Annotated in this window: 101 protein-coding genes (2 of these 101 running past the window's edge); 29 read left to right on the forward strand and 72 right to left on the reverse strand. The window is 41.9% G+C overall.

Annotation, left to right across the window (positions count from 1 at the left end; translation table 11 throughout):
- Together GZH31_RS11725 and GZH31_RS11730 are read right to left on the reverse strand one after the other, a co-directional pair.
- Positions 1-479, reverse strand: the 5' end (the start) of a protein-coding gene (locus tag GZH31_RS11725; RefSeq protein WP_180311026.1) for a DUF4785 domain-containing protein. It extends 607 nt beyond the left edge of the window; only the first 479 of its 1,086 coding nucleotides appear in the window; it begins with the start codon at positions 477-479; its stop codon lies beyond the left edge, outside the window.
- Between the two features lie 10 nt (positions 480-489).
- Positions 490-1,356 carry a hypothetical protein gene (locus GZH31_RS11730; protein ID WP_074989025.1) on the reverse strand — a complete coding sequence of 289 codons (867 nt, stop codon included), beginning with the start codon at positions 1,354-1,356 and terminating at the stop codon, positions 490-492.
- A gap of 305 nt (positions 1,357-1,661) precedes the next feature.
- Here GZH31_RS11730 and GZH31_RS11735 point away from each other — a divergent pair, with 305 nt between their 5' ends.
- Positions 1,662-2,351 (forward strand): alpha/beta fold hydrolase, encoded by a 690-nt coding sequence (locus GZH31_RS11735; RefSeq protein ID WP_036966687.1) that lies wholly within the window; start codon positions 1,662-1,664, stop codon positions 2,349-2,351.
- Between the two features lie 148 nt (positions 2,352-2,499).
- On the opposite strand, the gene GZH31_RS11740 is transcribed toward GZH31_RS11735, so the two are convergent.
- The 13 genes from GZH31_RS11740 to GZH31_RS11800 form a co-directional block, all read right to left on the reverse strand.
- Positions 2,500-4,089, reverse strand: coding sequence for a Na/Pi cotransporter family protein (locus GZH31_RS11740; RefSeq protein ID WP_036966685.1), 1,590 nt, complete (start codon positions 4,087-4,089; stop codon positions 2,500-2,502).
- Between the two features lie 425 nt (positions 4,090-4,514).
- Entirely contained in the window at positions 4,515-6,065 is a 1,551-nt protein-coding gene (locus tag GZH31_RS11745) for an alkaline phosphatase D family protein (RefSeq protein ID WP_065978634.1), read from the reverse strand.
- Positions 6,066-6,340: 275 nt separating this feature from the next.
- Positions 6,341-7,363, reverse strand: coding sequence for an ACR3 family arsenite efflux transporter (gene arsB / locus GZH31_RS11750; protein ID WP_118844520.1), 1,023 nt, complete (start codon positions 7,361-7,363; stop codon positions 6,341-6,343).
- A gap of 116 nt (positions 7,364-7,479) precedes the next feature.
- Positions 7,480-10,530: a DEAD/DEAH box helicase gene (locus tag GZH31_RS11755; RefSeq protein ID WP_180311027.1), complete on the reverse strand. Its 3,051-nt coding sequence runs from the start codon at positions 10,528-10,530 to the stop codon at positions 7,480-7,482.
- A gap of 171 nt (positions 10,531-10,701) precedes the next feature.
- Positions 10,702-12,528, reverse strand: a complete 1,827-nt coding sequence (locus GZH31_RS11760) for an AAA family ATPase (RefSeq protein WP_180311028.1) — start codon at positions 12,526-12,528, stop codon at positions 10,702-10,704.
- Entirely contained in the window at positions 12,525-12,980 is a 456-nt protein-coding gene (locus GZH31_RS11765; RefSeq protein ID WP_180311029.1) for an ABC-three component system middle component 2, read from the reverse strand. The genes GZH31_RS11760 and GZH31_RS11765 overlap by 4 nt, the downstream gene beginning before the upstream one ends.
- A complete protein-coding gene (locus GZH31_RS11770) occupies positions 12,968-14,041 on the reverse strand; it encodes an ABC-three component system protein (protein WP_180311030.1) in 1,074 nt (357 codons plus the stop codon). The genes GZH31_RS11765 and GZH31_RS11770 overlap by 13 nt, the downstream gene beginning before the upstream one ends.
- Positions 14,042-14,421: 380 nt before the next feature.
- A complete protein-coding gene (locus GZH31_RS11775; RefSeq protein ID WP_180311031.1) occupies positions 14,422-14,730 on the reverse strand; it encodes a hypothetical protein in 309 nt (102 codons plus the stop codon).
- A gap of 124 nt (positions 14,731-14,854) precedes the next feature.
- Positions 14,855-17,047 (reverse strand): hypothetical protein, encoded by a 2,193-nt coding sequence (locus tag GZH31_RS11780; protein ID WP_180311032.1) that lies wholly within the window; start codon positions 17,045-17,047, stop codon positions 14,855-14,857.
- Between the two features lie 510 nt (positions 17,048-17,557).
- The gene (gene gcvP, locus GZH31_RS11785; RefSeq protein WP_180311033.1) at positions 17,558-20,446 is read right to left on the reverse strand and encodes an aminomethyl-transferring glycine dehydrogenase; all 2,889 of its coding nucleotides are present in this window, start codon (positions 20,444-20,446) and stop codon (positions 17,558-17,560) included.
- Positions 20,447-20,645: 199 nt separating this feature from the next.
- Positions 20,646-21,035, reverse strand: a complete 390-nt coding sequence (gene gcvH, locus GZH31_RS11790) for a glycine cleavage system protein GcvH (RefSeq protein WP_036966655.1) — start codon at positions 21,033-21,035, stop codon at positions 20,646-20,648.
- A 53-nt stretch (positions 21,036-21,088) separates the two neighbouring features.
- Positions 21,089-22,171 carry a glycine cleavage system aminomethyltransferase GcvT gene (gcvT, locus tag GZH31_RS11795; protein WP_036966652.1) on the reverse strand — a complete coding sequence of 361 codons (1,083 nt, stop codon included), beginning with the start codon at positions 22,169-22,171 and terminating at the stop codon, positions 21,089-21,091.
- A 177-nt stretch (positions 22,172-22,348) separates the two neighbouring features.
- Positions 22,349-22,948, reverse strand: coding sequence for a hypothetical protein (locus GZH31_RS11800; RefSeq protein WP_036966649.1), 600 nt, complete (start codon positions 22,946-22,948; stop codon positions 22,349-22,351).
- Between the two features lie 124 nt (positions 22,949-23,072).
- On the opposite strand from GZH31_RS11800, the gene GZH31_RS11805 reads away from it, so the two are divergent.
- Entirely contained in the window at positions 23,073-23,918 is an 846-nt protein-coding gene (locus GZH31_RS11805) for a LysR family transcriptional regulator (RefSeq protein ID WP_065978637.1), read from the forward strand.
- 477 nt (positions 23,919-24,395) lie between these two features.
- Positions 24,396-26,546, forward strand: coding sequence for a TonB-dependent receptor domain-containing protein (locus GZH31_RS11810; protein WP_036966643.1), 2,151 nt, complete (start codon positions 24,396-24,398; stop codon positions 26,544-26,546).
- A gap of 137 nt (positions 26,547-26,683) precedes the next feature.
- On the opposite strand, the gene eno is transcribed toward GZH31_RS11810, so the two are convergent.
- The 5 genes from eno to rlmD all read right to left on the reverse strand — a co-directional run bounded on the left by eno (position 26,684) and on the right by rlmD (position 34,159).
- Positions 26,684-27,982, reverse strand: coding sequence for a phosphopyruvate hydratase (eno, locus tag GZH31_RS11815; protein ID WP_036966640.1), 1,299 nt, complete (start codon positions 27,980-27,982; stop codon positions 26,684-26,686).
- Positions 27,983-28,084: 102 nt separating this feature from the next.
- A complete protein-coding gene (locus GZH31_RS11820; RefSeq protein ID WP_036966637.1) occupies positions 28,085-29,719 on the reverse strand; it encodes a CTP synthase in 1,635 nt (544 codons plus the stop codon).
- Positions 29,720-29,865: 146 nt separating this feature from the next.
- On the reverse strand, positions 29,866-30,666 hold the full coding sequence (gene mazG / locus GZH31_RS11825) for a nucleoside triphosphate pyrophosphohydrolase (protein ID WP_036966634.1): 801 nt from the start codon (positions 30,664-30,666) through the stop codon (positions 29,866-29,868).
- Positions 30,666-32,825 (reverse strand): GTP diphosphokinase, encoded by a 2,160-nt coding sequence (gene relA, locus GZH31_RS11830; protein ID WP_036966631.1) that lies wholly within the window; start codon positions 32,823-32,825, stop codon positions 30,666-30,668. Before relA ends, mazG begins: the two co-directional genes overlap by 1 nt.
- Before the next feature lie 8 nt (positions 32,826-32,833).
- Entirely contained in the window at positions 32,834-34,159 is a 1,326-nt protein-coding gene (gene rlmD / locus GZH31_RS11835) for a 23S rRNA (uracil(1939)-C(5))-methyltransferase RlmD (protein WP_118844558.1), read from the reverse strand.
- A gap of 80 nt (positions 34,160-34,239) precedes the next feature.
- On the opposite strand from rlmD, the gene barA reads away from it, so the two are divergent.
- Genes barA through GZH31_RS11850 form a run of 3 tightly spaced genes read left to right on the forward strand, consistent with a single transcriptional unit; the run spans position 34,240 to position 37,860 of the window.
- Positions 34,240-37,008, forward strand: a complete 2,769-nt coding sequence (gene barA / locus GZH31_RS11840; RefSeq protein WP_036969088.1) for a two-component sensor histidine kinase BarA — start codon at positions 34,240-34,242, stop codon at positions 37,006-37,008.
- A 36-nt stretch (positions 37,009-37,044) separates the two neighbouring features.
- Positions 37,045-37,521 carry an energy transducer TonB gene (locus GZH31_RS11845; protein ID WP_075593794.1) on the forward strand — a complete coding sequence of 159 codons (477 nt, stop codon included), beginning with the start codon at positions 37,045-37,047 and terminating at the stop codon, positions 37,519-37,521.
- A 12-nt stretch (positions 37,522-37,533) separates the two neighbouring features.
- Positions 37,534-37,860, forward strand: a complete 327-nt coding sequence (locus GZH31_RS11850; RefSeq protein WP_074989036.1) for a hypothetical protein — start codon at positions 37,534-37,536, stop codon at positions 37,858-37,860.
- Between the two features lie 71 nt (positions 37,861-37,931).
- On the opposite strand, the gene pdxJ is transcribed toward GZH31_RS11850, so the two are convergent.
- The 10 genes from pdxJ to rpoE all read right to left on the reverse strand — a co-directional run bounded on the left by pdxJ (position 37,932) and on the right by rpoE (position 46,456).
- A complete protein-coding gene (gene pdxJ / locus GZH31_RS11855; RefSeq protein ID WP_036966619.1) occupies positions 37,932-38,663 on the reverse strand; it encodes a pyridoxine 5'-phosphate synthase in 732 nt (243 codons plus the stop codon).
- A gap of 43 nt (positions 38,664-38,706) precedes the next feature.
- The gene (gene recO, locus GZH31_RS11860) at positions 38,707-39,393 is read right to left on the reverse strand and encodes a DNA repair protein RecO (protein WP_036966616.1); all 687 of its coding nucleotides are present in this window, start codon (positions 39,391-39,393) and stop codon (positions 38,707-38,709) included.
- A gap of 17 nt (positions 39,394-39,410) precedes the next feature.
- On the reverse strand, positions 39,411-40,343 hold the full coding sequence (era, locus tag GZH31_RS11865; protein WP_036966614.1) for a GTPase Era: 933 nt from the start codon (positions 40,341-40,343) through the stop codon (positions 39,411-39,413).
- Positions 40,333-41,010: a ribonuclease III gene (gene rnc, locus GZH31_RS11870; protein ID WP_036966612.1), complete on the reverse strand. Its 678-nt coding sequence runs from the start codon at positions 41,008-41,010 to the stop codon at positions 40,333-40,335. Before rnc ends, era begins: the two co-directional genes overlap by 11 nt.
- Positions 41,011-41,012: 2 nt before the next feature.
- A complete protein-coding gene (gene lepB / locus GZH31_RS11875; protein WP_036966610.1) occupies positions 41,013-41,948 on the reverse strand; it encodes a signal peptidase I in 936 nt (311 codons plus the stop codon).
- A 26-nt stretch (positions 41,949-41,974) separates the two neighbouring features.
- Positions 41,975-43,762 carry a translation elongation factor 4 gene (gene lepA / locus GZH31_RS11880; protein WP_036966608.1) on the reverse strand — a complete coding sequence of 596 codons (1,788 nt, stop codon included), beginning with the start codon at positions 43,760-43,762 and terminating at the stop codon, positions 41,975-41,977.
- A 70-nt stretch (positions 43,763-43,832) separates the two neighbouring features.
- Positions 43,833-44,282 carry a SoxR reducing system RseC family protein gene (locus GZH31_RS11885; RefSeq protein WP_036966606.1) on the reverse strand — a complete coding sequence of 150 codons (450 nt, stop codon included), beginning with the start codon at positions 44,280-44,282 and terminating at the stop codon, positions 43,833-43,835.
- Positions 44,283-44,285: 3 nt separating this feature from the next.
- Complete coding sequence (locus GZH31_RS11890) at positions 44,286-45,242, reverse strand: MucB/RseB C-terminal domain-containing protein (RefSeq protein WP_036966604.1); 957 nt, start codon at positions 45,240-45,242, stop codon at positions 44,286-44,288.
- 4 nt (positions 45,243-45,246) lie between these two features.
- Positions 45,247-45,873: a sigma-E factor negative regulatory protein gene (locus GZH31_RS11895; RefSeq protein ID WP_036966603.1), complete on the reverse strand. Its 627-nt coding sequence runs from the start codon at positions 45,871-45,873 to the stop codon at positions 45,247-45,249.
- Between the two features lies 1 nt (position 45,874).
- Positions 45,875-46,456, reverse strand: coding sequence for an RNA polymerase sigma factor RpoE (gene rpoE / locus GZH31_RS11900; RefSeq protein ID WP_036969086.1), 582 nt, complete (start codon positions 46,454-46,456; stop codon positions 45,875-45,877).
- A gap of 404 nt (positions 46,457-46,860) precedes the next feature.
- On the opposite strand from rpoE, the gene nadB reads away from it, so the two are divergent.
- The gene (nadB, locus tag GZH31_RS11905; protein ID WP_036966601.1) at positions 46,861-48,483 is read left to right on the forward strand and encodes an L-aspartate oxidase; all 1,623 of its coding nucleotides are present in this window, start codon (positions 46,861-46,863) and stop codon (positions 48,481-48,483) included.
- Here nadB and GZH31_RS11910 read toward each other — a convergent pair.
- The gene (locus tag GZH31_RS11910; RefSeq protein WP_180311034.1) at positions 48,452-48,865 is read right to left on the reverse strand and encodes a hypothetical protein; all 414 of its coding nucleotides are present in this window, start codon (positions 48,863-48,865) and stop codon (positions 48,452-48,454) included. The two genes, nadB and GZH31_RS11910, sit on opposite strands and share 32 nt — an antisense overlap.
- A complete protein-coding gene (locus GZH31_RS11915; protein WP_036966599.1) occupies positions 48,858-49,109 on the reverse strand; it encodes a succinate dehydrogenase assembly factor 2 in 252 nt (83 codons plus the stop codon). Before GZH31_RS11915 ends, GZH31_RS11910 begins: the two co-directional genes overlap by 8 nt.
- Before the next feature lie 120 nt (positions 49,110-49,229).
- Between GZH31_RS11915 and ygfZ the strand changes: the two genes are divergently transcribed.
- Positions 49,230-50,141 carry a tRNA-modifying protein YgfZ gene (gene ygfZ / locus GZH31_RS11920; protein ID WP_065978643.1) on the forward strand — a complete coding sequence of 304 codons (912 nt, stop codon included), beginning with the start codon at positions 49,230-49,232 and terminating at the stop codon, positions 50,139-50,141.
- Between the two features lie 12 nt (positions 50,142-50,153).
- A complete protein-coding gene (locus tag GZH31_RS11925; protein ID WP_036966596.1) occupies positions 50,154-50,639 on the forward strand; it encodes a peptidylprolyl isomerase in 486 nt (161 codons plus the stop codon).
- A 55-nt stretch (positions 50,640-50,694) separates the two neighbouring features.
- Here GZH31_RS11925 and GZH31_RS11930 read toward each other — a convergent pair whose 3' ends face one another.
- The 5 genes from GZH31_RS11930 to GZH31_RS11950 form a co-directional block, all read right to left on the reverse strand.
- Positions 50,695-51,177 (reverse strand): hypothetical protein, encoded by a 483-nt coding sequence (locus tag GZH31_RS11930; RefSeq protein ID WP_074989039.1) that lies wholly within the window; start codon positions 51,175-51,177, stop codon positions 50,695-50,697.
- A 14-nt stretch (positions 51,178-51,191) separates the two neighbouring features.
- Entirely contained in the window at positions 51,192-52,034 is an 843-nt protein-coding gene (locus GZH31_RS11935; RefSeq protein WP_118844560.1) for a YdiY family protein, read from the reverse strand.
- A gap of 11 nt (positions 52,035-52,045) precedes the next feature.
- Positions 52,046-52,366: an HI1450 family dsDNA-mimic protein gene (locus GZH31_RS11940; protein ID WP_036966590.1), complete on the reverse strand. Its 321-nt coding sequence runs from the start codon at positions 52,364-52,366 to the stop codon at positions 52,046-52,048.
- 119 nt (positions 52,367-52,485) lie between these two features.
- Positions 52,486-55,599: an efflux RND transporter permease subunit gene (locus GZH31_RS11945; protein ID WP_180311035.1), complete on the reverse strand. Its 3,114-nt coding sequence runs from the start codon at positions 55,597-55,599 to the stop codon at positions 52,486-52,488.
- 9 nt (positions 55,600-55,608) lie between these two features.
- Positions 55,609-56,808, reverse strand: coding sequence for an efflux RND transporter periplasmic adaptor subunit (locus GZH31_RS11950; protein ID WP_230235559.1), 1,200 nt, complete (start codon positions 56,806-56,808; stop codon positions 55,609-55,611).
- 268 nt (positions 56,809-57,076) lie between these two features.
- Here GZH31_RS11950 and GZH31_RS11955 point away from each other — a divergent pair, with 268 nt between their 5' ends.
- From GZH31_RS11955 to GZH31_RS11985, 7 genes are all read left to right on the forward strand, one after another.
- Positions 57,077-57,868 (forward strand): crotonase/enoyl-CoA hydratase family protein, encoded by a 792-nt coding sequence (locus GZH31_RS11955; protein WP_036966584.1) that lies wholly within the window; start codon positions 57,077-57,079, stop codon positions 57,866-57,868.
- 71 nt (positions 57,869-57,939) lie between these two features.
- Positions 57,940-58,293 (forward strand): CidA/LrgA family protein, encoded by a 354-nt coding sequence (locus GZH31_RS11960; RefSeq protein WP_180311036.1) that lies wholly within the window; start codon positions 57,940-57,942, stop codon positions 58,291-58,293.
- A complete protein-coding gene (locus tag GZH31_RS11965) occupies positions 58,283-58,993 on the forward strand; it encodes an LrgB family protein (RefSeq protein WP_036966578.1) in 711 nt (236 codons plus the stop codon). The genes GZH31_RS11960 and GZH31_RS11965 overlap by 11 nt, the downstream gene beginning before the upstream one ends.
- A 33-nt stretch (positions 58,994-59,026) precedes the next feature.
- Complete coding sequence (locus GZH31_RS11970; protein WP_075593798.1) at positions 59,027-59,869, forward strand: mechanosensitive ion channel family protein; 843 nt, start codon at positions 59,027-59,029, stop codon at positions 59,867-59,869.
- Positions 59,870-59,975: 106 nt separating this feature from the next.
- Positions 59,976-61,118 carry a PepSY domain-containing protein gene (locus GZH31_RS11975; protein ID WP_036966573.1) on the forward strand — a complete coding sequence of 381 codons (1,143 nt, stop codon included), beginning with the start codon at positions 59,976-59,978 and terminating at the stop codon, positions 61,116-61,118.
- Complete coding sequence (locus GZH31_RS11980; protein WP_036966570.1) at positions 61,118-61,588, forward strand: hypothetical protein; 471 nt, start codon at positions 61,118-61,120, stop codon at positions 61,586-61,588. The genes GZH31_RS11975 and GZH31_RS11980 overlap by 1 nt, the downstream gene beginning before the upstream one ends.
- Before the next feature lie 202 nt (positions 61,589-61,790).
- The gene (locus GZH31_RS11985) at positions 61,791-63,203 is read left to right on the forward strand and encodes a family 43 glycosylhydrolase (RefSeq protein WP_118844563.1); all 1,413 of its coding nucleotides are present in this window, start codon (positions 61,791-61,793) and stop codon (positions 63,201-63,203) included.
- Between the two features lie 33 nt (positions 63,204-63,236).
- Here the strand turns inward: GZH31_RS11985 and GZH31_RS11990 are convergent, their stop codons facing one another.
- The gene (locus GZH31_RS11990) at positions 63,237-63,986 is read right to left on the reverse strand and encodes an RIO1 family regulatory kinase/ATPase (protein ID WP_036966563.1); all 750 of its coding nucleotides are present in this window, start codon (positions 63,984-63,986) and stop codon (positions 63,237-63,239) included.
- 86 nt (positions 63,987-64,072) lie between these two features.
- Positions 64,073-64,537 (reverse strand): MarR family winged helix-turn-helix transcriptional regulator, encoded by a 465-nt coding sequence (locus GZH31_RS11995; RefSeq protein ID WP_036966560.1) that lies wholly within the window; start codon positions 64,535-64,537, stop codon positions 64,073-64,075.
- Positions 64,538-64,750: 213 nt separating this feature from the next.
- On the opposite strand from GZH31_RS11995, the gene GZH31_RS12000 reads away from it, so the two are divergent.
- The 3 genes from GZH31_RS12000 to GZH31_RS12010 are packed head-to-tail and all read left to right on the forward strand — an operon-like array spanning position 64,751 to position 67,019.
- On the forward strand, positions 64,751-65,815 hold the full coding sequence (locus GZH31_RS12000) for a hypothetical protein (protein WP_230235567.1): 1,065 nt from the start codon (positions 64,751-64,753) through the stop codon (positions 65,813-65,815).
- A 48-nt stretch (positions 65,816-65,863) separates the two neighbouring features.
- Entirely contained in the window at positions 65,864-66,754 is an 891-nt protein-coding gene (locus tag GZH31_RS12005) for a dienelactone hydrolase family protein (RefSeq protein WP_118844565.1), read from the forward strand.
- A 49-nt stretch (positions 66,755-66,803) separates the two neighbouring features.
- Complete coding sequence (locus tag GZH31_RS12010; protein WP_036966555.1) at positions 66,804-67,019, forward strand: hypothetical protein; 216 nt, start codon at positions 66,804-66,806, stop codon at positions 67,017-67,019.
- Positions 67,020-67,080: 61 nt separating this feature from the next.
- On the opposite strand, the gene GZH31_RS12015 is transcribed toward GZH31_RS12010, so the two are convergent.
- The 8 genes from GZH31_RS12015 to hrpB all read right to left on the reverse strand — a co-directional run bounded on the left by GZH31_RS12015 (position 67,081) and on the right by hrpB (position 76,775).
- A complete protein-coding gene (locus tag GZH31_RS12015; RefSeq protein ID WP_036966552.1) occupies positions 67,081-67,788 on the reverse strand; it encodes a TorF family putative porin in 708 nt (235 codons plus the stop codon).
- 11 nt (positions 67,789-67,799) lie between these two features.
- Positions 67,800-69,017, reverse strand: coding sequence for a choline transporter (locus tag GZH31_RS12020; RefSeq protein WP_075594441.1), 1,218 nt, complete (start codon positions 69,015-69,017; stop codon positions 67,800-67,802).
- 130 nt (positions 69,018-69,147) lie between these two features.
- Positions 69,148-70,818 carry a choline dehydrogenase gene (betA, locus tag GZH31_RS12025; RefSeq protein WP_180311038.1) on the reverse strand — a complete coding sequence of 557 codons (1,671 nt, stop codon included), beginning with the start codon at positions 70,816-70,818 and terminating at the stop codon, positions 69,148-69,150.
- Positions 70,818-72,281: a betaine-aldehyde dehydrogenase gene (gene betB / locus GZH31_RS12030; protein ID WP_075594439.1), complete on the reverse strand. Its 1,464-nt coding sequence runs from the start codon at positions 72,279-72,281 to the stop codon at positions 70,818-70,820. The genes betA and betB overlap by 1 nt, the downstream gene beginning before the upstream one ends.
- Position 72,282: 1 nt before the next feature.
- Positions 72,283-72,873 (reverse strand): transcriptional regulator BetI, encoded by a 591-nt coding sequence (gene betI, locus GZH31_RS12035; RefSeq protein WP_036966541.1) that lies wholly within the window; start codon positions 72,871-72,873, stop codon positions 72,283-72,285.
- 292 nt (positions 72,874-73,165) lie between these two features.
- Positions 73,166-73,633, reverse strand: a complete 468-nt coding sequence (locus tag GZH31_RS12040; protein ID WP_075594438.1) for a nuclear transport factor 2 family protein — start codon at positions 73,631-73,633, stop codon at positions 73,166-73,168.
- 126 nt (positions 73,634-73,759) lie between these two features.
- Positions 73,760-74,203 (reverse strand): acyltransferase, encoded by a 444-nt coding sequence (locus tag GZH31_RS12045; RefSeq protein ID WP_371915647.1) that lies wholly within the window; start codon positions 74,201-74,203, stop codon positions 73,760-73,762.
- Between the two features lie 151 nt (positions 74,204-74,354).
- The gene (gene hrpB, locus GZH31_RS12050) at positions 74,355-76,775 is read right to left on the reverse strand and encodes an ATP-dependent helicase HrpB (RefSeq protein ID WP_180311648.1); all 2,421 of its coding nucleotides are present in this window, start codon (positions 76,773-76,775) and stop codon (positions 74,355-74,357) included.
- Between the two features lie 237 nt (positions 76,776-77,012).
- Here hrpB and GZH31_RS12055 point away from each other — a divergent pair, with 237 nt between their 5' ends.
- Positions 77,013-77,210, forward strand: coding sequence for a CsbD family protein (locus GZH31_RS12055; protein WP_036966535.1), 198 nt, complete (start codon positions 77,013-77,015; stop codon positions 77,208-77,210).
- 78 nt (positions 77,211-77,288) lie between these two features.
- Here GZH31_RS12055 and GZH31_RS12060 read toward each other — a convergent pair whose 3' ends face one another.
- From GZH31_RS12060 to metA, 4 genes are all read right to left on the reverse strand, one after another.
- The gene (locus tag GZH31_RS12060) at positions 77,289-78,329 is read right to left on the reverse strand and encodes a GGDEF domain-containing protein (protein ID WP_180311039.1); all 1,041 of its coding nucleotides are present in this window, start codon (positions 78,327-78,329) and stop codon (positions 77,289-77,291) included.
- A 225-nt stretch (positions 78,330-78,554) separates the two neighbouring features.
- A complete protein-coding gene (gene metH / locus GZH31_RS12065; protein ID WP_180311040.1) occupies positions 78,555-81,185 on the reverse strand; it encodes a methionine synthase in 2,631 nt (876 codons plus the stop codon).
- Positions 81,186-81,195: 10 nt separating this feature from the next.
- Complete coding sequence (locus GZH31_RS12070; protein ID WP_065978650.1) at positions 81,196-82,263, reverse strand: homocysteine S-methyltransferase family protein; 1,068 nt, start codon at positions 82,261-82,263, stop codon at positions 81,196-81,198.
- The gene (metA, locus tag GZH31_RS12075; RefSeq protein WP_036966526.1) at positions 82,253-83,200 is read right to left on the reverse strand and encodes a homoserine O-succinyltransferase; all 948 of its coding nucleotides are present in this window, start codon (positions 83,198-83,200) and stop codon (positions 82,253-82,255) included. The genes GZH31_RS12070 and metA overlap by 11 nt, the downstream gene beginning before the upstream one ends.
- Before the next feature lie 452 nt (positions 83,201-83,652).
- Here metA and ettA point away from each other — a divergent pair, with 452 nt between their 5' ends.
- The 3 genes from ettA (at position 83,653) to GZH31_RS12090 (ending at position 86,803) form a co-directional block, all read left to right on the forward strand.
- Positions 83,653-85,326 carry an energy-dependent translational throttle protein EttA gene (gene ettA / locus GZH31_RS12080; RefSeq protein WP_036966523.1) on the forward strand — a complete coding sequence of 558 codons (1,674 nt, stop codon included), beginning with the start codon at positions 83,653-83,655 and terminating at the stop codon, positions 85,324-85,326.
- A gap of 149 nt (positions 85,327-85,475) precedes the next feature.
- Positions 85,476-85,841, forward strand: a complete 366-nt coding sequence (locus GZH31_RS12085; protein WP_180311041.1) for a PilZ domain-containing protein — start codon at positions 85,476-85,478, stop codon at positions 85,839-85,841.
- Positions 85,842-85,894: 53 nt separating this feature from the next.
- The gene (locus GZH31_RS12090; protein ID WP_180311042.1) at positions 85,895-86,803 is read left to right on the forward strand and encodes a histone deacetylase; all 909 of its coding nucleotides are present in this window, start codon (positions 85,895-85,897) and stop codon (positions 86,801-86,803) included.
- Positions 86,804-86,955: 152 nt separating this feature from the next.
- Here GZH31_RS12090 and cyoE read toward each other — a convergent pair whose 3' ends face one another.
- From cyoE to GZH31_RS12120, 6 genes are all read right to left on the reverse strand, one after another.
- Positions 86,956-87,840, reverse strand: coding sequence for a heme o synthase (cyoE, locus tag GZH31_RS12095; protein ID WP_180311043.1), 885 nt, complete (start codon positions 87,838-87,840; stop codon positions 86,956-86,958).
- Positions 87,841-87,986: 146 nt separating this feature from the next.
- The gene (cyoD, locus tag GZH31_RS12100) at positions 87,987-88,346 is read right to left on the reverse strand and encodes a cytochrome o ubiquinol oxidase subunit IV (RefSeq protein ID WP_065978652.1); all 360 of its coding nucleotides are present in this window, start codon (positions 88,344-88,346) and stop codon (positions 87,987-87,989) included.
- Complete coding sequence (cyoC, locus tag GZH31_RS12105; protein WP_036966507.1) at positions 88,346-88,981, reverse strand: cytochrome o ubiquinol oxidase subunit III; 636 nt, start codon at positions 88,979-88,981, stop codon at positions 88,346-88,348. The genes cyoD and cyoC overlap by 1 nt, the downstream gene beginning before the upstream one ends.
- Positions 88,978-90,966: a cytochrome o ubiquinol oxidase subunit I gene (cyoB, locus tag GZH31_RS12110; protein ID WP_036966505.1), complete on the reverse strand. Its 1,989-nt coding sequence runs from the start codon at positions 90,964-90,966 to the stop codon at positions 88,978-88,980. Before cyoB ends, cyoC begins: the two co-directional genes overlap by 4 nt.
- Positions 90,967-90,968: 2 nt before the next feature.
- Positions 90,969-91,883 (reverse strand): ubiquinol oxidase subunit II, encoded by a 915-nt coding sequence (gene cyoA / locus GZH31_RS12115; RefSeq protein ID WP_065978653.1) that lies wholly within the window; start codon positions 91,881-91,883, stop codon positions 90,969-90,971.
- Between the two features lie 236 nt (positions 91,884-92,119).
- Complete coding sequence (locus GZH31_RS12120) at positions 92,120-92,539, reverse strand: hypothetical protein (protein ID WP_036966501.1); 420 nt, start codon at positions 92,537-92,539, stop codon at positions 92,120-92,122.
- A gap of 415 nt (positions 92,540-92,954) precedes the next feature.
- On the opposite strand from GZH31_RS12120, the gene GZH31_RS12125 reads away from it, so the two are divergent.
- Positions 92,955-94,310: a M14 family zinc carboxypeptidase gene (locus GZH31_RS12125; protein WP_075594434.1), complete on the forward strand. Its 1,356-nt coding sequence runs from the start codon at positions 92,955-92,957 to the stop codon at positions 94,308-94,310.
- Positions 94,311-94,376: 66 nt separating this feature from the next.
- Here the strand turns inward: GZH31_RS12125 and nqrM are convergent, their stop codons facing one another.
- The 11 genes from nqrM to GZH31_RS12180 all read right to left on the reverse strand — a co-directional run bounded on the left by nqrM (position 94,377) and on the right by GZH31_RS12180 (position 104,228).
- Positions 94,377-94,589 carry a (Na+)-NQR maturation NqrM gene (gene nqrM / locus GZH31_RS12130; RefSeq protein WP_036966498.1) on the reverse strand — a complete coding sequence of 71 codons (213 nt, stop codon included), beginning with the start codon at positions 94,587-94,589 and terminating at the stop codon, positions 94,377-94,379.
- Positions 94,590-94,667: 78 nt separating this feature from the next.
- Positions 94,668-95,699: an FAD:protein FMN transferase gene (locus GZH31_RS12135; RefSeq protein WP_075594433.1), complete on the reverse strand. Its 1,032-nt coding sequence runs from the start codon at positions 95,697-95,699 to the stop codon at positions 94,668-94,670.
- 115 nt (positions 95,700-95,814) lie between these two features.
- Positions 95,815-97,041, reverse strand: a complete 1,227-nt coding sequence (gene nqrF / locus GZH31_RS12140) for an NADH:ubiquinone reductase (Na(+)-transporting) subunit F (protein ID WP_036966491.1) — start codon at positions 97,039-97,041, stop codon at positions 95,815-95,817.
- Between the two features lie 17 nt (positions 97,042-97,058).
- Positions 97,059-97,667 carry an NADH:ubiquinone reductase (Na(+)-transporting) subunit E gene (gene nqrE, locus GZH31_RS12145; RefSeq protein WP_016708692.1) on the reverse strand — a complete coding sequence of 203 codons (609 nt, stop codon included), beginning with the start codon at positions 97,665-97,667 and terminating at the stop codon, positions 97,059-97,061.
- 10 nt (positions 97,668-97,677) lie between these two features.
- Entirely contained in the window at positions 97,678-98,310 is a 633-nt protein-coding gene (locus GZH31_RS12150; protein WP_036966488.1) for an NADH:ubiquinone reductase (Na(+)-transporting) subunit D, read from the reverse strand.
- Positions 98,310-99,062 carry a Na(+)-translocating NADH-quinone reductase subunit C gene (locus GZH31_RS12155; protein ID WP_036966485.1) on the reverse strand — a complete coding sequence of 251 codons (753 nt, stop codon included), beginning with the start codon at positions 99,060-99,062 and terminating at the stop codon, positions 98,310-98,312. The genes GZH31_RS12150 and GZH31_RS12155 overlap by 1 nt, the downstream gene beginning before the upstream one ends.
- Complete coding sequence (locus GZH31_RS12160) at positions 99,055-100,257, reverse strand: NADH:ubiquinone reductase (Na(+)-transporting) subunit B (protein WP_036966483.1); 1,203 nt, start codon at positions 100,255-100,257, stop codon at positions 99,055-99,057. The genes GZH31_RS12155 and GZH31_RS12160 overlap by 8 nt, the downstream gene beginning before the upstream one ends.
- A 4-nt stretch (positions 100,258-100,261) precedes the next feature.
- Positions 100,262-101,605, reverse strand: coding sequence for a Na(+)-translocating NADH-quinone reductase subunit A (locus tag GZH31_RS12165; RefSeq protein ID WP_036969071.1), 1,344 nt, complete (start codon positions 101,603-101,605; stop codon positions 100,262-100,264).
- 349 nt (positions 101,606-101,954) lie between these two features.
- On the reverse strand, positions 101,955-103,148 hold the full coding sequence (fabV, locus tag GZH31_RS12170) for an enoyl-ACP reductase FabV (RefSeq protein ID WP_118844574.1): 1,194 nt from the start codon (positions 103,146-103,148) through the stop codon (positions 101,955-101,957).
- Positions 103,149-103,257: 109 nt separating this feature from the next.
- Positions 103,258-103,569: a BolA family transcriptional regulator gene (locus tag GZH31_RS12175; RefSeq protein WP_074989043.1), complete on the reverse strand. Its 312-nt coding sequence runs from the start codon at positions 103,567-103,569 to the stop codon at positions 103,258-103,260.
- Between the two features lie 71 nt (positions 103,570-103,640).
- Positions 103,641-104,228 carry an alpha-ketoglutarate-dependent dioxygenase AlkB gene (locus tag GZH31_RS12180; RefSeq protein WP_180311044.1) on the reverse strand — a complete coding sequence of 196 codons (588 nt, stop codon included), beginning with the start codon at positions 104,226-104,228 and terminating at the stop codon, positions 103,641-103,643.
- A gap of 42 nt (positions 104,229-104,270) precedes the next feature.
- Between GZH31_RS12180 and GZH31_RS12185 the strand changes: the two genes are divergently transcribed.
- The 4 genes from GZH31_RS12185 to GZH31_RS12200 are packed head-to-tail and all read left to right on the forward strand — an operon-like array spanning position 104,271 to position 108,009.
- Positions 104,271-105,404 (forward strand): methyltransferase, encoded by a 1,134-nt coding sequence (locus GZH31_RS12185; protein ID WP_074989066.1) that lies wholly within the window; start codon positions 104,271-104,273, stop codon positions 105,402-105,404.
- 13 nt (positions 105,405-105,417) lie between these two features.
- Positions 105,418-105,969 (forward strand): YajG family lipoprotein, encoded by a 552-nt coding sequence (locus GZH31_RS12190; RefSeq protein ID WP_036966471.1) that lies wholly within the window; start codon positions 105,418-105,420, stop codon positions 105,967-105,969.
- Between the two features lie 2 nt (positions 105,970-105,971).
- The gene (locus GZH31_RS12195; protein ID WP_036966468.1) at positions 105,972-106,589 is read left to right on the forward strand and encodes a peptidylprolyl isomerase; all 618 of its coding nucleotides are present in this window, start codon (positions 105,972-105,974) and stop codon (positions 106,587-106,589) included.
- Positions 106,590-106,629: 40 nt separating this feature from the next.
- Entirely contained in the window at positions 106,630-108,009 is a 1,380-nt protein-coding gene (locus tag GZH31_RS12200; protein WP_036966464.1) for an MFS transporter, read from the forward strand.
- A 117-nt stretch (positions 108,010-108,126) separates the two neighbouring features.
- Here the strand turns inward: GZH31_RS12200 and GZH31_RS12205 are convergent, their stop codons facing one another.
- From GZH31_RS12205 to erpA, 4 genes are all read right to left on the reverse strand, one after another.
- Positions 108,127-108,366: a helix-turn-helix transcriptional regulator gene (locus tag GZH31_RS12205; RefSeq protein WP_036966461.1), complete on the reverse strand. Its 240-nt coding sequence runs from the start codon at positions 108,364-108,366 to the stop codon at positions 108,127-108,129.
- 503 nt (positions 108,367-108,869) lie between these two features.
- Entirely contained in the window at positions 108,870-111,944 is a 3,075-nt protein-coding gene (locus GZH31_RS12210; RefSeq protein WP_180311045.1) for an efflux RND transporter permease subunit, read from the reverse strand.
- 2 nt (positions 111,945-111,946) lie between these two features.
- The gene (locus tag GZH31_RS12215; protein ID WP_036966455.1) at positions 111,947-113,044 is read right to left on the reverse strand and encodes an efflux RND transporter periplasmic adaptor subunit; all 1,098 of its coding nucleotides are present in this window, start codon (positions 113,042-113,044) and stop codon (positions 111,947-111,949) included.
- A gap of 103 nt (positions 113,045-113,147) precedes the next feature.
- Complete coding sequence (erpA, locus tag GZH31_RS12220; protein WP_036966451.1) at positions 113,148-113,486, reverse strand: iron-sulfur cluster insertion protein ErpA; 339 nt, start codon at positions 113,484-113,486, stop codon at positions 113,148-113,150.
- 179 nt (positions 113,487-113,665) lie between these two features.
- Between erpA and GZH31_RS12225 the strand changes: the two genes are divergently transcribed.
- Positions 113,666-115,343, forward strand: the 5' portion of a protein-coding gene (locus GZH31_RS12225) for a diguanylate cyclase domain-containing protein (RefSeq protein WP_083633686.1). The gene runs 695 nt beyond the window's last position; the window shows 1,678 of its 2,373 coding nt (coding positions 1-1,678); it begins with the start codon at positions 113,666-113,668; the stop codon falls past the right edge of the window.

Here is a 115,343-nt window from a genome sequence, read left to right on the forward strand (position 1 = left end):
TCAATAACATGTACTAAGTAGGTGTCGTTGTCGTTAAGCGCTTGGCTTGTTTTTAACATTGCCTTAGCGTTAACTTGGCCAAGCTTAAGGCCAACACTGCCATCAGTAAAACCGGCATTTTGCATTTGCTCCCGCGCCGCAATAGCGTGCATTGGCAGCTGTTGCGCATTGGCATCACTCACTGAAAACTTATCGAGCTGCAAGTCGCGAGGTTTAAACACTTCACCGCTCTCAAAACGCGCTTTAGGGGCGATACGAATAAAATGTTCCGCTTGGTTCACAAACACCGGTACACCGCGCTTTAGCTCTTTGCCTGACACGCGTTGCCAATACTCTACGCTGTCTTTTTCAAGCATGTGTAACTGCGCTACAGACGCCGATTGAACCTCAGGAAATTGATAAACGGTTTGCTCATTTGCATTTGCCGCAGAGCTCACAAGCAGTATTGCAGCACATATTTTGCTTAAATTATTGATCATTGTCTGGCTCCTAAATTCGATTTTTAATCATGTCTGGCAAGCCAAAACAATTGCGACGACTTTGCTGGTGGCTTAAAGGCTCACTGCCTTTCGTGCGTGATTTATCTGTAAACCACACCGTCCCCGCTAGCGACTGAGAGCTACAATTTAAAAAGCCATCTGAACAGCTGTCTAACCAATTTTGTGTCACTTCAAGTGCCACTTGATTTTGGTATCCGCCGCAATAACTATCGCTATCCCACACAGCCGAATCAACATCACTGCCGACAACCGTTTCAAAACGAGATGGTAAACTTGGGCGGTTTGGTGTGCCGTACAACCACTGAGCGTTATACGATGCCATCCACGATACTTGTTGTTGTTTTACTGCATCGTTGCCATAGCCCAGTAACCACCCTAAGCTTTGCTCAAACGAGTTGCCCGCAACAACCGCATCAGCCAACGGCGTGCCACCACTTGATGGAGCCAGTGCAATGGTGCGCGTTACTTTATTAATAATATTTGGAAAACGGCTGTCCCATGTCGGGTTCGATAAAATCCAACGCACCACATTGCCACCGTTAGAATGAGTGATCAGTGTTAAGTCAGTAATATTTTTATTATTTATAAATGTGGTTAGCTGCCCAGCTAAACAGCCCGCGGCTCCATCGGCCCACATATACTGCTCAAAGTCACAATTGATCACCGTGTAGTTACTGGTGTTTGGTAAACCTTGGCGTACCGTATTAACAAAACTGCCTGTCCAATAGTCGTTATATGCATCTGTTTGCTGGCCTGTGCCGTGAACAAATGCAACCCCTTGCGCCGCAAACGCGCTGTGGCTCATACCCGCGGCCAGTACTAATGCCGGCACTAGTGAGAGTGTTTTTATTTTCATGTGTGTTCCTGTTGATTGTAATTATATCTATCAGGTTGGAGGAGTGACCTCCGATCAGAAAATAGACTAAACAGGTACGATCGCAAGAAAATATTTACAATTATTTAACTTTAGTGTTGTTTTTAAGTACAAATTATTAGGTTTTGGGAGGGAGGTTAGCGGTTAGCGGTTAGCGGTTAGCGGTTAGCAAAATAAAAAATCATGCATTGCATATTATGAAATAGTGCTGCTGCACGAAAGTACTATATCCAGCCCTGTTTAAATTTCATACGTTGTAAAATAATTGTTAAACAGGAGAACACTCAATGAAACGCCTACTCACTTTATTTACCCTCTGCTTGGGTATGTGTACAACTGCTTTTGCAGCATGTCGAGATAATGTGGTACTGGTGCATGGCAACACTGCATCCCCCTCTAGCTGGAACAACACCATCAATGAATTAAAACGAAAAGGGTATGCTAGTAGTGAAATTTTCACCCCAGATTGGGGCTCAAAATCTTGCGCTAGTTGCAATGATCACAATGGCAGTGAAGAAACACCAGTACGCAACGCCATTCTTACGGCTATTAACCAATCATGCACAGGTCAAATTGATATTATTGGTCATTCAATGGGGGTCACACTGGCCGCACAACAAATTTATAAATTAGGCATGGCAGCATACGTTGATACCTTCGTTGGTGTAGCCGGTGCAGCTCGCGGCTTATTAAGCTGCGGCGTTTACCCGTACAACGTGTGGAATAGTACATGTGGTTACTATGGTTTGTCGGTGGGTAGCCCCTTACTCAACAGTATTTATGGCGAGGCATTGGGCGACAAAGTGTATTCTATAAAGAGTTACTCTGATCAAATCGTATGCTCAACGGGCACATGTTATGTGTACGGTATACACAGCAGCCGTTTATGGAATGAAAACGCCACTTACACTTATGTTTTAGGGCATTTTGGTTTGCAAACCGACACCTATGTAAAACAAGTAAGCTTAATTCAATAAAGCCAGATTCAAGCGTACAGAATATGCGCTCCGTACGCTTGAATACCCGCACTGTCAGCTTACTGATCAAAACACCTAAAGCAATTAATACATACCCAAACATATGTCATTTATCAATTCACTCAACACAGCTTGAGTCATGTTTACACTATAATTCGGCATTTTTATGTGAATACATTTTATGTAAGTTCAATAGTTTATCTTTAAGTCGTTGCGAGTAAGTCACAAAATTTGTCAGCGCGCCAGCGTCTTTTCTATTGGTATCGGCAAGCAGCATTAACAACTTTCGCTGCGCTTGATTAAGGTGCAATTGCAGTGACTTCGCTGCTTTTTCTATTTCATCATTTTTAGGTTGTTCAAGGTGCTCACTCGTATGGGTAAACAGGGTAAGCGTATCGCTCGAAAGTTCGCGGATCAAAATCAATATATCGCTTTTTAGCTCAATAAATTGCTCATTCATAATGCGTTTGCTTTCAAACAGATCGATGATGGAGTCGTGAATTTGAAACAAATAATCAAAGCGATTAATTTGCAGCATTAATTCTCGTGACTGCTCTTCATCATTGATTTTACTAACAATAGTCGTGAAATAAGTAATGTATTCCTTTTCAACAAAACTGGCATATTCCAAGCGCTTTTGCGCGGTGTCTTGAATACCCTTAAAGTTTGTTTCTAGGCTAAGCGTGACTTGGTTGTAATTCTCTTTCAAAAAGTTAAGCAGTTGTTGGTTCCCCGACTCCAGTTTATCAACAACGTGCTGAAACTCTTCATCTTCTTGGTAGGTAGGTAACTCAAGACGTTCAAAATCCATTTTGCCTTCGCCAAGCAGAAAATCCACAAATCGCGTAAAAGGATTAAGAAAAAGAATAAAAACCAAGCTGGCAACCACATTAAAAATAAAATGAATATTCGCCAACGCAATTGCTGGCTCCATCTTGATTTCACTTAACTTATTACCAAACAGTAAAATGAAAGGCAGAAACAACAGCACCCCACCCACATTAAACAAAAAGTGACTAAGCGCGGCTTTTTTCGCGGCGATATCCATGCCAAACACCGCAATCATGGCTGTAGCCGTGGTGCCAATGTTCGCGCCCATAATAAGTGGCACAGCATTCTCAAGCCCCAAAATACCTTGTTGTGTAAATACGATTGCCAACCCCGTTGTTACCGAGCTCGACTGCACCATAGCAGTAAATACACAGCCCACTAAAATCGCGATAAGCGGATTTTGCGGCTGCGTTAAAATTTCAATTAATGCGGGGTTATTTTGCAGCGGCGCAAGTGACGAAGAAATCAGATTAAGGCTAAAAAACACAAAGCCGAAATAGAAAATAGCCTTTCCAAATATTGAAAAACGGTTACGAGTCAGCGACAGAAAAAAGCCAATAATAATGATCACAGGGGCAAACACAGTTAGCTTAAAAGCCACCAGCTGAGCCGTGATGGTGGTGCCCACGTTCGAACCGAAGATAATACCAACACTGTTTTTAAACGTTAACACCCCGGCATTTACCAGGCTAATAGTGATCACCGAGGTTGCAGAGCTCGATTGAATAAAAGCCGTCACCACCGCACCAATTAACACCCCTAAAATGGGAATATTCGTTGCGCGACTTAACGACTTACGAAAGTGCTCGCCAGATATATTCTCGATCTCCCGAGAAAAGTTCTCGAGACCAAAAATAAAAAGAATAATGGCGGTAAGCCCAGCCATGGCTATAGTAAGATTTTCCATTCGCTTATAAAGTACTGATATTATTAATCAACATCGATACAAAAAAGTATAGATTTTAGTACCTTATAGCGCAATGATCGAAAACAAACTAACTGGTTTTAGGGGCGAGTTACGAGGAACGAGATTCGAGGCGTAGGAGGCGTTTTAACGCCGAACAAAAAAGGAGATATTAGATATCAGTCGTTAGAAGTCAGATGAAAAACACAAGTTAGCGAGTTGCATGTAGACATCGCGCGAAATAAATTTCACGCCTACGGTGCTAGGTGCTAGGTGCTAGGTGCTAGGTGCTAGGTGCTAGGTGCTAGGTGCTAGGTGCTAGGTGCTAGGTGCTAGGTGCTAGGTGCTAGGTGCTAACAGCATAGTGTTGGTTTAGGATTGGTAAAGGAGTTAGAGAAAAAGAAAGGCCTGACCCCTTGGTTTTTGTGTTACCTAAAGTCCAATATGATATTTTTAAGTACTTTGCTATAGTCCTTTCCCCTTCGAAACTCAATCGAAACTTGATTTTTGCCATCTACCTTCTCAACACTTACTATCGCAAAGTTATTACGTTTAAATATTTTGGGCTTACCAAAGGCCGTTTTAATCACACTTTCTGAATGATATTTGGAAAACGTGGCATTACCATCTTCAACATGGTCTGCCCTCGCTTTCTTTGCTAATAATTTGCCCCAGTCAAAATGATCTTCTTGCAAGCCCAAAACAAACCAATGAAAGGCAGAAGATATGACATTAAATACTTTAAAATCTGGATCATCTTCATGAGTCAATTGAGCAGCGGCTGAAATATGCACGTCACCTGATAAAAACACTACTTGAGGGCGTTCATCAAGTGTTCGAATATAATCGAGTAACTCTACACGCTGCTTTGCGGCTAAGAACCATTTATCTTCAGGAGTGCCTAGTTTACCTCTGGTATCAGGAAATACGGGAATAGAACTAGCAATAAATTTAACGTTACCACTGCCATCACTTAGCCATGAACACAACTCAGTATATTGAGCATCACTCAAGATTTTCGGTTCAGTGGTGTGTTCAGCTTCATATTTTTTAGATCTTACTTCACTATCACCGCGCACATCTAGAAAGAAAAAGTCACTGTTGCTATGAGTAAACTTGTACCAATACTTTTTGCGGTTTTCGGTTGGATGGAAGGGGAAATTTTGTTGGATAAACTGTTCAGGGTCTTCAATTAGGTTAGAGAAGGCAGCTTGGTGTGCCTCATATGCCCTAAGGCCATATTTAAGAGTATTTTTATTGAACTGCTGATTAACTTTATTTTCGTCTTCTTTGAATTTACCTAATGACCAATCATTTTGTATTTCATGGTCGTCCATCATCATATAGCAAGGTAGTTGCCGAGTGACTTTGTTAAACATGTATAAACCAAACGCTTCGCTATATTCTTTGAAATAGTCTTCAATTTTAGGTCTAAATTGATACTTATCTAAAATATGCGCATGGTCGATGTATATTTGATCACCTAACATAAACAACATGGTTGGTCTTAGTTCTTCGTCAATTTCATCAAGGTAAGCATATATATTGTCGAATGTCTCCTCGCCTTTATTGCCGAGGTTGTCACGGCATGACCCCATAATAAATCGAGTAGTAGCATTATTTTCGTCTGGAAAAGTCGTTATTTGTCCATTTAAATCTGGAGTCTTTTCAGCTCCCCAAACCAGCTTATCTTCTTCAATTGCTTGATTTAGTTCAGCCAACGTATCGCAGATTACATAGCCGACTTCGTAAATGTAGGTCGTATTAGCTTCTAGCGACAAAATATCAACAATGCCCATATCATTGTAATAGGCACTGAAATGAAAAGTCTGAATGGGGAAAAACTGAGGTGATTCCGATTCTCTAACTCGAATAACACCAATACAACTATCAGCATTTAAACAACTACCACCAACACGAAAACTTGACGATGTAGTGTGCCCAACAATTGGACCAATCAATAAAGGTTTAACGAGCATCGCATATCCTTGCTTATATTTCTTATGTTCAAATAATAGGCAAGGTTATATTATTTCTCCAGACATTAATTCTCAATAATTCCGTTAAATAGAGAAAATTCATACTCTGCCCTAGTAAACTAACTACAAAAACAAACCTTTTAACGCATTGTAAATTAACATGATTATCAAGAATTTCACGGTTAATACGGAGGTCTTTCTTTTTGACTTTACTCTAACTCCTCCGCGCAAAATAAATTTCACGTTTACAGTCTAGTTTAGGCGCTAAATCTCTATTATTCGGTAAACCAATGTTTAGTTTTATTCACAATAGCTACAAGAGAAAGCATAACGGGTACTTCAACAAGCACGCCAACCACCGTTGCTAATGCCGCACCAGAATGTAAGCCAAAAAGAGAAATTGCTACTGCTACCGCCAACTCAAAGAAATTTGAAGTGCCAATTAAACAAGCAGGCGCTGCAATATTGTGTTTAAGCTTAAGTTTTACCGCAATAAAGTAAGCAATAATGAAAATGCCGTAGGTTTGAAGAATTAATGGAATAGCAATTAATACAATATTTAAAGGTTGCTCAATAATTGTATTCGCCTGAAAACCAAATAAAAGTACCACGGTTGCCAACAAGCCAATTACAGAAAACGGCTTTAACTTATCCAACAAGCCAGCAATAGACGCTTCGTCTCGCCCTGAACGATTAATACTTTTTCGTGTAAGTACACCCGCGATTAAAGGCAATAACACGTACAACACGACAGATATAAACAAGGTGCCACACGGTACATGAATATCTGTCACACCGAGTAATAAACCAGCAATAGGAGCAAAAGCAAAAATCATGATGATATCGTTTACCGACACTTGCACTAAGGTGTAATTAGCATCGCCCTTTGTTAATTGCGACCACACAAACACCATCGCCGTACAAGGGGCTACTCCCAGTAAAATCATACCCGCAATATATTCTTGAGCCGTTTCTGGTGAAACAAAGTCGGCAAACAATCCTTCGAAAAATAGCCACCCTAATGCAGCCATAGAGAACGGCTTAATAAGCCAATTAATCACCAAGGTTAATACCAGACCTTGCGGGTTTTTACCGACCTCTTTAATGGTTGAAAAGTCGACCTGCACCATCATTGGGTAAATCATCACCCAAATAAAAACAGCAACAACCACGTTGACATGTGCAACTTCGAGCTTTGCAATCGCTTCAAACAAAGGCGGATAAACAATGCCTAACGCAACCCCTGCGGCAATAGATATCGCGACCCATACAGATAAATAGCGCTCAAAGATTCCCATACTTACACTCCCTAGTTACAGTAGCTCGCCATTCGAGTTATGGCGTTTTACCCAGCATATTTTATAAAGCTAACTCATGTTCATTGAAGGTCATACTCCTTAAATCTTACTTATAGCTATGGTGAAACAAACACTTTCAACTCAACATCATTATTGTGAGCTGTTGCTAACCAACTGTTTAATAATTGAAAAGCTTGTAAGGTTTCGCCATTGGCCTCTGAGCCTAACTTTAATTGCTGCTCAAAATGTTCGGCAGAAAAACCATTAGCAACAACAACCCAAATCTCTTTTTTTACTGCTGTTGAGCGCCTTCTTGCGGCAACTGTACTCCACAGCTCATCTAATTTTTCTAACCTTTCCTGCTCATTTTGAGCAGTAAACCTAGCACCTTGGAAAATTCTAATTCTCTCAGGAATGTTTGGGTTATCATTCGGTCTAGGCCATGCCGTATACAAACTATTCCAGTTTGAAGGTTTTAAATTAACATCACTACTAATAAGCATTTCGATATTTTTTATGGCTTGAGACCCAACTTCAGCAAGAGCTCCTGCTGATGATCGGGGGGTTATTGCACTGCGACATTTAACATGAACGAATGCTAACTTGTTTTTTGACGATACAATAAAGTCAGCAGGTTCGGTTCCCATATCAGTGTTAATCAGCAAGTCTGCATCGGGTATGTAAGGAGCAAATGGACCTAGTTCGTTTTTTGTTGGGTTGGCTAAGCCATTAGCTTTCAATTGATCCACTAAATAGAAAATCGAATCACTGCTAAAGCCTCCATCAACAACCTGAAGAACACCATTTTGATACCCTTTCTCATCTAAATTTTCACCAGTAAGAGATTCAAGTCCAATAACAACATTGGCAAGGTTGGAATCAACTAATTCAAAACTCTCAGCAACAGGAAGCGTTAATTGATAGAACTTACCATTTGAAAAACTTACGCCATCAGCTAGAAGAGCTTTGTGTAGGTGCTTGTTAAGAAAGTCAGTTATCTCTTGGTATTCCTCACCTTCAAGTGAATATAGTATTTCCGCTTCTGACACAATTTCTAGATACGGTTCTTCTTGCTTAAAGTTTGCTAAAACTCTACTTTCTTCAATACCATCAATAAGCAAAGCGCCGTTGTCATAAATTAAATAGATAAAAGAGTTGTCAAGTAAATAGGATTCCCCGTCTATCAAAATACTTATTGGGGACACTAACCCTGTAAAAAAATCAAAAATTAAACTTTGAACCTCAAAACTTTTATTCACAGGTATTGGTTTTGCATATGAATGAACCAAAGCATTATTTATATCAATATTAGCAGATATAACGTTATCGATACCGATAAGCCAATCATTAAGGTCATCCAAAGTAAACGATGACTCTTTTTGATCTGAGATTCGTCCAGAATCAGCACCTACATAATAACTACCTTTCTTTTTATTGAATTGGTCATAGGTATCACAACGCATTGTGGCTAACCGATATGAAGCATTAGCTTGCATGTCAGCCATTTGCTCTAAGTTACGTCCTTTTACCGCGATGCTTTCAGGACGTTTTCTAGCAGAACTAATCGATTTACTACTCGCTTCTTTCGTTGAGGCTGATTCACCTAATGACATTACCTTAAGCAGTTTATCTAGAGATACCGCAGAGCCGAGTTTTAAATCTTTCTCACCATTAAACCTGCGGCCTCGGCTATCATAAATTGCAACAATATTGTTCGAGAGCTGTTTGCATAATGTTATTTCAAGTGAAGGCTCAAAGAAAAACTGATCTGTTAAAAACCGAGACTTATTGAACGCAATTGATATAACACCATGAATACCAGACTCTGTAGAAAATGTTCTCGCGAGTTCACCTGCATTATTACATCGCCAATATAGATGATCTGATAAAAGTTGAACGTTGAATCCCTGCGACTGATTCAAAAAACAAATTGATGCTGTTGGGATATTAAGAGAACTTTTCGGCTCGAAAGTATTAAGATCAAACTTACTTACAAATCGGTTTCCGTAATAACTCACATCAGGAAACGCCTCTAGGTAACGCTCAACCAACTTGTTGCTGTCTAATGATGCTATGAATTTTTTAACTGACTCGGTGGTATTAAGTGAACGGTCAAATCTTCGGTAGTTTTGCCACATTTGGCTATTTGCATCGTTTTCAATTTCCAAAATCTTAGGTTCAATATCACCATACAGACGAACTACTCTTCCGATGGTTTGAACTAGTTCGCGACCACTATTAACTGCATAGGCCAAAACCAATAACTTAGCTTCGGGAATATCGACCCCTTCATCCAGTTTTCGCTGGTGAATAATAACTTGATAATCAGAACCTTTAAGATTCGCTGGCACGGAAACTTTTACATTATCTCGTTCATCTTTAGTAAATTGTTCATGTATTGCTAACACCGAAAAGCCATCATTTAGCAAATCGTAGTAGCTTTTTATATCTTCGAACTTTTCACATTTGATAATGCACTTTGTTCCATCATTAGCCTTTAAGAATTCTGTGATTGTTCCGCTTAACTCAGATAAAGCAATTGACTCAAAAGTTGGTTCTTTTAAAACACCATCTGCAAGTGCTCTCTCAAAGGTATAAATATAACTAGCGTCTTCGGTAACATCGAATTGATACAAGTCATTCCTGTACGGAGTAGCAGTTATAACAACTTTATGAGCTTTAATACCACGTACCAAGGTGCTCCATACTGGAGAAGGTTCGGCGTGCCCTTCATCAATAATAATAAGATCAATATTTTGCTTTAGCAGCTCAAGCTGAGCATTATCGAAAGTTTGTAGTTTCTGGAAGGTTGATACATAAACGCCGTTTTTAGAGGTATCGTTCACATCACTATAAACTGTCTTTAGCTTGATGACCTCACCTTCAACACGATCCCTAAAGAACTTTCCATTTATTTCTTTAAAGAGTTGATCACACACAGCGCGTCGATGACATAATACCAACACTCGTTTTTGGGTTGCTTTGTGAGAGATAATACCTATTACACCTGACTTACCAGCACCTGTTGGCAAGCTAATAAGGCAAGAGTTCGCATTTTCATTTAACGGCTTTTTCAAGTAACTTAACGCCGTTTGAATACTTTCTTGCTGGCAGTATCTTAGACTTTGCCACAAATCTTCATTAACGATGAAACCACTAACATTCATTGAAACGTCCTTGTTGTTATTTTTAAATTCCAACTATTTAAACTCATAAAGTCAATAACCGTTCAAATTAATCAAGCTTTGCTCTAACTTCTTTCATATAAATAATAAATATTTATCTTCTTAAATAAAAATATCTGTAATGGATAAAAAAGAAGGTACCGACCTGTATTGTCATTGTGTAGAAAGAGGAAAAAATCCATACCGACCAATTTCTTTGTTCTTAGAGAAGTGGTAGTAAGTCATTTTTGGTTTCAAATCTTCATCTGGTTCTTGGTTCTCAAACACAATTATTTGCTTATCTTTAAACGAATCACAAAGATCAATGTAGAAAGCAAAAATCATATCTTTTTGTAGTTGAACCTCATCATCATTCTCATCATTGTCACCCGCTCGATAAGTGGTCAAAGGAGAATCCAGAATTACAAAATTTGGATGGCGTTCATACTTAGACAAGTATTCCATTAAGCCTAGTGAAAAAGCTGCATACGAAATTGCTCGGTATCCTTTACCAAAATGGGATCTTGGCTTGCCACTAATTACCAAATCCCTAGCTTTCATATCAAAAGTAACGTCTTCATATCCGGGAAATGACCAACGCTGTAAAATTGCACTAATGTTCTTACACAAAGCTGTTAACTCGGCACTAAAATCAGGAAATACGTATTTTTCAGTTCTGTCTTCAAGCTGGACACGCAGTTCACCTATCTCTTTTAATAAGCTTTCACGAGAATCCACTATGGCTCTTTGTTTCAAAAATTCAATCTTTTTACTATTTAATAGCCGAATAGCTACGTTATAGTCCTTAAACTTTGAAGATATATTCCCTTCTATTATTTCTGATAGCTCTTTAACTACTGCTTCTTTTTGAACTATCTCTTTTGCAAGCATTTGATACTCTTGCTTTAGGTCCTCAATTGAATCAGTTAACCCATTAACTTGAAATTTATTTTTATTAATTTCCGCCTCAGTGCTTTGCACTAATTGCTTTAGCTCTTTTGCATCTTTTTCTTGTTCAAACTCTTGTCCGCAAGTAGGGCAATTCGACATCTCGTATAGCTCAACAAAAGAAGCGGCTTCAGCTCCTGCCTCTAACCTTTCCAAATCTGAGTTATATTTATCAACTAAAAGGCTAAATCTCCCCTGTAAAAGAAGGTTTTCTTTTTCTGATTCACGTAATTTACTTAGATCCCCCCTGAGTTTATTTCTTTCAGAATCAAGTTCACTATTGGCTTCAACCAGTGCGGTTAGTTCGTATTGAGCCTTAGATAACGATTCCTCTAACTCATTCAGTTCTGAGTCTAACTTTTCTGTTGAGGACTTTACTTCTTCATGGTTAGAAAATTTCTTGGCAACATATTCCTCCAGAGCTTTGACACGCGATTCCACAGCTCCTTCAGTATCTTGTTGTTGTTTCAACTCTTTAACTACTGAATCATCTGCACCAGTGAGTAAAGTTTTAAGTAGTGATGTTTCTTGAGTATAGTCTCGCTGGCCTTCACCCAGAGGTGAAGATTCGGTAATTATTCTGCCTTCATCGACCAAAAATAATTTACTAAGTACGCGCAATGTCAAAGAAGAGGTTTTTAAACTCTGTACACCGTTTACTAATACTTTGTCGTTTAAGCCCAATTTTTCGAGTATATGTGCTGATAGATTATTTTTTCCTTTGTGGCTTGGATTTAAAACAATTGTTTCTGACTCTGTGCCATCTGGCTCAAGTTCAATTAGAGTAACTTTGGGTTTGGCAGCCGATATCTCCCTTCGAAGAATAAAGCTTTCATTTTCGTCAACTTGAATTTCTGCTTCAATGGTATTGTAACCTTTAGCTTCGTCAATATCTTTAGGAGGCTCTTCACCACCAAAAATATACTGAAAACACTTGATGACATATGACTTACCAGTATCAGATGCACCAGCAACAACATTTAGTCCTTTATCAAAGCAAAGTTCAGCCTTCGGTTTGCCTTTTCCTATTACGGATATTCTTTTAATAATCATGCCGAACTCGATACTCCTTTTCTTAACTCCATTATTGGTATCTGGATAATCCGATTGTAATGCTCAGACAACCAACTTAATCGTTCCCAAATTTTGATGAAATAACTTGAATTTAAGCAGCTAACAAAGCTATTTGTATTTTCATTCGCACAAAAAGATTTTCCATTTTCATCATAGTGAACATCAATTAGCCCTTTTTTAATAAAAAACAAAAGCGACTTAGGTAACAGCTCTCTCCGTTGTGCAATTTCTGCCAAATGATTTGGGACAGCAGGATGAAGGTTTGATGGCCCATTAAATTCGCTTGAATATAACAGCGCGTAATCTAATAAGACCAATTCATCTATGTCGAATTTCTCACCTTCCATACTCGACAGTATCAGTGCGGCTCTAGTTGCCAATTCAACATCACTATTAAATATCTGAGGGACTTTAAGTTTTACTTGTTCCATTTAAAAGATCCTTTATTCACCAATTGGTGGCAAGCGCCTTTCTTGTCACGAACACTCATGTATAGATTTAATGGATGCGATGAAAATGAAACTTGTGTTACGTGGTTCGAGATAGCCAAATATTTATCCCAGCCATTGTTGTGAACCATCAGAACGAGGCTAGAAATTGCTTCATAACAATCTTCAAGCAAATTTTCGTATGTATTAGGAGGCATTGAGTCTCTGGAAAATTTTTCTAAGCTTTCCGCTGAATAGAAGTTTTTACGCGCACTTTTTAGTTCCGTTAAAAACTCAGGAAAGGCTTCTAAATCATCAATAGAACTCACCTGAGATTCTATAGATTCTATTGCCTTTAGTAACTCTGCAATATATTTCAATTCATTGCTTTGAATATCATTTGGAGGTGTTGAAGGGGCTGGACGATCAAACTCTAATGCTCCAAATCTTCTTATGTAATAAGGAGTATGATTTTTATGTAATTCGATAAGCTTCAACTGTGGGATTTGATCAAATATTGTAAAATCAACATCATGCTCAACAAACTTAAGAAAATCGCCTTCGAGGCTTACACTCTTTTTCTTGGTGATTTTGTCTTTGCACTTTTTATCCCAACCAGAAATGAGTTCTGCTTTCAGCTTACTTGAATCTTTAAGGGCATTAAGACTAATGCCATTTAAGCCACTCTTAGCAACAAAGTAATATTTTGCAGGCATAGAAAAATGCCCTTGATGTGAGTGGTAGCAAAGCTTACCAATTTCTAAAAGAACATCTGTCAAATTCAATGATGAGCTGTAATATTTACACTGAAAATTTTCCCAACTTCCATCTGGAGTGTAAGCAATAACATCACGCCCCATATCACCAGCCCCCCCAACCCGATTGACTCGCAAGTACTGTGTTTTCCAATAAGTTGCTAGCTCGCAGGTAAATTCTTCCCAATCCTCTTCGTCCATATGCTGTAATCGCTTTAATGGCGATATGACTTCACCAGCTAAAGCGGATACTGCCGACAAGGGAGCATTCGCACTTTTTGGGGAGGGGATCTCCGATTCTAGTTCCATCTAAATAAATCTTCCAAACGTAATATTATTGTTTTTGTTGAGAGAGTATCGTATCAAGGAAAAGATTCAACTCTAAACATTTTCTCACTGGCTCTAAACCTAAATATAGCACTAATATACTAGTCGCCAACATACTAACAAAACTAAACACTCATAATATTGAATAATTGAGAAAAACCTTAAGGTGGATATTCACAAACAAAAAAGATGAGCTAATTTTCTCATCTTTTCAAGAGTTATAGTTTGGGAAAATGCAGCCTCAAAATGCTCATTTTCCTTTATCCAATTTTAATTTATAGATTGGGAATCTATTTATTAAAAATGAGTTCTCTATTATTAGCCATAATTAAAGTTTGGGAATCATAAACAAGTGAAATTCTCTATCTATATCTAGGCTTTCTCAAATGCCAACCACTACCTACGGGACACCTATAAGCTTCGAGCTCTCGATTGGAGCGCTCATATAAATCATCAGCAGCTCTTTCTGCTTCAATAGAGATACCGTAAATTCGCTTTTTAATACCATCACCAGAGACACACTTTTTACATGTCGTAATACCTGACTGAGCTATTCGAGCTTGGTCATCATGAACACCTGACCCAAATTTCAACATTTGGTAGTCAGACTCAATATCAGCTTCTATTTGTCTAATGTGTTTTTTAAATAAATTTTCAGAAAAATTAGGCATACGTATACTCCTTGACTGGCCATATTGACCGTAAAGTTTTTACATGGCGGACGACTAGCGTCAAAGTAAGGGCATCAGGCTCTAGTACACCAAGTTTAGTTTTTAGATAAAAGGTAATTAATAGTTATGGGTTGCGCATTAGATTACGCCTAGTTCTTACGGCCTTTTCAGAGTCAGTTTCATAACCTAACTCAGTTCGCTGACACATAAGAAGCCACCATTCAGCAGCATTGATGCTTCTTTTTATATCTTGAATAGTGGGATCTTTCTTAGCATGTCTTCGAACTGCCTTATAACACTCGCTGGCAATAGCTCGCACATCCTCATTGGGATCTGATTTTTTAGTGAAGTTGACTGTTTTATGGACTTTTCCATTCAAGTCTAAACCTAATTCAGTAAGAGCTTTTAAGTAACCTTGCCTCCAAATTGATGATTGCTCTGTTACTTGGCTCGTTTCATATTTATCATCTTTAGCTTTTTCACCTCTACGAAGACGAAGGCGGCTTAGGAAAAATTCAGCTAATTGTTGGGAAAATTGTACATAAAAGTCTTCTTGAAATTGTTTATGCTTAGCTGTTGTAAGATTTCTATGCTCATTTATTTTTTTTGCACACTGATCTGCTGCTAGTTGTTTTAAAGAGTCGTACCATTTACTAAAACCTTTTTGCTCATACGAATAATCAAACTTTGAAAGAGCCTCATCAGAGAATGGTTCGGTCGAAGAGCGCATTAGAAAAAGGCGATGTCGTAAAGCTTTATCTGGTGCAGAACGATCTAAAAAACTAAGTAACCTATCAAGTTTTTGATGATATGCCTCAAAATTTTCTTCATTCTCCTCTTTTACGATTTCACCACGTATTATCCCAATGCTTTTGTCTATATAGGGAACCACCTCTTCTCGTTCTAGCCTTTCAATTCCGGCAAGAGCCCAATTAGGTATTAAAGCTTTAGGAAAATCTTTAGCGTCAATCAAGTCGGTAAAAAGTTCATTCCACCAAGCAGCGCATTCAGGATATAAATCCTCGGCTCGACTACTATCGAAAGGAATATGACAAGATAAAATTCGCAGTTTACTTTGATAGTCTAATTCTTCAAGAGCGACTAAAAATACATTTTTCCATAAGGTGAAATACTTACCATAGCCCCACAAATTAACGCTATCCTTAAATTCACCTCGAAGATTGCTAGGCTTTGATTCAAGCAACCTTCGAAAATCTTCTTTTACAGAAAACTCAATCCAAGCCGATATTTGTAGCGGTTTCAATTTTAAACAAAACTCATGATGAGCATTGTCTTTACACTTATAAAAATCATGAATATTTGAGCTGTTGTGGTTATAGTGCCTTTCGAACTTATGATACGTAAACGAGCTATAGTATGCATCTAGGTCTCTAGCCCACTGTTCATGCATTTCTGATGGAACAATATCTAAATCAGTATTTATAAATTGTAAATTTTGAAGCTCAAGCTTCGTGTTCTCAAGCCATTCATAATTTAAAGCTTGAGTTTCATCACTATCTATAAGCTCAAGAGATATTGAATCACCAAGATTAGAGAAGGACTTATTGTAACAGTATAAAAAGTCAGACCAATTATGATTAAACCTACCAGCTTGAGAGTCGTACGTAATCCATGCCCTTAGAAAATCTAAACCACGGATTATATTAGTTGAAGTGCTAGTTACCTCTTCAGTTTGAGGGCCTTGCACGACGTTTGAAGTAGCTATATAAGTCATAGCTTTATATAAACGCTTGCTATCTAGTAACTGTAATCGATGAGATATTTCATCAAAGAAACTCCAAAGTAGCAAAGCTCTATCTCTATTGTTTAACAAACATAATGAAGTATCATCAAAAAATGCTTTAGTAAGGCAGTAATCCTTTCCATATAACCATGATGAAAACATCATATAGCTACCACATTTATCCATATAGTCATTAAATAACCCAAACAGTGCATTTGGGTAATAAATGTCAGCTACATCCTTTAAAAAGGCAATTATTGCCTTATCATCCAAAGTGGGTAAATAATATCCGTAATAGCTTGAAATACTATTTTCGATAGTTTTTTGTTGAGTCAATAAAATAGAAATGCACTTTGCTGAATCAGATGAATGGGGTTTTGTCTCAGATAAAGCGTCTTCTAAGGCTTCTACACTTCTAAATACATTAATCCATGCATCAGCAAAGTGTTTAATCATTAATGTTCTGAGATTGCCTTGTATATCAAACTCATCTAGAGCTTGTATAAAGCGTTCTTTAGGATCGTTTTTCTCATCGAAGGTGATATTACCAAAAGGCGCATCAATCCTGCACATAGTATTCTCCAAAAATAATGAAGTTAGGTTTCACAAAAGTACCCGGCATTACCGGTTTGCAGCTGAAACCTCCCGTGCAATAGAATGGGAGCGGAGTATAAAGTTAGAGCAAACATGCTCTGTAGCCGACTGCAAAAGTCTTATTTACTATAAATAAACTTCCTTAATAATGTCAATAAAATGTTGCTGTATTTTTAATTGGAAATCTAGGGGCCAGGTCTTGCTCTTTGATTTTACTCTAGCTTATTCGCGTGAAATAAATTTCACGCCTACTGCAGCGGGATTAGCCATAGCGAGTACAGGCACAATCCAACTTATAGTTCTTTTCTTTCAACCTGACTTCTAACCACTGATATTTAATAACTCTTTTTTCGGCGTTAAAACGCCTCCTACAACTCACATATCGAAATTCGTTCCTCGTAACTTTCCCCTCGCAACTCGCTAACTTTCTCCAACAAAAAAGCCGTTACATTGCTGCAACGGCTTTTTGGCATTTGATTTAATCAAACCTTAGTCACGGTATGTCTCAACCGCTGGGCATGAACAAACTAGGTTACGGTCGCCGTATACGTCATCGATACGGGTTACTGTAGGCCAGAATTTGTCTTTTGCTACGCTTGGTACTGGGAATGCTGCGTAGAAACGGTCGTATGCACGGTCCCACTCATTGCCTAGTACGTCTGCTTGTGTATGCGGTGCAAACACTAGCGGGTTGTTTTCAATTGACCATTCGCCAGATGCGATACGGTCGATTTCTGACTTGATTGACACCATGGCTTCGATGAAACGGTCAATTTCAACTTTAGACTCAGACTCAGTTGGCTCAATCATCAGTGTGCCAGCCACTGGGAATGACATAGTTGGTGAATGGAAGCCGTAGTCTTGAAGACGTTTAGCTACGTCCATTTCTGTCACGCCTGTTTGCTCTTTAAGTGGGCGTAGGTCAACAATACACTCGTGCGCAACGCGGTTGTTACGGCCACGGTATAAAATTGGGTAGTGTTCGCTTAGCTTCTCAGATAAGTAGTTAGCGTTCACGATAGCCATTTCTGTTGCTTGTTTTAAGCCTTCAGAGCCCATCATGGCAATGTATGCCCACGAGATTGGTAAAATTGCTGCTGAGCCGTAAGGGGCTGCAGAAACCGCGCCGTTACCAATGTTTGTGCCAGCAACGTTAATTACGCTGTGGTTAGGCATAAATGGCGCTAGGTGAGATTTAACACCGATTGGGCCAACACCTGGACCACCACCACCGTGTGGAATACAGAATGTTTTATGTAGGTTAAGGTGCGATACGTCAGAACCGATTGAACCTGGGCTTGTAACACCTACTTGCGCGTTCATGTTTGCGCCGTCCATGTACACTTGACCGCCGTGCTGATGCACGATGTCACAGATTTCACGAATTGTTTCTTCGTAAACGCCGTGTGTAGATGGGTATGTGATCATAATACACGATAGGTTTTCAGATACCTCTTCGGCTTTCGCTTTAAGGTCTGCCATATCAACGTTACCGTTTTTATCACAGTCAACAACCACGATTTTCATGCTTGCCATTTGTGCAGACGCTGGGTTTGTACCGTGCGCTGAACTTGGGATCAAACATACGTTACGGTGACCTTCACCGCGTGACTCGTGGTATTTACGAATAGCGATTAAGCCTGCGTATTCACCTTGTGCACCTGAGTTAGGTTGCAGTGAAACGGCATCGTAACCTGTGATGTTTACTAACCAATCATGTAATTCAGTCATCATGATTTGGTAACCCGCTGCCTGATCAAGTGGGCAGAATGGGTGTAGGTTTGCAAACTCAGGCCAAGTGATTGGGATCATCTCTGCTGTCGCATTAAGTTTCATGGTACATGAACCTAATGAGATCATTGAGTGGTTAAGCGCTAAATCTTTGTTTTCTAGACGCTTGATATAACGCAACATTTCAGTCTCGCTGTGGTACGAGTTGAAGTTAGGGTGCGTTAGAATTTCGTCATCGCGTACAAGGCTTGCAGGAATTGAGTTGCTGCCGTTTACTTCGATTTCGTTCGCAAGTGCGTCAACGCTTAGGCCGTGGTCGTCACCTAAAATGATGTCGAATAGCTCTGCTACGTCTGCACGCGTTGTTGTTTCTGATACAGAAATTGAGTATTCACCCGCACGGTTTGACGCAAAGTTAACGCCATTTGCTACTGCGCGTGCAACAACTTCGTCTTTGTTGTCTGCAACAACGGTAATGGTGTCGAACCATGTGTCGTGCTTAAGGTTTACGCCTTTCGCTTTTAAGCCAGTCGCTAAAATATCAGCAAAACGGTGAATACGCTGAGCGATTGTTTTAAGGCCTTCTGGACCATGGTAAACCGCGTAGAACGCAGCCATGTTCGCGAGTAATACTTGCGCTGTACAAATGTTTGAGTTGGCTTTTTCACGACGAATGTGTTGTTCACGTGTTTGCATTGCCATACGTAGTGCGTCGTTACCTAAACGGTCTTTAGATACACCGATAATACGACCCGGTAATGAACGCTTGTACTTGTCGCGTGTTGCAAAGAATGCAGCGTGTGGACCACCGTAACCCATAGGTACACCAAAACGCTGTGCTGAACCAAGTACTACGTCTGCGCCAAGTTTACCCGGTGCTTTAAGTAGTAATAAGCTCATGATGTCTGCGGCAACACAGGCAATTGCTTTTTTGCTTTGAACACCAGCGATTAAATCGGTTACGTCTGTAATTTCACCCGTTGTTGATGGGTATTGGAATAACGCACCAAAAATGTCGTGGTCTAGCGCTTCTGCCGCTTTACCTACGATAACGTCAAAACCGAACTGCTCTGCACGTGTCGCAACAACGTCGATTGTTTGTGTGTGTACGTCATCAGCGATGAAGAATGCATTTGATTTTGATTTAGCAACACGCTTTGCAAGGCCCATTGCTTCAGCCGCAGCTGTAGATTCGTCAAGTAACGATGCGCTTGCAAGGTCAAGACCAGTTAGGTCTAGGGTCATAGTCTGGAAGTTTAATAATGATTCTAAACGACCTTGTGCAATCTCTGGTTGGTATGGTGTATACGCCGTGTACCAGCCTGGGTTCTCTAGTACGTTACGTAAAATTACGTGTGGTACGTGAGTTGGGTGGTAGCCTTGACCAATGTAAGATTTGAACACTTTATTTTTGCTTGCTACAGATTTTAAGTAGCTTAGTGTTTCAACTTCAGTGCGGCTTTCACCAATTGATAAACCTTGCTCTAAGCGAATGCTTGCAGGTACCGTTTGACCGATCAGCTCTTCAACACTCGATACTCCAAGAGCGCTCAGCATGTCGCTTACTTGCGCTGGGCTTGGCCCAATGTGACGGCGAATAAAATCTTGCTTCTGCTCTAATTGTTCAAGAGATTTGGCGTTTGACATTTGTCCAGATTCCTATGATCCAAAAAAAAGTGGTTACTGCCAATGGGTAACTGGCAATAACTTAAAAACAGGGTGATTCAATAACTTACAGCGTATGGAAAGGTAAGCTATAAAATCATAAAAGCCCCTATGAAACCCAAGCTACGCATTTAATTAGCTGGGGATCTAGACGGGGCTTTTAGTCGGCGTGACTAATTAATTAGTCTTCGTCGATTGTGTTAGCGTAGCCTTCAGCGTCTAACAGGTTATCAAGCTCTGATGTGTCAGATGCTTTGATACGGAATAACCAACCGTCGATGTATGGGTCGTTATTTACTGTTTCAGGCGAATCTTCAAGATCTTCGTTGATTGCAACGATTTCACCGCTGATTGGTGCGTAGATGTCAGATGCTGCTTTAACAGACTCTGCTACTGCGCAGTCTTCACCCGCATCAACTTCATCACCAACTTCTGGTAATTCTACGAATACCATGTCGCCAAGAAGTTCTTGTGCGTGCTCAGTGATACCTACAGTAAACGTACCGTCACCTTCGTCGCGAACCCACTCGTGTGAAGTAGCATATTTTAATTCGCTTGGGATATTGCTCATTTTTTTGTTCCTTTGGTTTATATTGGGTGATAACACCAAATTTTTTATATTACTTAGATAACTGATTTACCGTTACGTACAAAGCAAGGTTTAACAACCTTAACGTTAACCAGTTTTTTACGCATCTCTACTTGAGCTGTTTCGCCAGTTGAACGCGGAACGCGTGCAAGAGCGACACTGTGACCAAGTGTTGGTGAGAATGTACCAGAGGTAATCACCCCTTCACCACCTTCAACGATGACTTTTAAACCGCTACGCAATACGCCTTTTTCTTCAAGCACTAAACCAACTAGTTTGTCTGTGCTTTTATCAGCGCGTTGCTGTTCTAATACTTCACGACCGATAAACTTACGATCTTCTGGCTCCCACGCAATCGTCCACGCCATGTTAGCAGCAAGTGGTGATACGCTTTCGTCCATATCTAGGCCGTAAAGGTTCATACCTGCTTCTAGACGAAGTGTGTCACGTGCTCCTAGACCCGCTGGCGCTACGCCTGCATCTAGAAGTTGTTGCCACAAATCAGCAGCTTGATCATTAGGTACTACGATCTCATAACCATCTTCGCCAGTATAGCCTGTTGTTGCAATAAATAAATCACCAGCTTGCACACCAAAAAACGGCTTCATACCTTCAACAGCAGCTTGTTGCTCTGCAGTAAGTACAGTGGCCGTTTTAGCACGTGCATTAGGGCCTTGAACGGCAATCATTGCAAATTCAGGACGCTCAGTAACCGTTACGGCGAAATCAGCCGAAACTTTAGCTAAATGCGCTAAATCTTTTTCACGGGTTGCTGAGTTAACAACTAAACGGTAGTCAGTTTCTGAGAAGAAGTAGATGATAAGGTCGTCGATTACGCCGCCTTCTTCGTTAAGCATACCTGTGTAAAGTGCTTTACCCGGTACCGTTAACTTAGCAACGTCGTTTGCTACTAGCTTACGTAAGAACGCTTGTGCTTGTTCGCCTTGCACATCAACAATTGTCATGTGCGATACGTCAAACATACCTGCATCTGTGCGAACCGCATTATGCTCTTCGATTTGTGAGCCGTAGTTGATTGGCATTTCCCAGCCGTGAAAATCAACCATTTTTGCGCCAGCTTCAAGGTGCTTAGCATGTAAAACTGTTTTAGAAGTCATAATATTCCTTCACTTTTAAATTAACCCACTGAGTGGGCGTGGCCTCAATTTAATGAGGGGGAATAACATGGGCGGCGATTATACATTAGTTGCACAGTTGTCACACCCAAATTGCGATTTGTAACTACAAAAAACAGCTAAACACCCAAGTGTGTAGCTGTTTTTAAAATTTATACTTTAAGCAACATCCGCTAAGGTTAAATCAAACCCGAGCTGCTGTAAGTGCGCTTGCCATTTATCAAGCTCTGCTTGGCGCGCTACCAGTTGAAACTGCTGCTGATCTTGGTTATCAATCGCGGTAATAAATACCTCACCGCTTTGTGCACCATAACAGCTGCGCATGTCAGATAAACGCAGGCCTGGTGTTAGCTTAAAGTTATCTACCAAGGCATCAAACGCTTGCTCACCACTTAAGGTTAACGCGCTTAAGTCGTTACGCATAACATAATCAATATCGTAACGCAGTTGTTGCTCGTTTATTAGCGACTGTAGCTGCACGCTGGCGTCTTTGGCGAGTACAAAACGAAAAGCGGTTTCGTTAAAGTAATACAACGCATAAGCGTAGCTGCTTGTTAGGTCATCGTCTAATGAGCTGCGTAAGCCTAAACCGCTGGCGGTTAGCTTATTAATATCAAGACCTAAAATAGTCGTTAAAAATGGGATTGCTTCAGTACCACTAAAATCCATAATGGCAGTATCGCTATTTGCTTGTAGCACGTTGTTTGCTGGCGTATTAGCTTGGCTGTGGCGAGCAAACATTATTGGCGTAAAAGTCATATGTGACACCTATCAATCTTTAATGCTTGAAGTATATTGCCCCGTGCTTGCAACAACAAATTGTAATTATTTATCAATTGATAAATAATACTTATATATGCAGCCCTATAAATAGAATTTTTAAATGAAAAATATTTCTACCGATAGTTTACGCACCCTCGTTGCGGTTGTTGAAGTAGGTGGTTTTGCCAAAGCTGGCGAGTTATTAGGGCTGTCACAACCGGCGGTTAGTCTGCAAATAAAACGGCTTGAAGATATGCTTGGCCACAAGCTATTTAAAAAGCAGGGGCAACGCCAAGTACTCAATCAATACGGTGAGTTATTGCTGCCTTTGGCAAAACAAATGTTGCAACAAAACGATGCCATTTTGCAGCAGTTCACCAGCGAAAACGTAACCGGTAAAGTACGCTTAGGTATTCCCAGCGAATTTGCTGCGCGTATCTTGCCTTCTATTATTGGCGACTTTGTGGCGCTCTACCCTGATGTATCGCTAGAGGTTCGCTCGCGCTTAAGTAAACATTTATTGTCGGTATCGCGCCAAGATCAGTTTGATCTGGTGCTTGCTCTAAACGAAGAACTCGAGTCGGCCAAGTTCCCTATTTTTATGCAAGATCAACTGGTGTGGGTAGGCGATTTAAACCTAGCACAAAACGATGTAGTTACCCTTGTTACCGCTCCCGAGGGGTGTATTTATCGTCGCCGCGCGATTGATGCATTGCAGCACGCAGGGATTAAATACCGTATTGCGTACAGTAATGCCGATTTAACAGGCCTTACTGCGGCATTAAAAGAAGGGTTAGGTATTACCGTTTTAGCAAAAAGCACCGTACCGAATGAGCTAAACTATCAACTACACACCAAGGATCTGCCTGAATTAGGCCAAATAGGGATTAGTTTAATTAAGCGGGCTGACGAACCGGGCAATGCGGTTGATAAACTTGCCGAGTTTATTGCGCTGCGTTTAACGTAAGCGAGTGGCGATTAATTCATTGATTGAATGTTTCGATGGATGAGTATTTCGATGAGTGTTGTTTTATTTCACCTTGAAAGTCTTTTTTCGGCATTAAAACGCCTTCTATGTTTCGTATTAAGCCGTTTCTCGCAAAATAAATTGCACGCCGACACCTAATCCCCCCCCTGCAATACCCTACTTGTGTGCACGGTTTTCGCCGTGCAGGTTTAAACTTATAACCTGCAAGTGGTTAGCGTGTTATGCAGCAACACATATTACCTTTGCATCATACTCACCCAATTAGCACATCGTTAAGTATTACTTAACGAGGTATCGCACACAAATAATACTACAATACTACTGTATTTATTATTTTCATTTTAATTCATGAACTTATGCTTTATATCAATTTTATTACAAATAGGATTGATTCGCATTACTTTACATGTTTAAATTGCGCCGGTTAAAAAAATCTAAACATACACAGGACGCACAATGAAACCTACGTTTATTGTTTCAACTCTTTCTACTGCCATAGCGTTATCACTTAGCGCTAATGCTTTTGCTAAAGATGTAACTAAAGAAGAAAAGAACTTCGAGCAAATTACTGTCATTGGCTCTGCATCTGCTATTAACGATATTCCGGGTTCTGCTACTTTCATCAGCGAGCAAGATCTTGAAAAGTTTGAATACACCGACATCTCACGTGTTTTAAGTGCGGTACCCGGTGTATACGTTCAAGAAGAAGATGGCTATGGTCTTCGCCCTAACATTGGTATGCGTGGTACAGGTACTGGCCGTAACGATAAAATCTCTGTAATGGAAGACGGCGTTCTTGTTGCTCCTGCTCCTTACTCTGCACCATCGGCTTACTACTTCCCTACTATGGGCCGCATGGAGTCTATCGAAGTACTTAAAGGTGCTGCATCGGTTAAATATGGTCCACGTACAACGGGCGGTGTTTTAAACTTAGTATCACGCAGCTTACCGACCGAAGGTTCTAAAGGTTTATTAAACGCTGAACTAGGTAGCGATGGTTTTTACAAAGGCCACGCATACTTCGGTAAAAAGAAAAACAATGCAGCAGGCTTAGTTGAAGTATTCACTTACGGCGCAGATGGCTTTAAAGAATTACCGGTTGGTAGCGATAACTCTGGTTTTGAAAAGAACGACTTCTTATTAAAGTTTGGTTTTGATTTTGGTGATAACGAAGCTCACAGCCTTGAAATGAAAGTTAAATACTCAGACGAGCGCTCTGATGAAACTTACATGGGCTTAACCGATGCAGACTACCAAGAAAACCCATATCGTCGTTATGCAGCCTCGCAAAATGATGAAATGAACACACAACACAATGCATACCAAGTTAACTATGCATATCGCTTTGGTAAAGGTTACGAGTTACTTGCAACTGCTTACTTAAATGACTTCCACCGTAACTGGTATAAAGCGAGCAAAGTAAGCTCAAGCTACCTTGAACAGTACAGCGAATTTGAAGCAAACCCAACCAGCGAAGGTATCGAAGGGGTTGCTGTTAAAGCAAATAACCGTGACTACCAAGCGAAAGGTTTACAAACAGAGTTCCATATTCCTGCGGGTAACCACTACATTACAGTGGGTGCGCGTTACCACGAAGACGAAATGGATCGCTTCCAATGGCAAGACAAATACACGCTTAATCAAGACCTTTCAATGACGCTAACTGAAAAAGGCGTACCAGGTTCAGATAGCAACCGTGTAGATAGCGCTGAAGCTACAACGCTATTCATTCAAGATGAGTGGTCATTAGACGCATTAGTAATTAGCGCGGGTCTGCGTTATGAAGATATCACGATTAAACGTGAAGAATGGGCAAAATCAGATCCAACACGTGCAAACGGTTTAACTAAAAATATCAGCAACGACACTGAAATTTTAGTGCCGTCACTGGGCGCAACATACACTGTTAGCGATAGCTTAACGCTACTTGCTGGTATTCAAAAAGGGTATGCGCCAGCAGCACCAGGTAATGCTGATCAAGAAGAAGAAGAGAGTGTTAACATTGAGCTTGGAGGTCGTTACGACTATGCAGGCTTTAATGGTGAAGTGATTTACTTTAACTCTGACTACACGAACATGCACGGTAACTGTACTGCTGCTGTAGGCTGTAACGACAATAACATTGGCGACCAGTACAACTACGGTGAAGTGTCGGTATCTGGTTTTGAAGTGAGCGCCGGTAAAGTGTTTGCAACAGATACAGCCTCATTCCCTGTGCGTTTAACGTATACTTACACAAACTCTGAGTTTGAAAATGACTTTGAATCAGATCTTTGGGGCAGCGTTAAAAGTGGTGATGCTATGCCATATGTGCCAGAAAACCAGCTAGCGCTTTCGTTTGGTGCCGAGTTCTCAAGCTTTGTGTTTGATACGCAAATGCGTTATGTGTCTGATGCACACGCTGACTTATCAACTTCAGGTCGTAACGCAATTGACAGCCGTGTAGTGTGGGATTTAGCCGCTAAATACCTTATCGACGACAAACAAAAAGTATACCTAACGGTCGACAACCTGTTTGACAAGACCTACGTTGCAAACCGTGCAAACGGAGGTATTCAACCTGGTAAGCCACGTACCCTTCAAGTAGGTTACAGCTACTCTTTTTAATACCCAAGCGTATTAATAAGAAAGCCGCGTGATGAAAGTCACGCGGCTTTTTATTTTGCTTTTTTCAAGCATAACTTTTCACACATAAAAAAACCTCCCGCAGGAGGTTTTATCAGTCTAAATAAACGGTGTGTTTATTATTGACCTTTCACTTCTTTAAGACCATTGAAAGGTGCTTTTTCACCTAACGCTTCTTCAATACGAAGAAGTTGGTTGTATTTAGCAACACGGTCAGAACGGCTTAATGAACCTGTTTTAATTTGACCAGCCGCTGTACCAACAGCAAGATCTGCAATTGTTGCATCTTCTGTTTCACCTGAACGGTGAGAGATAACAGCAGTGAAACCAGCATCTTTTGCCATTTTAATCGCAGCAAGCGTTTCAGTTAATGAACCGATTTGGTTGAACTTGATTAGGATTGAGTTAGCAATACCGTTATCAATACCACGCTTTAAGATTTTCGTGTTTGTTACGAAAAGGTCGTCACCTACTAATTGAACTTTATCGCCAATTAGTTTTGTTTGGTGTGCGAAACCGTCCCAATCAGACTCATCTAGGCCGTCTTCAATTGAAACAATTGGGTACTGCTCTGTTAGGTCTTTAAGGAAATAGTTAAATTCTTCTGACGTGAATTTTTTACCTTCGCCTTTCAGGTCGTAGATGTTTGCTTCTTTGTCGTAGAACTCAGATGCAGCACAGTCTAGCGCTAAAGTAATGTCTTTACCTAGCTCGTAACCTGCATTTGCAACAGCCACTTTAATTGCAGCAAGTGCCGCTTCATTTGATTCAAGGTTTGGTGCAAAACCACCTTCGTCACCTACTGATGTAGAGTGACCGTCTGCTTTAAGTACTTTTGCAAGACTGTGGAATACTTCTGCGCCCATGCGCAGTGCTTCACGGAAGTTTGCAGCGCCAACTGGCTGGATCATGAACTCTTGGATATCAACAGAGTTATCTGCGTGCTCACCACCGTTGATGATGTTCATCATTGGTAATGGCATAGAGTAAACGCCCGGCGTACCATTTAAGTCAGCGATGTGCTCATAAAGCTCAACACCTTTAGAGTTTGCAGCTGCTTTAGCTGTTGCTAAAGATACCGCTAAGATTGCGTTAGCACCTAATTTTTCTTTATTTTCAGTGCCGTCTAAATCTAGCATTACTTGGTCAACAGCTTGTTGATCAAGTGCGCTTTGGCCTTTAAGAGCCGCTGCGATTTCGTTATTGATATAACCTACCGCTTTTAAAACACCTTTACCTAAGTAACGTGCTTTATCACCATCACGTAATTCAAGCGCTTCGCGAGTACCTGTTGATGCACCAGAAGGTGCTGCAGCACGGCCCCATGAACCATCAGCTAAATGTACATCAGCTTCAACAGTTGGGTTACCACGCGAGTCCATGATTTCGCGACCAATCACTTTTACGATTTCTGACATCTTGATTCCTCTTTTCCCGAAAATGGTGAGTTTATGCCAACTTTGTTAATTCGTTGGCTTTTTAAAACAAATAAGCCGTGCATATAGCACGGCCTATTTAAATTACGATGACGCTTTTTGGTGAGTGTGTGCAGCTGCAACAAACCCTTCAAATAACGGATGACCATCACGTGGTGTTGACGTGAATTCCGGGTGGAATTGCGCGGCAATAAACCAAGGGTGATCTTTATTTTCGATAATTTCGACTAGTTTCTTATCTTCAGATAAACCAGTGAAACTTAAACCTGCTTTTTCAAGCTGTTCTACGTAGTGGTTATTTACTTCGTAGCGATGACGGTGACGTTCAACAATTTCGTCACTACCGTATACTTCACTTACTTTAGAGCCTGGCGTTAAGTGACATTTTTGTGCGCCTAAACGCATTGTGCCACCAAGGTCAGACTGCTCATCACGTACTTCAACGTTACCGTCGGCATCTTGCCACTCGGTGATTAAGCCAACCACTGGGTGTGCTGATTTTGCATTGAATTCCGTTGAGTTTGCATCTGCAAGGCCTGCAACGTTACGCGCATACTCAATAAGTGCCACTTGCATACCTAAACAAATGCCTAGGTAAGGTACTTTGTTTTCACGTGCGTATTTAGCCGCTAAAATCTTACCTTCAACACCACGACCACCAAAACCACCTGGTACTAAAATAGCGTCAAGGTGAGAAAGCATCTCAGTGCCTTTGCTTTCTAAGTCTTGTGAATCAACGTATTCGATGTTCACTGTTAAACGGTTTTTAAGACCCGCATGCTTTAATGCTTCGTTTACTGACTTGTAAGCGTCTGGTAGTTCAATGTACTTACCTACCATACCAATTGTCACTTCACCCGTTGGGTTAGACTCTTGATATAATACTTGCTCCCACTCAGATAAATCTGCTTCTGGGCACTCAAGGTAAAAACGACGACACACAAAGTTATCAAGTTCTTGTGACTTAAGTAACGCAGGGATCTTGTAGATGCTTTCTACGTCTGGTAATGAAATAACGGCTTTTTCTTCCACGTTAGTGAAAAGTGCGATTTTCGCGCGCTCGTTATTAGGTAATTTACGATCAGAACGACAAATTAAGATATCTGGTTGGATACCAATCGAACGTAATTCTTTTACTGAATGTTGTGTTGGTTTCGTTTTAACTTCACCTGCAGGGCCTAAGAATGGCACTAGCGTTAGGTGAATAAACAATGCGCGCTCACGGCCGATTTCTGTGCCAAGCTGACGAATTGCTTCTAAGAACGGTTGTGACTCAATGTCACCCACTGTACCACCAATTTCAACGATGGCTACATCGCGACCTTCGGCACCGTCGTATACACGTTGCTTAATGTCGTTTGTGATATGTGGAATAACCTGAATTGTTGCACCAAGGTATTCACCGCGACGCTCACGTCGTAAAACATCTTCATAAACACGGCCTTGTGTGAAGTTGTTGCGGCTACTCATCTTAGTACGGATGAAACGCTCATAGTGACCTAAATCAAGGTCAGTTTCTGCACCGTCTTCAGTAACATATACTTCACCGTGCTGAATTGGGCTCATAGTGCCTGGGTCAACGTTGATGTAAGGATCCAGCTTTAAAATAGTCACGTTTAAACCACGTGCTTCTAAAATTGCGGCTAACGACGCTGCTGCAATACCTTTACCCAACGAAGAAACAACCCCGCCAGTAACGAAGATAAATTTTGTACTCATGCGAACCCTAGAATATCAGGAATTAAAAGGAATAATATAGAATCAAGACGGGGCGATATTATAGCAAAGGCACTGCTATCAATCCAGATAAAATTAGCAAATAAGTGCACAAAAAACGAGCGCGGCATTCCTGTCCCTATGCTGTGTCATTGTGGGTGCTTTTTAATGGCTTCCCACGCGCTGTCCATCTCTTCTAAACTGGCGGTCTCTAAACATTGCCCGCGCTCACTTAAATAAGCGGCCACTTTTTCAAAGCGTGCCATAAACTTAGCGTTAGCACTGCGTAATAATTGCTCAGGGTCGCGCTTAATATGACGGGCCACATTGACCGTTGCAAATAACAAATCGCCCAGCTCTTCTGCGCTGTGTTCTGAGTACGGATCATGCGCAAGCGCTTCTTTCACTTCCCCGACTTCTTCGGCCACTTTATCAAGTGCCCCCTGATAGCTTGGCCAATCGAAGCCAAGACTTGCCACCCGCTGCTGAATCTTTTTCGCCTTAGTAAGCCCTGGCATCGCATCGGGAATGTCTTGCCATAAACTCAGTTGCTGTGTGGGTGCTTTTTGCGCCCGCTCTTGTGCTTTTATTGCTTGCCACTGCTGTGATAATTCAGCCTCTGTGAGTGTTGTTTTTTCAGCGAACACATGAGGGTGCCTGCGCACTAGTTTTTCGTTTAATGTGCTGACAACGTCATTAAAATCAAATAGCCCCTGCTCTTTTGCAAGCTGCGCGTAAAACACAACCTGAAAGAGTAAGTCACCCAGTTCACTTTTAAGCTCACTCAACTCGCCCTTTTCAATGCAGTCAGCAACTTCGTAAGCCTCTTCAATGGTATGAGGCACTATCGATTTAAAATTTTGTTTTAAATCCCACGGGCACCCAGTATCTGGGTCCCGTAGTTTTTCCATGATCGCTAATGAGTCATCAATACTGTGTTTATCTGTCATTACGCATGCCCACGTTTTGCTTCATGGACCCCTTCAATTTGGTGAAGTTTAGACAACAAGCGGTTTGTGCTTGATAAGTCGTGAACTTCTACCTGCATTGAGAAAAGTGCTAATTGCTTGTCTTCGACTGTGTTGACGTTCATGTTCAGCACATTTACTTTTTCATTGGCAAGTACAGAGCTAATATCACGAATAAGCCCTGATCTATCGGTTGCCTCTACTTTAATGGTTAGCGTGTAAGAGCCATTTACATCGTCTGACCAACTTACTGAGATCACACGCTCTGGGTGCTTTTCTCGCAGTTTTTCAAATGAATCACAGTCTTCACGGTGAACGGCAATCCCCCGCCCTTGCGTGATATACCCAATAATTTCATCGCCGGGAACAGGGCGACAACATTTAGCCACGTGGCTCAATAAACTGCCGACGCCATCAACTACAATGCCATTTTTATCACCGTTGACACTTTTTGGTTTTTTAAACCTGATTTGTGGCTCGTCGTCATCACGGTCGCTAATAAAGTTAAGCAACTGATTAAGACGCACATCACCTGCGCCAACAGCAACCATTAAATCTTCAAGACCCCGCAAGTTAAAGCGCTCTATCGCGGGGGTAAGATCTTTGGTTGTAAGATCGAGCTTGTGTAGTTCTGTTTCTAGAATTTCTTTACCGGCACTTAAGTTTTTATCGCGGTCGAGCTGCTTAAACCAATGATGAATTTTCGAACGTGCTCGCGACGATTTAATATAGCCTAACGACGGATTTAACCAATCTCGGCTCGGGTTCGCTTGCTTTTGCGTTAAAATCTCAACCTGATCGCCCGTACTTAGTTGGTACGTAAAAGGCACAATTTTGCCAAATACTTTTGCGCCAATACACCGGTGCCCTACATTAGAGTGGATGTAGTAGGCAAAATCGAGCGGCGTCGCACCGAGTGGTAAATCAAAAATATCGCCTTTCGGGGTAAACACGTAAACACGGTCTTCCACCACCTGATTTTTAAGCTCTTCGGCTAAGTCGCTGCCATCAACAACTTCTTCTTGCCATTGCAGTAACTTACGCAACCAGCTAATTTTTTGCTCATAACCTGAGCCACGCCCCGGTAATGCGCCTTCTTTGTACATCCAGTGAGCCGCGACACCGAGCTCGGCATCTTGGTGCATCTCGCTGGTACGAATTTGAATTTCGACGGTTTTACCTTCAGGACCAAACACCACGGTATGAATCGATTGATAACCATTTTGTTTTGGCGTTGCAATGTAGTCATCAAACTCTTTATTTAAATGACGCCAGTTTGTGTGAACAATCCCCAAGGCCGCGTAGCAATCTTGCAAACGCTCAACCACAATACGCATGGCACGAATATCAAATAATTGATCGAACTCGTAGTTCTTCTGCGCCATTTTTTTATAAATGCTGAAAATATGTTTCGGGCGACCATACACCTCGCCAGCAATGCCCGCTTCTTGGAGGCGTGCTTTAACCAGTGCCACCATATTTTCCATGTAGGCTTCGCGGGCAAGCCGTTTATCGTCTAATTGCTTGGCAATATTTTTGTAGGTGTCTGGGTGCAAATAACGAAAAGATAAGTCTTCTAGCTCCCACTTAAGCTGACCTATCCCTAAACGATTGGCGAGTGGCGCAAAAATATCGCGCGTTTCTTTTGCTGCTATTACGCGCTCTTCTTCACTGCCATTTTTCACTTCGCGTAGGTAACACACTTGTTCAGCCAGTTTAATAACCACCGCACGCACATCTTCAACCATTGCCAAAAGCATACGGCGAATATTATCAATTTGAACGGTGCCTTTACCTTGATGTGCTAAGGTGCTGATGGTTGCCATTTGGCTCACACCAGTAAGCAGCAAGGCAACGTGGTTACCAAGCTTATCTGTTACTGTGTCGATAGAAATTTTTTCAGCTAAAAAATACGGCGTTAAAAAGGCGGTTGCCAATGAATCAGCATCTAAATTTAGCTCAGCTAAAATCTCCACCATTTCAATGGCCATATTCTGGCGTTTAACATCATCGCAATGCAGGCACAATTGATGCGCCTGTTCTAATAAGGTAGATTTATCTTCTGTTAGCGCTAACAGCTCTATACGGCTGGTAAAATCACTCGGCTTAGTAAGCTGATGTGACTGTCTAGTGGCTACCATAGTGCGCTTTACCTCCTGTGAAATAACGCCATCGTTTCAATATGCCCTGTATGCGGGAACATATTCATAAGCCCAATTTTTTCAATGCTGAAGCCTGCTTGTAAAATAATTGCACTGTCACGGGCTAAAGTAACAGGATCACAAGAGACATATAAAATCGTTTTAAACTGAGTAAGTGGTAACTGCTCTAAAATAGCCATAGCGCCAGTTCGTGACGGGTCAAGCACCAATACATCAATGTCTTTGCTGAACCACGCAGCTGATTGCATTGATTGAGTTAAATCAAAGCAATAAAAATCGGTATTCGATAATGAGTTAGTTTGCGCATTTTGTTTCGCTAATGCAACCGCAGAATCCACTCCTTCGACACCAATAACGTGTTTTGCATACTTTGCAATCAATAATGAAAAATTACCAATACCACAAAATAAATCCAATACCTGTTCATGACCCTGTAAATCAAGCCACTCTTTTGCTTGATGTAACATGGCTTGATTAACATGCGGATTTACTTGCACAAAGTTCTCTAAGCCAAACTCAAAGGTTAAGTCGTACTCTGGTATAGTGTAGTACGGCATTGGATGATGAGTGTGATCAATCTCACCGCTGTGTGATTGCCATACTAGGCACCATTGATACTCATCACAGGCTTTCTCAACAACCGTTTTAAGCGTATTGCTAATTGGTTTTGTATGGCGAATGACAACATAAGCGGCATTGTCTGCCTCGCACAGTTGTAAGTGACTAATACAGGTTAGCCCTGCGTGGTTATTTATCAGTTCATCAAAGACCGTAAATAACGCGCTAAATTTAGTTGAAAGCACATCACAACGCTCAATACTCACGAGCTGCTTTGACCCTTGAGCACGATAACCAACGCGCATTTTTTTCGCGGCTTTATCATGCATTACGGCAACACGTGCCGACCGTCTGTAATGACGCGCTTCACTAACAAGCGGCGCTTGCCAATTTAAATTCTCTGCTTTGGCAAATTTACTGAATAGCTGGCTCACAGCTGCTTGCTTTTCAACTAATTGCTGCGATGCATCGAGGTGTTGTAACTGACAACCACCACATACTTGATAATGCTGACAAAAAGGCGTTACTCGATGCGCTGACGCGCGCAATACTTTTTTGCAATCAGCACTGGCAAAACGTGCCTTATCGTCAATGAGCTGTGCTTTAACTTCCTCGCCGGGCAGCGCACCGTTCACAAAGCACACTTTACTGCCTTGCTTTGCAACACCTCGTCCTTGGTGATCCATGGCCGAAACGGTGAGTGTGAGCATTTTTTGTGAGACGGATTTCTTTTTAGCTTTGAAAATCTGTGCCATCGGGCAACACCTTAATTATTGATAAAGCGGGAGTAAGTATATACTCTTAAACTACGATAATAATGATAACAACATCTTTTATGACTAAATTTGGCTTACGTGACTCAGTCTTAACCCTCACACTTATACCGACTGTGATCATAGGCTTGTTGCTGGGCGGTTATTTTACAATAAATCGTTACATTGAGCTCGATGAAATTTTGTATCAACAAGGCGAGACCATCATTGAGCCGCTTGCTATTGCTGTAGAGCAACCTTTACTTAAACGAAATAAAGCGCTGTTAACTCGTTTAGTTAGTCATACTCACAACAAACACTCGCCTGCTATTCAATCTATTGCTATTTTTGATGAAAATAACGAGCTGGTTATTTTCAGTAAATACCAAAGTGAATTTAGAGAGCTGATGAACACGAACAAACCGATATTAGACGGTGTTCATATGCAAAGCTCAGAACATTATTTAACCTTTTCAACGGCTATTATTAATCATAGCCGCCAAGACATGATATGGAATCACCATAGTTATCAGGCTTCTTTAGGCACTGTGGTGATCATGCTCAATAAGCAGCAAGCCATCATTGGTCAACAACGTGCGTTATTAGTGAGTGGTGTAGTTATTTTACTGGCGCTTGTTTTAGCAACCGTGCTGGCGTTTAGATTATCGCGTATGTTTATTCAACCTCTTAATAAGTTAGTACTTGCTACAGATAAACTTAATGAGGGTAAAGTCGATACAGGCCTTGATCAAAAAATGTTTGGCGAATTTGAGCTCCTTCGTGAAGGACTTAATACGATTTCAGACACCATGGTGATGCAACGCGATGAAATGCAAAAGCACATTGACCAAGCCACTGCAGATTACCGAGAAACACTCGAACAGTACGAAACACAAAATATTCAGCTGAGTATTGCAAAAAAAGATGCTCAAGATGCCAACCGTGTTAAATCAGATTTCTTAGCGAAAATGAGTCACGAATTACGTACTCCTTTAAATGGGGTTATTGGCTTTACGCGTCAGCTATATAAAACGCCTCTGAATAAACACCAAAAGGATTACCTCGATACGATTGAGTTGTCTGCTAACAGCTTAATGACCATTATCAGCGATATTTTAGATTTCTCGAAATTAGAAGCCGGTGCGATGGAACTCGAATCGATGCAGTTTCAACTGCGCGATACCATCAATGAAGTATTAACATTGCTTGCTCCTAGCGCCCACGAAAAACAACTCGAGCTATCTATATTTATTCACCCGCAAGTGCCCGATAACTTAACTGGCGACCCGACTCGCTTTAAGCAAATTTTAATTAACTTACTCAGTAATGCGATAAAGTTCACCGAAAAAGGGTCTATTAAAGTCGATGTCGGTTATCGTTTGCTTGATGAAGAGCGAGCCTCTATTTTGGTGTCGGTAACCGATACCGGTGTGGGTATTCCTATGGATAAGCAAGATGCTTTATTCACACCATTTGGCCAAGCCGATTCAAGTATTACCCGCAAATTTGGCGGCACAGGCTTAGGGTTAATTATTACCAAGCATATTGTTGAAGCCATGAACGGCCGCATTACCTTAAACTCAGCCCCCGGTAATGGCACCTGCTTTACGTTTAATGCGGTGTTTAGAACGCCGTCTAATTCAATCACTAGTGACTTACCAACTCAATCACTGATTAATAAACGCATTCTATACTTAGAACCGCACGAACATACGCACCAAGCAACCTTGTCATTGTTGAATGAGTGGCAAACACAAGTTACCGCCTGTACCGATGAAGAAAGTTTCTTAAACGAGATAAACAAAGACTTTAGTTACGATATTTGTATTATCGGTCACACCGCAACAATCGATGATATGCAGCAGCTTAAAGGCTACGTTAAAGCGGTAAGACCTGTCACTGACTATTTATACATTATGCTCAATACGGTGTCGCATAATATGCGTGAAGCCTTTGTGGGTAGTGGTGCTGATGCCTGTTTAAGTAAACCACTTAATCATCGTAAATTATGTGAAGTATTAGCAGCCCCGTATCGCCTTGACCATCCGGTACACAATATTGAGCAAGGCGATGAAAAACTACTGCCATTAAAAGTGCTGGTTGTTGATGATAATGACGCAAATCTAAAACTTATTTGTACACTATTAGATGAACAAATTGAGCTCATTGATACCGCCCATAATGGTTCACAAGCCTATAGCTTAAGTAAAAGCCATAAATACGACTTAATATTTATGGATATTCAAATGCCTATTATGGATGGCATTACAGCGTGTAAGCTTATTCGTGAGTCATCACTTAATGAAGACACCCCAATTATTGCGGTAACAGCGCATGCGTTGGCTGGTGAAAAAGAGCAGCTGCTAAAAGATGGCTTTAAAGGTTATTTAACCAAACCGATTGACGAAGATATGCTAAAGCAGATCATTAGTGATCATAGCCCACAATCCCCTATTAACCGAGAGCGAAGCAAAACAGTTGCCGTTCAATCTGAACCTCCATTTGAGAGCACACGCCTAGATTGGCAGCTTGCGCTACAGCGCGCAGGCGGCAAAGAAGAACTCGCTCTTGAAATGCTCAATATGCTGTTACTCAGCGTGCCTGAGACCTTGCGTCTACTCAATGAAGCAATAGAAAATGAAGATTGCGAGCATGTACTTAGCATCGTGCATAAGTTCCATGGCGCATGTTGTTACACCGGCGTACCAAAGCTAAAATCGCTTGCCGAAACCCTTGAAACGTCACTAAAAGGCGATTGTGATTTAAATTATATTGAACCTGAATTATTTGAGCTTATTGACGAGCTGAATAATTTGTTAAGTGATGCAGGCATGGTAGAGCAGCAACGATAAAAGCCGCTCAATAAAACGATATAAAGGAATATATAAATGAAAAGTTATTTAATTTTAGCGGGCAGTTTACTTGCCTTTGGCTGTGCTTCAACTGCAGATAAACCGATGACACTAGAGTATGCGGATTTATCAGTTAGCTATGATGAATTGAAAACACCAAAATGGCAGCAACTTGAGCGCTTTCCTGCCAGATACCCAAAAAAAGCAGTTATCCAAGCAACAGAAGGGTGCGCGACCATTGAGTATGTTATTACGCCACACAATGAGATTAAAGATATTCAGGTAGTTGCCTCTACTCACCCTGTATTTGCCGATGCAGCAAAAGAAGTAATCACGCATTGGCACTGGAATGAGCTGCCGCAAAATATTACTGATAAAGCGGTGAAAACCCAAACTCGTTTTGATTTTTGTTTTGACACACCCGAGCAATCTTGTAGAACACTAAAACCTAATTATTCATGCCCTAGTCGCGATATTATTTATTCTACGGGTACACGAATTGTGAAGTATTAAAGGGAGCCTGCTTTGTATTTTATCTTACTTATTCTCTTTAGCGCTATTTCACTCACGTGGTTTTTCCTTCGCTATAAAAAACTAAGTAAAGAAGCTAATAACTACGTAAAAATCAATTACGCTGAGCAGTGGCAAACATACGAAAGTAAAGCCCGCTTAATGAGAGCAACACCCAACTCAATTGTGTTTCATTCAATTAAACAAGGCGAATTGTCGGCCATTAATGATGGTGTTTTAAAAAGCTTTAAGAAAAAGCATCAGTACATAGTCACTCTACTCTGTATTTCACCTTTGTTATCATCATTGCTTGCACAATTTATTGCGTATTTGATGAAATAAAAAGCGCGCTGGATACAACATCCACCGCGCTCTCAATTCAATACTTGCTTAAAAGTGCTTGAAGCTTATATTTACAAACGCGCCTCAATCATCAGGCGTTTCATATCACGTACTGCTTTGTCTAGACCATCAATCGCGGCACGCGCAATAATCGCATGACCAATGTTTAACTCGTAAATTTCTGGCATTGCAGCAATTGGTTTTACGTTGTGGTAGTGCAGGCCATGACCAGCATTTACAATTAAACCAAGACCGTGGGCGTATTGTACACCGCTGCGAATACGCTCAAGCTCTGTATGTAGCTCTTCGTCGTTTTCTGCATCTGCATACGCGCCAGTATGAATTTCTACATACGGTGCGTTACAGGCTTTAGCAGCATCAAGTTGCGCGTTATCAGCATCAATGAATAACGATACTTTAATACCCGCTGCCGTTAATTTTTCAGTCGCCGCTTTTACTTTTTCAAAGTTACCCACTACGTCTAGGCCGCCTTCTGTTGTTAGCTCTTCGCGTTTTTCAGGCACTAAACACACATAAGCGGGTTTTACTTCAAGCGCAATATCAATCATTTCATCAGTCACGGCAACCTCAAGATTCATACGCGTTTGAATGGTTTTAGCCATTACATACACGTCACGGTCTTGAATATGACGACGGTCTTCACGCAAATGAATGGTGATACCATCTGCACCGGCATGCTCTGCAACACTGGCTGCATGAGCAGGATCTGGGTAACTTGTGCCACGCGCTTGGCGTAAAGTGGCAATATGATCAACGTTTACACCAAGAAGAATATCTTTCATTTTTTTACCTGTTTAAAACAACGATTAACGGCTGCTATTCAGCCTACTTAATAAATAACTCACGACTTTTTAATGGCTTTTTACCGAGTAAAGGCTTGAGTAAGTAACGACTTAACTGCTTTGCCATATATAACACATCAGGCGCGCTGAAGTCATGGGCAGCAATGGCATTTAATTGCGCACCTGAAAAACCACTGTGCGGGTCGTCATGCAGCAAAAAGCCATATTCAGCAAAGTACTGGTAACTGGCACTGCCAATGATCTCATCACCGTGCGCGTCGACACTAAAATCAACCCCATAACCGAGCAATTCGAGTAACTGAAATTCATACGAACGTAACACTGCTTGCAAGTGTTGAGTACCCGATAAATCACTCAAGTGCTGTTTATACAAATGGTAAACACTTTCCATGGGTTCATTGATAGGTACGATACGATTGGTTAATTCGTTTAAATAAAATCCACAATACAACTCATTCCCCGTGAGCATGGTTTGCGTGCCATGGGGTTCAAAACGATTAATGTATTTTAAATCTGATTTACCGCTGTATTGTACCAGCAGTGATTGGAAAGGTTGCAGTTGTGCTTTATGTTTAGTGGCCTGGCGACCACTAATTCGGGCCAGCATTCTAAGCTGACCCACGCCTTCTACCAGCATATCAAGCATTACTTGTGAGTCACTAAATGGACGTCGGTGCAACAAGTATGCTGTGTAGAAATCGCTATCCATGGCGTCTCAAGCTAAGCTTAATCTTCACCATAGCCTAAGCTGCGTAGCGCACGCTCATCATCAGCCCAGCCAGACTTCACTTTAACCCAAAGTTCTAAAAATACTTTGTTATCAAGCATCTCTTCAAGGTCTTTACGTGCTTCACGGCCAATAACTTTTAGCTTTTCGCCTTTATTGCCAATAACCATGCGTTTTTGCGTTTCACGCTCAACTAAGATCAGGCCATTAATTTGCCACACGCCGTTATCGAGCCATTTAAACTGCTCTATTTCAACGGTAACAGAATACGGTAATTCATCACCCATAAAACGCATTAGCTTTTCACGGATAACCTCTGCCGACATAAAACGCATCGAACGGTCTGTCACATAATCTTCAGGGAAGTAAAACTCACACAGCGGAAGACGCTTGGTTACTTCTGCTTTTATAAGCTCAATGTTTTTACCCTGTTTTGCTGAGACAGGAATAATGCCAACAAAATCAAATTTATTGCCTAAAAACTGCATGTGCGGAAGCACTAAGTCGCGGTCTTTTACTTGGTCAATTTTATTCATAACCAATAACACTGGACGACCACTTTGACGGACTTTATTCAGTACCATCTCGTCATCTTCATTCCAGTGAGTGCCTTCAACCACAAAAATAATCAGCTCTACATCACCAATCGAACTGGATGCAGCACGGTTCATTAAACGGTTAATGGCACGCTTTTCTTCAACATGTAGACCCGGTGTATCAACGTAGACTGCTTGGTATTTACCTTCAGTATGAATACCCATAATACGGTGACGCGTGGTCTGTGGTTTGCGCGAGGTAATACTCACCTTTTGCTCAACAATGTAGTTAAGTAAGGTCGATTTACCCACATTTGGACGACCAACAATGGCCACCATCCCACAGTGCGTATCAAGCTCTGCAGGTTCTTTGCTAATTAAATCATCAAGATTCATTTTTAAGTATCTTTAAGGCTTTTTCAGCAGCTTTTTGCTCGGCTTTACGACGCGAGCTCCCTACTGAGATAATGCTATCCATCCCTTCAACAATACATTCAACCGTGAATGTTTGATTGTGCGCTTGGCCTTTTGTATCAATGACAGTGTAGCCCGGTAACGATAATTTGCGCGCTTGTAAGTACTCTTGAAGTAATGTTTTTGGATCTTTTTGGTTTAAGCCAGGAGAAATTGCATCAAGGCGTGATTCATACCAATTTAAGATTAACTCACCACATTGTTCAATGCTTGAGTCTAGGAACACGGCACCAATAATGGCTTCTACTGCATCGGCAAGAGTCGATTCACGACGGAAGCCACCACTTTTCAGCTCGCCAGGCCCTAAGCGTAAGTAATCGCCCAGACCAAATTCAAGGCCAAACTCAGCCAGTGTTTGACCACGTACTAAGGTTGAGCGCATGCGGCTTAAGTCGCCTTCACGTGCTTTTGGAAATTTAGTATAAAGCGCATTCGCAATCACGAAGCTCAAAATCGAATCGCCTAAAAACTCTAAACGCTCGTTATGTTGACCTTTGTGGCTGCGGTGCGTCATTGCCTGTTCAAGCAAAGCTTGATCAGTAAATGTATAACCTATTTTGTTGTATAACTCTGTTACGTTTTTTTTCATCGTTACTGAATATTACCTAGGCGTTCAAAACGAACACCAGTTGGAACCCAGCCTGGTAAAAAGTCATCTGGGCCATTTTCAAATTCAAAACTCATCCATATAAAGACGGCTTTACCTACCAAGTTTTCTTTTGGCACAAAGCCCCAAAAGCGACTGTCTTGGCTGTTATCACGGTTATCACCCATCATAAAATAATGATCGGCAGGAACAACCCACTCGTCAGAGCGTGTACCCGGTTGTTGATAATAACGGCCTTTCATTTCAAGCGCCTCTGGGTTAATCAAAATGTTGTGATTCAATGGGCTTAGGTTTTCTTCTAAACGCACTAAATTCATTGACCCTTGCTTGAACTCGTCACTATTGAGAATTTCCATATCTATTTTATTGTATTCATTACACAGCAAATCACCTTGCTGTTCGACACCTTCTTCACATTTTGGCTGAATATAAAGGTGTTTATTGCGATAAACAATTTTATCGCCAGGTAAACCAATGGCACGTTTAATGTAATCAATACGCTCATCTAATGGGTATTTAAATACCACAATATCACCGCGTTCTGGCTCATCCACATCCACTAGTTGGGTGCGCCAAATTGGGTCTTTAATGCCGTATGAGTACTTTTGTACCAAAATAAAGTCACCAACAAGTAATGTTGGCATCATTGAGCCTGATGGAATTTGAAACGGTTCAAAAATAAATGAACGGAAAATAGTAATAGCCGCAATCATCGGAAAGATTGATTTAGCCGTTTCAGTAATACTTGGCTCTGGTGCAATTAATGCAGCGGTTTCTTCGTCTAATTCACCACCCGCCGCGTTTTGAGCAAGGGCGATACGCTGTTGACGTTTAGGCGCAAACATAAAGTGGTCAATTAACCAAATTAAGCCTGAGCCTAGTGTTAACAACACTAAAAAAATCGAAAAGTAACCCGCCATGCATTAATTCCTTTATTTACTTCTAATTATTTACCAACTTTGAGGATAGCTAAGAATGCATCTTGCGGTACTTCAACGTTACCTAGTTGCTTCATTCGCTTTTTACCTTCTTTTTGCTTCTGAAGAAGCTTTTTCTTACGGCTCACGTCACCACCGTAACATTTTGCAATTACGTTTTTACGTAATTGTTTAACCGTTGTACGCGCTATAACATGCTGACCAATTGCCGCTTGAATTGCAATATCAAATTGTTGACGCGGAATTAGCTCTCTAAGCGCTTCAGCTAACTGACGACCACGCGATTGTGCAATATCACGGTGTACAATAATAGCTAATGCATCTACACGTTCACCATTAATAAGTACGTCAACACGTACCATGTCTGATGCTTGGAAATGCTTAAAGTTATAATCAAGCGAAGCAAAACCGCGGCTTGTTGATTTTAACTTATCAAAGAAATCCATAACCACTTCAGCCATCGGTAATTCATACGTTACCGCAACTTGCTTGCCGTGATAGTTCATTTTAGTTTGTACACCACGCTTTTCAACACAAAGCGTAATAACGTTACCTAAAAACTCTTGCGGAACTAATATGTTAGCTTCAACAATTGGCTCACGGATTTCAAGAATGTTGTTTACCGGCGGAAGATCAGATGGATTATCAATCTGTTTAACGCCCTCTTTGGTTTCTACTTCGTAGATTACCGTAGGTGCCGTAGTAATAAGATCAATGTCGTATTCACGCTCAAGACGCTCTTGAATAATCTCCATGTGTAGCATACCTAAGAAGCCACAACGGAAACCAAAACCAAGTGCAGTTGAGTTTTCTGGTTCGAAGAATAACGATGCATCGTTCAAGCTAAGTTTATCTAGCGCATCACGGAATGATTCATAATCATCCGATGAAATTGGGAACATACCCGCGTAAACCTGTGGTTTAATGCGTTGGAAACCCGGTAGACGCTCTGGTGCAGAGTTGCGCTGTAACGTAATTGTATCGCCAACAGGTGCACCATGAATCTCTTTAATACCAGCAATAACAAAGCCTACTTCACCGGTTTTTAATAAACCTGTGTTAGTTTGTTTTGGAGTAAAAATACCCACTTTATCTGCAATATGAACTTGTTCGTTCGACATGATCTTAATTTTATCGCCCGCGCGTAATTCACCGTGTTTAATACGCACAAGTGACACAACGCCTTGGTATGGGTCAAACCATGAATCAATAATAAGCGCTTGTAATGGCTTATCTTTGTCGCCAACTGGTGGCGGAATATCTTTAACAATAACTTCGAGTACGTCTTCAATACCCACGCCTGTTTTTGCACTACAACGCACGGCTTCAAGCGCATCAATACCAATAATGTCTTCGATTTCTTCTGCAACACGAAGTGGGTCCGCTTGCGGTAAGTCGATTTTATTCAGTACTGGAATAACTTCTAAATCCATTTCAATTGCTGTGTAGCAGTTAGCAAGTGTTTGCGCTTCTACACCTTGACCAGCATCAACAACTAAAAGCGCACCTTCACAGGCAGCAAGCGAACGTGATACTTCGTAAGTGAAGTCAACGTGTCCTGGTGTGTCGATAAAGTTTAATTGGTAGGTCTCGCCATCTTTGGCTGTATAATTAAGTGTTACACTTTGCGCTTTGATGGTAATACCACGCTCACGCTCGATGTCCATTGAGTCTAACACCTGCTGCTGCATTTCACGGTCTGTTAAACCACCACAAACTTGGATAAGACGGTCAGAGAGAGTCGATTTACCATGGTCGATATGGGCGATGATCGAAAAATTACGGATATGCTTCATAAACTGGATTCTAAACTTCTATATAAAATGGACTAAGTGTATAAAGCGGCAATTTTACATTTAATTGGCTTTAATCACCATCTATTTGAGTGAAAGGAATAGTAATTGGGTGAATTTTTATTACTTTAATATCATGTTTTAGGCTCTTAACCCTTGATTTAGCTATCGCATAGCCAGTTAAGCCCCCTAATACAGCAGCTAAAATTTGCCAGCCTTCAGCAAGCGAAAACACTGAAAAAGCAGCCAAAGCAAACCCTAAACTAAATAATAACGGCAACATGTACACGGCCATTGCGTGTTTTACAAGGTGGCTATCGTCTAGTGCTAAGGTGACTTTTTGTCCGACTTTTAGCTCACTGTCGAAAGTGTATGGGAATGTTTTTTTGGCAGTACCAAATAACTTGGCAAAGATTTGCGAGCCACAACGGCCATTGCATCCTGCGCAGGCTTGTTTTTGCTCGGCTTCTAAATCGGCTGTCGTGCCTTTTACCGACACGACAGTGAGTGTTTGTTCTATCATTATTTAAAGAGGTCGCGCTACCGACTCTGCAATGGCTTTGGCTGTCATAGCGGGGATATTACCAACAACCGACACGTCAAAGCTACCACCATTGTGAACATACACGGTTGTCGCACCCGATGACAGCGCCCCACTGGGTCGTTTACCAGGCAGTGGTCTTTGTACGAACACAGAAACCTCAACAAAACCATCAGAGTACAAGTAGTAATCGGTTAGTTCGTTATTTAAATCTAACTTGTGACGGTCTGACTTTAATAATTTAAAGCCTGCTGGCAACCAGCCAATTTTCCAATTATTAACCGCACTGCCTGTGCTTTCGTTATCAATTTCACTGACCGGAAGCGGAGGAGGAAAATCACGATTTTGCATTTCTAACAGCATCTGTGCAGGTTGCTCTGTTACACTAATGTGGGTCAACTGTAATTGCTCAAGCATTTCACCTTTGTGGTTCACATACGCTGATTTCAATAACAGTGATGATTCTAAATCTAACCATATCCAATAATTGAATTTGTACTCATCTTTTGACTCAATACGCACAAGCTGCGCTGAGCGCCCTGCTATACGACCTTTTCCGCCTAGTACAAAATCGTACTGCGCACTTAAACGCTCTATATCTTTAAAAAGTACTTCAGGAATAGGCCCTGCAATTGAATCAGTTTGCACAGAATATGGCTCTGAATGGGGCTCAAAATAAGTCACTTGATCGTTTACGCGAGCCATTTCAAGCCCTGCGCCATTCAGTAAACTTAAATGTTCAAGCTCTACATTACCTTGCTTGGCATGCAGCCAGCGATAAGGTTCCATTGCTTGGCCTTTAACGACGACAAACGATGCGTCGAAATTGCGGGTATGAACGGCTTCAGCCATATCGAGTAATAATGCTTTGGCGGGGTTTTCGTCGCTGGCAAAAGCGGGAGCTATTAACACCAGCGACAAAATAAAAGTAAACACTTTCATTTAATTAGTTTTTTTCCTCATCTGCGTTAGCCGCAGTTTGTGACTTTTCAAGCGAATATGCAACACGTGCTTGACGTTGGTGTTCAAGTACAAGCGCACCAATACGTTGCTGTTGTAATTCGCGTAAACCTTGTTGGGCATTTTCAAGTGCAGGTTGCTCAGATGAGTAACTGACAGGTGATGCCACACCGGTTAGTGGTGTTGTTTGTAATAAAGGAATTTCGCTCTGCGGTGATTCGCTGTTTTGCGGCAGTGTTTGTACACCAACAATCGCAAACATAGCCACACTTGCAGCAATCGCTACTTGGGCAAAGGGTCGACGCCAATTAAATGCAACGACATTGTCGGTGCCTGTTGCCGCCACGATTTCTTCGCTTTTTGGTGCCGTTGTTTTATTCGCGAAATCTGCGTACACAGGTTCATGTTCGAGTGCATCTGCCACTGCATCAGCAATGTCAAAATTGAAGGCGCTGTTATTTGCCTCAGCACGCATTACGTCACCGATCATTGCATAACGACCAAATGTTGTTACATCGTCGTTTGTAATCGCTTCATCAGTTAACTGCTGCTCGCCGTCAAGTAATGCGGATAACTGCTCATTATCCAACTTGTTAACGTCTGCTTTTGTCATACTAAGACTCACCTATTAATGGATTTAATTTATTGTCAATCGCTTCACGGGCACGGAAAATACGCGAACGTACCGTCCCCACGGGGCAATCCATAACCACGGCTATTTCTTCATAGCTCATACCTTCGATTTCACGAAGGGTAATCGCAGTTTTAAGATCTTCAGGCAAACTATCAATCGTATTAAAAATTACAGCACGTACTTCGTCACTTAATAACAGGTTTTCTGGCGATGCGTTTGAACGCATTGCGTCTGCACTGTCATAAAATTCTGCTTCTTCGGCATCAACATCGTTAGCTGGCGGCTTACGCCCCTGAGCAACTAAGTAATTTTTAGCACAATTTACGGCGATACGGTACAACCAAGTATAAAAGGCGCTATCACCTCTAAAGTTAGGCAAAGCACGATAAGCTTTAATAAAGGCTTCTTGTGCGACATCAGCAACATCACCTTGGTTTGAAACATAACGTGAGATCAAACCTGCAATTTTATTCTGATATTTTCTAACTAATAGGTTGAAGGCGTTTTTATCTCCTTGCTGGACCCTTTTTACTAGCGCTAAATCCAAATCCTGCTCGCTCATTCGAGCCGGTACTCCTCTGTTTGATTCTTGCTTGCTATTCATATACTCGCCATTGTTTACACAAACTATGACTGCACCATGAATATAAAAGTTCAGTTTAAAATAATTTTTTTATAAAATAGCACGCAAATAATGTGAGTTATACCAATCTTATTACTCGACAATCCTAGTAACTGCTGATAATTCAACGGTTATCTCTATTCATAGTCAGTTTGATTCACAATGCTAAACAGTTAAAAATTCGCTGTTTAAGTGACGATAAACCTAATAATATTGGTATAACGTATTAAAATGACTAATAGTGTTACGGCAAATATGGTACATATACGTATATCATATACAATTTTTTTTGCTCATACTTTTAGCACTATTTCCAGAGCATTGTAACTGCAAAGACCACAGACATGAACCAAAATAAACATCACATTACTGATGTCGCTATTATCGGCAGCGGCGCCGCTGGCCTCTCGCTTGCTTTATCACTTGCTAATCACTGTAACGTCACCGTGCTTAGCAAAGGCGCATTAACTGAAGGCTCTACTTTATATGCACAAGGTGGTATTGCCGCGGTTTTTGATAAAAAAAATGACAGTATTGAGTCACATGTTCAAGATACGCTCGATGCTGGCGGTGGTTTATGTGACCGCGACGCTGTGCACTACACTGCCAGTAATGCCAAAAAATGTTTAAAATGGTTAATTGAGCAAGGTGTGCCTTTTGATATGGAGTTTGATTCAAAAGGCAAAGAACGTTTTCATTTAACGCGCGAAGGTGGTCACAGTCACCGCCGCATTTTGCATGCTGCCGATGCGACAGGTCGCGCCGTTCAAACTACGCTTATCAGCCAAGTGCAAGCCCACCCAAATATCACTTTATTAGAAAACTACAATGCCATTGATTTAATTGGTGATAAAAGCTTAGGCCGAAAAGGTAAACACATCCACGGTCTGTATGTGTGGAATTGTGAAGACAAAAAAGTAGAAACAATTGCAGCCAAGTTTGTTGCGCTGGCGACAGGCGGTGCGAGTAAAGTGTATTTATATACCTCTAACCCCGATGTATCGAGTGGCGATGGTATTGCCATGGCATGGCGAGCGGGCTGCCGTGTTGCCAATATGGAATTTAACCAATTCCACCCTACGAGCTTGTACCACCCTGAGCTGCAAAACTTTTTAATTACCGAAGCAATGCGTGGTGAAGGTGCGTACTTAAAACGCCCCGATGGCACACGCTTTATGAAAGACTTTGATGAACGTGAAGAACTGGCTCCCCGCGATATTGTTGCCCGCGCGATTGATTTTGAAATGAAACGCTTAGGCGCTAATTGTGTTTATTTAGATATTAGCCACAAAGATAAAGATTTTATTATTGAGCATTTCCCGACAATTTACGCAAAATGCTTAAGTGTTGGTTTAGATATCACCAAAGAAGCTATTCCTGTCGTCCCTGCAGCCCATTATACCTGTGGGGGTGTCATGACTGACTTTAATGGACGTACTGATTTAGATAACTTGTATGCAGTTGGTGAAGTTGCTTATACAGGTCTGCATGGTGCAAACCGAATGGCAAGCAACTCATTGCTCGAATGCATTGTTTTTGCCCACGCAGCAGCACAGGATATTCTGAGTAAAATTGATGCAAGTCCTGCACTTGAAACACTACCGCTGTGGGATGAAAGCCGCGTTACGAACTCTGACGAAGAAATTGTTATCACGCATAACTGGCATGAACTACGGTTATTTATGTGGGATTACGTTGGCATCGTGCGTTCAACTAAACGTTTAGAACGTGCATTGCATCGTGTTGAATTACTGCAACAAGAAATTCACGACTACTACGCTAACTTTAGAGTTTCTAACAACTTATTAGAGCTACGTAACTTAGTGCAAGTCGCTGAACTGATTATTCGCAGTGCGCTGGAACGTAAAGAAAGCCGAGGCTTGCATTACACCATTGATTACCCAGCGCAAAATGAAAACCCAACGCCTACGGTACTTACACCGAAGTCGGTTGCTGCACAGCAATAATTGCCCGTTTTAAGCGTGAAAAGCTTATCTCATCAACACTGGCTGCCGTTATAATCAGCCAGTGTGATTTATAAAATCCCGCTAGTTTTATAACCACAAAACTCGAAAAGATCTTACTCTTGGGGCTTATCGCACCTTGCATTTGCACACGATTATTTAAAAAACGAAGCTGTGACTGTTCTAAAATAATAGCGCCATGTGCTGGCTGTAATTGCGTTACTTTTTTATAGCTAATCACCCCAATAATAAAGCTTGAGACGAAAACAAGACATTGAGAAAAAAGTTGCTGATACGCAAAGCTAAGTATGATGGCTATAAAGCAAAAAAAGACCACAAAGGGTTTGTGGTCTGGTGTGTTCTGTTTAACGCTAAATCTATACACGAACTCGGTCTAAAATTAATGAGACCATGCTATTAAGCTCGGGATCTTTACACGTTTCGTGACCCATGAACCATGCAAACAAGTCTGGATCATCGCATTCTAGTAAGCGTTGAAATGTGGCATGTTGCTCTTTGCTTAACGAGTCAAACGCTTCTTCAACGAATGGCATAAATAAAACATCAAGTTCTAACATGCCACGACGGCATGCCCAACGAATACGTTCTTTACTGTGAATTTCAGTCATTTTAAACCTCGTACTTATTTGTCAGCAGTTTAACAAATTGCTATCGAATAAACAGCTATTTAAATTGCCACCCTAACTAAGTTATCATTAGCACTCATTTATATCGTAAAGAAGGTTTTTATGTCGACTGTTTACGCAAGTCCATTATCTCATACGCTTATCAGCCTGACTGGTAAAGATAAGTTGTCTTACCTTCACGGACAAATTACACAGGATATCAATAAGCTCACTAACGATACGTTCTTGTGGGCAGGTCACTGTAATGCCAAAGGTAAGCTTTGGGGCGTTTTTCGCTTGTTTACCTACCAAGACAGTTACTACCTTGTTGGTTCTAAAGCCGAAGTTGAGCAGTCTCTGGTTGAGTTAAAAAAATATGCGGTCTTTTCTGCTGTTGAAATAGAACCCTGTGAAAAGCCATTAATTGGTTTGATGGGTGATGACCTCTCAGAGGTGCTAGAGGCACTTAATATTCAATTTAATGATGAGCAAACGGCTGTCGATTTTGCCGACGGTAAAGCCCTTAAGCTTGCAGAAAACCGCGTGTTACTCATGGTCAATAGTGACTTTAGTTTACCCGAAAACGTTATTGCACTCGATAACGATGCCCAATGGCAACAAGCAGCGATTGCCGCGGGTGAGCCTTCACTTAACAGTGAGGCCATTGGCGAATATGTGCCACAAATGGTTAACCTACACGCGATTGGCGGTATCAGCTTTAGAAAAGGCTGTTACACAGGCCAAGAAACCGTTGCCCGTATGAAGTATCTTGGCAAAAACAAGCGCGCCATGTATATCGTTGCGGGTGAAGCAGATGGTTTACTCGATGAGCTTGAACTCGAAACACAAATGGGTGAAAACTGGCGTCGCGCTGGCAAGCTTATCAGTCAAAGTTATAATCAAGAAACGCGCACTTTAATGGGACTCGTTGTGTTACCGAATGACAATGAAACAGGCCAATTATTACGTGCTAAACACCTCCCTCAGGTTGAGCTATCGATTCAAGCTCTGCCTTACTCTCTCGAAGATGAATAAATAGGAATGACTATGATCGCAGCAGAAAACAAAGTGGTAAAAATGCATTATTCAGTATTGGATAATAACAAAAACACCATCGACAACTCGTTTGATGGTGAACCACTGGTGTTTATCGTTGGCACAGGTTACTTGATCCCAGGCCTAGAAAACGCACTACTAGGTAAAGAAGCTGGCGATACTTTCAGTGTTACCGTTGAACCAGACCAAGGCTATGGCGAGCGTCACGACGACTTAATGCAAGCGGTGCCTAAGTCAATGTTTGAAGGGATGGACATTGAAGTGGGTATGCAGTTTCGTGCAACAACCGATGCAGGCGATCAATCAGTGATGATCATCGATATCCAAGATGAAGAAGTGATTGTTGATGGTAATCACCCATTATCAGGGATTACTTTACACTTTGATGTTGAAGTACTTGAAGTACGTGATGCAACAGAAGAAGAGTTAGCACATGGTCATGTGCACGGTGAAGGCGGTTGTGGTCACAGCCACTAAACACCCGCAGTATAAAAAAGCGCCTGAGGCGCTTTTTTTATACCAATTCGCTTAATTAATCATCCACTTGCTCTGGTTCTGGTTTATGTTCCGGCTCTGGCTTAGATTCAGGTTCAGTTATGTGTGCCTGCAATGCCGCTAGCAAGCCTTCTTGGTCGTTGGTGCCTAAACGATAGTGAGTGCCATCTTTCATTGCTAATTCTACAGCTTTAAACCCTGATACACTGTAAACCCAGCCATCGTGAGTTATTCGTAAACCAATTCCATGGCGAAATGAATTACTGACCGCTCTGACTGATTCAATGTCGTCAAAGCTCACCGTTTTACCAAATACACCCGGCCCAAATGCCCAGCTCACTGTTTTATCGGTTACTTTAATAGTTAAGCTATGAAATAAAAAAGCCACTAACACTAAAATAGCGCAAAACCCCATTAATGGCACATCTGCGCCGATTAAGTTCCACGCCAAGGCAAGAAAACCACCTATCCAGCCCAAAACAACAAAAATGAACACTGCGTATTGCTTATGTTGATACATAAAGAATTCTCTAATTAGAAGCTATAAACAAAGGTCGCACTTAGCTCTGAGTCATACTTAAGCTTGTCTTCCTCTGGTTTTGAGTTGTAGCGATACATGTAGGTAAATTTAAGTGACACATCGCCCATAATCTTACTGATCAATGATGTTTCTGACTTTAATCGCGAGTTAAGACCTGACAAAGATTGCTCGTAACTCACATCTTGATTAAAGCGTGTGCGCTCTGAAACGGTACGCTCCCATTGCAACGCTAAACGAAGCAGATAACCGGTTTTTGTTTCGTCTTCTTCCGTTGCAATTTCTTGATCGGCAACTGAACGATAAAGGCCCGGCCCAACGTCTATATCGACTTTATTTTTACTGCCTTGATAAATACGATTGCCATACCCTGTTGCAACCGTACTCTTAAACTCAAGACCACTAAATTTATCTTCTTCGTAATCTCCGTAAATGAAAAAAGACTCATTTTTCACGTTCAGCTTATAGTTTCCTTGCCCCGAGACAAAAATACGATCTGCTGATACTTCTTCATCGCCGGTTTCTTCATTGCGATCGCGTTTGTAAAGCGTGTCTATTTTGAATTGATTACGCCACTTTTCAAAGTCTTGATAAAGGTTACCTTTGAACTTGAAACTCGTTGAATTGGTATTGCCTCTACTTACCATAAAACCGAACTCCATATCACCATATAGCATTTCGCCTTTATGGATTTTATGGATTTCTTCTTCTGACAACTGCCCGTATTCATGAAAATCTTCAAATGGATCAACAGCAATAGCCTGCCAACTGCTAAGCAGTAAGGCGGCTAAAAAAACACGTTTAATTGTACTAAGACAACAAAAAGTAGAGTCAAACATCGGCTGGAGAGTTATTCGCTATCTTTCCAGAGAATGTGGCAAAACGGTGCATCTTTATCTCGGCTAATTAAAATCTTGGCAAATAAAATATCTTGGTTATCAAACTCAAGCCCTACTAAGACTTGTACAAACAGCTCAGGTTCAATTTCTAATGCAACAAAATCTTGCCATTGATCGTCAGGCTCACTTTCTTCGATAAAACCTAACTCTTCTCTGTGCTCGTTAAAATCATTAATATCTTGTTCGCTTAAGTTATCGGGTGCTAACTCTAAAAAGATATCATACGCCTGATGTGTTACTTCTTCTTCACTATATAAGCGTGGACCAGCCATTCCTTAAACCCTCTGCACATGCAAACTGCGTTATTTTAGGTATGATAACAAACCTCTTTTCTGTTTTGCCAAAAAAAAAGCCAGGTTACCCTGACTTTTTTATCGTTAGTGTCTCTTTTTTAGTTTTCGACCCTTTGGCCTTTCACTTTTTCACGCATAGCTTGCACTAATGTATAAAATAGCGGAACAAGCAACGTGCCAAAAATAGTGGCCGCTAGCATACCAAAGAGCACAGTCACACCTAATGATATTCGGCTGCCTGCCCCTGCCCCACTCGCAAACACAAGCGGTAATACGCCAAGCACAAATGACAAGGCCGTCATTAATACCGCTCTAAAACGCAATTTTGCTGCGTTGAGTGCTGCCTCAACGATGCCTTTTCCGGCGGCACGCTCTTCCATCGCAAATTCAACAATTAATATGGCCGTTTTCGTCGACAGACCTATCAGCAACACTAAACCAACTTGCGCATAAATATTGTTTTCCATCCCAATCACGTACAGTGCAAGCATGGCACCAAACAAAGCTAAAGGAACAGCTGCAATAACTGAAAATGGAATAGTCCAGCTTTCGTACTGCGCAACTAAGAACAAGTAAACAAATACGACCGCTAAACCAAATAAAATTGGCGCGACGTTGCCCGCTTCAATTTCTTGCTTAGATTGCCCTGCCCACTCATACACGTACCCAGAGGGTAGCTTAGCGGCCAATTCTTGCATAACAGCAATCGCATCCCCACTTGAATACCCTTGCGCTGGCTGGCCACTGATACTGGCACTTCGGTACAAATTAAAGTGCGTTAAACTTGTCGGGCCAAGAATCGGTTCAAGTTTGGCCAGTGTTGTTAAAGGAACCATTACCCCTTCGTCGTTACGCACGTAATAGTACTGTAAGTCTGCGGGGTTTTGACGATACTGACTTTCGGCTTGCATTATGACCCGATACGTTCGGCTAAATTGATTAAAGTCATTAACGTACAAAGAACCTAGCTGTGCTTGCAGCGTTAAGAAGATATCACTCAACGCCACACCTTGTGCTTTGGCTTTATTACGGTCAATTTCTAAAAAGTACTGCGGAACATTTGCTCTGAATGTACTGTACACATTTGACAGTTCAGGCCGTTGATTAGCCTCGTATACTAAGCCGTTAAGCACCTGAGAAAGCGCAGCGGGTTCACGCCCTTCACTGTCTTGCAGTCTAAATTCAAAACCGGCACTGGTGCCAAGCCCCGGTATTGATGGCGGGTTAAATGCCATTATCTGTGCGTCTGGCATCGCCCAAAACTGCCCCATCAAACGACCTAACACCGCTCGCAGACCTAAATTAGCGTCTGTGCGCTCTTCCCAATCTTTTAGTACCACAATACCCAAGGCATTATTTGAACCTGCACCGCCTAATAATGAAAAACCTGAAACGGCGATAAAATCAGTTGCTGCGGGTTCATTTTTAATAATATCACCCAATTTATGCATGACTTCTTTGGTGCGGTTACTTGCCGCAGCATCTGGCAGTTGCACATCAACAAATAGAAAACCTTGGTCTTCGGCTGGCACGAATCCGGTGGGGACTGTTTTAACTAACCATCCCGCGGCCGCAAAAATGATAACCGCAAACAGCGCCATTCGTGCGCTACGCTTTAGAATAAAGTTAACGACTTTACTGTAGCCACTGGTCGAGCGCGTAATAATATTTTCAAATGGGGCTAGCCACTTAATCGGTTTCATCGCTTTTTCATTCAGTAATAGCGTACAAAGCGCCGGACTCAAGGTTAATGCATTCACCGAGGAAATTAGCACTGCAAATGAAATAGTCACCGAGAACTGTTTATATAACTCTCCGGTGATGCCAGGCATAAATCCAACCGGTACAAACACCGCTAGCAACACCAGTGTGGTTGCAACAATAGGCCCAGACACTTGTTCCATTGCTTTAGTAACGGCTTCTTTTATTGGTAGTTTCTCTTCTTTTAAAATACGCTCAACATTTTCTATAACGATAATCGCATCATCCACCACAATACCGATTGCCAGTACTAAACCAAATAAGGTGATTAAGTTGATGGAGTAATCCATCATCATCATAAAAGCAAACGTCCCCACCAAAGACACCGGAATAGCAACAGTGGGAATCAGGGTTGCGCGCCAATTTTGTAAAAACAAAAATACCACTAAAATAACCAAACCAACCGCTTGTAAAAGGGTTACCACTACTTCTTCAATAGAACGGTTAATGAATTCGGTTGTATCGTAAGGAATAGAATACTCGATGCCATCGGGTAACTGCTTTGCCAGCTCAGCCATACGGGCTTTAACATCCTCTGCAACCTGCGTGGCATTGGCTTCTGTTAACTGATAAATAACGATAAATGCTGTATCTTGCTGATTCAATTTAGCGGAGGTGCTGTAGCTTGCCGCCCCCATTTCGATACGGGCAATATCATGTAAACGAACAAAGTTACCGTCTTTACTCGAACGAATAATGGTTTGGCCAAATTCCTCTGGGGTTTTTAAGCGCCCTTTTGCTTGAATCGAATATTCAAATTGCTGACTGGGCCCCGTAGGAGCCGCGCCTAACTTACCTGCTGCAACAATGGTATTTTGCTCTTGCAATGCGCTTCGAACATCGGCCACCGTTAAGCCTAATGATGCCATTCGATCTGGGCGAAGCCATAAACGCATCGAATAGGTTTGCTCACCCATCACCTCCGCAGAGGCAACCCCATTAATACGACCAAGTGGCTCCGTTAAATAGTTTGTTGCATAGTTACTTAGAAAAATAGCGTCGATATTATCTTTACTCGAGTAAAGGTTAATCCCTAACAACATAGAGCTCGACTTTTTCTTAACCGATACCCCTTGGCGCTTAACTTCCTCAGGTAATCCTGCTTCAGCAAGCGCAACACGGTTTTGCACGTTCACTTGTGCTATGTCTGTGTCGGTACCAACCTTAAAATAAACAGTAATATTTGCCGTGCCGTTATTTGTCGAAGTCGATTCTATGTACATCATGTCTTCAACCCCATTGACTTGCTCTTCAATGGGCCTGATCACCGACTCTTCCACTATTTGAGCACTGGCTCCGGGGTAACTTGTCGAAATTTGTACTTGCGGTGGCGTGATCTGCGGGTACATATTCACCGGCAATAATGTCATTGAGATTAAACCCGCAATCGTAATGACTATCGATATTACCAGCGCAAATTTAGGGCGAGATATAAACGTTTTACTAATCATCTCTGCCCCCTAAGAGTTGGCTTTGCTAGTAATAGTGCCCGTTGTTGCATCAACATTTTTTTCAACGGCTTTGACTTCTGCACCTTGGCGGACTTTTTGTAAGCCTTCAATAATCACCTTTTCGCCTGCTTCAAGGCCTGACTCAACCACCCACATCGCGTTAATACGGCGACCAAGTTTCACAACGCGCATCGATACTGTGTTTTCATCATTAACAACAAGTACAAACTTACCTTGTTGATTTTCTTGTACTGCAACTTGTGGAATCAAGGCTAATTCTTTTTTGTTGGTGCTCTCGACTATTAATGTAACAAACAAGCCAGGCATAACCATGCCGTCGGGGTTGTCGAACGAAGCCCTTAATTCAACGGTCCCCGTGTTTCGATTTATTTTAGTATCCGCAAAATCAAGGACTCCCTTGCCTGGAAAAACGGAGTTATTTGGTAATCGTAAACTTAAATCAATAGGTACATCACGTGGGTCGCGATCTGGGGTTTGATGTTGCTGTCGGTAGCTTATGTAGTCAGCCTCTTCAACTTGAAAGCTCACATAAATGGGGTCTACATCAGTCAGCTCTGCCAGTTCATTCGATGAGGGCCCAATAATGTTGCCCACATCGTAGTTCACTTTACCTATACGACCCGCGAATGGGGCTCGAATTTCAGTGTAGCTTAAATTCAACTTTGCCTTTTCAAGCTCAGCTTCGGCCGCTTTCACCGCGGCTGTCGCTTGTTCAAAGTTAGTTAATAACTTGTCTAAATCGGACTGCGAAATAAACCCTTGAGAGGCAACATCTCGACCCCGTTTTAAGTCTCTTTGAGCAGCACTTGCAGCAGCCTTTTTACTTTTAAGATCGGCTTCAACCTCGGCCACCGTGGAGCGGTATTCAGACGGGTCTATACGCAATAATAACTGATCTTTTTCAACCGCAGATCCTTCGTCAAAGTGACGCTCAATGAGCTCCCCCTCAACACGGGCTCTAATTTTAACTTCTTGAAACGCTTCAGTGCGGGCGACAAACTCTCGATAATCTCCGACTTCTTGGGTAACAACATTAAAAACAGATACCGCCGGTGGCGGCGTAGCCTGTTTCGTTGATTTATCATCGGAACAGCCTACTAAAGCCGAGCTAAAAGCCACGGTAAATAAGGCGGTTGTTATAAAAGATGATGATTGATTCTTTATGCGAGCTGTTTTGCGCATCAGCATATGTATACTCCTTGTAGCGCGACTTAACGCTAAGTCTAGTCGTGTCGTGGTATTTTGCGAAAGTTTGAGCCAGTATCTTACCGATAGCAAAATTGAGCTAGTTGAAAACCTGCTTCTTTGTTTTAAAAATATACATCAATTTGTAATCAAGCATATGACAGAGTTACCGTTTTTTGAAAAAATTAACGTTTCTTTGCGACACATCAGCATTTCTTTACATACTTGTCATTAGCTCGTAAGCTCTAACACACAGGTCAGAGGAGTTGCCATGATAAAGCTAGAAATAAAACAACACGTCGCTTGGGTTTACCTTGCTCGTCCAGAAAAGCAAAATGCGCTTAGTTTTGATATGTTTGTCGAGCTGTCACGCGTCATCAAAAAAATTAAACGTGACCCTCGCTTACGCGCTGTGGTGATTAGTGGTGAAGGTGAACACTTTTGTTCTGGGCTCGATGTCGCAGCCGTTATGAAAAAGCCCAGTAACATCATGAAACTGCTTTTTAAGTGGCTGCCGGGCAATCAGAACCTTGCGCAAAAAGTGGTCTTAGGCTGGCAAGATTTAAGTATTCCTGTAATCGCAAAAATTTCGGGGCATTGCTTTGGCGGAGGAATGCAAATAGCACTCGGTGCCGATTACCGAATTGTAGATAAACACGCCAAACTGGCGATTATGGAAGCACGCTGGGGGTTATGCCCCGATATGGGAGCAAATGTGGTGCTTGCAGGATTAATGAAACGTGACCAAGCACTCTGGTTGGCAAGTCATGCCGGTCCCGTATCTGCTGAGGACGCTAAAGACTATGGGCTTGTTACCCAGCTTACAGATGATGTTGATAAACACACCGCGGCAATGCTCGAAACCCTCATGGCGCGTTCACCAGATACATTGGCAGCAATTAAGCGGCTTACTCAACAGAGCTATCGCTCGCAGCAACGTAAAATCTTAGCAAAAGAAACCTGGAGCCAAATTCGCTTATTAATGAACCCAAATACCAAAAAAGCCATTGCTAAAGCAAAAGGAGCAGATGATATTGAGTTTAACAACGCCAAGTCATGGTAAGCTAAAGTCGCATAGTACTACTGACAAGGGTATGATGTAGTTGAACTTTCACAAGCCATTTTCCATCTATCATGAAATACCTGTTCAGTAGTGCCATTATTCTTGCGTGCTTAGCGGTCGCTAAGTATTTAAGCCTGTTACTTAACAGCTCTTTTCCTGCGCCATTGCTCGCTATGGTCATGTTACTTTTACTGCTATTAACGGGGGTTGTTAAAGAGCATCAGCTAAAACCGACAGCCAGCCCTCTGTTAAATTACATGCCATTATTTTTTATTCCAGCGGGCGTTGGCATCATTGAGCACCTTGGTTTAATTGGTCAACATTGGTCGCTTCTGCTCACTGTATTTATTATTGTGCCTTTGAGCAGCGTATTGCTCATTGGTGGCGTTATCGCCTATTTTAAGGGGCGTGAAAATGACGACTAATTTATGGTGGTTAAGCGTTCCAGTCATTATTTGCCTTTTTTTGTTACTAAGAGTCCTCAACAACAAAACAACTCACGGTGTTTCAAAAGCACTTAGCAACCCTGTTTGCTGGGCTATTTTGATTATTGCTGCGTTACTTGTAACACTCGACTTACCTTATGCGCCGTTTGCTGAGCACAGCAAAATACTCAGCTGGTTATTAGAACCAGCGATAGTCGCCCTCGCTTTGCCGCTGTATCAGCAGTTTGTGCACGTAAGAAGAAACCTATTACTCATCGTGATTAGCTGTAGCTTAGGGGTGATTAACGCCACTGTTGTTGCCTCACTCATTTGCTATTTTTTTGCTGCCCCTGCTGAGCTTAGTGCATCGCTTGCCAGCCTTTCTGTTACAACGCCCATCACGTTAATTGTCACGGATGCACTGGGCGGTATTCCTTCTCTTGCTGCTGCAATGGTTATTTTTATTGGTGTACTGGGTGGGATTTTTGGCAATTTAATTTTTTCGCTATTAAACATCCGTAATGCACAAGCTAAAGGTGTTGCCATCGGCACCGCGTGTCATGCTATTGGCACCGCCTCACTTATTACTGAAGAGGCAAAAGCCGGCGCATTTGCATCGGTCGCAATGGCACTGAGTGCGCTTTTAAGCGCTATAATAGTGCCCTTACTCTATCCTGTTTTACAACATGCTCTGGTATAGTCAGGGCAAGCAGTAACCTTGTTAGGAAAACACATGATCGATTCTGAATTACAACAAGTTGAAAAATACTACCACTTGATTACCGAATACCTCGTTACCTACAGCATGCAAATTTTTGGTGCCATCTTAATCCTGTTCTTTGGTTTATGGGTCGCACAAAAAGTATCAAAAATGATTGCTGGATTAATGCAACGGCACAACATTGACATAACCTTAACTAACTTTGTCAGTAACGTTGTTAAAGTACTGCTTATTATTATGTTTTTGGTTATCGCACTGGGTAAAATAGGCATCAGTGTTACACCATTTGTTGCAGCAATCGGTGCTGCATCGTTAGGGGCTGGTTTAGCACTGCAAGGTATGCTGTCAAATTATGGGGCTGGTCTTGCAATCATTGCCACGCGCCCTTTTGTTGTTGGCGACACGATTGAAGTAAAGGGCGTTAGCGGACAAGTTAAAACTATTGAACTTGGGTATACTATTTTGATTAACGAAGAAAAAGTCGAAATCACTATCCCAAACAAACACATTGTTGGTGAAATTTTACATAATTCGTTTAGTTATTCACTGGTAAAAGGTGAAATTGATATTGCCTACGATGCCAACGCAGACTTAGCAATTGAACTCATCGAAACAGTATTAAAAGAGCACGAATTAGTTGCCGACGAGCCTCATTCACAAGTGGGTATTGAGCGCTTTGCAGACAGCGGCGTGACATTAAGTTATCGTTATTGGGTGCCGACGACCAAAATTATTGAAACCAAGCTCTCGGTTAACCGCAAAGTATTCAGCGCTATTCAGGGTGCAGATATCGACATTCCCTTCCCACAGCGGATCGTTACACTTAATCACACACATGAGAAAGGTGCTGAATAGCACCTTTTTTACCTCGCTACGACAGAGATTGTGTTTCATTAAAGCTTTGTAGTACAATTTGAATGATAACAATTACTATCATCAATTAAATGTCGGGCTATTTTTCATGAGTAAACGTCTTTGGTTCCAGCTACACGGTTGGTTTTCGCTGCCTATCTGGGTGTTATTCTGCTTTATCTGTGTTACGGGCACAATTTCAGTAATAAGCCATGAACTGACGTGGTTAACCAACAGCGAAGCACGCGCAACTAACCCTAATAATTTACCGGCGATGCCTGTTGATCAGGTTATTGAAAGCGTAGAAAGTGCTTACCCAAGTGCCGATGTTATGAGTGTACTTACTTATGAGCCTTACCTTGTAAACGCAGTCATTTTTACCGACACAGACAAACCTTATGCTGTTGCTTACGTCAATCAATACACTGGCGAAGTGCAAGCTGTAAACAGCACCATTTCGTTTATTGAGTTTATGCGTACCCTGCATGGTTGGTTATTTTTCCCTTGGCAAGAAGGCTACAGCATTGGTTATTACTTAGTAAGCGCAATGGCATTTGTTATTCTGGGTGCTCTAATCACTGGCTTAGTAATTTATAAGAATTTCTGGCGTGCATTCACGCAACCAAAATTGCGCTTTAATCAAGGCCGTAAAACCTTCCTCAAGGACTTACATACACTCAGCGGAGTATGGTCAATTTGGTTTATGGCAATCATGGCGTTGACTGGCTTATGGTATTTTGTACAAGCCTTTATGTGGCACAACGAAATTGATATTGAAGAGCACGCCCCGTTAGTGGCGGTGTCGACATTGCCCGCCACAAAACAAACACCACCAACTGATTTAAAAGCCGCATTAGCAGCCACAAAAGCAAAGTATCCCGACTTTAAACCGAGCTATGTGATGCTACCAGAGCATAATCGCGGTATGTTCAACATTATGGGCAGTGGTGATACGATTTTTTATGATAACTATGCGTACTCAACCTCTGTTAATCCATGGACCGGTGAGATTGCAGCCAGCAAAAGTCCAGAAACAATGACAGGATTACAAACTCTATCGCACATTACCGACCCCCTTCATTACGGTAATATTGGTGGCCTTTGGACCAAAGTTATCTGGTTTATCTTTGGCTTAATTTTAAGTGGTATGTCGGTCACAGGGTTTATGATGTACACCTCGAAATTGGTAAAAAATAAACCTGAAAAAGCACGCCAAGCTGCGCCCGTTAATAACATTCAGGAGGCAAACTAATGGCACGTTTAAACGCAACGTGGTGGCAACGTAAAAAGTACCTGTTACATGCAATTGTGCTCGCCTTACCGGTGTGGTTTATTTACCAATCGCTCAACCCACAATTCCCTGCTCTTTGGCAAGAGCAACAAGCTGGTGAGTTTAAAATTGCGCCAATGCCACTTAATGAAGATGCCCCCTATTCGCATCATAACGAGTATGTAAAAGATTTCTTTATCGCCTTTAATCAAGGTGATATTAGCAATATACGTCAAGCCTATTTAAATATAGGTGAAGCGCCGCTGCCACTCACTGAATTTGCAAAAGATGAAGAAGGCCTTATGCATGGAACGGCACATGGTCAACACGCACATGCAATAGCCCCGAAAGCTATTTCGGCCGATGACAAATTGTGGGTCACAATTCAGACATGGCAGGGTCAATTACACACCCTACAATGGGACATTCCTAATCAGTTTATTAGTCAATAATTTTTAAAGCCACTCACTGAGTGGCTTTTTTATAACTTCCCTCTCTAACCGCCACCAAGTAAATTATTTGTTAATTTATTTCACCAAAACCTTTACAAAAATAATAATATAATAAAGTATTATAAATAGTTTGATTTCTTCAAACTAATCCTAGGATCAGAACACACCAAGGAAAGCTCAAAAACAATGATTTGGAGACACAATGATACTTTCTAAAAATACAGTTGGCGTTATCGGATTAGCCGCCAGTTTGCTGTTACCGAGTGCCTATGCCATTGATAACGGCGTCTATACGATTAAATCGAAATACAGTGAAAAACTTGTCGAAGTTGGTAACGCCCAAACCAATGATGGCGCAAACGTGAGTCAATGGGGGAATACGAACCACGATACACAGCGCTGGCTAATTACCAACATTGGCGGCAGTAATTATTCGGTCATTAACTTGAACAGTGGTAAAGCTCTCGAAGTATTTGATTTCTCGACTGACGATGGAGGCAACGTTGTACAATATGAGTATGCAAACATTGCCAGTCAGCACTGGCAAATCAATGAAGAAGGCAGTGGCTATTATAGCTTTATCAATGATCACAGCGGTAAAGCACTCGACTTATATGAATTTAATGGTAATGATGGCGCGAATATTAGTCAGTGGAGTTACAATGGCAGTGATGCTCAGCAATGGCAACTTACTAAACTCGCCAATGTAGAATCCACTCCTTTTGACCCATCGACCACCAATGGTGCAGCCAATCACTGGCCATTAACAGGCAGTTTAGTGACCCATGATCCGACTATTGGTTACGAAAATGGCACATGGTGGATTTTTCAAACAGGTCCCGGTATTTACGGCAAATACTCAAGTGATGGCGTAGATTGGAATGATGCTTTACCTGTTTTTCCAAACGGACTTGCTTGGTGGGGCAACTATGTACCTGATCATGATGGAATAGATGTGTGGGCGCCTGAATTAAAACGATACAATAATCGCAGCTGGTTATACTACGCTATTTCGACATTTGGTTCACGAGTCAGTGCCATCGGTTTAGCATCAGCCAGTAGCGTGGCCGCAGGCAATTGGCGTGATGATGGCTTAGTGATCAACACCACAAATAGCAATAATTACAACGCGATTGATCCCGATTTAATCGTGGCTAAAGATGGTGCGCCTTGGCTTACATTTGGCTCATGGAATTCAGGGATCAAGCTTACGCGCATTAACCCAATGACCATGAAACCCTTTGGCGAAATTTACTCATTAGCGAGTCGCTCTGGTGGTATAGAAGCCCCTACTATTATCTATCGCCAAGGTTACTACTACTTATTCGTTTCTATGGGTAAGTGTTGTGAAGGCACTAACAGTACCTATCGAATTGCATACGGCCGTTCAACTGATATCCGTGGCCCTTACCTTGATAAAAATGGTAACAACATGCTATCAGGGGGCGGTAGTATCCTTGATGCAGGTAACAGCCAGTGGGTCGGTCCAGGTGGACAAGATATCCTTAATACCGATGTGATTGTGCGCCATGCATATGATGCGGGTGACAATGGCAGACCAAAGCTGCTTATTAGCACACTTAATTGGGATGCGAATGGGTGGCCTAAATACTAGTTTTCTTTCATGAAGCGCGTGCAAACGCGCTTTTTAGAACCTTTCAAAAATACTGCGAATAAAGTCAGAGTTTAAAATTTGTGTGACAACGCCACTGCCCCACACATATGCTCGCTGTAGCGGGTATCCTTTAAAAATCCAGCGTTTACGAACATGATTAAAGTCATGCAAATACGCCGCTTTTGCTTGCGGTAATGAGTCGTTTGCTAGTTTTTGCCATGCTTTATAAACCCCACTCATATCAGCCCCTCGCATAAAGCGCTGCAACCAACGTGGAAAACGAGCAAACCGAATTGCCGACTGAAAATCAATGATATAGGGCTTACCGTCTTGTGAACAAATCACATTACCCAGATTACGCAGGTCTAAGTGCACCACACCGTGGCGATGCATTTTTGCGACTAAACGCTCAAACTCTTTAAAAAAGTCGCGCGGTAATTGCTGCTGTTGCAATGCAAGCTCCCTTAGTGGTGTACCTTCAATAAAATCATAGGCAATGGCAATAGGCGATAAACGACAAAAGTGGTCTACCACACCGTCAACACCTTTAAGCCGTGACAATCCCTTGTACTCTTGATTTATAAACAGTGGAGCAATGGTTTTTCTAACCCACCACGGGCTATGCTGAAAATCTTTAATGATTAAATCGTGTTGTGCATCTTTATAACGATACACAATTGCATTGGCAAAGCGCCCTGTATGCAATACAGACAAGCCTTCACGACTAAATTGATGTGATGGAAACTGAGCTTGAAGCTGAGCGAGTAACGATGATTCAAACATAACAACCCAGTATTTATTAAATTAAATGCCTAGGCAACTATATTATCAAAACGACACGGCAGCGACAATGTACCGCTTAGAGAAATTTATGCTTTTAAATTATGAATCGCTCTAAAGAGTAAGCTGGCAAGTTGGTTTTTCTCATCCTCAGAAAAGCCCGCTAATGCCTCACGGTAAATATCATTAACGGTGGGCAGTATCTCAGGATAAAGCTGTTTGCCCTTTTCTGTAAGGCATAAAATGGTTGAACGGCGATCTTCTATTGACTGCTGTTTAGCCACTAACCCTTTATCTTCTAAACGGCTTAATAGGCGACTCATGGCACCACGGTCATACACCATGTGCTCGCACAGTTCAGCCAACGTTGTTACTTTTCCTCGAGCAAGCAGTACCACCACAATGTATTGTGCCGAAGTCAGTTCTTTACTTTTTAGAGCACAGTCTAGGTGAGTCACTAAATTAGAGCGCAAATACGACACCAATCGCCCGAGATCTTGAACGGGATCTAAGTCTTCAATACGGCATTGCCCAATAGATACAGGTTCTTTCATAGTTCCTCACCGCAGTTAATCGTCATTCATAGACCGTTAACCACTAAAATAATTCAATCTGAGTTCATTGCTTCAACGCCTATGATTAGTGTAGCGTAGGTAAGCGTACAAATTTCAGAGGGCGTTATGCTAAGTAAACAACATATTATCAAGTATTTAAGCCTCATAGTACTGTTACGGCTGTGTTGGTTAGAACAGTTTCAGCAGTATATTATGAGCTTTATTGACAGCGCCCTGCTGCAATCGACTCTTGTGTATGCGTCTTCACGTACCGTCAATGCGGCAATTTCTTTATTACAATCCGCCGAAGTCGGTATTGGTATAGCCAGTATTCAACCAGCTCAGCTACTTGACCCCGTCAACGATTTAGCGGAGTACATGTCGGATGCGATGCGTCTTGCCATTGGCTCACTATTTTTACAGCGAATTTTATACACGATTTCATCCGGCATCATATTTAGCAGTGTTTTTACAGTATCAGTAATTGCATACCTTATTTGTGAGTGGCGTGATTTTTACCCAACGCTTCGCCATAAATTAATGGCGAGCCTGATCCTTATTCGCTTTTTAGTTCCTGCGGTGGTGCTAACGACGGGGTTGGTAAGCCAAGTATTTTTAGACGAGCAAATAAACCAACAAAGTGAGCAAGTCAGCGAAAAAGTGGCTACCGTAAATAATAATGCCAGCACAACGTCGGCACTGTCAGCAAAGCTAAAAGCCGAAGTCGACAGTCAAAAACAGACCCTCTTCGACAAGCTATCGTTACTTAATGATCAGCAAATTAAAAACCACCAGCAAGCGACCGAGCTCAAACTACAAATGGCTGAACTCGACAAAAAAATAGAAGCGATTCAAGCCACTCGCAGTTTATCTGAGGTAATCACTTTTAAAGAACTAGCCAAAGCAAAACCATTACTCGATCAAAAGCAGCAACTCACCGCCAAGTTTAATGCTGTGCTTGAACAACAAATGGCGCTTAATCAAGAAAAAGACGCCTTAAACGAGCAACTTGACACCCTGAATGCGTCGCTTAACCACGATTCATCATCACAAGTGAGTAAAATTATCGACACCGTCACCTCGGGCATTAGTAATATGGTGGCCACCGTTGAAGACTTGTTTATCGACTTTTTAAATATTTTGTCGTTGCTTATTTTAAAGCTGCTATTAATGCCTTTAATATTCTTATACTTGTTCAATAAAGCATTCAACGCTATTTGGCAGCGCCGTTTTATCGATGTCATAAAGCAAACAAAAGAACAGGCTTTTAATCACTGATAATTAGTCTAAAGTTATAAACTGAATTCATTTTTAAAGGATATAAGTATGACTGAGCAACGCCACAACCACATTCCCCAAGAAGCCTTCGATTGGTACGACGAATATGCCCATGGCTTGATAGACCGTCGTACTTTTATGAAAAAACTCGGTGGTCTTGTGGCTCTTGGTTATTCGATGGCAGTATTAAGTAGTGCTCTACTGCCTAATTACGCCTTAGCAGAGCAAGTATCCTTTAACGACCCAGACATAAAAGCCAGCTATAAAACCTTCGACTCCTTTAAAGGGCATGGCGAGGGTAAAGGCTATTTAGTCGAACCGACAAATTTAACCTCTAAGCGCCCTATTGTACTCGTTATTCACGAAAATCGTGGGCTTAATCCTTATATTAAAGATGTCGCTCGCCGCCTTGCCAAAGCAGGATTTATTGCGTTTGCCCCAGATGCGTTGCACCCGTTAGGTGGCTATCCTGGTAACGATGATGAAGGCCGCGCAATGCAGCGTTCAATGGATAAAGAAAAAATTCAGCAAGACTTTGTCGCCGCAGCAGAGTACTTAAAACAACACCCAAACAGCAATGGCAAACTTGGCGCTGTGGGCTTTTGCTTTGGTGGTTATATGGTGAATTACTTAGCCGCTATCGACAGCACGTTAATTAATGCAGGCGTGCCTTACTATGGTACGCCCGCGGTTAAAGAGCTTAGAAAAAACATCAAAGCACCGTTATTGGTACATTTAGCTGAATTCGATACACGTGTGAATGAGACTTGGCCAGATTATGAGGCTGATTTAAAAGCTCACCAAGTCCCCTACACGATGCATATGTACGAGAAGGCAAACCATGGTTTTCATAACGATTCAACATCACGCTATGATGAAAAGCAGGCAGAGCTTTCTTGGCAACGCACACTCGCATTTTTTAACGAGCAATTGATTTAAGCGGAGCAATTACATACACTCTCGAAAAAATTTAAAGGCTAATAAGTACATGGAATCAGAGGTTCGTTATCGCTTTGACTCTCAACAAACCGCTAACCGCTTTTTAAATAAACTCAGACACTGGTCTGTGGCTAATGTTAAAGCCAGCCTATGCCAAGGCGGTTTTGGCGTGAAGATTCGCTATGAAGCGGATAACTCAGGGTTTGATTATACCTTAGCCGAGCTTGATGACTTGGCCATGCAACACGAAGGCATAGAGTTTTAATTATCAGCATTAAAAACGGCTAACCTAGGTTAGCCGTTTTGATAAATAGAGGGGGTTCTTTTTACAGATCAAAACTGCGCGAAATAGACGCGACGATACGCTCATCGGCAGTATCCCAGTCTAGACTGGTGTTTTCACCTGCAAGCTCAAAGTCAAAACCTGCAAAACTAGTTTGGTACGCCAAACGATAATGGTTATAAGATTTATCGTTGCCATCCCACGCAAATTTATTACCATCTAACGAGTTAGAAATATCAAAACTTGCACGTATCGCATGATTCGGCGCAATTTCAACCGTGTGGGCAATCATAGAAATCACATGGCCTGCATCGGTACCAAAATAATCCCATGCATACCAAAAGTTCAACTCTGTGAAACCTAAGCTGTTGGTATAACCAAATTTAGCGTAGGTTTCAAAGTAGTTACCATCGCTAGAATAATCTTCACCGTGGTACGAGTAATATGCAATACCATAATCAACACTGAGGGCCTCATTGAGCTCAACAAAATGACCTAAGTAAGCATCCCATTCAATGTCGGTGCCTTCACCAAAATCAACATTTGAGGCCCACGTACCGACATACATGCCTGAATCTGCAAAGGCATAATCTAGGCTGCCCTGAATAGCAGGGTCGTTCATCGTTTGACTAACACCGTTGAAGGTATAGTCAGATGCAAGTGTAACGGTGGTAGATAAGTCAGCCATCGCTGATGTCGAAAGTAGTGCCAATGGCAACGCTGTTGCTAATACTGTTTGTCTTGTTGTCATGTTGGTTTCCCTTAGCTAACTGTTTCTATTTTTGTAAAATCTAATTTGTTGTCTTTTGGCGAGCCTTCGATGTTTTTCACGGTTTTATATTTGCTATAGCCAATAAACACGGCGCAGCCGAAAAATAACGCGATAACTAACGCACCAACCCATTGGATCTGTAAAAAGTCGAACTTAAACAGCAGAGTCAGTAATGAAAGCGCAACCACATTTAAGGCAATATAATTAAGTTTGCCTAAACGCTTCACCGTTAAGTTTAGATTATCTGTGTATAAACGGATCAAAGAATCGAGTGAGTTAATCACAAACACCACACCAACAAATACCATCGCTATGTTTTTAAGGCCCGCAGTGGCAATACCCGCTTCGTGGTACTGGTATAAAACACTAAACCAAATAGCAATAGGAATAGACGGAAAAATTAACATTGCAGCGAGTACTTGATAGGTTTTTAAACCACCTACAAAACGTGACGTAAATTGACCAATCATAATACTCCACGCAAACCACCAAAATAGATAAAAAGCATGGTAATCATTTAGGGGTAATACAAACTCATCGATGTTGCCAAAATAGCCACCTATTAACGCTAAGTTATCAACAAATGCTGATGTTTGCGCTTCAGAGCCAACAAATGCACCGACCCACATAAACGCAATTAATGCGATAAATAACCACGTTGTAGAAATACTTAAAAAGCGCACATATTTAATGTCAGTACTTGAGTACACCGCAAAACAGATTGCTGCAAACACCAGTAAGTAGAAAGTCGGAATAATTGACTCACCATCACCTAATGAAGGTAAATACCACGGTAAGTTCGACAGTAGTAAAAATGCAGTAAATGCGCATGTACCAATAATAACGATGTTATTAATTAGTTTTACCCAAGCGATTTCAAAAAACTTCACTTTGGGTTCTATTACACAGAAATAAAAGCACGTAAGGAAATAAAATCCCCAGATCAAGAAGCCCCAAAAACCAAACTCAATGGCTAATGGATTGGCAAACGCATACTCTGGGCTTGCTTTTATGTCTGCATAACCTGCAAACTCTGTCAGTGGAAACATAATCAAGCCAACGTCTAGGCCTGATGTAAATAAAATTGCTATGAACGTAAATGTTCTCACCGGTGTGACACCTACACACCTTACAGTACCCCATTTAAATAAAATAACCGCAATTGCTAATAGGGTAAAAATGATGCCAGCACTAAGCCATAAGGTCATAGTTACCCCCCCAAAATAAGTAATAATACTTCATTGTTTCTCCCATTTTTTTCCCTCGCATTAACGCATCATAAACAACTTATGATGCGCGCCACTGCAAGCCCCACAGCCGACACTGCGGGTGGCCTTATTAAATCTCCGAACTACGCTGCGTTGATTGCCATTGTTTTTCCATAGCAACATCTGCGCTTGATGCCGTTAATAAAGGCTTACCTAAAATTAGATCTGCCGCTTTTTCTGCCACCATAATGGTAGGCGCATTTAAATTTCCGTTTGGAACGGTTGGGAAGATAGACGAATCCACGACCCTTAAACCTTCAATGCCGTGTACTTGAGTTTGCGAGTTAACAACTGCCATCTCGTCTTCACCCATCTTGCACGAACACGAAGGATGATAAGCACTTTCGACCGCTTGACGAACAAATGCATCGATTTCTTCGTCGCTTTGCACATTTTTACCCGGTTGAATTTCATCATCGCGATACGCATCAAAAGCGCTTTGTTCAATGATTTCTCGAGTTAAGCGCACGCAAGCTCTAAAGCCTTCAATGTCATCTTTGTGTTGTAAATAATTAAATTGTATTTTAGGTGCAACCCTAGGATCAGCCGACTTAATCGTCACCTCACCACGGCTTTTAGGTTTGTTATGACCAACATGCACTTGGAAGCCATGCCCATCAAAAGCACTTTTACCATCGTAACGAATCGCTGCTGGTAAAAAGTGATATTGAATATCTGGCCATTCGACACCGGGTTTTGAGCGAATAAACGCACACGATTCAAAGTGGTTCGTCGCCCCTAAACCTGAGCGGTTTAATAACCAACGCGCCCCAATTAAGCCTTTCGAAATAAGCCCTAACTTGCCATTTAAAGTAATTGGCTGCTTACACTTATATTGAAAGTAAAACTCCAAATGATCTTGTAAGTTTTTGCCCACACCTGGTAAGTGGTGTTTAACCTCTACACCCGCTTTAGCGAGTGCCTCTTTATCGCCAATACCAGACAACTGAAGAATATGCGGCGAGCCAATTGGACCGGCACTTAAAATAACGTCTTTTGTGGCAAACGCTTGCTGTCTAGTACCCGATAAAGAAAATTCAACACCCGTTGCTTTTTTACCTTCAAGCAATACTTTTTCAGCTAATGCGCCGGTTACCACGGTTAAGTTTTTACGTGACTTAACGGGGTCTAAATACTCACGACTTGCCGAACTGCGCACACCATTTTTCACAGTCATGTGCATTGGCCCAAAACCTTCTTGCTGTGCACCGTTATAATCATCGGTGTGAGCATACCCTGCTTGTTGGCCCGCTTTGATAAACGCTTTGTATAAAGGGTTCGCCATTTCATTACCGTTATTAACCCCTAATGGGCCGTTATCACCACGGTAACTATCTCCCCCTAAATAAAACGATTCAGCGCGTTTAAAGTAAGGCAAACAGGCTTGGTAATCCCAACCTTCAGCGCCATGCTGCTGCCACTCATCAAAATCTTTTGCATGGCCTCGGACATACACCATGCCGTTAATAGATGACGAACCACCTAAAACTTTCCCGCGAGGACAGTGCATTTGGCGGTTATCTAAATAAGGCTCTGGCTCAGTGTGAAACTGCCATGCATATTTATCAGTATTCATTGGAATTGACAGCGCTGTAGGCATCTTAATAAAGATGCTTTTATCGCTACCACCCGTTTCAAGTAATAACACCTTGTTTGAAGGGTCTGCTGATAGTCGGTTAGCCAACACGCAGCCTGCTGAGCCTGCACCGACTATGATGTAATCATAGTTCTGTGTACTCATTAAAATGGACTCTCTATATTGCTCATACCCACGTAAATCGATTTTGTTTGGGTGTAGTGTTCAAGTGTTTCAATGCCGTTTTCGCGACCAATGCCCGATTGCTTATAACCGCCTACAGGCATTTCTGCTGGTGAGTTACCATAGCTATTAATCCAACAAATACCCGCTTGTAATTGGTGAATAACACGGTGGGCACGTTGAATATCTTTCGTAAACACGCCCGCAGCTAAACCGAGGTGAGTATCGTTCGCACGGCGAATCACATCGTCTTCGTCATCAAAGACTAATACGCTCATTACCGGACCAAAGATTTCTTCTTTAACAATGGTCATGTCGTCTTTACAATCAACGAAAATGGTCGGTTCTACAAAATAGCCGTTCGGTGCTGAGGCAGGTGATAAAGCCTTACCACCGGTTAATAACGTCGCCCCTTCTGAAATACCTTTATCGATATAGCTAAGCACCAACTCTTGGTGTTTTTTAGAGATCAGCGCCCCTAAATTCACCTCAGGATCCATTGGGTCGCCAGCAATAATATTTTGCTCAGTGCGTGTTTTCAGCTCATCAATAAACTGCTGATACACATTTTTGTGCACATAAATTCGTGTACAGTTAGTACAAACTTCGCCTTGAGTATAAAAGTTACCTAGCATTGCGGCACTTACCGCTTGTGAAACATCGGCATCATCAAACACTAACAGCGGTGACTTACCGCCAAGCTCCATGGTCACGTCTTTTAGTGAACCCGCAGCACTTGCCATCACTTTTTTACCTGTGCCTACTTCACCCGTAAACGACACTTTTTCGATGTCTGGGTTTGCTGTTAGCCATTGACCTACTTCACCAGCCCCTTGTACAACATTGAATACACCTGCTGGTACACCTGCTTCGATAAATATTTCAGCAAGTTTAATGGCACCCAGTGGGGTTTCTTCTGATGGTTTAAAAATCACCGCATTACCTGCAGCGAGTGCGGGGCCTGATTTCCAACACGCAATTTGCAGTGGGTAGTTCCATGCGCCAATGCCCGCACAAATACCTAAAGGTTCTTTACGCGTGTAATAAAAGTCATTACCGACCATTTGCTGCTGACCTACTTGAGCAGGCGCAAGACCAGCAAAATACTCAATCACGTCTGCGCCAGTTTCTACATCAACACACTCAGCTTCTTGCCATGGTTTACCCGTATCAAGCACTTCAACTTTTGCTAGTTCATCATTACGTTCACGCAAAATAGACACCGCTTTTAATAAAATGCGACTACGCTCAATCGGGGTCATTGCAGACCAAGCAGCAAAGCCTTGCTTCGCACTTTCAATAGCGGCGTTTTGAATAAACTCATCGGCCACTTCAACGTGATAAATCACCTCGTCTGTCGCTGGGTTCTTTACCGCAAAGGTATCGCCACTTTGATTCTTCAAAAAGTGGCCATTTATAAAATTTTCGTAAACAGGTGTGGTCATTTTAGGCTCCATACTGTTTTATTAGTGAACGAATGTAGTCTTTTACTAATTGCTCACAATGTTCAAATTGATCTTGGTCTGACTTACTTAATACGGCTCTTAACCATAAACCATCGATCATGGCTGCACTTAACTCAGCAGCTAAATTAGCATCGCTATCGCTCATTAACTGTTTGAATGAGCTCAATAAATTACTAAACAAACGTTTACTATTAACGTTTTGTAAGCGATGCAATTGAGCGTCGTGCATTGAATGCGCCCAAAAGCTCAACCAGGTTTTGGTGTTATTGCTTTGCTGCTGAGTACGCGAAAAGTTTGCTTCAACGATAAACATCAGTCGTTGCTCAGGGCTGGTTTGTTGCGTTACTCGATTCAATAAAGCACTCTTTAAGCTCGACAATAAATAACGCACAGTGGCTTCAATCAAGCCCTGCTTACCACCAAAATAATGACTGATAATGCCCGACGATAAGCCGGCCTTTTTACTAATGCTATTTATGGTGGTGCCTTGCAAACCAAGCTCTGCAACCGACTCAATTGTGGCGTCAATTAACTGCTGACGGCGAACAGGTTCCATTCCAACTTTCGGCATAATTTTTTATTGATTGAACGTTCAATTAAAATAAATGGTAAGGTAATCAATTTGCCAATTCAAGGTTGACAAATTGTAAACACCCGAAAACCGTTCCACTAAAGTTTAGCTAAGCCTCTGTTATTCAGTTTATTATTCGAGATATAAAAAAGTTTTAAATTTATGCAAAATAAAGTCTAAAAAGTATGAATTTAGGCAAATAAGTAGGAAACGGAGGTTATTTTTTGCGGGCTGTTTTTATTAAAAAAGCGCTTATTCAAGCGCTCACGATACGTTAAAAGTACAGCTAAGATCATTCATGGTATTTTCGAATAACGGCTACCTTGCCATTTTCTATTTCGAGTACATCCATGATGGTTTGCGTGTACTCAATGGCTTGCTGATTTTGCGGGTGGATACCTTTTGCGTGATGGGTGTAACGCAACGCAATGGCTGAGTCATTAAAAATGAAGGTATCTAGTAAGTTGGCTTGATATTCAGTGTGTGCACCAAGGTAAAAAGTCATCCCTTTGCGCATCATCGCTTTACCATCTGGCTCTCTTGAATCATCAGTTTGATAAGGTAAATGTTGGTTTGCTACATCGTCTGTTAATAAAGCTAAAAAGGCCTCTAATTCTTTTTTAGTGGCGTTAGGCGCTTGCGTTGCGACCATGGTATTAAAGTATTGCTGTGCCAGCGCTGCGAGCTCCGGGTTAGCTTGCTTTGCTTGGCTGCTAAATGCGCTAAGCAGGCAAATAGCTAAAAAATAAAGATGCTTCATTGTTATTCCTTGTTCGTTATTCTATTAATCTTAAACCTAAAATAACGACAAAGACTGTAATTAGCAATTACTTAGTTAAAGACACTGCGGCTGAGTATTAAAATAACCACATTATATTTAAAGCATTTAAAACAGTAAGCTCGTCAACCAATAGCTCAGCACCACAAAACTAATGTTGGCGAGCGCCCTTACCCACCAGGGGGCAAAGCTAAACTGTAATTGACTAAATTGAGTAATAAGCACCACCACAGCCATGACACTAAACCAGGGAGTAAAAAAGAACACCGGTTTTAACTTTACTATACTCACCGCTAAATCATGTAAAGCGCCGCTAACGGCAAAGGTTACCAGTACAGCACACCAAACTGGCAGCACCTCATTACTGGGTTTCATCACGTAGCGCGATAAGTAGTAGCTCCAAATGGGATTCCAATAACGCCAAAATAAATAAAACGAACTTGCACCTAACGAACGACTCAGCATATTACGCATCGAGTCTTTATGCCCCAGCGGCACACCGGTGCGTTTTTTAACGTATTGAGCTAGGGTTATAGGCGTAGACACTGGCATTCTCTTTTGCTATTGACCTTATCAGACTACTAAAGAGACAGTAAAAACGAAACCTATACAATGCAGGAAATTGTAACGGGTTATGACCATGGCAAACTTAATTAGATGGGTCACTATAAAGCCCCGCTACTCGCTTGGCTTGCTATTTACTTCACATTTTACTTTTTACTTTATTTGTTGCTTGGCTCGTAGCTGGGTTGTCTGGCCAAAAGTGTTTTGGGTAACGCCCTTTCATCTCTTTTTGTACGTCGCGGTAACTGGTTTGCCAAAAATTCGCTAAATCTTGAGTAAGCTGCAGAGGCCGTTTTGCAGGTGATAAAAGCTCCATTAATAACGGTAACTTACCTTGTGCAAGCAAAGGTGTGCTGGTCATGCCATACACTTCTTGCATACGCACACTCAGCTTTGCAGGGCCATCGAGCTGGTAGGTAATTCTTACATTAGAGCCACTTGGCACAGTTAAACGCAATGGCAGTAACTCATTTAATGCACTTTGTTGCTGCCAATCAAAACAATTTTTTAGTGCTTCGCCGTAATTAAACTTTTTTAACTGCTCAAGATTTTTAATATCACTCAGGTAAGGCGCTAACCATTGGCTATGTGCACGTAGTTCGTCTCGATTAATGGTCGGAAATGACTCTGGCAACAGCGTGCTTGCCAAACTCATACGAGTGAGTAACTGTTCATTGTCAGTTTGCTCATTAAATAACTGAAAACCATGCTTGCTAAATAAGTTTAACCACGCTTGAGTGCGCTGAGCTTTATCAAGCGGCTGTTTACTTGGCTGACTTGATACTGTGATAGCCCCTAGTTTTACTTCATCTTGATGGATGAAACGTCCTGTTTTTTCGTCGTATTCACATCGCGTCTGCGATGTGAATAAATGGCCGAGTTCATCTTCAAGTTCACTGGGCACAAACGCCACGCCAGCAAATACGCGACTCCCTTTATGGCCGCCCATGCTGGCAATGGCAATGTAGTCATCGTTATGCCAAAACTCTTCACTTAAATCAGCACCTGCGCCATTAGCAAGTAAGTAACCATTACCGCGTTTTTTCGCCAATCGGTCAGGAAATGCAAACGCCACCAGCAAGGCAAGGTATTGCGTTTTAAGCTCAAAGGCTGCTTTCAATTGCAAACGTGATAACCAATAGTTTAATTGCTGTTTAAACACGGGATGCGGCTTTGTATGCTGGCTATGCAGCGCCAAATTAAGATCGGCAGGCATCGTTATGCGGCTTTCGAGTAAGGCGATTAAATACGCCGCTAGCTCATATATGCCTGGCATCGTTACTTGTAATTTTTGTGCTTTAATCAGCATATGTGACAACCGAATATCGGCACCAAAGCTGAGCATTTGACTGCCAAGCGGTGTCAGCTTGTCATTTTCATCTATGGCTTCCAGCATTTTCAACAGCGCTGTTGCTTGCTTAATTTGTTGCGTGCTTGGTACATCAAGCAGGCTTAGCTCTTCAAGTGAAGCGCCCCATTGCTTTGCCTCAAGTAATAACTGGCTAATATCACTGGTGAGAATTTCAGGTGCGTCGTGATTATTGCGACGCTCAAAGGTTTGCTTACTCCCTAAGCGATACACCACGCCCGGTTCAATACGCCCTGCGCGACCGGCTCGCTGCACCGCCGATGAGCGCGAAATATTTTGCGTTATAAGCTCTGTAACACCGGTTTTTAAATTAAAGCTGGCTGCACGGCGCTTACCACTGTCAATTACAATACGTATACCTTCGATGGTTAAACTGGTTTCAGCTACATTGGTGGTCAACACAACTTTACGCTTCCCTTTCGTTGCAGGGGCGATTGCAGCTTGTTGTTCTGCTTTGTTTTGTTCACCAAATAAAGTAAACACCTCGCACTGATCTGCAAGGTCGCTTAGTGCTTGCTGCACCCGTAATATTTCGCGCTGTCCGGGTAAAAAAACTAATGCGCTGCCAGCTTGCTCATTGAGCGCTTGTTTAATAATTGCGGGTATACCATCGAGCCATCGGCTTTCGTCTTTGAGTGGAATATACACTTCATCAATCGGGTAACTTCGCCCTTCAGAGGATATTATTGGGCAGTCAAAAAACTCACTGTACCGCTCACCGTCTAAGGTGGCCGACATCAGTAATATTGTTAAGTCGTCTCTCAATGCCGCTTGCGTTTCAAGGGCAAAGGCAAGCGCGGTATCTGCAGCAATTGAACGCTCATGAAACTCATCAAAAATAAGTAAATCAACGCCACTTAGCTCAGGATCGTTTTGCAGCATACGGGTCAGCATACCTTCGGTGACAATCTCAAGCCGAGTGGCGGGGCTCACTTTTGACTCCCCTCGAATACGCAAACCGACACTTTCACCGACTTTTTCGTTTTGTTGGCTCGCCAAATACTGGGCAATATTACGTGCAGCCAGACGTCTTGGCTCTAACATGACAATGTGTTTAAAGTGCCCTTCACGCATTAATGTGAGTGGCAGCCATGTTGATTTACCTGCGCCCGGTGGTGCTTGTAATAAGGCCATAGGGTTATTTTTTATTGTTGTTAGCAGGGATTGATAAATATCTTCAACTGGCAGCACGTCTGGCATCTCTTACTTTCTTTTTGCCCATTGTATCAAAAAACGATGAACAGCCTCTCATTGAATGAAAGAATTACAAGGTTTTCCTTAAAACCCAGTACAAATTGCAGGCATGTAACACTCTATGTCTAATCATAATAATAAAAACGATGTAATTCAGTTGGTTATATATAAACCATGAATGGCATAACGATTGCTTTTATTAAAGTGAATGTTTAACAAAGTAAGGAGATTATGATGAACAGCGATCGTTTAGAAGGCAATTGGAAAGAGTTAAAAGGTAAAGCACAACGTAAATGGGGTGAACTTACCGATGGCGATTTAGATAAAATTGAAGGTAGCCGTAAAGAGCTTGTTGGTAAAATCCAACAAAAATACGGCAAATCGAAAGAAGAAGCTGAGAGCGAAGTCAGTGACTTTGAAAATAGTCACTAATTTTGCACATAAAAAGACCCCCAGTAATTGGAATGTCCAACTATTGGGGGTCACTTCATTTTGGCGGTTTTTTATTACCTAAGCAGGTGAATGTGTTTCACTATCTAGCTCAGCAACGGTTTGGTTTTTACCGTGTGATTTAGCAAGGTATAAACACTTATCTGCCACACTTAAACAGTGATCAATGCTCTCGTTAGAAGCCCGCTGATGAAGCCCTATGCTCAGCGTCACTTTAAAATTATGAACCCCTTGTTGGAATGCATGTTGCGCCAATTGCTGGTGAATGTTTTCAGCTAATTGTCTTGCTCTACGCTCATGTCCTTGCGGGGTCACAATAAGGAACTCTTCTCCGCCCCAGCGAGCAACAATGTCTTCTTCGCCACTCACACTTTTGAGGATTGAAGCAATGAAAGTGAGCACATCATCACCAATTTGATGACCATAGGTGTCATTCACTTGTTTAAAGTTATCTACATCAATCAACAAAAAGACAGCCCCTTCGTTAAAACGCGCATCTTGCAAGCATTCAGTAGCATAACGGCGATTAAACAAATCGGTCATGGCATCAATACGGGCTAATTTTTGATTTATTTTTAGTTGCTCAATAAGCTCTCGACTGTACTTATTACGGTAATACTCGTAGAAACCACCAAGAATACAAAGAATCGAAAAACACAGCATGACACGGGTCGTAAAATAATGATTCGGATAGCTGTAATACCCAAGCTTATCGGTGAAGTAAAACAGCACTGAAATCACAATAGCCAGTATGATTAAGTCAAATGCGCCGCGTTTTAAACCTCGTATAAAAAAGGTAACAGGCGATACAATAAATAACCACAAAGGCCCAGTTCCATTATTACCACCCGACACAATCAAAAAGCACATCATCGAGTACAAGGCATAAAGCATTAACACAGCAATAGCACGGTCGCGATTTTTAAGGACAAAGGGCGATACAAAAACAAAGCCGCCAATAACCAGTAAAAAACTGAGCGTTATGTAGCCATCTTGGTAGCTTGTAACCGACATTACAAAAGAAGTAATGGCACCAATAAATGCAAATACGCGTAAAAATAGCGCTTTATCTTTGTCACTTGCGCTGCTTGAATCAATCACACCTTTACCCTAATTTCCTTGCTTTACACTAATAACTTTAACACAAATATTTAAATTTGAAGGATATTGGCCTCATTTCACATGCTAAATGCTGATTAAAAGGAAGAAAGTATGATTTTAAAGCGCGTTTTAACGGAGGTAGAAATGCAATTTACCTTAAATAAAAACAAAAAAGCACCGTAAGTTAAGTACTTACGGTGCTTTTGAATAGCACGTTATTGCTTTTTACTCTGGCTCATAGCCTAAATTAGGCGATAACCAGCGCTCTGCTTCTTCAAGCGTCATGTTGGTGCGCTTAGCGTAGTCTTCAACCTGATCTTTTTGAATCTGCGCCACGGCATAGTATTTAGAATCCGGGTGAGAAAAATACCAACCAGACACCGCCGCTCCCGGCCACATTGCGTAAGAGCTCGTCAACTTCATACCTATGCGATTTTCAGTATCGAGTAGCTGCCAGATTTTCTTTTTCTCTGTGTGCTCAGGGCACGCAGGGTAACCCGGTGCAGGACGAATACCTTGGTAATTTTCGCGAATAAGCTCATCATTCGATAAGTTTTCATCGCTTGCATAGCCCCAATACTCTTTACGTACCTGCTCATGCAAATATTCCGCAAAAGCCTCTGCTAAACGGTCTGCAACGGCTTTAACCATAATTTTGTTATAGTCATCTTGTTTCGCATCGAAGGCATCAGCAAGGTCGTCTTCTTCAAGCCCTCCGGTTACGGCAAAGGCACCAAAGTAGTCGGGGACTCCTTTGGGGGCGATGTAATCCGCTAAACAATAATTCGCAAAATCGGTTTTTTCTGTTTGCTGACGCAGATGGCACGAGGTTGTTAACACGTCTGTACGCGTTTCATCGGTGTAAATTTCAATGTCATCACCCACTCGGTTTGCCGGGAATAAACCAATCACGCCCAGTGGTTGTAGCGCACCTGACTGTTCTAAATCGTCAAGCATCGCATTGGCATCAGCAAATAAGCTTTGCGCTTGCTCACCCACAATTTCATCGTTAAGAATACGCGGATACTTCCCTGCGATTGACCATGTCATGAAATACGGTGTCCAATCGATGTACTGTCTTAACGTGGCAATCGACACATTTTTAAACTCTGTCACTCCGAGCTTTTTAGGCACGGGTGGGGTGTAGTTATCCCAGTCAAGTTGTGCGGCATTATCGCGAGCACGTTGAATGGTGACAGGCTTCGAGCGTGGTTTTTTACGCGATTGCTGTTCACGTACTTTTTCGTACTCCGCTTTGGTTTTTTCTAAAAACGCAGGTTTTAACTCTTTAGACAATAGGTTAGAGACCACACCAACAGCACGACTGGCATTATTTACATACACCACACCTTTATCGTACTGTGGCTCAATTTTCACTGCGGTATGGGCTTTCGAGGTAGTAGCACCCCCAATTAATAAGGGTAAGTCGAAACCACGACGAGTCATTTCTTTAGCAACATGCACCATTTCATCTAATGAGGGCGTAATAAGGCCTGATAAACCGATAATATCGGCTTTTTCGTCAATCGCGGTTTGTAGAATTTTTTCCGCAGGCACCATCACACCTAAATCGATCACGTCGTAGTTATTACATTGCAGTACTACGCCAACAATGTTTTTACCAATATCATGTACATCGCCTTTAACGGTCGCCATAACCACTTTACCGTTCGTGGCACCTTCTTCTTTTTCTGCTTCGATATAGGGGTCTAGGTAAGCCACTGCGCGTTTCATTACGCGCGCCGATTTAACCACCTGCGGTAAGAACATTTTACCTGCACCAAATAAATCACCCACCACATTCATGCCATCCATCAGCGGGCCTTCAATCACATGAATAGGCTTATCAGCTGCAGCTCGGCACTCTTCAGTGTCTTCGTCGATATACTCAGTAATGCCTTTTACAAGCGCATGTTCTAGGCGCTTTTCAACGGACCATGTACGCCACTCTAAATCTTCAACTCGCTCAGCTTGCGCCATCCCTGAGTATTTTGGAGCCAGCTCTACAAGGCGCTCACCCGCACCGGGGTCGGTATTCAGTATAACGTCTTCAACGGCTTTTCTAAGCTCAGCCGGAATATCGTCATACACAGCCAACTGGCCTGCATTCACAATCCCCATATCCATGCCCGCTTTAATGGCATGGTATAAAAATACTGAGTGGATCGCTTCACGTACGGGGTTGTTACCACGGAACGAGAACGACACGTTTGACACCCCGCCCGACACTTTACAGTACGGTAGGTTTTGCTTTATTCGGCGCGTGCCTTCAATAAATTCAACAGCATAGTTGTCGTGCTCTTCAATCCCGGTTGCTACTGCAAATATATTCGGGTCGAAGATAATGTCTTCTGGTGGAAAACCAATCTCGTCCACTAGAATACGGTAACTCCGCTCACAAATTTCAAATTTACGATCTGCGGTTTCTGCTTGTCCGTCGGTGTCAAACGCCATGACGACTGCAGCAGCACCAAAACGTTTAATTAACTTTGCCTGACGAATAAAAGGCTCTTCACCTTCTTTCAGTGAAATTGAGTTTACAATCGCCTTGCCTTGAATACATTTTAAGCCGGCTTCAATAACTTCCCATTTTGATGAGTCGATCATGATCGGTACTTTAGAAATATCTGGCTCAGAGGCAATCAAGTTCAGAAACTTCACCATCGCGGCTTTTGAATCCAACATGGCTTCATCCATGTTGATATCAATGATCTGTGCACCATTTTCGACTTGTTCACGGGCAACATTAAGGGCGGTTTCGTAATCTTCTTCCATGATCAATCGCTTGAACATGGCTGAACCGGTCACATTGGTACGTTCGCCGACGTTAGTAAATACTGCTATTTGTTGTGTCATTTCGGCTACCTTAGTTTAAGTTACACGCTTCAAGGCCCGATAAGCGCATACGCACTTCAAGCTCAGGCAATGGACGAGGCTTAACTCCTGCAAGGCCTTTGGCAAAGGCTTTAATGTGTGCAGGGGTTGTACCACAGCAACCACCAACAATATTAATAAAGCCTGACTTGCCCCAATCGATTATTTCTTCAGCCATTTCAGGTGCTTCTAAATCGTACTCACCAAACTCATTGGGTAAACCTGCATTAGGGTGAACCGAGGTAAAAGTTTCACAAACGCGTGATAACTCTTCGACATATTGGCGTAATAAATCCGGACCCAGTGCGCAGTTAAGACCAATAGATAACGGCTTAATATGACGAATCGAATTATAAAAAGCTTCGGTCGTTTGCCCCGATAAAGTTCGCCCTGAGGCATCAGTAATGGTGCCTGAGATCATGACAGGCAACGTGCGCCCTGCTTGCTCAAAGGCTTCTTCTACTGCGAACGAGGCCGCTTTTGCATTTAAGGTATCGAATATGGTCTCGATTAAGATTAAATCAACTCCCCCTTCCATCAGTGCCAAGGTTGATTCAACGTATGCTGTCACTAACTTATCAAAGCTAATGTTACGATAACCGGGGTCATTGACATCAGGCGAAATAGAACAAGTTTTTGACGTTGGCCCTAATACCCCCGCCACATAACGAGGTTTACTTGGATCTTTTGCTTCAAATTCATCGCAGACACTGCGAGCAAGCTTGGCTGATTCTAGGTTGATCTCACGGCTTAAATTCGCCATGTCGTAATCTTCCATCGAAATAGTGGTGGCATTAAACGTATTGGTTTCGATAATGTCGGCACCTGCATTAAGGTATGCGCGGTGAATATCAGCAATAATCTTTGGCTGAGTAAGGCTTAATAAATCATTATTGCCTTTAATAAGGACATGCCAGTCTTTAAAACGCTCACCGCGATAGTCTTGTTCTTCTAATTTATGTTCTTGGATCATGGTGCCCATCGCGCCATCGAGGATCAAAATTCGCTGCTTGAGCGCCTCGGTTAATTGTTCGCGTTTATTCACTGCATTACTCGGCATAGTTGTTAGTCCTTACGTCTTGGCTAACTAGGTTAATATCATACGGTGTTGTTTGGTACACGTAGTAGTTTAACCAATTCGAAAACAATAAAAAGGCGTGACTTTGCCATGTTTTCGACGGTTCGTTATCTGGGTTATCGTCAGGGAAATAGTTTTCTGGTTTTGGCGCATCGTCTGACTTTTCGCAGTCGCGTAAATATTCCCCTTTTAATGTATGCGCATCATACTCAGGATGGCCCGTTATATATACTTGGCTGCCTGATTTATTCTTAATTAAATACGCCCCAACACGCTCAGACCCTGCTAATACTACTAAATCATCACAGCTGTTAATTTTTTCAATATCAATGTGGCCATAGCGCGAGTGCGGAACTAAAAAGGTATCATCAAAACCGCGCGTTAACGCGGCATGCTCAAAATAACTTTTGTGCGTAAACACGCCACTGAGCTTATTAGGCATTAACTCTCGTTTTAAACCATAGTGATGATAAAGCCCTGCGTGAGCCGCCCAACATGAAAATAATGTTGACGTAACGTGGTGCTCAGCCCAGTCTAAAATCACTTTTAGCTCATCCCAGTAAGCAACGTCGTCATACTCTAAATGTGCAAGCGGCGCGCCTGTGATGATCATGGCATCGTAGTTATTGTCTTTTACTTCAGAAAAGTAACGATAAAACGTATCGAGGTGTTGCTCTGAGGTACTGCTACTTCGGTGGGTGTCTAAACGCAGCAGCTCAACATTCACTTGCAACGGTGAATTAGCCAACAACCGAATAAACTGCACTTCGGTTTCCACTTTATTCGGCATTAAGTTTAAGATGGCCAAACGCATTGGACGAATTTCTTGCGTTTTCGCACGACTTTTAGGCATTACAAATACGTTCTCTTGACGTAATTTTACAATTGCGGGCAATTCATCTTTGACTGTAATGGGCATAGTGGGCTCCGAGCATACTTATTAGACTGCTAATTATGAACGGATAGTTAGAAATTTCAACCTCTAGATGTTTAGATGTCCAAATGATTTTTTTATTTGTGCTAAAGCAACCTCTTAGGAAGCCAGTTTCGTTGATGCGCAGGCCCTTAAATTGCTAAAAGCAGTGCCTCTGCGAATGACGGTTGTGTTTAATCACGATAAAAGAGTAAGCATCTCAAAAAGTGGCTTGTTATTGTGTTTAAGCCAACACCGCTGTAAAAATGACTTTTAAGCCTTTGTGCAATGCTTATAAGGCGCTTACTCTGCATTTATGCTCCTTAAATGCATGCGCTATTTTTGCAAAGCAGTACCATGATATTAAGCCCCTGATAAACGCTGAATTCTGTATTTTGAGGTGGTTTGGGTATACAATAGTGGCTGTTAATTTTTCTTATAAATTGAAGGCTCTTTTCATGGTGTTACCAGATAAGTTTATATTCTCGATGAGTCGAGTTTCTAAAGTTGTGCCGCCTAAGCGCACTATCTTAAAAGATATCTCTTTACACTTTTTCCCGGGCGCAAAAATTGGTGTGCTTGGTCTAAATGGCGCAGGTAAATCGACGTTACTTCGCATTATGGCAGGTGTTGACCAAGACTTTGAAGGTGAAGCTCGTCCACAACCTGGCACAAAAATAGGTTACTTACCGCAAGAGCCTGTTTTAGACGAAAACAAAACAGTACGCGAAACCGTTGAAGAAGCCGTAAGCGAAGTAAAAAATGCGCTAAACCGTCTTGATGAAGTATACAACGAGTATGCTATGGAAGATGCTGACTTTGATGCACTTGCAAAAGAGCAAGGCGAGCTTGAAGCAATTATCCAAGCACACGACGGTCACAATATCGATAACGTATTAGAGCGCGCAGCAGATGCTCTTCGTTTACCACCGTGGGATGCTAAAATTGAACACCTTTCGGGTGGTGAGCGTCGCCGTGTTGCAATCTGTCGTTTACTGCTTGAAAAACCAGACATGCTGATTCTTGACGAACCAACCAACCACTTAGACGCAGAGTCTGTGGCATGGTTAGAGCGTTTCTTACACGACTACGAAGGTACTGTGGTCGCTGTAACCCACGACCGTTACTTCTTAGATAACGTTGCTGGGTGGATTCTAGAACTTGACCGTGGTGAAGGTATTCCGTGGGAAGGTAACTACTCATCATGGCTTGAGCAAAAAGATTTACGTTTACAACAAGAACAAAAATCTGAAAAAGCACGTCAAAAGTCAATTGCACAAGAACTTGAATGGGTTCGTTCAAATCCGAAAGGCCGTCAAGCTAAGTCTAAAGCGCGTATGGCACAGTTCTCTGAGCTACAACAGAACGATTACCAAAAACGTAACGAAACGAATGAGCTATTCATTCCACCGGGTCCACGCTTAGGCGACCAAGTTATTGAAGTAAAAGGTCTTAAGAAGAGCTTTGGCGATCGTGTTTTAATCGACGACTTAAACTTTGCGATGCCAAAAGGTGCAATCGTAGGTATTATCGGTGCCAATGGTGCGGGTAAATCAACCTTATTCAAAATGTTAAGCGGTGAAGAAAAGCCAGACAGTGGTGAAATCCTTGTGGGTGAAACAGTTGAGCTTGCTACCGTTGATCAGTTCCGTGGCGACATGGATGAAAGCAACACCGTTTTCCAAGAGATCTCTAACGGTCAAGACGTATTAAAAATTGGTAACTTTGAATTCCAAAGCCGCGCCTATGTTGGTCGCTTTAACTTCAAAGGTAACGACCAACAAAAATTCGTTAAAGACTTATCAGGCGGTGAGCGAAACCGTTTACACCTTGCAAAGCTATTAAAAGCGGGTGGTAACGTATTACTACTGGATGAGCCGACTAACGATCTTGATGTTGAAACACTTCGTGCACTTGAGAACGCAATTCTAGAGTTCCCAGGCTGTGTAATGTGTATCTCGCATGACCGTTGGTTCCTTGACCGTATCGCTACGCATATTCTTGATTACCGTGACGAAGGCCAAATTAACTTCTTCGATGGTAACTACACAGAATACGAAGAGTGGTTGAAGAAAACCTTAGGCGCAGAAGCCGCACAACCTAAGCGTATTAAATATAAAAAGATTGGTTAATTTACCGTCTTATTCAAAAGCCCCTTCTTGGGGCTTTTTTGTGACCGATAACGTTTACCAGCAATCGTTTCACTCACACCTTGCATATTGAACTATACTGATTTTAGCGAATTAAGTTTATGAAACGACAATGACTTGGGGATCACACCATGAATGAGCGTAGACAGTTTTCTCGGGTATTATTTTCTTGCCCTGCAACGCTTTGTATTGATGAGTATAAGTATCAATGTCAACTGCTTGATTTATCCTTGCATGGTGCGCTTATAACCAAAAGCGATTCATTTTTAGTTCCTATCCACAGTAAAGCCGTTTTATCGTTTACCCTACCCGACTCAACTGTAGAGATTAAAATGCGAGTCGAGTTGTGCCATGTAGAACAGCAGCATGCTGGACTTATTTGCGAACATATTGATATCGACAGTATCAGTCATTTGAAGCGCCTGATTGAGCTGAACTTAGGCGATGAAGGCCTATTACATCGTGAGTTAGCACACTTAATTCACGTACCAGAGTAAACAACGGCGAATAAATTCGCTATGCTGTAGCAAATCCCGTTATTAAATGAGTTATGTACTTAAACCCCCACTTACCCTTGGTATATCACCCTAATTATTCCTTTAGCTTCGATCCTAACCATCGCTTTGTAATGAGTAAATTTGCTTATTTATATGACCATGTTCAAAGCCTTGGCCTGATCAGTGATAATTTAGTACAGCCGATATTAGGCAGCCCCGCACCACTGGAACTGGTGCATTGCGATGACTACATTAATGACCTGTGGCATAACCGCTTGGATGAAAAAGCCATGCGCCGAATTGGTTTACCTTGGTCTGAACAATTGATGGCACGAACATTCACAGCCCCACTTGGCACCTTACAAACCGCACGCCTCGCTTTAAAACATGGGCTTGCCTGCCACTTAGCTGGCGGCACTCATCATGCCCATTATGATTTTGGTTCGGGTTATTGCATGGTAAACGATTTAGCGTTCACCAGTGAAACACTGATAAAGAGCGGCGAAGTGACCAATGTGCTGATTTTTGACTTAGATGTTCACCAAGGTGATGGCACTGCAGCCATGCTCACCCATCAACCCTATGCGTATACGTGTTCGATTCATTGTGAGAAGAACTTTCCATTTCGCAAATCAGCCAGTGATCTCGATATTGGCTTAAACCCGGGTGTTAGCGATAAAGAGTACATTGGCATCGTTGATGATACGCTAAGTTACTTACTAAAAACCCTTAATCCAGATTTAGTACTTTACGATGCAGGCGTTGATGTATGGCAGCAAGATGGCCTAGGAAAATTAGATATAAGCTGGCAAGGTATTGAACAACGCGACCATTTAGTCCTTAAGCGTTGCCTTGAACATAATGTGCCTGTCGCAACGGTCATTGGTGGTGGCTATGATAAAGATCATCGCCGCTTAGCCGCTCGCCATGGCATTGTGGTTGAGCAAGCTGCACAGTTTTAGTGATACCACTTGTAGTCACACGAAAGATAGTGAGGGGTTAGTTAAAAAATTGGTCTAACTCGTTTTATTAACTAACGAAACGAAAAAAGGCCCGGTGGAGAAAAAACCGGGCCTTTGCTACTGTAACATTGGGATATGTTAGCAACTTTTTTCTAAGTTAAAACCAGTAGCTGAGGAGCTACTGAGTGGTAATCTAAAGCCATCGCTATGCTCAAAACCGTAATATTTACTATCGAAAAAGCAAACACTTGGCGCGCCCAACCGCTTACATCAATATTGCGACGATAACCTCTGAGCGCCATAAGCAACCACCAAAAACTCGTTGTACAAGCTACAGCCATGAAAGCTAAACCTGTATAACCACTAATGGTTAATAACATCACAACCAACGCATACACGGCGATATATAAAACAATGTGATGCTTTGCCTTTTCGATCCCTTGCGCTACGGGTAACACGGGAATTCTGGCCGCTTGGTAGTCGTTATAACGAAAGATTGCAATTGCATATGAATGAGGCATTTGCCATAAACTAAACATTACCAATAAAATCAAAGCACCGGCATCAAACTGTCCCGTTACCGCACAATAGCCCACCACAGGTGGAACTGCGCCCGATAAACTACCGACAAAGGTGCCATACACAGAACGACGTTTCATATATAAGCTGTATACACCGACGTAAATGACGTAACCAAACGTAGCAAATAAGAGTGCCACCACGTTGGTATAAACGGCTAATAATGTGAAACCAAAAACACCCAGCACGATGCCATGTGCCATAGCGGCCTTTGCTGACATTTCGCCAGTGACTGTGACGCGTTTGCGAGTGCGCGCCATTGCAACATCAATATCACGATCAATCACATTATTGATAGCGCATCCAGATGCCACAACTAAAGATAACCCAAGCAAAGTTGCGACCATTAACCATGGGTCAACATCGCCACGAGAGGCTAGCAAGAATCCCCCCGCAACAGAGATTAAATTGCCCATGATAATGCCAGGTTTAGTGACATTTAAATAACGTCGAAACACTTCCTCGACTCCTCTAATATTCTGCACAAACGCAAAATTACGAAAGAAACTAGCTAATAACAGACTGTCAGAACTGGAGACATAATCTCAAACTAACCAGCTCCTTTCGTAAATCTTTATATCAATTACATAAAAATAATTGTTATTTAATACATCATCATGGCGTTCGATTCGTAGATGATCCACACCGACAAACCAACCACCATCACGATAATTATGGCGCTGAAGATAAATGACAATGAGCTGGCTTTGCCGTCTTCAGTTTTAAAGCTTAAATGCAAGAAGTACTTTAAATGCACCCAAATTTGCACAACCGCCATAGTCACAATGCACCACACGGTGGCTGGTTTTGAAAACGACCCACTCATCACAGCCCAAAATGGAATAGCCGTTAAAATCACTGACAACACAAAGCCAATAAAATAGTCTTTCATACTGCCATGTGATTGTGTGTCGTGTGCGTGTACTTCTAAGTTATTAATGACATGCGATTCACTGTGACTCATTACATTGCTCCCATTAAATAAACAACGGTAAACACACAGATCCACACCACATCTAAAAAGTGCCAGAACAAACTTAAACAACTTAAGCGTGTCACTGTTTGCGGGTTTAAACCACGACGAACAACTTCGATCATCATGATTGTCATCCAAATTAAACCCGCTGTTACATGCAGACCATGTAAACCGACTAAAGAGAAAAACGACGTTAAAAAGGCACTGTGTTGCGGGCCATTACCGTGCGCAATTAGGTGATGAAACTCATACACTTCCATACCAATAAACACAGCACCAAAAGCAAAAGTGACAAGTAACCAGGTCAATGTTGCTGCCTTTTTCTGCGAATGTGCAGAAATCATCGCAAAGCCAAATGTAATACTACTTAGTAGGAGTGCCGCGGTTTCAACCGCGACAAAATCAAGTTCAAAAATGTCTTTGCCTGACACGCCGCCGGCTGTGTTCATAAACAGCACGGCATAAGTTGCAAAGAAAGAAGCAAATAATAAGCAGTCGGTCATTAAGTAAAGCCAAAAACCGAATACCGTGTTGCCACCTGTGTCGTGATGCTCACTATCATGTGCTTCAACATGACCTTGAGCATTACTTAAGGTGTTTAAATCTGCAGTGATAGTACTCATGCATTCACCCCTTTAGTCGCGGCGGTATTGTGCGCCGTTTCAAGTTCAACAATTTCATCTGGTTGCACGTAATAATCAACATCAGTTGTGTAACAACGTTTAATAAATATCGCGATAGCACCCAGTAAACCAAAGGCTGCAAGCCACCATATATGCCAAATCATGGCAAAACAGAACGTTGTTAATGCTCCGCTCATCAATACACCCGCTGGCGTATTTTTTGGCATGTGAATTGGGCTATAAGATGCTTCTTGTTTGTAAGCTAAGCCTTTTTCTTTCATGTCAGTCCATGCATCAATGTCATCAACATGGGGAATTTTTGCAAAGTTGTAGTACTGCGGAGGTGATGCAGACGCCCATTCAAGCGTATGACCATTCCATGGATCACCTGTTGTATCATCTAATTGCTCGCGGTTTTTAAAACTCACAACAAGTTGTACTACTTGGAACAAGATACCGAACATGATGATCACCGCACCGCCTGCTGCAATGTATAACCACATGTTCCAATCTGGGTTATTTGTGTGGTTTAAACGACGAGTCATACCTAAGAAACCAAGCACGTATAACGGCATGAATGCCACAAAGAAACCAATTAACCAGCACCAGAAAGACCTTCTGCCCCAGCGTTCGTCAAGTTTGAAGCCCATTGCTTTAGGGAACCAAAATGCGAAACCTGCTAAGTAACCGAACACTGCACCACCAATAATGGTGTTATGAAAGTGAGCGATTAAAAATAAGCTGTTGTGTAATACATAGTCAGCACCAGGGATTGCAAGTAATACACCGGTCATACCACCAATGGTGAATGTCACCATGAAACCCAGAGTCCAAAGTACGGGCACTGTGATTCGTAAACGACCACGGTACATAGTGAATAACCAATTAAAGAGTTTTACACCCGTCGGCACTGCAATCACCATGGTCATGACACCAAAGAAGGCATTAACGTTCGCACTTGACCCCATAGTGAAGAAGTGGTGAAGCCATACGATGAAACCTAAAATAGAAATCGCACCACTTGCATAAACCATCGACTTGTAGCCAAACAAACGTTTACCAGCGAAAGTAGAGATAACCTCTGAGAAAATACCAAACGCAGGTAAAATGAGAATGTAAACTTCAGGGTGACCCCACGCCCAGAATAAATTGATATACATCATCGCGTTACCACCTAATTCATTGGTGAAAAAGTGGAAATCGAGATAACGGTCAAGTGTCAGCATTGCAAGCACAGCAGTCAAAATTGGGAACGAGGCTGCAATTAAGATATTTGCCCACGTACATGCCCACGTAAAAATAGGCATTTTCATTAAGGTCATGCCGGGTGCACGCATCTTGAAAACTGTCACTAAGAAGTTAACCGACGTTAGCAAGGTACCTAAGCCGGATATTTGCAAGGCCCAGATATAATAATCGACCCCCACGCCCGGACTAAACGACAACTCGGATAATGGTGGATAGGCAACCCAGCCTGTTTTTGCAAACTCACCGAAAAACAGTGAAATATTTATTAATATCGCACCGCCAGCAGTTAGCCAAAAACTTAAATTATTTAAGAATGGGAAAGCAACATCACGTGCACCAATTTGCAGTGGCAAAATAATGTTCATTAGACCAATCATGAACGGCATCGCCATAAAGATGATCATGATCACCCCATGCGCCGTAAAAATTTGGTCGTAATGTTCAGGTGGTAAGTAACCACTTGCACCGCCCGTAGCCATTGCTAATTGTAATCGCATCATAATGGCATCAGCAAAGCCGCGGAATAACATAATAAGCGCAAGAATGATGTACATAACCCCTAAGCGCTTATGATCAATTGACGTGATCCAGTCGTGCCAAAGCACGCCCCATTTTTTATATTTTGTTACTAAGCCTGCAACTAGCAAGCCTAAGACAGCAACCACCGTCATGGTAACCATGATAATTGGTTCATGAAACGGGATTGCGTCTAATGTTAATTTACCTAACAACGACATGATTATTCCTCGTCCTCGCCGTGCCCTTTATGAGCAGAGTGCTCAGGCATTGCGTGTTGCATTGCACCGTGTGAGCCATGCGCTTGCATATACTTCATTACAATTGAATGAAACATATCTTTGTCGACACTGGCATAGTATTTAACTGGGTCGTATTCACTTGGCTTAGCTAGTTCAACATAGGTCTTTTTAGTAAGTGCAGACCCTGAATTTTTCACCTTATTTACCCATGCATCAAAGTCTGCTTGGGTTGGCGTGGCGATGGCATTAAACTTCATGCCTGTGAAACCTGCCCCACTGTAGTTAGCAGAGAAACCTTTAAAAGTACCCGGTTCATCAGCTATTAGATGCAGTTTGGTTTCCATGCCTGCCATTGAATAAATTTGGCTACCAAGCTGAGGTATGAAAAACGAGTTCATGGTGCTTTCTGAGGTAATCTTGTATTGAACAGGCACGTTAGCGGGAAACACCAACTCGTTGACTGTCGCAATGCCTTGCTCAGGGTAGATAAATAACCATTTCCAATTTAAAGACACCACTTCAACAGTGAGATGCTCACCTTTACCTTCTAGCGGTTTATAAGGGTCAAGCTCTTGCGTTGACTGCCAGGTGATCACACCTAAAATAACCACGATGATAATAGGAATAGCCCACACCACCGCTTCAATCTTGTTAGAGTGAGCCCACTTAGGAGCATAAATTTCTTGGTCTCGTCCATCACGGTATTTCCATGCAAAATAAATTGTCATGGCAATCACTGGGATTACAACAATCAGCATTAATACCGTTGCTACGATGATTAAATACTTTTCGTCGGCCCCAATTTGACCTTTTGGATCAAGTACCCCGCCTTCACAGCCAGTCAAAGCCAGCACTAAAGACGCTAGAGCAATATTACAAAGGTTACGAATTGACAAAGGAATATCCTACAACCTAAAAGTTAACACTTGTCGATAAGTACACGACGCTTTTCTGTAGCAACGAACGGCCACAGATATCCCTAGCCACATAACGAGCACAATTTATCGCCACGTTAAGAGAGGGAATAGTTAGGTCAGCTGACTGAAATTTGGACGTAGAAAGCCCACTAGGTGCTTAGTAAAGACAACTTAGAAAACGACTAAAATGGCTGAACTTAAGCAACAAAGCTTATTTACAGACAACCACTTACACGAGGAGGAGCACGACAGCCATGTGCGCTGTGTACTACTAAAGACTTTATCGTTTCACGTGCAGCGAAGGCCGCTTTACGTAAAATGACACCTGCACGACGCGCAGGAAAGAAATGGAAGACCAACCAGCATAAGCCAATTAATAATTGGCAAGACACCACGGGGTAAGCTAAAAAGCTCAATACATTAAGTAACGGTGTTTCATACAAAGCACCTTCGCTTAATAAACTTCTTAACTCATGTGCATCTTCTACCGCACCGTTAATTAGCATGGCTGAATTAATGATCAGCAAGGCTAAAACAGACAACAGTTCTTTGCCAGCAAAAAACGCACGCGCAGCTAATTGCAATCTAGCGAAACTAGATTGTTTAACACCTTGTGACGGATTAATTACTCGCAAAACACATGCCTTTTTATAACTTTGGCCGCAATAAAGGTAGACGCTCTACCCTATAATTAAGCGCGGCAACTTGATCTTCATCAATAAAGTTTCAGTAATTACTGAAATTTCGATGTGGAGTATAACAAAGTCAACGTACGGTACAAGTAGAATTTAACAGCACTGCGTTAAGCATTGTTTATTCAACTGATAAATAAATGTAAACAACCCCAAAATATGAAGCTAAGCATCTAAAAAAGCTAGAGTATTTAATATAGCAAAAAGCAATGCCTAAAAAGAAAATTGCATAAAAATGGCGTTTAAACACATACCTACTCAGTATCTACTTGTATTGTGTTACTGAACAAGGATTAGCCAAGAGAGCTAAAATATAATATTCTTCATTAAAACACGATTAAGAATAATAGAGTTATATATGTACCAGTATGCACTTACCACCGCCTTATTACTTAGCAGTTCTCATGCATTTGCAAACAGCATTGAAGACACAAGAGTTCATGGATTCGATAAGCCAGCAATTTATTACATCGATATAGAACCCCAACTAAAAAAAGCTGCTATGCACCCTGCAATTACTTTGCAACAGCTAGGTAGCTCATACCAAGGGCAACCAATAAATGCACTTGATATTGGCTCAGGCGCTATTAAAGTAATGATGTGGAGCCAAATGCATGGCGACGAAAACACCGCAACGGCAGCACTAATGGATTTTTTAACCTTTATCACAGCGCCTGAAAACGCGGCATGGTTAAAAGAGTGGCAAACAAAGCTTACACTGCGCATTATTCCTATGGTTAACCCTGACGGTGCCGCCATTCAAACGCGCCACAATGCACAAGGGATCGATCTTAATCGTGATGCGAAAGCTCTGCGCACCCAAGAAGGGCAAATTTTAATGGCGGCTGCAACGCAATTTAAGCCTGATTTTGGCTTTAACTTACACGATCAAAATGCCTATTATGGGGCTGGCAAAAAAGGCAAACAAGCAACCATCTCTGTGCTCGCACCGGCTTATAATGAAGCACGTGAAATTAATACCACGCGTGCAGAAGCGATGCAGTTTACGGCCCATTTGGCAGCCACGGTAGAAAACATGATCCCCGGCCACTTAGGCAAATACAACGACAGCTACTCATACCGCAGTTTTGGTGATACGTTTTCTGAAAAAGGGATTCGCACTATTTTAATTGAATCGGGTGCTTACCCTCAGGATCCAAACCGTCAAGTAGCGCGAAAAGTTAACCGTGTTCTTTATAAAAAGGCGATTGATTCTTTAGTAACGGGTGATTGGAAAAAAGCCACCGTAGCGCAGTATCATGCAATCCCATTTAATGCGAAAGATAATTGGGTCGACCTACTCATTGATGATGTGATGGTAAACAGTGAGATGGGTGACTATCAGATTGATATTGCCATAAATGATAAGGGTAGATTGCCTACCATCAAAGAACTCGGCGATATAAGTAGTATTCGCCAAGGTTACCAGACATTAGATGCCAGCAAATTGAGCTTTAATATAGGCAACAGCTACATTATTACGAAACCAATCACATTGACTGACAGCACTTATAAGGCGTTATTAAAAGAAGGCTATAGCTGTTTCTCAGGTCAGGTGCATAAACTCACGAATAACTCACAATGGCCTATATATACGTGTCCAAGAGTGTTCACCTCGATTCCAACACTTCATGCTCCTGCAGCCTTTTTGCTAACAGCAAACCATGCAAATCAATATGCAGTCCTGGGTGCTAAATTAATTGGGTTGAACTAGGTGCCTATTCGAGAATAAAAAATCGCGGGCATTAAAAAAGCGCCCCTTAGGCGCTTTTTTGTGTGGTTACAGAATTTGATTCTCTTTCCACGCTTGTTCTTTTGCCATGCGCTTTTTACGCTTGTCACATGGATCATCACAGTCACAGGCTTTATCGATACCCACGGCACCTAAGCCACCACAGCTACTGGCCATTGATTTCTTTTGCACAATCATGCCCACAGCCATCGCTGCCACAATTAAAATAAGTAGACCAAAAGTAAGAAGAAAAAGTGACATTGCTTTGCCCCTATCGTCAGCAATTAAATCAAGCCCATTCGACTGGGCTGCACGTATTATAAACTGCTTCTTGCTCTGCTACAAATATGGTTTAAAGGCAGGACTAGAATAAGTGACCAAGCCATTGTCTGACTTAGCAATTAAATACACTGGCAGGTCATGTTGTTCAGCGTATTTTTGCGCCCGCTCCATTCCCATTACCGTCAATGCTGTTGCTAAACCATCAGCCGTCATTGCCGAAGGGTGCAATACGGTAACAGATACCAAATCATGGCGGCTTGGCATCCCCGTCTCAGGGTCGATTAAGTGGCTATAGGTTACCCCATCCATCTCGTAGAAAATGCGATAATCACCCGACGTTGCAATGCCATTCGTGCCCGGCTCAATCACTTTATGTACTTTGCGCACACCCGGCTCAGCGTCGGGTTGTTCGATAGCGATTTTCCAGGTGATATTATCTGGCTTGATACCAGACACACGAAGCTCGCCGCCAATTTCGACCATATAATTTTCTAAGCCATGGCTTTCAATTACTTGCGCAACCTTATCAATACCGTAGCCTTTTGCTGTTGCTGAAAATGACAATTCTAAGCCATCCACCGTCTTCAGAAGACCAGCATCGCTTAACTGAAGCTTATCAACACCAATTTTCGCGACCATATCAGCCAGCGCTTCATCGCTTGGGCGTTTAGTCGGTTTTTTATCTGGACCAAAGCCCCATAAATCAATTAGTGGACCCATCGTCACATCAAGGGTTTTTGTAGATTCACCCAAACGAATAGACTCCGCAACGACCTGACGAAAATCATCACTGATCGGCATAACCTGCCCTGCAGGCAAGCGATTAAATTGATTAATTTCTGAGTCTGGAATATACGTCGACATAGATTGATTAACCTCTTTCAACACTTGCTTAATTTCAGGGTGCAAATCAATCCCTTCTAGCTTAGAAGGTTCAGCAAATACTTTAATGTGGTATGTCGTTCCCATGGTCTTACCTTCAAGATAGAGCTCTTGGGCTTTATCTGCTTGGCTGCAACCAGCCATGAGTAAAGTAACAGTTAGTAGGAAAAAGGCCACAAAGCCTTGGCGATAAAACACTTTATTCATAGCAACTCACCTTTTGGATACCAATCGACAGTGGTATAGAAATAAAAAAGCCTCGTAACACGGTGTGCTACGAGGCTTGTATTCTAACCAAAACTAATTGTTTTGTGTATGGGTGTTAGCCACCGAAGTCATCTAATAAGATGTTTTCGTCTTCTACACCTAAGTCTTTAAGCATGTTGATAACAGCTGCATTCATCATTGGAGGACCACACATGTAGAACTCACAATCTTCTGGCGCTTCATGATCTTTCAAGTAGTTTTCATAAAGTACGTTATGGATGAAGCCTGTGTAACCTTCCCAGTTATCTTCTGGTTGTGGATCAGACAGTGCTGTATGCCATACAAAGTTATCATTTTCTGCTGCTAAGCCGTCGAAATCTTCAACATAGAACATTTCACGCTTAGAACGCGCACCATACCAGAAACTCATCTTACGCTTAGATTTTAAGCGCTTAAGTTGGTCAAAGATATGTGAACGCATTGGTGCCATACCTGCACCACCACCTACGAATACCATTTCTGCATCAGTGTCTTTCGCGAAGAATTCACCGAATGGACCAGAAATAGTAACCTTATCGCCTGCTTTAAGTGACCAAATGTACGACGACATTTTACCACATGGAAGGCTTAGGTCTCTTGGCGGCGGCGTAGCGATACGCACGTTAAGCATAATAATGCCTTCTTCTTCTGGGTAGTTAGCCATTGAGTAAGCACGAATTGTTTCGTCGTCTACTTTAGACTCCAGATCGAAGAAACCAAAGTGGTTCCAGTCGCCACGATATTCTTCAGGAATATCGAAGTCAGCGTATTTAACGTGGTGCGCAGGGGCTTCGATTTGAATATAACCACCGGCACGGAACGGAACTGATTCGCCATCAGGAATTTGTAACTTAAGTTCCTTGATAAACGTTGCTTTGTTATCGTTTGAGATAACTTCACAATCCCACTTCTTAACACCGAAAATTGACTCTTCAAGTTCAATTTCCATGTCGTTTTTAACATTAACCTGACACGCTAAACGGCAGCCTTCACGGGCTTCACCTTTAGAGATGTGATCAAGTTCTGTTGGTAAGATATCGCCGCCACCTTCTTTAATGTGTACACGACACTGGCCACATGAGCCACCGCCACCACATGCAGATGATACGAAAATACCTGAATCAGACAGCGCGCCTAATAGCTTGCTACCTGCAGATGTTTTAATAGCTTTTTCTGGGTCGCCATTAATACCGATGATGATATCGCCGCTTGCAACTAACTTAGATTTAGCACCAATGATGACTAAAACTAGTAGTACAACGATAGCGATGAAAACACCAACACCTAAGAAAATCTCATTCATGATTTATCCTCGCTACCTTAAAGTGAAATACCAGAGAATGACATAAAGCCAAGACCCATAAGACCAACAGTGATGAAGGTAATACCTAAACCACGTAAGCCATCAGGAACGTCTGAGTACTTCATTTTTTCACGGATACCAGCAAGTAATGTAATTGCTAGTGCCCAGCCCACACCTGAACCGATACCATAAACAACAGACTCGCCGAAGTTATAGTTACGCTCAACCATGAAAGATACCGCACCGAAGATCGCACAGTTAACTGTGATCAAAGGTAAGAAGATACCTAACGCGTTGTATAGTGCAGGGAAGAACTTATCTAATGCCATTTCAAGAATTTGTACAAGTGCTGCAATAACACCGATAAATGTCAAGAAACGTAAGAAGCTAAGGTCTGCTTCTGGGTAGCCAAGCCACTCTAATGCACCCGGTGCAAGAACAGCGTGGTAAACCAAGTTATTTACTGGTACTGAAATACCCAATACCACGATAACTGCCACACCTAGGCCGATTGATGTGGTTACTTTCTTTGATACTGCAAGGAAAGTACACATACCTAGGAAGAAGGCTAAAGCTAAGTTTTCAATGAAAACCGCTTTTACAAATAAACTAATATAATGTTCCACTGCTCGCCCCTTACGCTTTTGCTTCTACTTGGTCTTTCTTAACGGTACGAAGTACCCAAATGAATAAACCAATAATGAAGAATGCACTCGGTGGTAAAATCAATAGACCCATTGGTTGATACCAGCCACCATTTTGTACAAGTGGGATAATATCAACACCGAATAGTGAACCTTTACCGAATAACTCACGGATGAAACCAACCGTTAATAGCACGACTGAGTAGCCTAAACCATTACCGATACCGTCTAAGAAAGACATCAGTGGTGGTGATTTCATTGCGTATGCTTCCGCACGACCCATTACGATACAGTTAGTAATGATTAGACCAACGAATACAGATAGCTCTTTTGCAGTTGCGTAAGAGAATGCCTGTAAAACTTGGTCAACAACGATTACCAGTGACGCAATGATCGTCATTTGCACGATAATACGTACAGATGATGGGATCTGGTTACGAATACATGAGATAAAGAAGCTAGAAAACGCAGTTACAAGTGTCAATGCGATTGACATGATTAGTGCATTTTTTAAGCTTGATGTAACCGCTAGCGCAGAACAAATACCAAGTACTTGAAGTGCGATTGGGTTATTTGCGAATACCGGGCCAAATAGGACCGACTTCATTTCTTTAGTATCAGCCATTATTTCAACGCTCCTTCACGTACTTTCGCAAGGAATGGACCAAAGCCATGCTCGCCAGTCCAGAAGTCAACTGTATGATCAACACCGTTTGACGTTAACGTTGCACCTGAAAGACCATCGATTTGATGTTCATTGCTCGCACCGCTCTTCATGATATTGATTGGTAACTCTTTACCTTGCCATTTAGCAGTCCATTGTGGGTTTTGAATCTCACCACCAAGACCAGGCGTTTCATTGTGCTTGAAGAAATTGATGTTCTTAACAGTTTCACCATCGCTCTCAAGCGCTAAGAAGCCATACATTACACCCCAAAGGCCGTAACCTTGGATAGGAAGAATGATTGCATCTGTAGAACCATCTGCTTTTTTCGAGATATAAACAGGTGAATTTTTCGTCATACGCTGGATACCCGCGATGTCTTTAATTCCTTCTGCTTTCAACGCAAAGCTACGCGCTTGGTCGAATTTAGATTTCTCGAAATCAAATGAGTTAGGATCAACACCTTCAACAAACTCACCTGTGCTCATATCTACTACGCGTGCTTCAATTTTTGAGTTGAAGGTATCTGAAACAGTACCCGAAACTTCAATGTCTGCAGCCGCTAAGATATTACGCTGAATATCTTGTGTTTTGTTAGCTTGCTGTAAAGGACGAAGCTGAACTGAAGCAAACGATACGATGATTGCACACACTAAACATAGTGCAACAACAACGGTTAGCGTTTTGCCGATTGATTCGTTATTACTAGACATTACGTGCCAACCTCCGCTTGATATTAGCTTGCACTACAAAGTGATCGAATAATGGCGCAAATAAGTTAGCAAATAAGATTGCTAGCATCATACCTTCTGGGAATGCCGGGTTAACAACACGGATCATTACAACCATAAAGCCGATTAACGCACCGTAAGCGAACTTACCTTTGTCTGTGAATGATGCAGATACTGGGTCTGTTGCCATGAAGAACATACCAAATGCAAAACCACCCAATACTAAGTGCCAGTGCCAAGGCATAGCAAATACAGCGTTCGTTTCAGAACCAACCGTGTTTAGTAAGAATGACGTTGCAACCATACCTAGGAAAACACCTAGCACGATACGCCATGACGCGATACGCACATAAATCAGGAATAAACCACCGATTAATAGTGCAAGTGTTGATGTTTCACCAACAGAACCTTGAATGAAACCGTAGAATGCATTCCACCATAGTTCCATGTTGCTGTAATCAAGTGAGCCAACAACTGCCTGACCTAGCATAGTTGCACCAGAGAATGAATCTACTGCTGTCCATACTGTGTCACCTGAAATTTGTGCAGGGTATGCGAAGAATAAGAACGCACGACCAGCAAGCGCAGGGTTTAGGAAGTTACGGCCTGTACCACCAAAGATCTCTTTAGCGATTACAACACCAAACGTAATACCTAGCGCAACTTGCCATAGTGGAATCGTTGCAGGCAGGATTAGTGCAAATAATACAGACGTTACGAAGAAACCTTCATTTACTTCGTGCTTACGCACTGAAGCAAATAATACTTCCCAGAAACCACCGACAATAAATGTTGTCGCGTAGATTGGTAGGAAGAAGCAGGCACCGTAAAACATTTTCGCGCCCCAACCTGATTCAGCAGATAATTCACCGCCAAACAATTGGAACAGACCAACTTGCCATGAGTTTGCTAGTTCAAAACCTTGTGCAAGCGCACCTGCGGCCTGATGACCGATGTTGAACATACCAAAGAACATAGCAGGGAACGTCGCCATCCACACTAAAATCATCATACGTTTTAGGTCGATGTTATCGCGAACGTGTGTTTTGCCTTTATTTACGTAACCAGGCGTGTAAAAAATAGTCGCTGCAGCTTCGTAAAGCGCATACCATTTTTCGTGTTTACCACCCGGTTCAAAATGCGGCTCAATATCTTCTAGAAATTTCTTTAAACCCATCTCTCTAGCCTTCCTTCTCGATCGTAGTCAAGCAATCGCGTAGGATTGAACCGTACTCGTATTTACCTGGACAAACGAAGGTACATAACGCTAAATCTTCTTCATCAAGCTCTAGAGCACCTAACGTTATAGCACTATCAAGATCACGTGCGATTAAGTCACGTAGTAATAATGTAGGTAAGATGTCTAAAGGCATAACACGCTCATAGCTACCAATTGGAACCATGGCACGCTTAGAACCACCTGTCGAAGTCGTCATGTTGAATAGACGGCTTGGCGTTAGGTGAGATAAGAAGGTACGTGTTACTGAGAACTTGTCAGAACCTGGCGCAATCCAACCAAACAATTCTTTTTCGCGACCTTCAAGTAATACAGATACTTGAACATGGTAACGACCTAAGAACGCATGTGGACCTTGTGAAATAGAACCTGATAAAACAGAACCAGAAATAACACGGTTATCACCGTCTTCTAATTCACCAGCGACTAAATCATCTAAAGAAGCACCTAACTGAGTTTTCACTAAGCGTGGGTTTTTAACACGAGGACCTGCAAGCGAAACAACACGATCTGTGAAGATTTCACCTGTTAGGAATAAATTACCAAAGGCAATAACGTCTTGGTAACCTAAGTGCCAAACCTGCTTGCTAGCAGAAACTGGGTCTAAGTGATGAATGTGTGTACCCACTAGGCCTGCCGGGTGTTTGCCACCAAACTCATGTACTTCTACTTGAGGGATTGATGAACTAGGCACTTGGCTACCAGCGTGTTTACAAACAAATACTTTGCCGTCAGTTAAACGAGATACCACCGCTAAACCCGCTTCAAATGCTGCAGAATTCTCAGCAATAATAACTGCAGGATCTGCAGCTAACGGGTTAGTGTCGATAGCCGTTACAAAAATAGAGCTAGGATTTGCATCCAACGCAGCTATTCTGCTGAATGGGCGAGCACGAAGTGCTGTCCATTGGCCTGACTGAACAAGTACTTCTTTCACTTTTTCACGGTCTAAGCTCGAAAGCTCGTCGGCCTTGAAAGAGTCAAAGGTGATTTGCTCACTGCCATTAACTTCAATAACAACAGATTGCAGCACACGTTTAGCACCACGATTAATTTCTTTAACTACCCCAGAAGCTGGTGCAGTAAATAATACGCCTGGGTTCTTTTTGTCTTCAAAAAGTACCTGGCCTTTTTTGACTTGGTCATCCACGCGGACATGCATGGTTGGACGCATACCAATATATTCTTCACCTAGCACAGCTACACGTTTGACGGCAGAGCCATCATGAATAACTTGCTGAGGTGCGCCCTCTATCGGTAAATCCAGACCTTTTTTTATGTTGATCATACGCACTTGCATTACATTAACGGAAAGAAACTGAAAAATCGTACCAACTACGTCGCTCTTTGATATGCTCAAGTCAAATTCTTAGTATCTAAGAACAGCTTGTTTAACACACCAAACAAGCAACGCAGTAAACTCCTCACATATATTGCCCGAATTTTAACATCAATCAGGGTGACTATGCGAGAGCAAATATTAAATTTATACGACTGATGTGATTATTTAGACTACAAAATCCATTTGAATAAAATTCAATATAGACCAAAGTGCTATTGATGCCGTTTTATTTTAGAGAAAAAACAAAAAAGTCGCTTAAAAAAGCGACTTTTATAAATTTAACGTTTTTTATCGATTAATCGATCAACTGAGAAATTTCAACAACAGGATTCACATCTTGCTCGTAATCAACGCTGTCGATACCAAAACCGAATAAACGTAAAAACTCATTATGGTAACCCACGTAATCGGTTAATTCGTCAATCGTTTCTGTATCAACGGTATCCCAAACATGTTGTACGCGCGCTTGCACATCGTCTTCCAATTCTTTGTAGTTTTGGAATAAATGACCACCGTCATCAAAACGAGGTGTGGCGCCATAAAGGTTTTCAGTAAATAGCGCGTGAATTTGCTCAATGGTGCCTTCGTACGTACCGTCTGCTTTCATTACTTTAAATAATGCAGAGATATAAAGTGGCATAATTGGAATTGCCGAGCTTGCCTGCGTTACCACAGCATTTAAAGAAGACACATACGCTTCGCCATTTAAGTCTTTTGTTGACTCTTTAATCGCTTGCGTTGCACGGTCAAGGTCTTCTTTTGCTTTACCAATTGTCGCATGACCGTAAATTGGCCACGTTAACTCTTTACCAATATAGGTATACGCTGTTGTTTTGAAGTTATCAGCAAGTACATCGGCTTCTTTTAATGCATCAATCCACATTTCCCAATCTTCACCGCCCATTACTTTAATTGTATTGTCGATGTCTTCTTGGCTTGCCGCTTCAACCGTTACTTCATCAATCACACGCTTAGACGTATTTAAGTTTTTAGTCGTGATATCTGAACCGATTGGCTTTAATGTAGACGAATATGTCTCACCCGTATTTGGGTCTGTACGACGTGGTGACGCTAAGCTGTAGATAACTAAATCAACTTTACCTAAGTCTGCTTTGATAGTCTCAATTGCTTTTTGCTTGATTTCATTTGAAAACGCATCGCCATTGATGTTTTTAGACCACAGACCAGCTTCTTCCGCAGCGGCTTGAAATGCAGCGGTGTTGTACCAGCCAGCAGACCCTGTTTTACGTTCTGCCCCTTCTTTTTCGAAGAAGATACCTAAGGTGTTTGCGCCGCCACCAAATGCAGCCGTAATACGTGATGCTAGGCCGTAACCTGTTGACGCACCAATGACTAATACATTTTTAGGTGCATTGCTTAGTGGTCCTTGCGCTTTCACATAATTAATTTGTTCTTGTACGTGCTCAGCACACCCTACTGGATGCGCGTTAGTGCAGATAAATCCACGAATTTTAGGCTTAATGACCATTGATCATCCTATATCTATCACAATAAAAATTAGCGCTAGTTTAAAGGCTAATAGTAAAAATACAGGTCTGATCAGTCATATAAAATATATAACTGATCACACCATCCAATTAATCAAACTTAGAACCGCCCATACACGCAGGTGATTCAGGCGCTTGCCCTTGATGTTGTGCAAATTCATCAGGCGTAAACGTGTGTATCGCTAAAGCATGAATATGATTAGCAAGCTCATCTTTTAATAACTCATTTATTTGACGATGACGGGCTAGTAAGCGCTTACCTGCGAACTCTTCACTCACTACAATCACTTTAAAATGTGAATCAGTGCCGCGACTATGCATATGACTTTCATTAACAACATTCAGGTGCTTGCACTGAATACCCGCGGCGAGCTTTTGCTCAATTTGTTGTTGCATTGACATCTGTCATAAACCTTTTAGCAAAATAATTGAGCGTTACTATATCAAGGGGATGGTTCATTTTTCCAATGATTTTACATTATTGATCTAAAGGTCAGGTTAATTCGAGGGTGCTTAAGCTTTTGCTGCTTAGGTAAACTATGCAGATAATCCCGTTGGCTTGTGCCATTCATTATTAAGCAACTGCCACTTTGTAGCACGATACTCTGTTGCTCATTGGTGTGTTTATGTTTTATTTTGAACACACGCTCAGCCCCCAGCGAAATAGACGCAATCGTCGGTTGCTTGCCAAGTTCGGGTTCATCATCACTGTGCCACCCCATACAGTCGTGGCCATCTCGATACAAATTAACCAATAAAGCATTAAAAGGTATCTGTAACTGCGCCGTTAAACGTTTTCGCATGGCATCCAGCACATCAGGCCAAGGTTCAACAATCAATGTTGATCCTGAGTAAGCGTAATTAACGTTTTCATCAGCAATAAAACATTGCAAGCGTGGGATAACATGACGTTTGCCATACACCGTAATTTCGGGCTGTTGCCAATGTAGGTTTTGCTCTAAGTAATAAAATAAGTCGAGGCTTTTTTGGGCACTAAGAGCTTGGGCCTGATAAGAAAAGCCATTTGGTAGATGATTAGGGTTGGCGTTTGGCTGTTGCATGTTAGAATTTACCTATACTTAAATACTTATCGTAAAAACATGATGACCACCCAAGCACAGCTCGGTGATAGCACCTATACCCTTGAACGTTTTCCTTTAGATCAAAAAAATCGTAGCCTCCAGGCCTGGGACTCTGCTGATGAGTACCTAATTGATTATGTACATGAACACCATTCACACGCAAATTCTGTCCTTATTCTCAATGACAGCTTTGGGGCATTGGCATGTGCATTTAACCAGTTAACCGTTTATTCAGTTAATGATTCGTATATTGCCCATCAGGCCACCCTTTATAATTTAAACGCCAATGAGTTAAAAGCGGATTCGTTAACGCGCTTAAACTCACTTGAGAGTTTACCAAACCACGTTGATTTAGTGATCTTAAAAGTGCCACGAAATTTAGGCTATTTGCAACATCAATTAGCAGCGATTAGTGCAGCATTACCTGCTGGTATTGATGTAATAGCCGCGGGAAAAACTAAAGAGATTCATAACTCGACAATTAAAGCGTTTAGCCAGTTTATCGGTGAAACAACAACCAGCTTAGCCGTAAAAAAATCACGCTTAGTCATAAGTAAAACAAGTGGATTAGATAAACACGCTGCATTTCCGGTTAGCTGGCCACTGGAGGGCAGCGAATTTGAAATTCAAAATCACGCAAATGTTTTCTCGCGCGATTCATTAGATATCGGCGCCCGCTTTTTCTTTAACTATTTACCACAAACCAGTAAAGCGCGCAGTATCATCGATTTAGGTTGTGGCAATGGTGTGGTGGGTTTAATGGCTTTAAAACGTTGCCCTAAAGCACAGCTTACGTTTGTTGATGAATCGTATATGGCGGTTGAGTCAGCACGACTCAATGTTGAAACTAATTTACCCGAACAACTAGCACACTGTGAGTTCGTGCAAAACGACTGCTTAACCGATTTTGCAGCGAATAGTGTTGACCTGGTGTTATGCAACCCACCTTTTCATCAGGCGCAAGCTGTCACAGACCACATTGCTTGGCAGATGTTTAAACAAGCTAAACAGACGCTTAAACCTGGCGGCGAGTTAAGAATAATTGGTAATCGTCATTTAGACTATCATGAAAAATTAAAGCGTATGTTCGGCAACTGTAAGTTATTAGGTTCTAATAAAAAGTTTGTCGTGCTTAGTGCGATTAAAAATAATTAATGGAGCAATATAAATGAGAAAAATACTTCCTTTATGTGCGGTGCTTTTGCTGGCTGCGTGCAGCAATCAACCAAATCAGTTAATTTTAAACCCCGTATATCAAAGCGGTAAAATCACTCAAATTAATAGTAATGTGAGCACCAGTGTCATTGATTTACGTGGTGACAATGTGACATTAAAAATTATCGAATCAGATAAAACCAAAACGCTTGCAAGTCCAGGTATTACCGACTCTGTTAAAAGTGCACTTGATAGCGCGTTGAGCCGCAATGGTGTCAGTATTTCTAATCTTGCCACCACGCGTTTCGAAATTGATATCCATAAATTACAAGCAGTGGTCACTGAAAAAATGATGACTCACACCAGCGCCGCAAGCATCGAGTTTGGTGTGCGAGTTATCAGAAACGACAGTAGCTTCAGTAAAGTCTACCATGGCAATGCGAACCTTGAAGGCCCTCTAAGCCATGACCGAGCCAAAATTGAGAGTCAGCTGAATAAGTTGACTGAACAATTAATTACCCGCATTGTATCTGACCCAGAATTAATCGCCTATTTAGAAGGTTAACTATGAAGCGCATTTTATTACTTAGTTTTATTTTATTATTTGCTCACAGTTCATTCGCGGCAACTGAAGGTAAATTTATTCAAAAAGACAACATGTTTCCACGGGTCGAAATAGTGACCACGTTGGGAAGTATTGTTGTTGAAATGGATCGCTCTCGCGCCCCTATAACGGTCAATAACTTCTTAACTTATGTGGCCGACGGCAGCTATCAAGGAAGCGTGTTTCATCGCGTTGAACGTGATGAAGATAATGAACGCGACTTTGTAATTCAAGGGGGAGGTTACGATAAAGACTACGACGGTCTGCACGAAAACGACCCTATCTTCAACGAGAGCGGTAACGGTCTAAAAAATGACATGTACAGTATCGCCATGGCCTATCAAGACCGCAAACCGCACTCAGGTACACGTCAATTCTTCTTTAACATGGATGACAACGATCACTTAAATCCGGGCCGTGATTGGGGATTTGCTGTGTTTGGTATGGTTATGGATGGTTATGAGACCTTAGACAAGATCATGCGTGTTGAAACTGCATTCAATGAAAAAATAGGTTACAGCTTTGTGCCTAAAACCCCTGTCGTTATTTTAAATGTAAAAGTACTCGAAGCTAATCAATAATAATTAGGGGGCTTGGCGCCCCCACAAACACGGCAACACTATGACAAAAACCCTTTCAATTTCAGAGTACTTTTCGTACTTCAAAGACAAACGTCTGATCAATATTTTTATCTTCGGCATTAGCAGTGGCTTTCCTTGGGTACTAATTGGCTCGGTGATGTCAGCATGGCTGAAAGATGAAGGGTTAAGCCGCAGCATGATTGGCTTATTTGGCATTGTGTTTGGTGCATACAGTATTAACTTTTTATGGTCTCCGTTGGTCGACCGCGTAAAGTTGCCAGTATTATTTAAATGGCTTGGCCAGCGTCGCAGCTGGATTTTGCTTTGTCAGTCAGTGATTTTTATAGGCACTTTTTCACTGGCAGGACTAGATATCAAAGCGAACCTTTGGTTTGCAGCTGCACTGTGTTTAGTTATCGCCATTGCCTCTGCCACTCAAGATATAGCCATTGATGCGTTTCGTATTGATACCTTAAGCGAGAATGAAAGCCATAAAGCGACCGCAGCCGCCGCTATGGCGACATCAGGTTGGTGGAGTGGCTACGCACTGTTAGGTGCCCTGCCCTTTTATATGGCAGATATTCCATCCATTGACTGGCCCCAAGTTTATTTTTTCTTATCCGTTGTCATGCTGCTATTAATGAGCAGTGTTTTTTGGGCAAAAGAGCCTGAATCAAACCGTGAAGTTGTCCAAGCTGAACTTGAGCACACCTACCAGCAAAAACTCGCTGGGGGACAGCAAACGCGATTTGCCAAAGTACTTGCATGGTTAGCGGTAACCGTTTTTGATCCATTTAGAACCTTCTTTGCACGCAACGGGGTAAAAACCGCGCTCGCGCTACTAGCGTTTATCTTCTTATTTAAAATAGGGGAAGCATTTTTAGGGCGCATGTCTATCGTGTTTTACAAAGAGATTGGCTTTAGCAATAGCGACATCGCTACCTTCTCAAAAGTGGGTACCGCTTTTCTTACTATCGCTTTTACTTTCGTGGGTAGTCTATTCAATCAGCGCTACGGCATTGTAAAAGGCTTATTTATCAGTGGTATTGCAATGGCTGCTTCTAACCTAGCCTTTGCGTGGATTGCCGTGGCAGGCCCTAAATTAAGCCTATACGCGTTTGCTATTATTGTTGATGGCTTTACACAAGCTTGGTCACTCGTTGCCATGGTGGCGTTTATATCAATGCTCTGTGACCGAGCCTTCAGTGCAACGCACTACGCCTTGCTTGCCTCATTAGGAAATTTAGGCCGAACTCTACTCTCAAGCTACAGTGGTGTGGTGATTGATGACTGGTTATCAGGGAATTGGGCACTGTTTTTTGTGCTTACTGCCGTTATGGTTATTCCGTCGCTGGTATTTTTATTCTTAATACGCCACAAACTTTATGCATTAGAAAGCAACTATCATAAGAGCAATTAACAAAATAAGAACGTATGTGATTAAATGTAACCTGTATTTAGAGGGGTCTTAAATAGTGCATCCATGCACTATTTGCATTACCACGCACGCTAAGGGCTGCCTGCGTGTAATGAATAATTAAGCTTCTTTAAGTAAGTTAAGACCTTCGTATGGGTCCACTTCTAGCGCATCACAATAGCGCATAAATTCGATTACATCTAAACGACGTTCTTGGTTTTCAATTTTACCAATGAACGAATGCGGCGTACCTAAAACCTGTGCTAGGCTGCGCATTGTATGGCCTTTCTCATGGCGTTTAGTTTTTAACCATTTTGTTAATTTTGAGTTTTCTTCAGAAGAAACTGTTTTACCCATCATAAAATACATCTCCTACTAGATGATTCAAGTTAATAAATTTAGAGCGAAATTTTGCCCGTCTCACTCTTGGATACATTATATACTAATAACTTTTTCTGTGAACGGTTAATTATACAAATGTCCACTTTTTAGGTATAGACCGTTTTTGTTAACAAGTCTAAGTTTAAGCTAAAATTAAAGCACAAGCTCTATTATTAGTTGCTTAACTGTACCAAAAAATCGTTCAATTGGAACCTTGTAAAATTGAAAATATAACTTTAAAAATTGCATACTTATGCTTAAAGTGTATGTAAATACTGAAAAAGGCTAGGAAATGTTTCGTATATTATTTTTGTTGCCAATTGTACTCTGTGTAGCGTGGTACCTTTTTTTAAAACAAAATCGTGTACCAATTAAGCAAGGCAAAAAAGGGTTCGTCTATATTTTGATCATATCTGGAGTGGTTTTAGGCTTTTTCTTACTAATGATTAAAGTGACCCAACACTAGGGTCACTTTCTATTAACTAGCGCGCGCGATCTCGTAGCATAAGCAAGCAGGGTGTTAACACCAGCGTTAAAACTGTTGCAAATGTTAACCCGCCCGCTACGGCCGTTGCTAATTGCACCCACCACTGCGTAGAAGGTGCCCCAAAGTCGATTTGGCGATTAAATAAGTCAATGTTGACCTGTAGCACCATCGGCATTAAGCCAAGAATTGTCGTAACGGTAGTAAGCAGTACGGGCCGTAAACGCTGTGCCCCTGTTCTGAGGATTGCATCTTTTGCAGCCAAGCCCTGCTGACGCAACACGTTATAAGTGTCAATCAGCACAATATTATTATTAACGACAATCCCTGCCAGTGAAATTACACCAATACCCGACATAACAATACCAAAGGGCTGTTGAAGTACAATTAAACCTAAGAATACACCAACAGTTGAGAATAACACGGCACTTAAAATTAAAAATGCCTGATAGAAACTATTGAACTGAGTAACTAAAATAATCCCCATCACGAACAAAGCAACTACAAATGCTTGCTCAAGAAAAAGCTCTGACTCATCTTGATCTTCAGTTTCACCCCGCACTTTAATTTTTACTCGCGGGTCGAGACCTTGCTCTTCTAATTGCGCCTGTAAGCGTGGCAGCGCTTTGGCAAGCTGCTCACCTGGCTTCATGTCGGCATTAACGGTAACTACTCGCTGTGAATCAACTCGGCGAATTGTATCAACTTTAGGAGCGGCTTGGCGCTCAACAAAATGACTAATCGGCACTTGTCCGTGTATGGTTTTGACACGTAACGTTTCTAAGCGGCCTAAATCTCGTTTATCGTGAGGAAAACGAACTCGAATATCAATTTCATCATCGACATCATCTGGTCGGTACTCGCCGAGCTTCAAACCATTTGTAATAAGCTGCACATTCGCACCTAACATACTTGCATCGGCACCAAAACGCGCTGCATCTGAGCGATTGAGCTCAAGCTGCCACTCAATCCCCGGCTTAGACGCTGTATCGTCTACATTACGAAACGCCCCGTCATCTTCAATCGCTTGCCGTACTCTTTTTGCCTCGCTATTTAATACGTCTACAAACTTTGAACTTAGCTCAATACTCAGTGCTTTGCCGCCACCGGGCCCGTTTTCATCCTTGCGTAGTTCAATTTCAACACCCGCGAAACCGGCTGTTATTTCCGTTACTTGGCTAATAATATTCTCGGCTGGCGGTCGTTCATCCCACTCTTTAAGATTCATTCTGAACGTCCCCACCTGATCTTTGCCCCCAGTCCTTGCATACAAGGTTTTTATACCTGGGACTTCTAAGATCCTTGATTCTATCTCTTTCATGATCACATCTTTTTCATAAATAGATAAATCGCTGTACGAACGCACCTTAATATTGACGCCATTAGGTTCAACATCGGGGAAAAACTCAACCCCTAATTTTGATACGGCAAAAGTAAAAAACACCAAAACAGAGAATATAATCGCAGCAGTTAAGCTCCACCACGGTCGCTGCGTAGCAAAGTCAAGCATTCGGATATAACGCCCAAGCACCCCTTTTATTTGCGTTAAATCGCCCGACTCAGCCAGTGCCAAGTCAAGTTTTTGCTGTGCAGATAATGGCCTCGTTTTACCAATTAAGCCGCCAATTGTAGGAACAAATACAAGGGCCATTAACAGTGATGCCGATAACGTAGCAATTAATGTAATTGGTAAGTATTTCATAAACTCGCCCATCATTCCCGGCCAGAAAATCAATGGCGCAAATGCAGCTAAGGTTGTGGCTGTTGACGCGATAATAGGCCAAGCCATTCGCTCGGCTGCATGACGGTAGGCTATTTTGCGAGGTTTTCCTTCACTCATTTCCCGATCAGCAAACTCACTAACCACAATCGCACCATCAACCAGCATCCCCACGGCCATAATAAGTGCAAATAGCACCACAATATTTACCGTTAAGCCAAACATGGAGATGACCAAAATCCCGGTGAGGAATGAACCGGGGATAGCAATGCCAACTAAAAAAGCGGTACGAGCACCTAGTACAGCCACAATAACAATCACCACCAGCAAAACGGCCGAAAGCACGTTGTTTTGCAAATCTGACAGCATCATTTTAACGTCTTTCGACATATCACCGGTGTAGTCCACACGAACATGCTCAGGCCAACGCTTTTGAGCTTCATTAACCACATGTTTAACCTGCTCAACGGTATCAATAATATTTTCACCTGCGCGCTTTTTAACTTCTAACGAAACAGCCTGTTGACCATTAATCCGCGCTATTGAGGTTGGGTCTTTATAGGCTCTGCGAATTTTTGCGACATCCATAAAGCGCACAACGCGGTCACCCACGACTTTGACAGGTTGCTCCATTACATCTTGAATCGTTTCGAAAACCGACGGTATTTTTACCGCAAAACGACCTTTGCCTGTATCGAGGGTTCCTGCTGCGACCAAACGGTTATTATTCGACAGCAGTTGAATGATATCGCTTGGTTCTAGCCCATATGAAATCATGGCTAATGGGTCAACTTCAATTTCAACCATGTCTTCTCGGTCACCACCGACATCGACCTCAAGGACACTAGAAATACTTTCAAGCTCATCTTTAAGGTTTCGCGCTAATGTGAGTAACCCTCGCTCTGGCGAATTACCTGACAACGTTAAAGTAATGGTTGGTTGCTGATCTTCCATCAGTATTTCATGTACTTCTGGCTCTTCTGATTCAGAGGGTAACTTCGCTTTTGCCAAACTCACTTTATCGCGTACATCTGCCAACGCTTCTTTAGGGTCCATACCGGCAAGAAACTCAAGTGTGACCGAAGCATGGCCTTCGCTTGCTACGGCTGTCATCTCTTTAACCCCTTCGATTGAGCGGAGCTCTATCTCCATAGGCCTTACAAGCAGGCGCTCGGCATCTTCTGGCGAAATGCCATCATGAATAATCGAAACATATATAAAAGGAATGGTGACATCTGGATTGGCTTCTTTTGGAATGGTTTGATAAGTCACCCATCCCGATATCAACAATAGAATAAAAATAGATAATACCGTGCGGGTATGAGTTAACGACGCCTCAATTAAGTTTTTCATACTTACTTGCTCGCTACCTCAGCAAATACAGGCTCAACTTTATCTCCTGCTCTGACAAAGCCCTGCCCTAAAGTTATCACATTTGCTTGCTCACCTAGGCCCCACAACCACACACCTTCTTCGGTAGTTTTTGCTAAATTTACCGATTTAAATTCTACCCTATTATCATCATTGACTATTTTTACCCCGATATTGCCTTGCTCATCCAATGCCATAAAAGCAGGGCTTAAAAGCATGGCAGGTTCTGCGGGTAACTCGATATTTAATTGTGTCGAAAACCCGGCTTTGTAGTGCATACCTGGGTTCGCAAATGCAGCCTCCACTCTGAATGTATTTGTGCTTTCATCTGCGACGGAGGCGATGTAACGAATTTTTCCTGGGTAGGTTTTATCATTAAGAACATGGGCAAACGTGGCTTGACCAACCTGTAAACCTTGAATTTCTTTTTGTGTCGCATCGGCTCTCACTATCAGAGGGTCTAGGTCAACCAATTGCAGAATTGGGTCACCAATGCCAACATAATCACCGATTTGTACTAAGCGTTTGTTGATCACACCATCAAATGCCGCTCGAATATCTGTGCGCTGATACATCAGCTCTAAACTCGCAAGCGCCGCTTTAGCTTGTTGCAATAATGCTTGAGCACGCATCGTTTGTACTTTATTTTGCAGCCCTTGCTGATTCAGTTTTAATGCGCCTTCATATTCAGTTTCATATTGAGCAACCAGCGCTTTGGCCGAGGTTATTTGAGCTTTTAAATCTGATTTATCAAGCCGTAAGATAATCTCATTTTGTTTTACAAACTGCCCCTCTTCAACCAAAATTTCAGTTACTTGGCCTGCTTGTCTGGCACTAATATTGGCGGTTTTATCTGGCTCTGATTTACCATAAAAAGTAAGGTTTTTATTTATATTTTGTGCGGTTAACCGCACCACCTGTACTTTGGCAATTCGGTCTGAATTTGTAACTTGGTGATTATTTTCATCATCGACTTCCGGTGACTCAGTCATGCCAGAAAGCATCCAAAGTACAATCACAAGTACAATAAAAATAGCTAAAATATAAGGTTTCTTTTCGAGTGCTGTTCTTAGATTTAGCAACGCAAAATTCCTTCTAATGATGCGTAAGTATAGTTAGGCTGGGATAATTAGGAAGTGTAAGCAATAAAAAAGCCACATCAAGTGGCTTTTTTCAAATTATTTTTTAAACGCTGAAGCTAGCGCCGCAACCGCAGGTTGTTGTTGCGTTGGGGTTGTTGACAAAAAAGCGTGCTCCTTCAAGGCCTTCAGTGTAATCCACTGTGCCATCGACAAGGTATTGAATACTCATTGGATCAACAACTAAGGTCACCCCGTTTTTTACAATTTCTAAATCGCCAGGGTTGGCTTTTTCATCAAAAGTAAAACCATATTGGAAACCTGAACAACCACCACCTGTTACATAAACACGTAATTTTAGATCTGGATTCTCTTCTTCTTCGATTAACTGTTTAACACGAACAGCTGCTGCATCGCTGAACTTTATTGGCAACTCATCCGACATACCAAAACCCTCAAAACCTATGATATGACGATTATCTAATACCCGAGTGTTTTAATCAAGTATCGCCACAAAGTCATCATATTTTACGAGACCGAATTGGCCAACCCATTAGCATTGAGCTAATGTTTATTTGTACTACTTTTGAATTAAGCAAAATTTAACGATGAGGGATCATCATAGTGATAGATCATTTAAGGCTCCATTTTATTAATGCCAATATAGATAGCGCACCGGTTATCCCCGCAAGCTATGATGGTTTATTGGTTTTTGCCTCGATAATTACTGCGGTGTTCGCATCGTATGTGTCTTTTTTACTATCTAGTCGCATTAAAAGCTCACACTTAAAAAACGAAAGCTTAATATGGACAATACTGGCTTCCTGCTTTTTAGGGATTGGCATTTGGGGCATGCACTTTGTTGGTATGCTGGCTTATACCCTCCCCATTGCCATTGAATACAACACCACCATTACTTTACTCTCGGTACTACCCAGTGTATTTGCAAGCTACATTGTATTGTCACCGGCACTTAGCCACGGTCGAAGACTCATATTCAGAAGTATTTTAATGGGGGCTGGGATCGGCTGTATGCATTTTGTTGGCATGATGGCCATGATGATGCCAGCTCATATGGCTTATGAGCCTTGGTTATTCTCTTTGTCTATTTTGGTTGCCATTGTTCTTTCGGGTATTGCGTTAAAAATTAACGATTTGAGACAATCTCGAGGCATTCATCACACCCGCATTAATCTGCTTGGCGCAATTATAATGGGCAGTGCTATATCGGGCATGCATTATATTGGTATGATTTCGATGTCTGTATTTGAAACAGAGCACACCGTATATATAAACACACACGACAACTCCACCCTTGCACAACTTGTGATGACTGTTTTATTGGCGCTGAGCCTTCTTGTGCTGGGGATTGTTGAATTAAGAGCCCGAAGTTTATTATCCGCCAAACTCAAAGCCGTGCTTAACACTGTTCAAGATGTCGTTATAAGCTTTAATAGCACGGGAATTATAGAATTTGCGAATCCAGCCGTGTTACCTGTATTTGGCTACCGGTCCGATGATTTAATTGGTAAACATATTCACCTTCTTATCCCTGAAAAATCAGCTGAACTCAGCGATATATTTAACGGCTCTCAACTTAACATACCAAACGCAAAAAAAAGTAAAAGTCGACTGTTAAAAGGACAAAGAGCAAATAAACAGTTGTTTCCCATCACACTCACAATCAGCTCGATAGGCAAACAAGAAAAAGGCCCCTATGTCGCCACGATTAAAGATTTAAGTGACATCCAAAATCAGGAAGCATTCACACAAACCATTTTTGATAACTTGCCCATCATGCTGTTTGTAAAAGAAGCTGAGCATTTAAGTTTTAGCCATGTAAATAAAGCTGGCGAAGAACTGCTTGGCAGACGTAAAGAGCAATTAATAGGTCTGAATGATTTTGATATTTTTAGTAATGACGAAGCTGCAAACTTTGCCCAAACAGACCGAGACGTGCTTAATAAAGACGGAATAATCACATTAGATGAAAAGCCAGTAACGGTTGACGGTAAAACACATTACTTACGTACTCGTAAACTGGCTATTAAAGACAGTAATGGAAAAGCACGATATTTACTCGATGTATCAGAAGACGTGACAGAGCTAAAACAAGCCAAAACAGAACTTGAAAACTTGCATCAACGCATGTCGATGGCTGCCGATGCAGCGCACATTGGTATTTGGGAGTGGAACTTTGAAACCAACGAATTAATTTGGGATGACTGGATGCATACCCTGTTCGAAATACCCAAGTCACAGTTTAAAGGCGATTACGCAACATGGGCTAATACTCTGCACC

It is taken from the genome of Pseudoalteromonas sp. JSTW (assembly GCF_013423925.1).
Classification (GTDB): Bacteria; Pseudomonadota; Gammaproteobacteria; order Enterobacterales; family Alteromonadaceae; genus Pseudoalteromonas; species Pseudoalteromonas lipolytica.

Excerpts from the sequence above, each read along its gene's own strand:
- GZH31_RS11730 (WP_074989025.1), bottom strand. The coding sequence starts at position 1,356 with ATGAAAATAAAAACACTCTCACTAGTGCCGGCATTAGTACTGGCCGCG.
- GZH31_RS11735 (WP_036966687.1), top strand. The coding sequence starts at position 1,662 with ATGAAACGCCTACTCACTTTATTTACCCTCTGCTTGGGTATGTGTACA.
- GZH31_RS11740 (WP_036966685.1), bottom strand. The coding sequence starts at position 4,089 with ATGGAAAATCTTACTATAGCCATGGCTGGGCTTACCGCCATTATTCTT.
- GZH31_RS11745 (WP_065978634.1), bottom strand. The coding sequence starts at position 6,065 with ATGCTCGTTAAACCTTTATTGATTGGTCCAATTGTTGGGCACACTACA.
- arsB (WP_118844520.1), bottom strand. The coding sequence starts at position 7,363 with ATGGGAATCTTTGAGCGCTATTTATCTGTATGGGTCGCGATATCTATT.
- GZH31_RS11755 (WP_180311027.1), bottom strand. The coding sequence starts at position 10,530 with ATGAATGTTAGTGGTTTCATCGTTAATGAAGATTTGTGGCAAAGTCTA.
- GZH31_RS11760 (WP_180311028.1), bottom strand. The coding sequence starts at position 12,528 with ATGATTATTAAAAGAATATCCGTAATAGGAAAAGGCAAACCGAAGGCT.
- GZH31_RS11765 (WP_180311029.1), bottom strand. The coding sequence starts at position 12,980 with ATGGAACAAGTAAAACTTAAAGTCCCTCAGATATTTAATAGTGATGTT.
- GZH31_RS11770 (WP_180311030.1), bottom strand. The coding sequence starts at position 14,041 with ATGGAACTAGAATCGGAGATCCCCTCCCCAAAAAGTGCGAATGCTCCC.
- GZH31_RS11775 (WP_180311031.1), bottom strand. The coding sequence starts at position 14,730 with ATGCCTAATTTTTCTGAAAATTTATTTAAAAAACACATTAGACAAATA.
- GZH31_RS11780 (WP_180311032.1), bottom strand. The coding sequence starts at position 17,047 with ATGTGCAGGATTGATGCGCCTTTTGGTAATATCACCTTCGATGAGAAA.
- gcvP (WP_180311033.1), bottom strand. The coding sequence starts at position 20,446 with ATGTCAAACGCCAAATCTCTTGAACAATTAGAGCAGAAGCAAGATTTT.
- gcvH (WP_036966655.1), bottom strand. The coding sequence starts at position 21,035 with ATGAGCAATATCCCAAGCGAATTAAAATATGCTACTTCACACGAGTGG.
- gcvT (WP_036966652.1), bottom strand. The coding sequence starts at position 22,171 with ATGACTTCTAAAACAGTTTTACATGCTAAGCACCTTGAAGCTGGCGCA.
- GZH31_RS11800 (WP_036966649.1), bottom strand. The coding sequence starts at position 22,948 with ATGACTTTTACGCCAATAATGTTTGCTCGCCACAGCCAAGCTAATACG.
- GZH31_RS11805 (WP_065978637.1), top strand. The coding sequence starts at position 23,073 with ATGAAAAATATTTCTACCGATAGTTTACGCACCCTCGTTGCGGTTGTT.
- GZH31_RS11810 (WP_036966643.1), top strand. The coding sequence starts at position 24,396 with ATGAAACCTACGTTTATTGTTTCAACTCTTTCTACTGCCATAGCGTTA.
- eno (WP_036966640.1), bottom strand. The coding sequence starts at position 27,982 with ATGTCAGAAATCGTAAAAGTGATTGGTCGCGAAATCATGGACTCGCGT.
- GZH31_RS11820 (WP_036966637.1), bottom strand. The coding sequence starts at position 29,719 with ATGAGTACAAAATTTATCTTCGTTACTGGCGGGGTTGTTTCTTCGTTG.
- mazG (WP_036966634.1), bottom strand. The coding sequence starts at position 30,666 with ATGACAGATAAACACAGTATTGATGACTCATTAGCGATCATGGAAAAA.
- relA (WP_036966631.1), bottom strand. The coding sequence starts at position 32,825 with ATGGTAGCCACTAGACAGTCACATCAGCTTACTAAGCCGAGTGATTTT.
- rlmD (WP_118844558.1), bottom strand. The coding sequence starts at position 34,159 with ATGGCACAGATTTTCAAAGCTAAAAAGAAATCCGTCTCACAAAAAATG.
- barA (WP_036969088.1), top strand. The coding sequence starts at position 34,240 with ATGACTAAATTTGGCTTACGTGACTCAGTCTTAACCCTCACACTTATA.
- GZH31_RS11845 (WP_075593794.1), top strand. The coding sequence starts at position 37,045 with ATGAAAAGTTATTTAATTTTAGCGGGCAGTTTACTTGCCTTTGGCTGT.
- pdxJ (WP_036966619.1), bottom strand. The coding sequence starts at position 38,663 with ATGAAAGATATTCTTCTTGGTGTAAACGTTGATCATATTGCCACTTTA.
- recO (WP_036966616.1), bottom strand. The coding sequence starts at position 39,393 with ATGGATAGCGATTTCTACACAGCATACTTGTTGCACCGACGTCCATTT.
- era (WP_036966614.1), bottom strand. The coding sequence starts at position 40,343 with ATGAATCTTGATGATTTAATTAGCAAAGAACCTGCAGAGCTTGATACG.
- rnc (WP_036966612.1), bottom strand. The coding sequence starts at position 41,010 with ATGAAAAAAAACGTAACAGAGTTATACAACAAAATAGGTTATACATTT.
- lepB (WP_036966610.1), bottom strand. The coding sequence starts at position 41,948 with ATGGCGGGTTACTTTTCGATTTTTTTAGTGTTGTTAACACTAGGCTCA.
- lepA (WP_036966608.1), bottom strand. The coding sequence starts at position 43,762 with ATGAAGCATATCCGTAATTTTTCGATCATCGCCCATATCGACCATGGT.
- GZH31_RS11885 (WP_036966606.1), bottom strand. The coding sequence starts at position 44,282 with ATGATAGAACAAACACTCACTGTCGTGTCGGTAAAAGGCACGACAGCC.
- GZH31_RS11890 (WP_036966604.1), bottom strand. The coding sequence starts at position 45,242 with ATGAAAGTGTTTACTTTTATTTTGTCGCTGGTGTTAATAGCTCCCGCT.
- GZH31_RS11895 (WP_036966603.1), bottom strand. The coding sequence starts at position 45,873 with ATGACAAAAGCAGACGTTAACAAGTTGGATAATGAGCAGTTATCCGCA.
- rpoE (WP_036969086.1), bottom strand. The coding sequence starts at position 46,456 with ATGAGCGAGCAGGATTTGGATTTAGCGCTAGTAAAAAGGGTCCAGCAA.
- nadB (WP_036966601.1), top strand. The coding sequence starts at position 46,861 with ATGAACCAAAATAAACATCACATTACTGATGTCGCTATTATCGGCAGC.
- GZH31_RS11915 (WP_036966599.1), bottom strand. The coding sequence starts at position 49,109 with ATGACTGAAATTCACAGTAAAGAACGTATTCGTTGGGCATGCCGTCGT.
- ygfZ (WP_065978643.1), top strand. The coding sequence starts at position 49,230 with ATGTCGACTGTTTACGCAAGTCCATTATCTCATACGCTTATCAGCCTG.
- GZH31_RS11925 (WP_036966596.1), top strand. The coding sequence starts at position 50,154 with ATGATCGCAGCAGAAAACAAAGTGGTAAAAATGCATTATTCAGTATTG.
- GZH31_RS11930 (WP_074989039.1), bottom strand. The coding sequence starts at position 51,177 with ATGTATCAACATAAGCAATACGCAGTGTTCATTTTTGTTGTTTTGGGC.
- GZH31_RS11935 (WP_118844560.1), bottom strand. The coding sequence starts at position 52,034 with ATGTTTGACTCTACTTTTTGTTGTCTTAGTACAATTAAACGTGTTTTT.
- GZH31_RS11940 (WP_036966590.1), bottom strand. The coding sequence starts at position 52,366 with ATGGCTGGTCCACGCTTATATAGTGAAGAAGAAGTAACACATCAGGCG.
- GZH31_RS11945 (WP_180311035.1), bottom strand. The coding sequence starts at position 55,599 with ATGATTAGTAAAACGTTTATATCTCGCCCTAAATTTGCGCTGGTAATA.
- GZH31_RS11950 (WP_230235559.1), bottom strand. The coding sequence starts at position 56,808 with ATGCTGATGCGCAAAACAGCTCGCATAAAGAATCAATCATCATCTTTT.
- GZH31_RS11955 (WP_036966584.1), top strand. The coding sequence starts at position 57,077 with ATGATAAAGCTAGAAATAAAACAACACGTCGCTTGGGTTTACCTTGCT.
- GZH31_RS11960 (WP_180311036.1), top strand. The coding sequence starts at position 57,940 with ATGAAATACCTGTTCAGTAGTGCCATTATTCTTGCGTGCTTAGCGGTC.
- GZH31_RS11965 (WP_036966578.1), top strand. The coding sequence starts at position 58,283 with ATGACGACTAATTTATGGTGGTTAAGCGTTCCAGTCATTATTTGCCTT.
- GZH31_RS11970 (WP_075593798.1), top strand. The coding sequence starts at position 59,027 with ATGATCGATTCTGAATTACAACAAGTTGAAAAATACTACCACTTGATT.
- GZH31_RS11975 (WP_036966573.1), top strand. The coding sequence starts at position 59,976 with ATGAGTAAACGTCTTTGGTTCCAGCTACACGGTTGGTTTTCGCTGCCT.
- GZH31_RS11980 (WP_036966570.1), top strand. The coding sequence starts at position 61,118 with ATGGCACGTTTAAACGCAACGTGGTGGCAACGTAAAAAGTACCTGTTA.
- GZH31_RS11985 (WP_118844563.1), top strand. The coding sequence starts at position 61,791 with ATGATACTTTCTAAAAATACAGTTGGCGTTATCGGATTAGCCGCCAGT.
- GZH31_RS11990 (WP_036966563.1), bottom strand. The coding sequence starts at position 63,986 with ATGTTTGAATCATCGTTACTCGCTCAGCTTCAAGCTCAGTTTCCATCA.
- GZH31_RS11995 (WP_036966560.1), bottom strand. The coding sequence starts at position 64,537 with ATGAAAGAACCTGTATCTATTGGGCAATGCCGTATTGAAGACTTAGAT.
- GZH31_RS12000 (WP_230235567.1), top strand. The coding sequence starts at position 64,751 with ATGAGCTTTATTGACAGCGCCCTGCTGCAATCGACTCTTGTGTATGCG.
- GZH31_RS12005 (WP_118844565.1), top strand. The coding sequence starts at position 65,864 with ATGACTGAGCAACGCCACAACCACATTCCCCAAGAAGCCTTCGATTGG.
- GZH31_RS12010 (WP_036966555.1), top strand. The coding sequence starts at position 66,804 with ATGGAATCAGAGGTTCGTTATCGCTTTGACTCTCAACAAACCGCTAAC.
- GZH31_RS12015 (WP_036966552.1), bottom strand. The coding sequence starts at position 67,788 with ATGACAACAAGACAAACAGTATTAGCAACAGCGTTGCCATTGGCACTA.
- GZH31_RS12020 (WP_075594441.1), bottom strand. The coding sequence starts at position 69,017 with ATGACCTTATGGCTTAGTGCTGGCATCATTTTTACCCTATTAGCAATT.
- betA (WP_180311038.1), bottom strand. The coding sequence starts at position 70,818 with ATGAGTACACAGAACTATGATTACATCATAGTCGGTGCAGGCTCAGCA.
- betB (WP_075594439.1), bottom strand. The coding sequence starts at position 72,281 with ATGACCACACCTGTTTACGAAAATTTTATAAATGGCCACTTTTTGAAG.
- betI (WP_036966541.1), bottom strand. The coding sequence starts at position 72,873 with ATGCCGAAAGTTGGAATGGAACCTGTTCGCCGTCAGCAGTTAATTGAC.
- GZH31_RS12040 (WP_075594438.1), bottom strand. The coding sequence starts at position 73,633 with ATGAAGCATCTTTATTTTTTAGCTATTTGCCTGCTTAGCGCATTTAGC.
- GZH31_RS12045 (WP_371915647.1), bottom strand. The coding sequence starts at position 74,203 with ATGCCAGTGTCTACGCCTATAACCCTAGCTCAATACGTTAAAAAACGC.
- GZH31_RS12055 (WP_036966535.1), top strand. The coding sequence starts at position 77,013 with ATGAACAGCGATCGTTTAGAAGGCAATTGGAAAGAGTTAAAAGGTAAA.
- metH (WP_180311040.1), bottom strand. The coding sequence starts at position 81,185 with ATGACACAACAAATAGCAGTATTTACTAACGTCGGCGAACGTACCAAT.
- GZH31_RS12070 (WP_065978650.1), bottom strand. The coding sequence starts at position 82,263 with ATGCCGAGTAATGCAGTGAATAAACGCGAACAATTAACCGAGGCGCTC.
- metA (WP_036966526.1), bottom strand. The coding sequence starts at position 83,200 with ATGCCCATTACAGTCAAAGATGAATTGCCCGCAATTGTAAAATTACGT.
- ettA (WP_036966523.1), top strand. The coding sequence starts at position 83,653 with ATGGTGTTACCAGATAAGTTTATATTCTCGATGAGTCGAGTTTCTAAA.
- GZH31_RS12085 (WP_180311041.1), top strand. The coding sequence starts at position 85,476 with ATGAATGAGCGTAGACAGTTTTCTCGGGTATTATTTTCTTGCCCTGCA.
- GZH31_RS12090 (WP_180311042.1), top strand. The coding sequence starts at position 85,895 with ATGTACTTAAACCCCCACTTACCCTTGGTATATCACCCTAATTATTCC.
- cyoD (WP_065978652.1), bottom strand. The coding sequence starts at position 88,346 with ATGAGTCACAGTGAATCGCATGTCATTAATAACTTAGAAGTACACGCA.
- cyoC (WP_036966507.1), bottom strand. The coding sequence starts at position 88,981 with ATGAGTACTATCACTGCAGATTTAAACACCTTAAGTAATGCTCAAGGT.
- cyoB (WP_036966505.1), bottom strand. The coding sequence starts at position 90,966 with ATGTCGTTGTTAGGTAAATTAACATTAGACGCAATCCCGTTTCATGAA.
- GZH31_RS12125 (WP_075594434.1), top strand. The coding sequence starts at position 92,955 with ATGTACCAGTATGCACTTACCACCGCCTTATTACTTAGCAGTTCTCAT.
- nqrM (WP_036966498.1), bottom strand. The coding sequence starts at position 94,589 with ATGTCACTTTTTCTTCTTACTTTTGGTCTACTTATTTTAATTGTGGCA.
- GZH31_RS12135 (WP_075594433.1), bottom strand. The coding sequence starts at position 95,699 with ATGAATAAAGTGTTTTATCGCCAAGGCTTTGTGGCCTTTTTCCTACTA.
- nqrF (WP_036966491.1), bottom strand. The coding sequence starts at position 97,041 with ATGAATGAGATTTTCTTAGGTGTTGGTGTTTTCATCGCTATCGTTGTA.
- GZH31_RS12150 (WP_036966488.1), bottom strand. The coding sequence starts at position 98,310 with ATGGCTGATACTAAAGAAATGAAGTCGGTCCTATTTGGCCCGGTATTC.
- GZH31_RS12155 (WP_036966485.1), bottom strand. The coding sequence starts at position 99,062 with ATGTCTAGTAATAACGAATCAATCGGCAAAACGCTAACCGTTGTTGTT.
- GZH31_RS12160 (WP_036966483.1), bottom strand. The coding sequence starts at position 100,257 with ATGGGTTTAAAGAAATTTCTAGAAGATATTGAGCCGCATTTTGAACCG.
- GZH31_RS12165 (WP_036969071.1), bottom strand. The coding sequence starts at position 101,605 with ATGATCAACATAAAAAAAGGTCTGGATTTACCGATAGAGGGCGCACCT.
- fabV (WP_118844574.1), bottom strand. The coding sequence starts at position 103,148 with ATGGTCATTAAGCCTAAAATTCGTGGATTTATCTGCACTAACGCGCAT.
- GZH31_RS12175 (WP_074989043.1), bottom strand. The coding sequence starts at position 103,569 with ATGTCAATGCAACAACAAATTGAGCAAAAGCTCGCCGCGGGTATTCAG.
- GZH31_RS12180 (WP_180311044.1), bottom strand. The coding sequence starts at position 104,228 with ATGCAACAGCCAAACGCCAACCCTAATCATCTACCAAATGGCTTTTCT.
- GZH31_RS12185 (WP_074989066.1), top strand. The coding sequence starts at position 104,271 with ATGACCACCCAAGCACAGCTCGGTGATAGCACCTATACCCTTGAACGT.
- GZH31_RS12190 (WP_036966471.1), top strand. The coding sequence starts at position 105,418 with ATGAGAAAAATACTTCCTTTATGTGCGGTGCTTTTGCTGGCTGCGTGC.
- GZH31_RS12195 (WP_036966468.1), top strand. The coding sequence starts at position 105,972 with ATGAAGCGCATTTTATTACTTAGTTTTATTTTATTATTTGCTCACAGT.
- GZH31_RS12200 (WP_036966464.1), top strand. The coding sequence starts at position 106,630 with ATGACAAAAACCCTTTCAATTTCAGAGTACTTTTCGTACTTCAAAGAC.
- GZH31_RS12205 (WP_036966461.1), bottom strand. The coding sequence starts at position 108,366 with ATGATGGGTAAAACAGTTTCTTCTGAAGAAAACTCAAAATTAACAAAA.
- GZH31_RS12210 (WP_180311045.1), bottom strand. The coding sequence starts at position 111,944 with ATGAAAAACTTAATTGAGGCGTCGTTAACTCATACCCGCACGGTATTA.
- erpA (WP_036966451.1), bottom strand. The coding sequence starts at position 113,486 with ATGTCGGATGAGTTGCCAATAAAGTTCAGCGATGCAGCAGCTGTTCGT.